The organism is Saccharothrix carnea (genome assembly GCF_003014735.1).
GTDB classification, from domain to species: Bacteria; Actinomycetota; Actinomycetes; order Mycobacteriales; family Pseudonocardiaceae; genus Actinosynnema; species Actinosynnema carneum.
Map to the genome: position 1 here is coordinate 172,676 of NZ_PYAX01000008.1, position 115,343 is coordinate 288,018.

98 protein-coding genes and 1 riboswitch (2 of these 99 running past the window's edge) are annotated in these 115,343 nt (G+C 71.6%); of the genes, 60 read left to right on the forward strand and 38 right to left on the reverse strand.

What is annotated here, in order from left to right; all coding sequences use genetic code 11:
• From B0I31_RS24435 to B0I31_RS24445, 3 genes are all read right to left on the reverse strand, one after another.
• Window positions 1–343: the start of an ArnT family glycosyltransferase gene (locus tag B0I31_RS24435; protein WP_106617707.1), read on the reverse strand. The gene continues 1,448 nt to the left of window position 1, outside the view; 343 of the gene's 1,791 nt are visible here — the first part of the coding sequence; it begins with the start codon at window positions 341–343; its stop codon lies beyond the left edge, outside the window.
• Window positions 344–421: 78 nt separating this feature from the next.
• Window positions 422–1,870, reverse strand: coding sequence for a sensor histidine kinase (locus B0I31_RS24440; protein WP_106617708.1), 1,449 nt, complete (start codon window positions 1,868–1,870; stop codon window positions 422–424).
• The gene (locus B0I31_RS24445) at window positions 1,848–2,588 is read right to left on the reverse strand and encodes a response regulator transcription factor (RefSeq protein WP_106617709.1); all 741 of its coding nucleotides are present in this window, start codon (window positions 2,586–2,588) and stop codon (window positions 1,848–1,850) included. Before B0I31_RS24445 ends, B0I31_RS24440 begins: the two co-directional genes overlap by 23 nt.
• Before the next feature lie 171 nt (window positions 2,589–2,759).
• Between B0I31_RS24445 and B0I31_RS24450 the strand changes: the two genes are divergently transcribed.
• From B0I31_RS24450 to mug, 4 genes are read left to right on the forward strand one after another with little or no spacing between them, the layout of a single operon-like run.
• The gene (locus B0I31_RS24450) at window positions 2,760–3,332 is read left to right on the forward strand and encodes a DUF5666 domain-containing protein (RefSeq protein ID WP_106617710.1); all 573 of its coding nucleotides are present in this window, start codon (window positions 2,760–2,762) and stop codon (window positions 3,330–3,332) included.
• An 11-nt stretch (window positions 3,333–3,343) separates the two neighbouring features.
• Complete coding sequence (locus B0I31_RS24455) at window positions 3,344–4,006, forward strand: copper resistance CopC family protein (RefSeq protein WP_106617711.1); 663 nt, start codon at window positions 3,344–3,346, stop codon at window positions 4,004–4,006.
• 27 nt (window positions 4,007–4,033) lie between these two features.
• A complete protein-coding gene (locus tag B0I31_RS24460) occupies window positions 4,034–5,833 on the forward strand; it encodes a bifunctional metallophosphatase/5'-nucleotidase (protein ID WP_106617712.1) in 1,800 nt (599 codons plus the stop codon).
• A complete protein-coding gene (mug, locus tag B0I31_RS24465; protein ID WP_245950341.1) occupies window positions 5,830–6,339 on the forward strand; it encodes a G/U mismatch-specific DNA glycosylase in 510 nt (169 codons plus the stop codon). The genes B0I31_RS24460 and mug overlap by 4 nt, the downstream gene beginning before the upstream one ends.
• Here mug and B0I31_RS24470 read toward each other — a convergent pair.
• Window positions 6,316–7,002 carry a DUF742 domain-containing protein gene (locus B0I31_RS24470; RefSeq protein WP_146173922.1) on the reverse strand — a complete coding sequence of 229 codons (687 nt, stop codon included), beginning with the start codon at window positions 7,000–7,002 and terminating at the stop codon, window positions 6,316–6,318. The genes mug and B0I31_RS24470 overlap by 24 nt on opposite strands.
• A 119-nt stretch (window positions 7,003–7,121) precedes the next feature.
• Here B0I31_RS24470 and B0I31_RS24475 point away from each other — a divergent pair, with 119 nt between their 5' ends.
• Window positions 7,122–7,343 (forward strand): RNA-binding S4 domain-containing protein, encoded by a 222-nt coding sequence (locus B0I31_RS24475; protein ID WP_106617925.1) that lies wholly within the window; start codon window positions 7,122–7,124, stop codon window positions 7,341–7,343.
• A gap of 21 nt (window positions 7,344–7,364) precedes the next feature.
• On the opposite strand, the gene B0I31_RS24480 is transcribed toward B0I31_RS24475, so the two are convergent.
• On the reverse strand, window positions 7,365–7,892 hold the full coding sequence (locus B0I31_RS24480; RefSeq protein ID WP_106617714.1) for a glycine zipper family protein: 528 nt from the start codon (window positions 7,890–7,892) through the stop codon (window positions 7,365–7,367).
• Window positions 7,893–8,466: 574 nt separating this feature from the next.
• Here B0I31_RS24480 and B0I31_RS24485 point away from each other — a divergent pair.
• A complete protein-coding gene (locus B0I31_RS24485) occupies window positions 8,467–9,960 on the forward strand; it encodes a sugar transferase (protein ID WP_106617715.1) in 1,494 nt (497 codons plus the stop codon).
• Window positions 9,961–10,220: 260 nt separating this feature from the next.
• Window positions 10,221–15,062, forward strand: a complete 4,842-nt coding sequence (locus tag B0I31_RS24490; RefSeq protein ID WP_106617716.1) for a DUF4082 domain-containing protein — start codon at window positions 10,221–10,223, stop codon at window positions 15,060–15,062.
• A gap of 452 nt (window positions 15,063–15,514) precedes the next feature.
• On the opposite strand, the gene B0I31_RS24495 is transcribed toward B0I31_RS24490, so the two are convergent.
• Together B0I31_RS24495 and B0I31_RS24500 are read right to left on the reverse strand one after the other, a co-directional pair.
• Window positions 15,515–16,846, reverse strand: a complete 1,332-nt coding sequence (locus B0I31_RS24495) for an O-antigen ligase family protein (RefSeq protein ID WP_106617717.1) — start codon at window positions 16,844–16,846, stop codon at window positions 15,515–15,517.
• 2 nt (window positions 16,847–16,848) lie between these two features.
• Window positions 16,849–17,808 (reverse strand): hypothetical protein, encoded by a 960-nt coding sequence (locus tag B0I31_RS24500; RefSeq protein WP_106617718.1) that lies wholly within the window; start codon window positions 17,806–17,808, stop codon window positions 16,849–16,851.
• A gap of 93 nt (window positions 17,809–17,901) precedes the next feature.
• Between B0I31_RS24500 and B0I31_RS24505 the strand changes: the two genes are divergently transcribed.
• Together B0I31_RS24505 and B0I31_RS24510 are read left to right on the forward strand one after the other, a co-directional pair.
• On the forward strand, window positions 17,902–18,861 hold the full coding sequence (locus tag B0I31_RS24505; RefSeq protein ID WP_106617719.1) for a TolB family protein: 960 nt from the start codon (window positions 17,902–17,904) through the stop codon (window positions 18,859–18,861).
• Between the two features lie 171 nt (window positions 18,862–19,032).
• Window positions 19,033–20,130 (forward strand): acyltransferase family protein, encoded by a 1,098-nt coding sequence (locus B0I31_RS24510; protein WP_106617720.1) that lies wholly within the window; start codon window positions 19,033–19,035, stop codon window positions 20,128–20,130.
• Here B0I31_RS24510 and B0I31_RS24515 read toward each other — a convergent pair.
• The 3 genes from B0I31_RS24515 to B0I31_RS24525 are packed head-to-tail and all read right to left on the reverse strand — an operon-like array spanning window position 20,108 to window position 23,843.
• The gene (locus B0I31_RS24515) at window positions 20,108–21,325 is read right to left on the reverse strand and encodes a rhamnosyltransferase WsaF family glycosyltransferase (RefSeq protein WP_181320320.1); all 1,218 of its coding nucleotides are present in this window, start codon (window positions 21,323–21,325) and stop codon (window positions 20,108–20,110) included. The genes B0I31_RS24510 and B0I31_RS24515 overlap by 23 nt on opposite strands.
• Window positions 21,322–22,797 carry a lipopolysaccharide biosynthesis protein gene (locus tag B0I31_RS24520; RefSeq protein WP_245950343.1) on the reverse strand — a complete coding sequence of 492 codons (1,476 nt, stop codon included), beginning with the start codon at window positions 22,795–22,797 and terminating at the stop codon, window positions 21,322–21,324. The genes B0I31_RS24515 and B0I31_RS24520 overlap by 4 nt, the downstream gene beginning before the upstream one ends.
• Window positions 22,794–23,843, reverse strand: coding sequence for a glycosyltransferase (locus B0I31_RS24525; protein WP_106617721.1), 1,050 nt, complete (start codon window positions 23,841–23,843; stop codon window positions 22,794–22,796). Before B0I31_RS24525 ends, B0I31_RS24520 begins: the two co-directional genes overlap by 4 nt.
• A gap of 93 nt (window positions 23,844–23,936) precedes the next feature.
• On the opposite strand from B0I31_RS24525, the gene B0I31_RS24530 reads away from it, so the two are divergent.
• From B0I31_RS24530 to B0I31_RS24540, 3 genes are all read left to right on the forward strand, one after another.
• A complete protein-coding gene (locus B0I31_RS24530) occupies window positions 23,937–24,782 on the forward strand; it encodes a glycosyltransferase (protein ID WP_245950345.1) in 846 nt (281 codons plus the stop codon).
• Window positions 24,779–26,014 (forward strand): hypothetical protein, encoded by a 1,236-nt coding sequence (locus B0I31_RS24535; protein WP_106617723.1) that lies wholly within the window; start codon window positions 24,779–24,781, stop codon window positions 26,012–26,014. The genes B0I31_RS24530 and B0I31_RS24535 overlap by 4 nt, the downstream gene beginning before the upstream one ends.
• A 66-nt stretch (window positions 26,015–26,080) precedes the next feature.
• Window positions 26,081–27,400, forward strand: a complete 1,320-nt coding sequence (locus tag B0I31_RS24540; protein ID WP_245950347.1) for a cytochrome D1 domain-containing protein — start codon at window positions 26,081–26,083, stop codon at window positions 27,398–27,400.
• 541 nt (window positions 27,401–27,941) lie between these two features.
• Here B0I31_RS24540 and B0I31_RS24545 read toward each other — a convergent pair.
• Window positions 27,942–29,180, reverse strand: a complete 1,239-nt coding sequence (locus B0I31_RS24545; protein ID WP_106617724.1) for an MFS transporter — start codon at window positions 29,178–29,180, stop codon at window positions 27,942–27,944.
• Between the two features lie 86 nt (window positions 29,181–29,266).
• On the opposite strand from B0I31_RS24545, the gene B0I31_RS24550 reads away from it, so the two are divergent.
• The 4 genes from B0I31_RS24550 to B0I31_RS24565 all read left to right on the forward strand — a co-directional run bounded on the left by B0I31_RS24550 (window position 29,267) and on the right by B0I31_RS24565 (window position 34,334).
• On the forward strand, window positions 29,267–30,076 hold the full coding sequence (locus tag B0I31_RS24550) for a WecB/TagA/CpsF family glycosyltransferase (RefSeq protein ID WP_106617725.1): 810 nt from the start codon (window positions 29,267–29,269) through the stop codon (window positions 30,074–30,076).
• A 2-nt stretch (window positions 30,077–30,078) separates the two neighbouring features.
• Complete coding sequence (locus tag B0I31_RS24555) at window positions 30,079–32,127, forward strand: glycosyltransferase (RefSeq protein WP_106617726.1); 2,049 nt, start codon at window positions 30,079–30,081, stop codon at window positions 32,125–32,127.
• A 193-nt stretch (window positions 32,128–32,320) separates the two neighbouring features.
• Window positions 32,321–33,847, forward strand: a complete 1,527-nt coding sequence (locus tag B0I31_RS42660) for a serine/threonine-protein kinase (protein ID WP_106617929.1) — start codon at window positions 32,321–32,323, stop codon at window positions 33,845–33,847.
• Between the two features lie 10 nt (window positions 33,848–33,857).
• Window positions 33,858–34,334: an SLATT domain-containing protein gene (locus B0I31_RS24565; RefSeq protein WP_106617930.1), complete on the forward strand. Its 477-nt coding sequence runs from the start codon at window positions 33,858–33,860 to the stop codon at window positions 34,332–34,334.
• A 37-nt stretch (window positions 34,335–34,371) separates the two neighbouring features.
• Here B0I31_RS24565 and B0I31_RS24570 read toward each other — a convergent pair whose 3' ends face one another.
• Window positions 34,372–35,157: an enoyl-CoA hydratase/isomerase family protein gene (locus B0I31_RS24570; protein WP_106617727.1), complete on the reverse strand. Its 786-nt coding sequence runs from the start codon at window positions 35,155–35,157 to the stop codon at window positions 34,372–34,374.
• A gap of 40 nt (window positions 35,158–35,197) precedes the next feature.
• On the opposite strand from B0I31_RS24570, the gene B0I31_RS24575 reads away from it, so the two are divergent.
• Together B0I31_RS24575 and B0I31_RS24580 are read left to right on the forward strand one after the other, a co-directional pair.
• The gene (locus B0I31_RS24575; RefSeq protein WP_342751499.1) at window positions 35,198–35,701 is read left to right on the forward strand and encodes a GNAT family N-acetyltransferase; all 504 of its coding nucleotides are present in this window, start codon (window positions 35,198–35,200) and stop codon (window positions 35,699–35,701) included.
• A 98-nt stretch (window positions 35,702–35,799) separates the two neighbouring features.
• Complete coding sequence (locus B0I31_RS24580; protein WP_053715935.1) at window positions 35,800–36,348, forward strand: LuxR C-terminal-related transcriptional regulator; 549 nt, start codon at window positions 35,800–35,802, stop codon at window positions 36,346–36,348.
• 93 nt (window positions 36,349–36,441) lie between these two features.
• On the opposite strand, the gene B0I31_RS42665 is transcribed toward B0I31_RS24580, so the two are convergent.
• Window positions 36,442–39,252 (reverse strand): ATP-binding protein, encoded by a 2,811-nt coding sequence (locus B0I31_RS42665; RefSeq protein WP_106617729.1) that lies wholly within the window; start codon window positions 39,250–39,252, stop codon window positions 36,442–36,444.
• A 247-nt stretch (window positions 39,253–39,499) separates the two neighbouring features.
• Here B0I31_RS42665 and B0I31_RS24590 point away from each other — a divergent pair, with 247 nt between their 5' ends.
• Both B0I31_RS24590 and B0I31_RS24595 read left to right on the forward strand, forming a co-directional pair.
• Window positions 39,500–40,723: an ABC transporter substrate-binding protein gene (locus B0I31_RS24590; RefSeq protein ID WP_146173923.1), complete on the forward strand. Its 1,224-nt coding sequence runs from the start codon at window positions 39,500–39,502 to the stop codon at window positions 40,721–40,723.
• Between the two features lie 46 nt (window positions 40,724–40,769).
• Window positions 40,770–41,210 (forward strand): SRPBCC family protein, encoded by a 441-nt coding sequence (locus B0I31_RS24595; RefSeq protein ID WP_106617731.1) that lies wholly within the window; start codon window positions 40,770–40,772, stop codon window positions 41,208–41,210.
• A 146-nt stretch (window positions 41,211–41,356) separates the two neighbouring features.
• On the opposite strand, the gene B0I31_RS24600 is transcribed toward B0I31_RS24595, so the two are convergent.
• From B0I31_RS24600 to B0I31_RS24620, 5 genes are all read right to left on the reverse strand, one after another.
• Complete coding sequence (locus tag B0I31_RS24600; RefSeq protein WP_106617732.1) at window positions 41,357–42,934, reverse strand: phytoene desaturase family protein; 1,578 nt, start codon at window positions 42,932–42,934, stop codon at window positions 41,357–41,359.
• Window positions 42,931–43,956 carry an NAD-dependent epimerase/dehydratase family protein gene (locus B0I31_RS24605; protein WP_106617733.1) on the reverse strand — a complete coding sequence of 342 codons (1,026 nt, stop codon included), beginning with the start codon at window positions 43,954–43,956 and terminating at the stop codon, window positions 42,931–42,933. The genes B0I31_RS24600 and B0I31_RS24605 overlap by 4 nt, the downstream gene beginning before the upstream one ends.
• A gap of 15 nt (window positions 43,957–43,971) precedes the next feature.
• Window positions 43,972–46,290: a Tex family protein gene (locus tag B0I31_RS24610; RefSeq protein WP_106617734.1), complete on the reverse strand. Its 2,319-nt coding sequence runs from the start codon at window positions 46,288–46,290 to the stop codon at window positions 43,972–43,974.
• A gap of 103 nt (window positions 46,291–46,393) precedes the next feature.
• Window positions 46,394–47,170 carry a hypothetical protein gene (locus B0I31_RS24615; protein ID WP_106617735.1) on the reverse strand — a complete coding sequence of 259 codons (777 nt, stop codon included), beginning with the start codon at window positions 47,168–47,170 and terminating at the stop codon, window positions 46,394–46,396.
• Window positions 47,171–47,207: 37 nt separating this feature from the next.
• Window positions 47,208–48,305 (reverse strand): PA2928 family protein, encoded by a 1,098-nt coding sequence (locus tag B0I31_RS24620; RefSeq protein ID WP_106617736.1) that lies wholly within the window; start codon window positions 48,303–48,305, stop codon window positions 47,208–47,210.
• Between the two features lie 286 nt (window positions 48,306–48,591).
• Here B0I31_RS24620 and B0I31_RS24625 point away from each other — a divergent pair, with 286 nt between their 5' ends.
• Genes B0I31_RS24625 through B0I31_RS24660 form a run of 8 tightly spaced genes read left to right on the forward strand, consistent with a single transcriptional unit; the run spans window position 48,592 to window position 56,539 of the window.
• Window positions 48,592–49,836: a hypothetical protein gene (locus B0I31_RS24625; protein WP_106617737.1), complete on the forward strand. Its 1,245-nt coding sequence runs from the start codon at window positions 48,592–48,594 to the stop codon at window positions 49,834–49,836.
• Window positions 49,833–50,822, forward strand: a complete 990-nt coding sequence (locus B0I31_RS40775) for a hypothetical protein (RefSeq protein ID WP_181320323.1) — start codon at window positions 49,833–49,835, stop codon at window positions 50,820–50,822. The genes B0I31_RS24625 and B0I31_RS40775 overlap by 4 nt, the downstream gene beginning before the upstream one ends.
• Window positions 50,819–53,224 (forward strand): tetratricopeptide repeat protein, encoded by a 2,406-nt coding sequence (locus B0I31_RS24635; RefSeq protein WP_106617738.1) that lies wholly within the window; start codon window positions 50,819–50,821, stop codon window positions 53,222–53,224. The genes B0I31_RS40775 and B0I31_RS24635 overlap by 4 nt, the downstream gene beginning before the upstream one ends.
• Window positions 53,221–54,399 (forward strand): CHAT domain-containing protein, encoded by a 1,179-nt coding sequence (locus B0I31_RS24640; protein WP_146173924.1) that lies wholly within the window; start codon window positions 53,221–53,223, stop codon window positions 54,397–54,399. Before B0I31_RS24635 ends, B0I31_RS24640 begins: the two co-directional genes overlap by 4 nt.
• Before the next feature lie 45 nt (window positions 54,400–54,444).
• Window positions 54,445–54,909, forward strand: coding sequence for a hypothetical protein (locus tag B0I31_RS24645; protein WP_106617740.1), 465 nt, complete (start codon window positions 54,445–54,447; stop codon window positions 54,907–54,909).
• Between the two features lie 40 nt (window positions 54,910–54,949).
• The gene (locus B0I31_RS24650) at window positions 54,950–55,288 is read left to right on the forward strand and encodes a hypothetical protein (RefSeq protein WP_106617741.1); all 339 of its coding nucleotides are present in this window, start codon (window positions 54,950–54,952) and stop codon (window positions 55,286–55,288) included.
• Window positions 55,285–55,704 carry a MerR family transcriptional regulator gene (locus B0I31_RS24655; protein WP_106617742.1) on the forward strand — a complete coding sequence of 140 codons (420 nt, stop codon included), beginning with the start codon at window positions 55,285–55,287 and terminating at the stop codon, window positions 55,702–55,704. Before B0I31_RS24650 ends, B0I31_RS24655 begins: the two co-directional genes overlap by 4 nt.
• A gap of 34 nt (window positions 55,705–55,738) precedes the next feature.
• Window positions 55,739–56,539 carry an LLM class flavin-dependent oxidoreductase gene (locus tag B0I31_RS24660; RefSeq protein WP_106617743.1) on the forward strand — a complete coding sequence of 267 codons (801 nt, stop codon included), beginning with the start codon at window positions 55,739–55,741 and terminating at the stop codon, window positions 56,537–56,539.
• Here B0I31_RS24660 and B0I31_RS24665 read toward each other — a convergent pair.
• Complete coding sequence (locus tag B0I31_RS24665; RefSeq protein ID WP_106617931.1) at window positions 56,536–57,069, reverse strand: P-loop nucleotide/nucleoside kinase family protein; 534 nt, start codon at window positions 57,067–57,069, stop codon at window positions 56,536–56,538. The two genes, B0I31_RS24660 and B0I31_RS24665, sit on opposite strands and share 4 nt — an antisense overlap.
• Window positions 57,070–57,136: 67 nt before the next feature.
• Between B0I31_RS24665 and B0I31_RS24670 the strand changes: the two genes are divergently transcribed.
• Entirely contained in the window at window positions 57,137–58,033 is an 897-nt protein-coding gene (locus B0I31_RS24670) for an alpha/beta fold hydrolase (protein WP_106617744.1), read from the forward strand.
• Here B0I31_RS24670 and B0I31_RS24675 read toward each other — a convergent pair.
• Both B0I31_RS24675 and B0I31_RS24680 read right to left on the reverse strand, forming a co-directional pair.
• Window positions 58,005–58,196, reverse strand: coding sequence for a DUF397 domain-containing protein (locus B0I31_RS24675; protein ID WP_106617745.1), 192 nt, complete (start codon window positions 58,194–58,196; stop codon window positions 58,005–58,007). The two genes, B0I31_RS24670 and B0I31_RS24675, sit on opposite strands and share 29 nt — an antisense overlap.
• Window positions 58,193–59,056, reverse strand: a complete 864-nt coding sequence (locus B0I31_RS24680; RefSeq protein ID WP_106617746.1) for a helix-turn-helix domain-containing protein — start codon at window positions 59,054–59,056, stop codon at window positions 58,193–58,195. The genes B0I31_RS24675 and B0I31_RS24680 overlap by 4 nt, the downstream gene beginning before the upstream one ends.
• A gap of 90 nt (window positions 59,057–59,146) precedes the next feature.
• Between B0I31_RS24680 and B0I31_RS40080 the strand changes: the two genes are divergently transcribed.
• Window positions 59,147–59,368: a hypothetical protein gene (locus tag B0I31_RS40080; protein ID WP_146173925.1), complete on the forward strand. Its 222-nt coding sequence runs from the start codon at window positions 59,147–59,149 to the stop codon at window positions 59,366–59,368.
• Here the strand turns inward: B0I31_RS40080 and B0I31_RS24685 are convergent.
• A complete protein-coding gene (locus B0I31_RS24685; RefSeq protein ID WP_106617747.1) occupies window positions 59,349–60,737 on the reverse strand; it encodes a WS/DGAT/MGAT family O-acyltransferase in 1,389 nt (462 codons plus the stop codon). The two genes, B0I31_RS40080 and B0I31_RS24685, sit on opposite strands and share 20 nt — an antisense overlap.
• 166 nt (window positions 60,738–60,903) lie before the next feature.
• On the opposite strand from B0I31_RS24685, the gene B0I31_RS24690 reads away from it, so the two are divergent.
• The 5 genes from B0I31_RS24690 to B0I31_RS24710 all read left to right on the forward strand — a co-directional run bounded on the left by B0I31_RS24690 (window position 60,904) and on the right by B0I31_RS24710 (window position 66,320).
• A complete protein-coding gene (locus B0I31_RS24690) occupies window positions 60,904–61,863 on the forward strand; it encodes a lipase family alpha/beta hydrolase (RefSeq protein WP_181320325.1) in 960 nt (319 codons plus the stop codon).
• A 60-nt stretch (window positions 61,864–61,923) separates the two neighbouring features.
• Window positions 61,924–63,177, forward strand: a complete 1,254-nt coding sequence (locus B0I31_RS24695; protein ID WP_181320327.1) for a HEAT repeat domain-containing protein — start codon at window positions 61,924–61,926, stop codon at window positions 63,175–63,177.
• Between the two features lie 518 nt (window positions 63,178–63,695).
• A complete protein-coding gene (locus B0I31_RS24700; protein ID WP_106617749.1) occupies window positions 63,696–64,589 on the forward strand; it encodes an amino acid ABC transporter permease in 894 nt (297 codons plus the stop codon).
• A complete protein-coding gene (locus B0I31_RS24705; RefSeq protein WP_106617750.1) occupies window positions 64,577–65,347 on the forward strand; it encodes an amino acid ABC transporter ATP-binding protein in 771 nt (256 codons plus the stop codon). Before B0I31_RS24700 ends, B0I31_RS24705 begins: the two co-directional genes overlap by 13 nt.
• Window positions 65,348–65,363: 16 nt before the next feature.
• Window positions 65,364–66,320 (forward strand): ABC transporter substrate-binding protein, encoded by a 957-nt coding sequence (locus B0I31_RS24710; RefSeq protein ID WP_106617751.1) that lies wholly within the window; start codon window positions 65,364–65,366, stop codon window positions 66,318–66,320.
• A 183-nt stretch (window positions 66,321–66,503) separates the two neighbouring features.
• On the opposite strand, the gene B0I31_RS24715 is transcribed toward B0I31_RS24710, so the two are convergent.
• Together B0I31_RS24715 and B0I31_RS24720 are read right to left on the reverse strand one after the other, a co-directional pair.
• Window positions 66,504–68,360 (reverse strand): FAD/NAD(P)-binding protein, encoded by a 1,857-nt coding sequence (locus tag B0I31_RS24715; RefSeq protein WP_106617752.1) that lies wholly within the window; start codon window positions 68,358–68,360, stop codon window positions 66,504–66,506.
• Window positions 68,357–69,181, reverse strand: coding sequence for an amino acid ABC transporter permease (locus B0I31_RS24720; RefSeq protein ID WP_106617753.1), 825 nt, complete (start codon window positions 69,179–69,181; stop codon window positions 68,357–68,359). Before B0I31_RS24720 ends, B0I31_RS24715 begins: the two co-directional genes overlap by 4 nt.
• 413 nt (window positions 69,182–69,594) lie before the next feature.
• Between B0I31_RS24720 and B0I31_RS24725 the strand changes: the two genes are divergently transcribed.
• From B0I31_RS24725 to B0I31_RS40780, 6 genes are all read left to right on the forward strand, one after another.
• Window positions 69,595–70,731, forward strand: a complete 1,137-nt coding sequence (locus B0I31_RS24725) for an LLM class flavin-dependent oxidoreductase (protein WP_106617754.1) — start codon at window positions 69,595–69,597, stop codon at window positions 70,729–70,731.
• Between the two features lie 4 nt (window positions 70,732–70,735).
• Entirely contained in the window at window positions 70,736–71,215 is a 480-nt protein-coding gene (locus B0I31_RS24730; protein WP_106617755.1) for a GNAT family N-acetyltransferase, read from the forward strand.
• A 25-nt stretch (window positions 71,216–71,240) separates the two neighbouring features.
• A complete protein-coding gene (locus tag B0I31_RS24735; protein WP_106617756.1) occupies window positions 71,241–72,140 on the forward strand; it encodes an ABC transporter substrate-binding protein in 900 nt (299 codons plus the stop codon).
• Window positions 72,141–72,326: 186 nt separating this feature from the next.
• Entirely contained in the window at window positions 72,327–73,259 is a 933-nt protein-coding gene (locus B0I31_RS24740) for a hypothetical protein (RefSeq protein ID WP_106617757.1), read from the forward strand.
• Between the two features lie 331 nt (window positions 73,260–73,590).
• Window positions 73,591–74,397, forward strand: a complete 807-nt coding sequence (locus B0I31_RS24745; RefSeq protein WP_106617758.1) for an enoyl-CoA hydratase/isomerase family protein — start codon at window positions 73,591–73,593, stop codon at window positions 74,395–74,397.
• Entirely contained in the window at window positions 74,394–74,561 is a 168-nt protein-coding gene (locus B0I31_RS40780; protein WP_181320329.1) for a hypothetical protein, read from the forward strand. The genes B0I31_RS24745 and B0I31_RS40780 overlap by 4 nt, the downstream gene beginning before the upstream one ends.
• Before the next feature lie 62 nt (window positions 74,562–74,623).
• Here the strand turns inward: B0I31_RS40780 and B0I31_RS24750 are convergent, their stop codons facing one another.
• From B0I31_RS24750 to B0I31_RS24760, 3 genes are read right to left on the reverse strand one after another with little or no spacing between them, the layout of a single operon-like run.
• Complete coding sequence (locus B0I31_RS24750) at window positions 74,624–74,914, reverse strand: DUF4235 domain-containing protein (protein ID WP_425444394.1); 291 nt, start codon at window positions 74,912–74,914, stop codon at window positions 74,624–74,626.
• A complete protein-coding gene (locus tag B0I31_RS24755; protein WP_106617759.1) occupies window positions 74,911–75,573 on the reverse strand; it encodes a DUF3618 domain-containing protein in 663 nt (220 codons plus the stop codon). The genes B0I31_RS24750 and B0I31_RS24755 overlap by 4 nt, the downstream gene beginning before the upstream one ends.
• Window positions 75,570–76,058 (reverse strand): phage holin family protein, encoded by a 489-nt coding sequence (locus B0I31_RS24760; protein WP_106617760.1) that lies wholly within the window; start codon window positions 76,056–76,058, stop codon window positions 75,570–75,572. The genes B0I31_RS24755 and B0I31_RS24760 overlap by 4 nt, the downstream gene beginning before the upstream one ends.
• 83 nt (window positions 76,059–76,141) lie before the next feature.
• Between B0I31_RS24760 and B0I31_RS24765 the strand changes: the two genes are divergently transcribed.
• Window positions 76,142–77,068: a YihY/virulence factor BrkB family protein gene (locus tag B0I31_RS24765; protein WP_106617761.1), complete on the forward strand. Its 927-nt coding sequence runs from the start codon at window positions 76,142–76,144 to the stop codon at window positions 77,066–77,068.
• Between the two features lie 22 nt (window positions 77,069–77,090).
• On the opposite strand, the gene trxA is transcribed toward B0I31_RS24765, so the two are convergent.
• Window positions 77,091–77,453 carry a thioredoxin gene (trxA, locus tag B0I31_RS24770; RefSeq protein WP_106617762.1) on the reverse strand — a complete coding sequence of 121 codons (363 nt, stop codon included), beginning with the start codon at window positions 77,451–77,453 and terminating at the stop codon, window positions 77,091–77,093.
• Window positions 77,454–77,611: 158 nt separating this feature from the next.
• On the opposite strand from trxA, the gene B0I31_RS24775 reads away from it, so the two are divergent.
• From B0I31_RS24775 to B0I31_RS24790, 4 genes are read left to right on the forward strand one after another with little or no spacing between them, the layout of a single operon-like run.
• Window positions 77,612–78,514, forward strand: a complete 903-nt coding sequence (locus B0I31_RS24775) for an ABC transporter substrate-binding protein (RefSeq protein WP_425444395.1) — start codon at window positions 77,612–77,614, stop codon at window positions 78,512–78,514.
• Complete coding sequence (locus B0I31_RS24780; protein WP_106617764.1) at window positions 78,504–79,418, forward strand: amino acid ABC transporter permease; 915 nt, start codon at window positions 78,504–78,506, stop codon at window positions 79,416–79,418. The genes B0I31_RS24775 and B0I31_RS24780 overlap by 11 nt, the downstream gene beginning before the upstream one ends.
• Window positions 79,415–80,173 (forward strand): amino acid ABC transporter ATP-binding protein, encoded by a 759-nt coding sequence (locus tag B0I31_RS24785; RefSeq protein WP_106617765.1) that lies wholly within the window; start codon window positions 79,415–79,417, stop codon window positions 80,171–80,173. The genes B0I31_RS24780 and B0I31_RS24785 overlap by 4 nt, the downstream gene beginning before the upstream one ends.
• A gap of 6 nt (window positions 80,174–80,179) precedes the next feature.
• Entirely contained in the window at window positions 80,180–81,943 is a 1,764-nt protein-coding gene (locus B0I31_RS24790; RefSeq protein ID WP_106617933.1) for an aminotransferase class V-fold PLP-dependent enzyme, read from the forward strand.
• Window positions 81,944–82,339: 396 nt separating this feature from the next.
• On the opposite strand, the gene srmL is transcribed toward B0I31_RS24790, so the two are convergent.
• Entirely contained in the window at window positions 82,340–83,383 is a 1,044-nt protein-coding gene (srmL, locus tag B0I31_RS24795; RefSeq protein WP_106617766.1) for a PheS-related mystery ligase SrmL, read from the reverse strand.
• 175 nt (window positions 83,384–83,558) lie between these two features.
• Here srmL and B0I31_RS24800 point away from each other — a divergent pair, with 175 nt between their 5' ends.
• The 3 genes from B0I31_RS24800 to cobM are packed head-to-tail and all read left to right on the forward strand — an operon-like array spanning window position 83,559 to window position 85,824.
• On the forward strand, window positions 83,559–83,945 hold the full coding sequence (locus B0I31_RS24800; RefSeq protein ID WP_106617767.1) for a pyridoxamine 5'-phosphate oxidase family protein: 387 nt from the start codon (window positions 83,559–83,561) through the stop codon (window positions 83,943–83,945).
• Entirely contained in the window at window positions 83,942–85,084 is a 1,143-nt protein-coding gene (gene cbiE / locus B0I31_RS24805; protein ID WP_106617768.1) for a precorrin-6y C5,15-methyltransferase (decarboxylating) subunit CbiE, read from the forward strand. Before B0I31_RS24800 ends, cbiE begins: the two co-directional genes overlap by 4 nt.
• Window positions 85,081–85,824, forward strand: coding sequence for a precorrin-4 C(11)-methyltransferase (gene cobM, locus B0I31_RS24810; protein ID WP_106617769.1), 744 nt, complete (start codon window positions 85,081–85,083; stop codon window positions 85,822–85,824). Before cbiE ends, cobM begins: the two co-directional genes overlap by 4 nt.
• A 182-nt stretch (window positions 85,825–86,006) precedes the next feature.
• Here the strand turns inward: cobM and B0I31_RS24815 are convergent, their stop codons facing one another.
• Window positions 86,007–87,065 carry a cobalt-precorrin-5B (C(1))-methyltransferase gene (locus B0I31_RS24815; protein ID WP_106617770.1) on the reverse strand — a complete coding sequence of 353 codons (1,059 nt, stop codon included), beginning with the start codon at window positions 87,063–87,065 and terminating at the stop codon, window positions 86,007–86,009.
• Window positions 87,066–87,088: 23 nt separating this feature from the next.
• On the opposite strand from B0I31_RS24815, the gene B0I31_RS24820 reads away from it, so the two are divergent.
• Window positions 87,089–87,793: a cobalt-precorrin-6A reductase gene (locus B0I31_RS24820; RefSeq protein ID WP_106617771.1), complete on the forward strand. Its 705-nt coding sequence runs from the start codon at window positions 87,089–87,091 to the stop codon at window positions 87,791–87,793.
• Here the strand turns inward: B0I31_RS24820 and B0I31_RS24825 are convergent.
• From B0I31_RS24825 to B0I31_RS24835, 3 genes are read right to left on the reverse strand one after another with little or no spacing between them, the layout of a single operon-like run.
• Window positions 87,768–89,225 (reverse strand): precorrin-2 C(20)-methyltransferase, encoded by a 1,458-nt coding sequence (locus B0I31_RS24825; protein ID WP_106617772.1) that lies wholly within the window; start codon window positions 89,223–89,225, stop codon window positions 87,768–87,770. The two genes, B0I31_RS24820 and B0I31_RS24825, sit on opposite strands and share 26 nt — an antisense overlap.
• The gene (locus B0I31_RS24830) at window positions 89,222–89,848 is read right to left on the reverse strand and encodes a precorrin-8X methylmutase (RefSeq protein ID WP_106617773.1); all 627 of its coding nucleotides are present in this window, start codon (window positions 89,846–89,848) and stop codon (window positions 89,222–89,224) included. The genes B0I31_RS24825 and B0I31_RS24830 overlap by 4 nt, the downstream gene beginning before the upstream one ends.
• On the reverse strand, window positions 89,845–90,855 hold the full coding sequence (locus tag B0I31_RS24835) for a hypothetical protein (RefSeq protein WP_106617774.1): 1,011 nt from the start codon (window positions 90,853–90,855) through the stop codon (window positions 89,845–89,847). Before B0I31_RS24835 ends, B0I31_RS24830 begins: the two co-directional genes overlap by 4 nt.
• Window positions 90,856–90,906: 51 nt before the next feature.
• Window positions 90,907–90,976: riboswitch (cobalamin riboswitch) on the forward strand.
• A 54-nt stretch (window positions 90,977–91,030) separates the two neighbouring features.
• Between B0I31_RS24835 and cobN the strand changes: the two genes are divergently transcribed.
• The 7 genes from cobN to B0I31_RS24870 all read left to right on the forward strand — a co-directional run bounded on the left by cobN (window position 91,031) and on the right by B0I31_RS24870 (window position 103,882).
• Window positions 91,031–94,597, forward strand: a complete 3,567-nt coding sequence (cobN, locus tag B0I31_RS24840; RefSeq protein WP_106617775.1) for a cobaltochelatase subunit CobN — start codon at window positions 91,031–91,033, stop codon at window positions 94,595–94,597.
• Between the two features lie 568 nt (window positions 94,598–95,165).
• A complete protein-coding gene (locus B0I31_RS24845) occupies window positions 95,166–96,452 on the forward strand; it encodes an ABC transporter substrate-binding protein (RefSeq protein ID WP_106617776.1) in 1,287 nt (428 codons plus the stop codon).
• On the forward strand, window positions 96,452–97,456 hold the full coding sequence (locus B0I31_RS24850; protein ID WP_106617777.1) for a carbohydrate ABC transporter permease: 1,005 nt from the start codon (window positions 96,452–96,454) through the stop codon (window positions 97,454–97,456). The genes B0I31_RS24845 and B0I31_RS24850 overlap by 1 nt, the downstream gene beginning before the upstream one ends.
• The gene (locus B0I31_RS24855; protein ID WP_106617778.1) at window positions 97,456–98,355 is read left to right on the forward strand and encodes a carbohydrate ABC transporter permease; all 900 of its coding nucleotides are present in this window, start codon (window positions 97,456–97,458) and stop codon (window positions 98,353–98,355) included. The genes B0I31_RS24850 and B0I31_RS24855 overlap by 1 nt, the downstream gene beginning before the upstream one ends.
• Before the next feature lie 11 nt (window positions 98,356–98,366).
• Window positions 98,367–99,779 (forward strand): glycoside hydrolase family 1 protein, encoded by a 1,413-nt coding sequence (locus B0I31_RS24860; RefSeq protein ID WP_106617934.1) that lies wholly within the window; start codon window positions 98,367–98,369, stop codon window positions 99,777–99,779.
• Complete coding sequence (locus B0I31_RS24865; RefSeq protein ID WP_106617779.1) at window positions 99,776–100,807, forward strand: LacI family DNA-binding transcriptional regulator; 1,032 nt, start codon at window positions 99,776–99,778, stop codon at window positions 100,805–100,807. The genes B0I31_RS24860 and B0I31_RS24865 overlap by 4 nt, the downstream gene beginning before the upstream one ends.
• A gap of 312 nt (window positions 100,808–101,119) precedes the next feature.
• Window positions 101,120–103,882, forward strand: a complete 2,763-nt coding sequence (locus B0I31_RS24870; protein WP_106617780.1) for a cellulose binding domain-containing protein — start codon at window positions 101,120–101,122, stop codon at window positions 103,880–103,882.
• 7 nt (window positions 103,883–103,889) lie between these two features.
• Here B0I31_RS24870 and B0I31_RS24875 read toward each other — a convergent pair whose 3' ends face one another.
• The 3 genes from B0I31_RS24875 to B0I31_RS24885 all read right to left on the reverse strand — a co-directional run bounded on the left by B0I31_RS24875 (window position 103,890) and on the right by B0I31_RS24885 (window position 110,208).
• A complete protein-coding gene (locus B0I31_RS24875; protein ID WP_245950379.1) occupies window positions 103,890–104,192 on the reverse strand; it encodes a LapA family protein in 303 nt (100 codons plus the stop codon).
• Between the two features lie 129 nt (window positions 104,193–104,321).
• Window positions 104,322–106,976, reverse strand: a complete 2,655-nt coding sequence (locus B0I31_RS24880; RefSeq protein ID WP_245950351.1) for an nSTAND1 domain-containing NTPase — start codon at window positions 106,974–106,976, stop codon at window positions 104,322–104,324.
• A gap of 85 nt (window positions 106,977–107,061) precedes the next feature.
• Window positions 107,062–110,208 carry an AfsR/SARP family transcriptional regulator gene (locus B0I31_RS24885; protein ID WP_181320332.1) on the reverse strand — a complete coding sequence of 1,049 codons (3,147 nt, stop codon included), beginning with the start codon at window positions 110,206–110,208 and terminating at the stop codon, window positions 107,062–107,064.
• 127 nt (window positions 110,209–110,335) lie between these two features.
• Here B0I31_RS24885 and B0I31_RS24890 point away from each other — a divergent pair, with 127 nt between their 5' ends.
• Window positions 110,336–110,866, forward strand: a complete 531-nt coding sequence (locus B0I31_RS24890) for an AAA family ATPase (protein WP_106617937.1) — start codon at window positions 110,336–110,338, stop codon at window positions 110,864–110,866.
• A gap of 72 nt (window positions 110,867–110,938) precedes the next feature.
• Here B0I31_RS24890 and B0I31_RS24895 read toward each other — a convergent pair whose 3' ends face one another.
• Window positions 110,939–112,111, reverse strand: a complete 1,173-nt coding sequence (locus B0I31_RS24895) for an ROK family transcriptional regulator (RefSeq protein WP_106617938.1) — start codon at window positions 112,109–112,111, stop codon at window positions 110,939–110,941.
• Between the two features lie 61 nt (window positions 112,112–112,172).
• Here B0I31_RS24895 and xylA point away from each other — a divergent pair, with 61 nt between their 5' ends.
• Window positions 112,173–113,309, forward strand: a complete 1,137-nt coding sequence (gene xylA, locus B0I31_RS24900; RefSeq protein ID WP_181320334.1) for a xylose isomerase — start codon at window positions 112,173–112,175, stop codon at window positions 113,307–113,309.
• Complete coding sequence (locus tag B0I31_RS24905) at window positions 113,309–114,688, forward strand: xylulokinase (RefSeq protein WP_106617783.1); 1,380 nt, start codon at window positions 113,309–113,311, stop codon at window positions 114,686–114,688. Before xylA ends, B0I31_RS24905 begins: the two co-directional genes overlap by 1 nt.
• 52 nt (window positions 114,689–114,740) lie before the next feature.
• On the opposite strand, the gene B0I31_RS24910 is transcribed toward B0I31_RS24905, so the two are convergent.
• On the reverse strand, window positions 114,741–115,343 hold the 3' portion of the coding sequence (locus tag B0I31_RS24910; RefSeq protein WP_106617784.1) for an aminoglycoside phosphotransferase family protein. Its footprint extends 279 nt past the window's final position; only the last 603 of its 882 coding nucleotides appear in the window; the start codon falls outside the window, past its right edge; its stop codon occupies window positions 114,741–114,743.

Sequence of the window (115,343 nt, forward strand, 5' to 3'; positions counted from 1 at the left end):
CCGCGACCAACCCGGCGGCCGCGCCGGCCGTGCGCTTCACCGTGGCGTACAACAGCGACACGCTCGCCACGCCCATCAACGCCTGCGGCACCAGGACGCTCCACGCGTCGACGCCGAACAGCCGGGCCGACAACCCCATGACCCAGGTCGCCGCGGGAGTCTTGTCGACGGTGATCCCGCCCGCCGGGTCGGTCGCGCCGAAGAACCACGCGTGCCAGCTCTCGGCACCGGCCTGGGCGGCGGCGGAGTAGTAGGCGTTGGCCCAACCGGAGTCGCCCAACCGCCACAGGTACAACACCGCCGTCCCGGCCAACAGCAGCAACAGGGGGAGTCTCGCTCGCATGGACCCGAGCGTGTCGGCGGACCCTGGGCGGTCCTTGTGCCGCGCCTGTGAGCCGGCTGTGCGTGATCTAGCGCGGCACTAGCGCGGTAGGTGCACGGTGAACGTGGTCCGGCCCGGCCTGCTCGCCAATCGCACGGACCCGTGGTGCGAGGCCACGACGGCGGCCACGATCGACAGGCCCAGCCCCGTGCTCCCGGCGGCCCGGGACCGGGACACCTCGCCCCGGCTGAACCGCTCGAACACCTCGGCCTGCCGACCGGCCGGGATGCCGGGGCCGTCGTCGCTCACCGACACCCGCACCCCCCTCTCCACAGTGGACAGCGAGGTGGTGACGGTGGTGCCCGGCGGTGTGTGCGTGCGCGCGTTGGACAGCAGGTTGGCCAGCACCTGGTGCAGCTTGTCCGCGTCACCGGTCACCTGCACCGCGTCGGGCGGCAGCTCCAGCCGCCACTCGTGGTCCGGCCCGGCGATCCGGGCGTCGCTGACCGTGTCGACCACCAGCCGCGACACGTCGACCGGGTCACGGGCCAGCGGGCGCCCGGCGTCCAGCCGGGCCAGCAGCAGCAGGTCCTCGACCAGCGACGTCATCCGCACCGCCTCGGACTCCACCCGCCGCATGGCGTGCCCGATCTGCGCCGGCACCTCGTCGGACGTGCGGCGGGTCAGCTCGGCGTAACCGCGGATGGCGGCCAGGGGAGTGCGCAGCTCGTGGCTGGCGTCCGCGACGAACTGCCGGACCCTGGTCTCGCTGGCGTGCCTGGCCTCCAGCGCGCTGCCGACGTGCCCGAGCATCCGGTTCAGCGCGAGACCGACCTGGCCGACCTCGGTGTCGGGATCGGCGTACTCGTCGGGCACGCGTTCGGCCAGCGCCACCTCGCCCTCGTGCAGTGGCAGCTCGGCCACCCGGCTCGCGGTCGCGGCGACCCGTTCCAGCGGGAGCAGCGTGCGGCGCACGATCAGCGCGCCCGCCAGGCTCACCGCGATCAACCCGGCCAGCGCCACCCCACCGACGATCCACCCCATCCGCCACACCGTGCTGTCCACCTCGTCCAGCGGCAGGCCGGTCACCAGCTTGTCCCCGAACCGCGTGGTGGTCGCGATCATCCGGTGGTCGCCCAGCTCCTCGCCCAGCCAGACGGTGCGCGGCTTGCCGTCCGCGGGCACGTCCTCGGCCCGCGCCATCACGTCGGTCGACAGCGCGGTCGGGTCACCGGTGTCCGACCTGAGCCGCCCGGCGTTGGTGCCGCCGTCGTACCGCTTGATCAGCAGCAGCGTGCCGGGCCGGAACCCCGGGCCGTCCAGCGGGCCGGGCAGGCCGTCTGGCATCGGCGGCGGCGCCTCCCGCCTCGCCTTGGCCGCCGACTCGACGAGCTGGCCGTCCACCTGGCGGATCAGGGAGTCCCGCAGCGCGAACCCCGTCGCCACCCCGATGATCGCGCACACCACCGCCAGCATGACGACCTGCGCGACGACCAGCCGCGTGCGCAGCGGCAGGCGCCGGCGGTCAGGACGAGGGCTTGAGGACATAGCCCGCGCCCCGCATCGTGTGGATCATGGGCGTCCGGCCCGCGTCGATCTTCTTGCGCAGGTAGGAGATGTACAGCTCGACGATGTTGGCCTGCCCGCCGAAGTCGTAGCTCCACACCCGGTCGAGGATCTGCGCCTTCGACAGCACCCGCCGGGGGTTGCGCATCAGGAACCGCAGCAGCTCGAACTCGGTCGCGGTGAGGTCGACGGACGTGCCGCCGCGGCGCACCTCGCGCGTCTCCTCGTCCAGCACCAGGTCGCCGACCACCAGCTCGGTGCCCGCGCCCGCCTCGGTGACGCCGGTGCGGCGCAGCAGGGCGCGCAGCCGCAGCACGACCTCCTCCAGGCTGAACGGCTTGGTCACGTAGTCGTCGCCGCCCGCGGTGAGCCCGGCGATCCGGTCCTCCACCGCGTCCTTCGCGGTGAGGAACAGCACCGGCAGGCCGGGCAGGTCCGCGCGCAGCCGGCGCAGCACCTCCAGCCCGTCGAAGTCGGGCAGCATCACGTCCAGCACCACCACGTCGGGCCGGAACTCGCGCGCGGTGCGCACGGCGGACGTGCCGTCCAGCGCGGTGCGGACCTCCCAGCGCTCCATCCGCAACGCCATGGACATCAGCTCGGCCAACGTGGACTCGTCGTCCACCACGAGGACCCGCACCGGACTGCCGTCCGGGCGGCGGAGCTGCGGGGAGTTCCCCGGAGCGGACACCGGTCGCATGCTCCCATCCTGGCCGCGGCCCATGAGACGGACCTGTGCCGATCCTGTGTACCGGCTGTGAAGCCGCGCGACCTGCCGTGAGCGCGCGCACAGCCGTCGTGACCCGCACGCACAGCCGCCGCCCAAGGGCCGCACAGCCCGCTCACAGGCTCGCCCGCGACGGTGGTCGCCATGACTACCGAAACCGAGCAGCAACCGACGTGGGGTGACGAGCCGCCGCCACGTCCCGCCGCTGCGGGCACCGGCTGGAACGGCCGCAAGACCCTCGCCGCGGTCGCGATCGCCGTCGGCATCGCCGCCGTGGGCGGTGGCGTCATCTACGCCGCGAGCAACTCCGACGCGGCACAGGGCATGCGCGGGCCCGGCGGCTACGGCCGGGGCAACGGCGGGCTCGTGATCATGGGCGGGCCGTTCGGCGACACCCAGCACGGCGAGTTCCAGAACGGCGAGGTCACCGAGGTCGGCGACACGTCCATCACGGTGAAGAGCGCGGACGGGTTCAGCGAGACCTACAAGATCGACGACGACACGCAGGTCAACGGCGGTCAGGGCGACCTGGACGACATCGCGGAGGGCGACGTCGTGACCGTCGTCGCGTCCGAGGCCTCCGATGGCGAAGCCACCGCGGACAGCATCATGGAGGGCAACGTGCAACGCGGCGGGCCGGTGCGGAAGCAGGGCGACGGCCAACCACCGGCCGAACAGGACTCGACCGACCAGCGAGGTACCCCGCCGACCCGGTAGAACTACCCGGTATGACCAGACTGGCGCTCTCGGCACTGTTGGCAGCACTGGCCCTGCTCGGGGCGGCGCCCCAGGCGCTCGCCCACACCGACCTGGTGTCCAGCGACCCGGCGAACGGCGCCTCGGTGCCGCAGCGGCCCACCCGGCTCACGTTGACGTTCACCGAGCCGGTGCCCGCCGAGAGCGCCACGGTCACCGTCACCGGCGCGGACGGCAGCGCGTGGCCGATGGGTGAGATCACCGCGGACGGCGCGACGCTGACCGTGCCGGTGCCGGAGAACGCGGCACCCGCCGGGCCGTACACGGTGTCGTGGATGGTCGAGTCGCTGGACGGCGACTTCGTCGACGGCACGTTCGCCTTCACGCTGACCGCGCCACCGGCACCGCAGCCACCAGCCGCCACCACGCCCGCCGCGCCGCCCGCCGTGACGTCGGAGGACGCGGCACCCACCTCGTCCTCCTCCGCCGCGACCGGCTCGGTGGCCACGATCACCGCCGTGGCCACCGGCACCTCGACCCCCGCGGCCGGCTCCGGCTCGGACGGCGACGGCGGCGTGCCGCTGTGGGTGTGGATCCTGGTCGCGGCCGTGCTGTCGGTGATCGGCATCGCGGTCGGCGTCGGGCTGAACCGGCGGGCCCGAGGCGGGGCAGCCGGCGAAAACCCGGCCGAGTAGTCAACCGTCAATGGCTACGGTCGGCCCATGACCGGATCTCCTCTGCACCGCCGCGCCCTGCTCGCGGGCGGTGGCGCGGCCGTGCTCGCCGCCGCCGGGTTCCGCACGGCGGCGCACGCCGCACCGGACGACCGGGCCGGCGGCCGGCGGTTCACCCTCACCGTCCTCGGCACCACCGACCTGCACGGCAACGTGTTCAACTGGGACTACTTCGCCGACCGGGAGTTCGACGACGCCGCGCACAACGACGTCGGCCTGGCGAAGCTGTCCACCCTGGTCAAGGCCGTCCGGCGGGAACGCGGCGCGCACCGCACGCTGCTGATCGACGCGGGCGACACCATCCAGGGCACGCCGCTGGCCTACTACTACGCCAAGGTGGAGCCCATCGGCCGCCGCCGCGTGCACCCGATGGCCGCCGCGATGAACGAGCTGGGCTACGACGCCGCCGCGCTCGGCAACCACGAGTTCAACTACGGCATCCCCCTGCTGCGGGCGTTCGAGAAGCAGCTGGACTTCCCGCTGCTGGCCGCGAACGCGATCGACTCGGCCACCGGCGAGCCCGCGTTCCGCCCGTACGTGGTCAAGACCGTGTGGCGCACCGGCGCCGCGCCGCTGCGGGTCGGCATCCTCGGCCTGACCAACCCGGGCATCGCGATCTGGGACAAGGCGCACGTCGACGGGAAGATGACGTTCCCCGGAGTGCTGGAGCAGGCCCGCGAGTGGGTGCCGAAGGTGCGCGCGGCGGGCGCGGACCTCGTGGTGGTCGCCGCGCACTCCGGCGCCGACCTGTCGTCGTCGCTGGGCGACCTGCTGCCGTTCCCGGAGAACTGCTCCGCGCTGGTCGCCGAGGAGGTGCCGGGCATCGACGCGATCCTGGTCGGCCACGCGCACACCGAGATCGCGCAGCGGTTCGTCACCAACAAGGCCACCGGCAGGCAGGTGCTGCTGACCGAGCCGCTGTTCTGGGGCAAGCGGCTGAGCCTGATGGAGTTCGACCTGGTGTGGTCGCCGGGGCGGGGCTGGCGGGCCGAGGCGTCCCGGGCCCAGGTGCTCAACACCAACACCGTGCCGGAGGACCCGGTCGTGGTGCGGCGGCTGCGTGACGACCACGACAAGGTGGTCGCCTACGTCAACTCCAAGATCGGCACGTCGAAGTCGGCGATGTCCGCCGCGACCGCCCGGTACGAGGACACCGCCGCGCTCGACTTCGTGAACCTCGTGCAGGGCGAGGCGCTGAAGGCGTCGCTGACCGAGGCGCTGCCGGTGCTGTCGCTGGCGTCGCCGTTCAACAAGGCGGCGGCGATCCCGGCCGGTGACGTGTCGGTGCGCGACGTGGCCGGGCTCTACGTCTTCGACAACACGCTGGTGGGCGTGCGGCTCACCGGGGCGCAGCTCAAGGACTACCTGGAGCGGTCGGCGGGCTACTTCAAGGCGGTGACGTCCGCGGGACCGCACCAGCCGGACGCGCTGACCAACGCGGGCGGCACACCGGACTACCTCTACGACGTGGCCGCGGGCCTGGACGCGCCGCTGACCTACGACATCGACCTGGCCCGGCCGGTCGGTCAGCGGATCACCGGGCTGGCCTACGGCGGCGCGGCGGTGACGGCGGAGCAGGCGTTCGCGGTGGCGGTGAACAACTACCGGCAGTCCGGCGGCGGCAACTTCCCGCACATCGCCACCGCGCCCGTGCTGCACAACCGGCAGCTGGAGATCCGGCAGCTGATCATCGACTGGGTGCGCGAGCAGGGCGAGATCGACCCGGCCGCGTTCCACCGCGCCGACTGGCGGCTGGTCGTCGACGGCACGCCGGTGGTGGTCGGGTGAACGTGCCGGACATCGTCGGGCCGGGGTTGGACGTGCTGTTCTGCGGTATCAACCCCGGTCTGCTGTCGGCCGCCAAGGGGCAGCACTTCGCCCGGCCGGGCAACCGGTTCTGGCCCGCGCTGCACCGGTCCGGCTTCACGCCCCGGCTGATGAGTCCCGCCGAGCAGGACGAGCTGCTCCGGTACGGGCTGGGGATCACCAACCTGGTCGCCCGGCCGACCGCGCGGGCCGACGAGCTGACGGCGGAGGAGCTGCGGGCCGGAGGCGAGCGGCTGACGGCGTTGGCGCGGCGGTACCGGCCGAAGGTGGTGGCGGTCGTGGGCGTGACGGCGTACCGGGCGGCGTTCGGGCGCAAGGCGGCGGCGATCGGCCCGCAGGAGGAGACGATCGCGTCGGCGCGGCTGTGGGTGCTGCCCAACCCCAGCGGACTCAACGCGCACTACCAGCTGCCCGCCCTGGCCGAGGTCTTCGGCCGACTGCGGTCAGAGATTGCGCAGGCCCACTAGCACTCGTTCCAACAACGTGAAGTCGGGGCCGCCGGGTGCGGAGGCGTTGTCGTGCACGGCGACCACGCCCATCGAGATCAGGTCGCCGAGCAGCACCCGCGCCACGCCCAGCGGCACGGACAGCAGCGCCGAGACCTCGGCGACCGACCTCGGGTAGTTGGCGCACAGCTCCACGATCGACCGCTGCTCCGCGGTGCTCTCGCGCAGGGCGATCGCGATGCCGTCCTCCTCCAGCGAGACCAGCGTCTCCAGCCTCAGGTCGTAGCTGGAGGACGTGCGGCCACCCGTCCACGCGTAGGGGCGGACCAGGGGACCGGAGAACTCCTCCACCGCCGGCGGCGGCTCGGGCTCGCGGATGGCCGGCATGGGCGGTGGGTCGAAGTAGAGGTCGCGGTCGAACGGGGCGGTCTCCTCCAGCGGCTCCTCCTCCAGGCTGCGCCGCAGCGCCGCCGAGCCGAACCGGGCGCCCGTCGCGCCGATCTCGCCCCGCAACGACCTCCGCCGGCGGAGCGGCTTGGGCTGTTCCGTAGGCTGTTCTTCCAGACTGCGCCGCAGCGAGGGGGAGCCGAACCGGGCGCCGGTCGTGCCGACGTCCCCGCGCAGGGACCGGCGGCGTCTGCGCTCGCCGCCGGTCGGCTCCGGGTCAGAGCTGCCTGTGCTCACATTCCGGGAACCGTAGACCGAACCGCGTTCGGCGGATGTCCGGCGTGTTTCGAGTGCGTGCAATCCTCGTTAACCACCGCACAAGCGCGGCTCCGGGCGGCCTGGAGGATGATGTGACGATGCGCATCCGCGAGGTCGAGATCTCCGACGACATGATCAGGTTGGGTCAGTTCCTCAAGCTGGCGGGCTTGGCGGACAACGGCGCGCACGCCCGTGACCTGGTCGAATCCGAGGAGGTCACGGTCAACGGCCGGCTGGAGACCCGCCGGGGCGCCCAGCTGCACGACGGCGACGTGATCGCGGTGGGCGAGGAGAAGGCGCGGCTGGTTACCGGACGTTAGCGTCGCTCACGTGCCGAGGCCTCACCGCGGTGGGGAGCCCTGGCGGCGGTAGGCCCACTCCTCGTGCCAGCAGTGGGGGTAGACGCCGCGCCGGAAGTAGGCGCCCACGCCGTCGATCGGTGCCGCCGCGCGGTCGTGGTAGAGCAGCCAGTACGGCAGCACGGTGGCCACGACCCAGTTCAGCACCACCAGCGGCAGGTAGCCGGGGCCGAACAGGCGGGCCTGGAACACGTGCACGGCCTCGTGGTCGTCCACGCCCATCGCGATCCCGGCCTGCACGGGGCCGACCGTGGTGGCGAAGCCCTTGATCACGCCGTCGCGCAGGCCGAGCGTGCCCCGGTGCCGGCTGAACGCCGCGTCGACCTCGTTGCCGCGCGCCAGCGCGTAGGCCAGGAACACCGCGCCCGCCAGGGTGTTCGGCAGGCTCCACGTGGCGTCCACCACAGCCAGCGCGACGCCGCGGCGGCCACGCGGGTACAGCCGGGTCCGCCACGCCCACACCCCGTGGAACGCGCCCAGCAGCCCGCCGATCACCGACAGGACGACCACCGGACCATTGTGACCGGAAAAGTGGCGACGGTCACTCCGGATCGGCCAAGGGGTGGGAAATGTCAGCCGCTCCTCACCCGAAGTGTCCGCGCCGTTGCGCCGAATAGCTGCTACCGCACTGTGAATGGGTGACCGCGACCCGCCACGGTGCGGTCTCGCCGATAGGGCCTCGGGTCCTTTCCCGGGTGCATTCCGGCTCAGCTTCGACCGACGTCGAAAACCCGCTGTAACGGAAGCCGTCCCAGATTCGATGGACGTGTCCGCGTGCCTGCGCGACCGGCCACCCGCCACTGTGGACCATGCGTCCCGGTAGCTGGGCAAGCCTTTTCCGGGAACGTTGTCGGTAACCCGAAGTCACCTGGCGAACCGGATCGGTGTGCACCGACCGGCGGACCGGGGGAATGGAGCCCGGTCGAAGTTCACGGTCCGTGTAACGCGCGCCCCCGAGTTGACGAATGACGGTTTGGCGAGGCGAGAAATCGCCGGCCGAACATTTGCCGTACACCACGCGGGTCCGTCGGGGATGCCCTGCGAACGTGCACGTCCGAACCGGCCCAACCCGGGGAGTACCACGATGAGCGAGCAGGTCCAGCCCACGCGACACAGACCGGTCGCGGGGCTCGGCACCACCCACCGCACCATTCACCGCACCACGAGCCCCACAGTCGGCAGCTGGGAACCCGCCTACCGCTACGGCGTGATCGCCGCCGACGTCTTCTGCACGGTCCTGGTCGTCGTCCTCGCGGGCGTAGTGCTGTCCGCCCGCCACGCCTCCTTCGGTCCGCTGCCCCTGTTGGGGCTGGAAGCGGTCACCGTCGCGGTGGTCGTGGGATCGCTGTTCCTCAACCGGGTGTGGAACCCCATGGTGCTGGGCCAGGGCGCGGAGGAGTTCCGCCGCCTGGGCCGCGGCCTGTTCGGCTCGGTCGTCGCGCTGGGCCTGGCCGCGCTCGCGGCCGGGTTGCCCGGTGCCCGGCTGTGGGTGTTCGTGGTCGGACCGGCCATCGCGCTGGTCGCCTTCCCGGTCCGCTACCTGCTGCGCCGCCCGCTGCACCGCGCCCGCGGCGAGGGCCGCTGCCTGCTGCCGGTGCTCGCGGCGGGCAACCTCGACACCGTCGCCGACCTGATCGGCCGCACCCGCCGCGCGCCCCACCTGGGCTGGCGCGTGGACGCCGTGTGCACGGTCGACGGCCGCGCCGAGATCGGCCTGGAACTGGACGGCGTGCCGGTCGTGGGCCGGTTCGGCGACCTCGGCGAGCAGGTCCGCCGCGGCGGCTACCGGATCGTCGCGGTCACCGCCGACGCCTACTGGACGCCGCGCCGGCTGCAACAGCTCGCCTGGGACCTGGAGGGCACCGGCACCGAGATGGTCGTCGCGCCCGCCCTCATGGACTTCGCCGGACCGCGGCTGCACGTCACCGGCGTGCTCGGGATGCCGCTGCTGCGGGTGAGCGAGCCGTCGTTCACCGGCTTCCGCCGCCTGGTCAAGACGGCCGTGGACAAGGTCGGCGCGGCGCTGCTGGTCGCGTTGCTCAGCCCGGTGCTGCTGGCCGTCGCGGTGGCGATCATGGTCGACACCCGGGGACCGGTGCTCTACCGGCAGCGCCGCGTCGGCAAGGACGGCGTGCCGTTCACCATCCTGAAGTTCCGCACCATGGTCACCAACGCGGACGCGCTGCGCGCCAAGCTGCAAGCGGTGAACGAAGGCGCGGGCGTGCTGTTCAAGATGCGCCGCGACCCCCGCGTCACCGCCGTGGGCCGGTTCCTGCGGCGCTACTCGCTGGACGAGCTGCCGCAGCTGTTCAACGTGCTCACCGGTCCCATGTCGCTGGTCGGCCCACGGCCGCCGCTGCCGGAGGAGAGCGCGAAGTACGGCCCGGCCATGCGCCGCCGGCTGCTGGTGAAGCCGGGACTGACCGGGTTGTGGCAGGTCTCCGGGCGCAGCGACCTGTCGTGGGAGGAGTCCGTGCGGCTCGACCTGCGGTACGTGGAGGAGTGGTCGCTCGCCCTGGACGCGCTGATCCTGTGGAAGACCTTCCGCGCCGTCTTCGGCGGCCAGGGGGCCTACTGATGACCGGCTCACCGATCACCGGCCGACAGGTGACCCGTCTCCGGACCGCCATCGGCTTGGCGTGCCAGTCCACACCGGACAGGATCACGCGCTAGCGCAGTACGGGCACAGCCTGCGTTCGGCGGTACGGATCCTTCCGTTGTGGTGTAACGCGAAGCTCGTTCCCAGCGACGATCGGAGCAACAAGGCTCCGCTGGTCGATGCAGTGCTCGCGCGATCACCACCCGTCACGACAGCTTGTGCTCGAAAGGTGAAATCCCATGACCGCCGACCAGACGCGGGCCAGACCTGCGCTCGCGACAACGCTGCTGCGCCTCGTGATCGTCGCCGCCCTGGTGGCGTCCACGATCGCGGTCGTCGGTCTGCTGCGCGCCCCGGAGGCGGTCGCCGCGCCGTGTGACGCGCCCGTGGTCAACAAGGTGGCGTGCGAGAACACCAAGCCGGGCACGCCCGACTGGCAGGTGTCCTACCGCGACGACGGCATCCTCGGCTTCACCACGGACATCAGCTCCACCCCGGGCGGCCGGGTCGACTTCAAGATGCTCACCAGCGCGTCGTCGTACTACATCGACATCTACCGGCTCGGCTGGTACGGCGGCGTCGGCGCCCGGTTCCAGGAGCGGATCACCCGCGCCACGCCGCAGAACCAGCCGCCGTGCCTGCGCGGCACGGACGGCAGCGCGTTGATCGACTGCGGCAACTGGGCCACGTCGCTGAGCTGGAACGTGCCGACCACCGCGGTCTCGGGCCTGTACTACGCGCGCACGCACCGCAACGACAACGGCGCCGAGAACGAGATCGTGTTCGTCGTCCGCGACGACACCAGCACCTCGAAGATCCTGTTCCAGACCTCCGACTCGACCTGGGTGGCCTACAACCGCTACGGCGGCAACAGCCTGTACTTCGGCGACGGACCCGGCCAGGGCGGGCAGGCCTACAAAGTCAGCTACAACCGCCCGTACACCGGCGGCGACGGCGACGACAACTTCATCTTCAACGCCGAGTACCCGATGCTGCGCTTCCTGGAGGCCAACGGGTACGACGTGAGCTACACCACGGACGCCGACTCGGCCCGGCGCGGTCACCTGATCCGCAACCACCAGGTGTTCATGGCGGTGGGCCACGACGAGTACTGGTCCGAGGAGCAGCGCGCCAACGTGGAAGCCGCCCGGGACGCGGGCGTGCACCTGGCGTTCCTGACCGGTAACGAGATCTTCTGGAAGCACCGGTGGGAGAAGAGCATCGACTCCTCCCGAACCGACTGGCGCACCATCGCCTGTTACAAGGAGACCAAGGGCACCCAGAACGACGGCCTGGCCGACTGGACCGGCACCTGGCGCGACCCGCGCTACCCCGACCAGGACGGCGGCAAGCCGGAGAACGCGCTGCTGGGCAACATCTTCACGGTCAACGGCCGCCGCGAGGACTCCCTGCAGGTACCGGCCGCCCACGGCAAGATGCGGCTGTGGCGGCACACGTCGTTGCAGAGCCTGGCCGCCGGCTCCACCTACACGTTCCAGCCGGGCACGCTCGGCTACGAGTGGAACTCGGTGGAGGACAACGGCTTCCAGCCGCCGGGCGTGGCCCAGCTGTCCCGCACCACCGTGACCATGCCGGACGGCCCGTACGTGCTGCAGAACCACGGCGACCTCTACACCCCGGACACCAAGACCCACGCGATCACCTACTACAAGCACCCGAGCGGGTCGCTGGTGTTCGGCGCGGGCACGGTCCAGTGGGCGTGGGGCGTGGACGACGAGCACGCGTTCCTCACCAACACGCCGACCTCCGACGTGCGGATGAAGCAGGCCACGGTCAACTTCCTGGCCGACATGGGCGTGCAGGCGTCGACGTTGCAGGCCGGTCTGGTGCAGGCGACCAAGAGCACCGACACCCTGGCACCGGCGGTGGCGTTCAGCAACGTGCCGCCGATCTCGACCGTGGGCGCGGCTTACACGTTCGGCGGCACGGTGACCGACGTGGGCGGCCAGGTCGGCGGCGTCGAGGTGTCCACGGACGGCGGCACCCGCTGGCACCCGGCGGTGTGGCAGGCCGGGCAGACCGGGTGGAGCTACACCTACACCCCGAGCACGTCCGGCCCGGCGAGCCTGCGCGTGCGCGCGGTGGACGACTCGGCGAACCTGTCCACCCCCGTGGTGGCCACGCCCGGCGTGAGCCCGCGCACCTGCCCGTGCGGCCTGTGGACCAGCGCCGACAGCCCCGACGTGCCCGACAGCGGTGACGCCTCGCCGCTGGAGCTGGGCGTGAAGTGGCGCGCGAGCGGCGACGGCTACGTGCGCGGCGTGAAGTTCTACAAAGGACCGGGCAACACCGGCACGCACACCGGCACGTTGTGGGACCGCAACGGCACCCCGCTGGCCACCGGCACGTTCACCGGTGAGACCGCGGGCGGCTGGCAGACGTTGACCTTCGCCCAGCCCGTGGCGGTGGCCGCGGGCACCACGTACGTCGTGTCGTACTTCGCGCCCAACGGGCACTACTCGTACGACCTGGAGTACTTCTTCCAGCAGCCGCGCCACCTCGAACCGCTCACCGGTCTGAAGAACGGCGAGGACGGCCCGAACGGCCTGTTCCGGTTCGGCGGCCCCGGCTTCCCGACCCAGTCCCACTGGGGCAGCAACTACTGGGTGGACGTGGTGTGGGCGCCGGACCCCGGCCCCGACCAGCGCGCACCGCTGCTCGTGTCCACCACGCCGGTCGACGGCGAGGGCACGGTCGCGCTCGACCCCGTCGCCTCCGCCACCTACGACGAGGCGATCGCGCCCGGCTCCGCCCAGTTCACGCTGACCGGGCCGAACGGCGCGGTGTCCGGCTCGACGTCGCTGTCGAACGAGAACAAGACCGTGAGGTTCACGCCGAGCCAGGCGTTGACCCCGAACACGGGCTACGCGGTGGCGCTGCGCGGGTCGGACGCGGCGGGCAACCAGACGCCGCAGTCGACGTGGTCGTTCACCACCGGCGCGACCCGGCCCGCGACGTGCCCGTGCACGGTCTGGGACGACTTCGCCCGGCCCGCCGTGTACGCGGCGGACGACACCACGCCGATCGAGGTCGGCACCAAGGTCCGCTTCAACGGCAAGGGCGAGGTGCTCGGCGTCCGGTTCTTCAAGGGCACCGGCAACACCGGCACGCACACCGGCTCGCTGTGGTCGTCCACCGGCCTGCTGCTGGCCACCGGCACGTTCACCAACGAGACCGCGAGCGGCTGGCAGAAGCTGACCTTCGCCTCACCGGTGGTCGTGCAGGCGAACACCACCTACATCGTGTCCTACCACGCGCCCAAGGGGCGTTACTCGGTCAGCAGCGGCTACTTCGCGGGCCAGGGTGCGAGCTACGCCGGGCTGCGCGCGCTCGCCGACGGCATCGACGGGCCCAACGGCGTGTACCGGTACGGCAGCGGTGGCTTCGCCCCGACCTCGTCGTACAACGCGACGAACTACTGGGTCGACGTCGTCTTCCGCAACGGCCTCAACGGCGACACCACCCCGCCGACGCTGACCAACCGCGCCCCGGCGGTCGACGCCACCGACGTCGTCGCCACCACGCCGGTGTCCGCGACGTTCAGCGAGCCGGTCGACCCGGCCAGCGCGCAGTTCTGGCTGACCGACCCGCGCGGCGCGCAGCTGACCGGCTCGGTGTCGCTGTCCGGTGACCAGCGGACCGTCACCTGGACGCCCTCGGGCAAGCTGGCGCCGAACACCCGCTACACCGCGAGCGCGCTGATCGCCGACGTCAACGGCAACCCGATGCCGGACCCGGTGACGTGGTCGTTCACCACCGCCGCGGAGGTCATCTGCCCGTGCTCGCTGTTCAGCGCGGCGACCGTGCCGACGATCACCTCGGCGGACGACACCGGCTCGTACGAGCTGGGCGTGCGGTTCACCCCGACGTCCGGCGGCCGGATCACCGGCGTGAAGTTCTACAAGGGCGCGGGCAACACCGGCACGCACACCGGCTCGCTGTGGTCGTCGAGCGGACAGCGGCTGGCCACCGGCACGTTCAGCGGCGAGACCGCGGGCGGCTGGCAGACGTTGACGTTCACCACGCCGGTCTTCGTGTCGGCGGGCCAGACCTACACCGCCTCGTACACCACGACCACCGGCCACTACTCCGTGGACGCCGGGTACTTCAACGGCTACGCGGTGACCAGCGGGCCGTTGAGCGCGCCGTCCGGCCTGGACGGCGGCAACGGCGTCTACCGGGCCGGTGCGGGCCACCCGACGAACTCCTACGCGGGCGGCAACTACTGGGTCGACGTCGTCTTCCTGCCCAACGACGACAACGTGCCGCCGGTCGTCAACGGGCGCACACCGCTCGACGGCGCCAGTGAGGTGTCCCGCACGTCGCCGCTGACCGCGAGCTTCGACGAGCCGGTCGACCTCAGCACCGCCCAGTTCACGCTCGCCGACTCCGGCGGCGCGAAGGTCGCGGGCACGCTGTCGCTGTCGGCGAACCAGCAGCAGGTGACCTGGACACCGGCCGCCCCGCTGGGCGGCGGCATGACCTACACCGCGAGCCTGCGCGTCGCCGACGTCTACGGCAACCTGATGACCGCTCCCACCACCTGGTCGTTCACCACGACCACCGAGGGCGAATGCCCGTGCTCGCTGTTCAGCGCGGCGACCGTGCCGACGGTGGCATCGGCCGACGACACCGGCTCGTACGAGCTGGGCGTCCGGTTCGTGCCTTCGGTGGCCGGGTCCGTCGCCGGGGTGAGGTTCTACAAGGGCGCGGGCAACACCGGCACGCACACCGGCACCCTGTGGGACGCCGCGGGCAACCCGCTGGCCACCGGCACGTTCACCGACGAGACGGCCACCGGCTGGCAGACGCTCACCTTCACCACCCCCGTGACCGTCCTCGCGGGCACGACCTACGTAGCCTCCTACACCGCGCCGAACGGCCGGTACTCCGTGGACACCGGGTACTTCATGGGCAACGCCGTGACCAGCCCGCCACTGAGCGCCCCGGCCACCGCCGAGGGCGCCCGCAACGGCGTCTACCGGTCCGGTCCCGGCTTCCCCGAGTCGTCCTACGCGGGCAGCAACTACTGGGTCGACGTCCTCTTCACCACCGACTGACCACGCGTCTCGAAAGCTCAAGAGCTCGAAAAGATCAAAAGCGTCCTCGCCGGACGGGCAGATCAGCAGGATGACCCCAACTACCCCTGGATGTCCCGACCCGGCGTGGTCCCGGGCTTCGTGTCATCCCACCGACCCCCGCGCCGTGCCACTGGCACGTCCTTCTTCCCTGGAAGGAGGGCTTCGTGTCATCCCGCCGACCTGGCGCAGCCTTACCGCACGTGTCAAGGGCGGCGCGTCCACCTCTGCCCGCGGCGTCAACTGTGGGCTCGCGCCGCCCTTGACACGTGCGGTAACCCGGAGGGAGGTCGGTGGGATGACACGGAGTCCGGACCACCAACCCAACAGGACATGACGGAGGCAGTTGAGGTCATCCTGCTGATCTGCCCGTCCGGCGAGGACGCTTTTGATCTTTCAAAGCTCTTCAAAGCCTTCCAAAGCTTCAAGGCCTCTCAAGCCCTTGGCACCGCCGCCGTCGCACGTCGGCGCTCCTCGCTGGCCACCCGCAGCAACGCACCGGTCACGCCGATCATGGTGAACACCAGACCAGTAGCCACGCCGAAGCCCAGCAGGTCGAACGTCACCGACGCGATCCCGCCCGCCACCACACCCGCCACCAGCGCGCTGGCCAGGCTCCGCAACTGCTCGTCCTGGCTGATCATCCGCACCCGGATCGCCGCGAACGCCGCTGCCAGGAACATCCCGATCAACGCGAACAGCCCCAGGTAGCCGTTCTCGATCAACGTCAGCAGGAACTGGTTGTCCAGGATCGTGTACTTCGTCGGCAGGTACGTGCCGAACCCGCGCCCCAGCAACGGGTTCAGGTCGATCTGCTCCCACGCCGCCTCGTAGTCGGCCGTGCGCGCCTTCACGCTCGGGTCGTCCTCGATGTTGGAGAACATCCCCCGCAACGTCCCGAACAGCCCCGGCACCACCAGGCTCGCCCCGAGGAACGACCCCCCGCCCACCACCGCCGTGGCGATCTTCCGCCGCCGCGGCAACGTGATGATCATGATCACCGCGCCCACCGCCATACCCAGCAGCGCCGTCCGCGACAACGACGTCAGCGCGCCCAACCCCACCAGCGCCAGGCACACCACCCACCGCTTGTACGGCGTCCCGTCGTCCCGGGCCTTGAACACGTAGTGCACACCCAGCGGCACGGCCATCGCGCACACCAGCCCGTATTCGATCGGGTGGTTCGTGGTGCCGGTCGGCCGCCGGAAGATCGACCGCGACTCCATCGCCGAGTACCCGTTGTCCTGCACCCGCAGCCCGGGCAGCGACACGTACGACGCCAGGTCGACCCCCAGCCCGAACTGCACCAGCCCCACGAACGCGATCACCGCCGCGCAGCTCAGCAGCAGCCTGAGCACCCGGTCCAGCCGCTCCTTGGTGCGCACGGCGTCGCACACGAACACCGCCACCGCGATCATCGACGTGATCCGGATGATGCTGCTGTCGGCCACGGTCAGCTCGTCGGTGGGCAGCCACCGCCGGGTCGCCACGCCGTAGGTCGCCAGCTGCGACGCCAGGTACAGCGCCACGGCGGTGCGCACGACGTTGCGCCCCTTGCCCATGCCGACGTTGTCGACCATCTGCCCGGACACCCACAGCACGCCCAGCAGCAACGCCACCACCAGCGCGGGCGGCAGCGTCATCGGCACGAACGACAGCACCAGCCGCGCCGGGATGATCAGCAGCGCCAACAGGAACAGGCTCACCAGCGTGGCGCCGTCCGCCCGCCGCCGCACGGGCTGGTCCCGCAGGAACCGCTCGGTCACGGTCAGGGTCTGTCGTCGTTGGTCGGCCACGCCGGGCCGGGCCTGCCGTCCGCGTCACGCGGGCCGGGTGCGGCGATCTTCACCGTCTGCTCGCTGGCCGTGGGCTGCGGTCGGCGGACCGGCGGGCCGGGCGGACGGCGCGGTACCCCGTTGGGCGGCGTGTGCGTCGGCGTCGGCGGCGCGGCTCGCGGGGGCGTGGCCTGCGGGGGAGCGGCCTGCGGGGAAGCGCTCTGCGGTGCACCGGCGCCCGGTTTCGGTGCGGGAGCGGCCTGTGGCGCGCTCTCCCGCTCCGCGGTCCCGTCCGTGCCCTCCCGCGCCTCACGACGGCGCCGCAGGTGGTTCAGCACGCTGTCACCGCCGAACGTGGCCGCCGTCGTCAACAGCATCAGCAGCACGAACGCCGCGCCCGCGTACCGGACCTTGCCGCCGATCTGCGCCTCCGCCGTGGTCGGGTTCACGATCACCTGCGAGGTGATGAACGTCGACGCCGGCGCCTTCAGCTCGGTCTGCTGCTTGTCCAGCTCCTTGGTGGCGAACTCCATCACCGTGGTGACCAGCCGCTCGGCCGACTCGGGCGTGCTGCCGTCCGCGGTCACGAACAGGAACGGGCCGCTCATGCCGCCACCGGCCGCGGTGAAGTTCTCCGTCGAGTCCTTGTCCAGGCCCAGCGACTCCTTGCGGGTCTTCGGGTCGGCCAGGATCTGCGCCAGGATCTGCGCGGTGGTGGTGAGGCTGCCGTCGAACGCGAGCAGCGGGTTGACCTGGACCGCGTCCTCGGGCGAGAGCTTCTCCGAGAACGTGCCGCCCGCCGCCGGTGACGTGAGCACCATGACACCCGAGGACTGGTAGCGCGTCGGGATGGACAGGAACACTCCGGCGGCCACGGCGACAGCCGTGATCGCCGCCGGCAGGGCGATGTACCACCGCCTGCGCAGCGTTCGCACGGCGCCCCAGAAGTCCATCCGCTCCCCGATCCACGTTTACCCCGCGTGTGTGCCCGCGGGGTGTTGCTACTCTGAAATCGGCTGACTCGCGCCTAGTCGTTACAGGTGGTGATGGACTTGGGCCACCGGCGCGTGGTGTTCGCCGTCGCGGCCATCGTACTGGTCGTGGGTGCCTCGGCGGCGTATGTGACGTCCGTCGTGCGCGACACCTCACCCGTGGCGGTGACCTCGGTCGGCGGTGACCTGATGTTCGTGGCGCTGGCGGACGGGCGTGCCCGGGTCGAGCAGGTCCGCCTGGCCGATCCCGGCGCCCGCGGCGCCACGCCGATGACGTGCCAGCGGGTGTACCGGGCCGGCGGCACGACGGTGTGCCTGAAGCTGGCCGGTCCGGGTCCGACGTACGCGGCCGAGGTGTCGCGGGACGGCGCGGTCGCCCACCGCGTGCCGCTGCCGGGCGTGCCGAGCCGGGCGAAGGTGTCGGCGTCGGGGCAGGTGGTCACGTGGACGTCGTTCGTGACCGGTGACTCCTACGCCGTGCCCGGCGGGTTCTCCACCCGGACCGGGTACCTCGACCTGCGGACCGGCGAGGCGGTGGAGTCGCTGGAGGGGTTCGCCGCCGTGGTCGAGGGGCGGCCCCACACCGCGCAGGACGTGAACTACTGGGGCTTGACCGTGGGCGCCGACGACCGCACGTTCTACGCGACCCTGGCCTCGGGCGGGTACACGTGGCTGGTGAAGGGCGACCTGGTGGAGCGTCGCCTGGAGTCGCTGCGCCGTGACGCCGAGTGCCCGTCCCTGTCGCCGGACGGCACGAAGGTGGCGTACAAGAAGCGCATCGGCCGGCTGGGGCCGTGGGAGCTGGCCGTGCTGGACCTGGAGACCGGCGAGGAGCGCAGGCTGCCGGGCACGGCCGGGGTGGACGACCAGGCCACCTGGCTGGACGACGGGCGGCTCGCGTTCGCCGCCGTGCCGAAGGACGCCAAGCTCGCGTCGATCCACGTCGTGCCCGCCGACGGCTCCGCGCCGGCGGCGCTGCTGATCACGGACGCCGCCTCGCCGTCCCCGATCTGACCTTTCGGCTAACGCCCTTCGCAGCACCACGATTTCCCGGTGGTCAAAGGAAATCTTGCTGCTTCGGAGGCAAAAGTTGTTATTCCTGACGGAGAACGAATACCTGACCGCAAGAATAGTATTGCGGCGCAACGGTTGTAGCCCTCGTTCCGCCGGTCGGGCCACGCGACGATGACGAACGCGCCGGCTCCGGCACCGGTCCCGTCATCCGCGCAGGCGATCCCGCCGCTGCCACCGGTCCTGTTGCCGTCACTGACCGGGTTGCGCTTCCTCGCCGCGTTCCTCGTCTTCGGGTTCCACCTGCACGCGGGCGGCCTGTTCACCGGTACGGGCGCGGAAGGCGTCCTGGAGGTGGTGTTCGGGCAGGGCGCGACCGGGGTCGGGTTCTTCTTCCTGCTGTCCGGTTTCGTGCTCACGTGGTCCGCGCGCGAAGGGGTGCCGGCGCGCGTCAGCCTGCGGCGGAGGGCGGCGAAGGTCCTGCCCAACCACCTGGTGGTCTGGGTCGCGGTGTTCGCCGGGCTGGCCTGGCTGGGCGGCGTGTCCGTGCTCGCCGGCGTGGCGGGCCTGTTCCTGCTCCAGGCGTGGATCCCGGTCCAGTCGATCTACTTCGGCGTCAACACACCGGCGTGGTCGCTGTCCTGCGAGGCGGCGTTCTACGCGGCGTTCTCGCCCCTGCTGGCCCTGGTGGACCGCGTGCCACGACGACGGCTCCGGGTGCTCGCCGTCGTCCTCATGGGCTCGGTGGTCCTGGTCCCGGTGCTCGCCCTGCCGCTGCCCGCCGGGCTGGAGTACTGGTTCGTCTACGTCTTCCCGGTGACGCGGGCGCTGGAGTTCGTGCTGGGCATCGTGCTGGCCCGGCTCGTGCGTGCCGGGCTCTGGCCCCGGCTCCGGCTGTGGCAGGCGGGCGCGCTGGCCGCCGCCGGGTACGTCGCCTCCGGTCACCTGCCCGGCACGTTCGGCTACGTCGCCGGCACCGTCGTCCCGCTCGCGCTGCTCATCCCGGCCGCCGCCATGGCGGACATCACCGGCGCGCGGTCGCCGTGGCGCAACCGCGTGGCGGTGTTCCTCGGCGAGCTGTCGTTCGCCTTCTACCTGGTCCACCAAGCGGTGATGCGGGTCGCGGAAGGTCGGCACGGCGTCGGCCTGCCCACCGCGATCGGGATCTCGGTCGCACTCCTGGTCGGTTCGCTGGTGCCGGCGTGGCTGCTGCACCGGCTCGTCGAACGGCCGGCGCAGCGGCTGCTGCTCAGGCCGAGAGCTCCCGCCTGAGCACCTTCTCCAGCTCGTGCCCGGCCGCGTCCCACGACCGGCCGGACACGCCGGCGGACGCGGCCTGCGCCACCGCGCCGAAATCGGGCAAGGTGACCACCTCGGACAGCGCGCGGGCCAGGTCGTGCGGTGTCGCGGGCGCGTAGCGGACGTGGTCGTTGTCCAGCACGACCCGGTTGTGCTCGGCGTCGTTGACGACCGGCAGGCAGCCCGCGGCCAGCATCTCGTGCGGCACCAGCGAGACGTTCGTCATGGACAGCGTGAGGCCCGCGTAGCACCGGTTGTAGATCTCGTTGAGCCGGTCGGGTGTCACCAGGCCGTGGTCGACGTGCCGCGGCCCCAGCGACCCGATCTTCTCGCCGTACGTGTGGATGGCGATCTCCGGGTGCCGTTCGGCGAAGATCTCCAGCGCCAGCAACCCGATCTCGATCGCCCGCCGGGGTGCCAGCCGCCGCGCGTAGAACACCACGCCGTCGCGCGGCACGCCCTCGCGCAGGTGGTAGCGGTCGGCATCGCAGCCGAAGTCGAACGAGTCCGCCGCCATCCGCGTCTCGGCCCGCAGCTTCTCGGCCAGGAACCGGCCGGCGGTGAAGCCGTGGAACCCCATCCGGTAGGTGTTCTCCGCCAACGCCGACAACCCGCCCACCGGGAAGAACCACGGCTCGTAGTCCTGCACGAGGTAGAACCGCCTGCCCGCGCACGGGTCGTTGAACACCGGGTAGGCGGTCATCCACGCGGTGGCGAACACGGCGTGCGCGTCGGCCATCCCGTCCGCCACGTCGTGCACCGGACCGCGGAACCGGGGGAACGCCGCCCTGATCACCGGCTCGTGGTCCGCCGCACGGCTGCCGTACACGTCGTACAAGTACAGCCGGCACGTGTGCCCCAACGACTCCAGGTGCTCGATCAGCCGGAACATCGTGGTGTGCCCGCCCGATCCGGGGGACGGCGGCGTGCTGACCCAGTTCACGGTCATCCGCCCGTCCGCCGGCAGGGGCGGCACGACCACCGGCCGCGGCGCGCCGATGTCCGCCGCGCGCACGTCCTCCAAGCGCACCGGGAACACCTCGGCCTCGGCACCGAACCGCCGTGCCGCACGGCCGAGCGCACGCGCGCCCACCTGACGCACACCCTGGTCGCGCACGATGCGCGTGACCTGATGCGCCCGACGCCGCAACTGCTGGACGACCCTCACGCGCCACTCCTCCGCAACAGACCCAGCACCTCGTGGCGCAGGGGGAACACCACGGCCGCGTACGCCAGCGACGCCGCCGCGCCACCGACCAGCAGCCGCCACAGGGCGCCGTCGACCAGCCACTGCGCGCCCGTCGCCACCAAGACCATGACCACACCGCCGACCACCGGCCGCGCGACCGCCGCACCGAGCGCGCGTGCCCGCAGCCCGTAAGGCCGGAACGCGATCAGATAAGCGGGCACGATCACCACCAGCACCACCACGCTCTGCGCCAGCGCCACGCCCCGGATGCCGTCCAGGTGCGCGCCCAGCGCGAGCAGCGGCACGAGCGCCACCAGCCACACCAGGTGGATGACCAGGATCGCGCGCGACCGCCCGGCGCTGGCCAGGTAGTCGTACCCGAGCTCCAACGCCACCCGCAGCGCGCCCAGCAGCACCAGCAGCGCCAGCGCCTGCGCGGCCGGTGCCCACCGGTCGCCGTAGACCGTGCGCACGAGCGGATCCGCCAACGCCGCCAGCAGCACGCACGCCGGCACCGTCACCAGCGCGAGCAGCCGCAACGCACGGGCGAACGTCCGCGTGAACAACTCCGGATCATCCCTGACCTGCGAGAACGCCGCCAGTGAGACACTGCGGACCGGTTGCGAGAACGCGCCGACCGGCCAGTTCGCCAGGTTGAACGCGAGCAGGTAGAAGCCGAGCGGCACGGTCCCGAGCACGCTGCCCACGAGGATGTAGTCGACGTTGAGCACCCCGAACACCAGCAGGCTCGCGCCCGCCAGCGGCAGCCCGAACGCCAGCAGCCCGCGCGCCTCGCCCGCGTCGAACCCCGGCCGGTAGCGCCGCGGCGTGTAGGCGAACATCACCACGGCCGCGACCAGGTTCGTGGCGATCCGCGACCACGCCAGGCTCCACGCGCCGAAGCCCATCAGCGCCAGCACCACCACCACAGCCGTGCCGACGACGAACGCCGACGTGTCCGCGACGAACTTGTGGTCCTGCCGGAACTCCCGTTGCAGCAACGCACCCGGCACCGCCGACGCGCCCGCGATCACCAGCGACAGCGACATCAGCTGGATCACGCCCGTCGCCTGCGGTGTGTCCATCGCCTGGGCGAACCACGGCGCGCCGAGCACGCACAGCAGCGCCAGCAGGGCACCGGACGCGATCGACAGCGTCGTCACCGTGGGCGCGAGATCCTCGACCGGCCGCTCGGTGCGCACCAGGGCGACGCTCACGCCCATCTCGCTGACGCTCATCACGATGTTGAGCACCACCAGCGCGACCGCGAACACGCCGAACTGCTCGGGCGCGATCAGGCGGGCCAGCAGGACACCGACACCCACCTGGCTGAACCGCTGCACCAGGCTGTTGACCGCGCTCCACCGGATCGCCGAACCGACCTTGCGCCGCAGCTCCGGCCGCTCGGTCCCGGTCGGCTCCACCCCGGTGGGCTCTACCCCGGCGGTCACTGGCCGCGCCACTTCCAGACCTGCCTGCCCACCAGACCCGCGCCGCGCTTGGCCAGGTGGCTGCCCACGAACAGCTGCGTGCGGCTGCACACCTTCGGCCCGAACGCCCGCCGTCGCCGCAACGCCCGGTACTCGGGCAGTCGCCCGGCGTCCGGGAACACCCGCCGCGCGAACGCCTCCAGCTCGTCCACCGGGATCTCGGCCAGCTTGTCCCGGTCGTACGCGCGCACCGCCCGCCACAACGCGTCCTTGGCGATCGACCGGTCGGCCAGCGACCGCAGCCGCGGCGGCAGGTCGGGGTGCTCGGCGAAGAACCGCTCGAACACCGCCTGCCGCTGCTCCAGGTCGGCGAACAGCGACGAGAACCGCGTGCGCATCATGCTCTGCTGGTGCACGCGGTAGTACGCGGCGGGCTTGCCGCGCACGTACCCGATGTCCGACACGGCGGCGATGCGCAGCCACATCTCCAGGTCGCCCGCGTGCGGCAGGTCCGGCCGGTAGCCGCCGACCCGCTGCTGCACCGACGTGCGCACCACGGCCTCCGGCGACGACAGCACGTTCTGCCCCGTGCGGCAGCGCGCCTCGATCCAGTCCACACCGGACCAGACCGTGCGACCGGCCGGCGGCGTCACCACGGACGGCAAGTTGTCGTGATCGGTGTAATAAACAACACGTCCGTACACCATGCCGACGTTCGGGTGAGCCTCGAACACCTCGGCGGCACGGGCGAGAGCACCCGGCGCCAGCAGGTCGTCGGCGGACAGCAGGACGGTGTAGTCGGCCTTGGCCCACTCCAGCAGGCCCTCGTTGTACGTCGCGATGTGCCCCTGGTTGACCTCGTGCCTGCGGCCCTCGACCCGGGGGTCCCGCGTCAGCTCGGCCACCACCTCGGGCGTCTCGTCGCTCGACGTGTCGTCGATGATCAGCACCCGCACGTCGACACCGGGTTGGTCGAGCACGCTGTTCACACAGGCCCGCAGGAACCGCGCGTAGTTGTAACAGGGGATGACGACGTCGACGGTCGGACGTGTCGGGGGATCGGTCACGCCTTACTCATCGTGTTCGACCGCGGATCGTTAACGGCGGCGGCCCGATCCCGATGTACGGGTCATACGGGAAGGGGTTCCATGGACCACGTCGTGCTGACGCGTTTCAACCTGCCGTCCGTGGGCGCGGAAAGCGTCGTGCGGGCGCGGGAGGGGTGGTTGACCGAACGCGTCGGGCTGTTCGAGCGGTACTGCCTGCCCTCGGTGGCGGCGCAGACCTCGTCGGACTTCCGGTGGCTCATCTACTTCGACCCGGAGAGCCCCCAGTGGCTCAAGGACCGCATCGAGGCGCACGGCGACGCCTACACGCCGGTGTTCCGCACCCAGGTCAGCCGCGACGAGCTGGTCGAGGACATCTCGAAGCTCTTCCCGGTCAAGGGCGACGCGCTGATCACCACCAACCTGGACAACGACGACGGCCTCGCCGCCGATTTCGTGGCCCGGCTCCAGGCCGAGCGCCCCACCGGTCGCCGCACCGCCCTCTACCTGGCGAACGGCCTGGTCAAGAGCCCGACCGGGCTGTTCGCCCACCACGACCGCGACAACGCGTTCGCGTCGATGCGGGAGAGCTGGGACGCGCCGGTGACGTGCTGGGCCGGGCACAACCGGCTGCACCGGCACGCCGAGGTGGTGTCGCTCGGCGGCCCGCCCGGCTGGCTGCAGGTCGTGCACGGCGGGAACGTGAGCAATCGCACGCGCGGCAGGCTGGTCTCGCCCGCGGCGTACCGGCCGCTGTTCGGCGCCGCGCTGGACGACGTGCCGGAGCCGGCCGGCGGCGTGCTGGCCCGTGACCGGTTCGTCGGCCACCCGCTGCGCACGGCCCGTGACGGCGCCAGGTACCTGGCCAAGACCACGGCCCAGCGCCTGCTCGGACCGGGCGGCTTCGAGAAGGCGAAGCGGGTGCTGGCCGCCCGCGGGCGGGTCCGGACGTCGAAGTGACCAGGACGGCGGCGCTCGCCGCCCTCGTCCTCGCGCTGACCGCGTGCACGGCCGAGGCGAAGCGAACGGACCCCGCACCCACCCCTCCCGGCCCGTCCGTCGACTACTACAAGAAGTGGGCCAACGGGCCGAACCCCACCGGCGACCCGACCGTGTTCCCGATCACCGTGTGGATGCAGGACCCCTCGGGCATCGAGCACGGCGAGAAGCTCGGCCGGGCCTTCCCGAAGATCGGCATCGACACCGGCATCGGGCTGTGGGAGGACGAGTGGTGGTACCTCCGCCAGGAAGGCCTGCACGAGACCGACTGGCGCGTGTACGTCGACGGCACGCGCGTCGACGCGGTCCTGGCCGACACCGCGCACGCCCGCAACTACGTCGGCTACCTGATCGCCGACGAGCCGGACATGACCAAGGTCTACGGCGACGTCTTCCACCCGGACATGCAGCCGTCCGCGATCCTCAAGGCCGCCGACACCGTGCGCGCCAAGGACCCCACACGGCCGACCTACCTCAACTTCAGCCCGTGGATGGGCACCCCCACCGGCGAGGTCGGCTACGGCTACATCGAGAAGTCCTACGAAGAGGACATGCGGACCTACTGCTCGGCCGCGGACATCGCCTCGGCCGACTACTACGGCTGGACCCACCCCGACCGCAACCACACGGTCGGCGCGTACAGCTACGGGCAGGTCATCGACACCATGCGCAAGTGGTGCGGGCCGGACAAGCCGCTGTACGGGTTCGTGGAGACCGGCCACCCGCACGACCGAGGTGAGACGATCACGCCCGACCAGCTGGAAGCAGCGGTCTGGAACACCATCCTGCACGGCGCCACCGGCATCAACTACTTCGCGCACAGCTTCCACACCGACGGCACCGGCGAGTACTCCAGCATCCTGACCCGCCCCGACATCAAGGCCCGCGTCACCGCCGTCAACGCGCGCCTGAAGTCCCTCGCCCCGGTCCTCAACTCGCCCAACCTCCCCGGCGCGACCGCCACGAGCGACAACGGCATCCCGGTGTCGGTCCTGCACAAGCAAGGCTGGCTGCTGGCCCAAACGGACGGCACCAAGGACCACCCCCGCAGCCTCTCCGCCCGCGTCACGCTCACCGTCCCCGTCTCCTCGGGCACGGCCACCGTCGTCGACGAGAACAGGACCGTGCCGATCGTGGACGGCCGGATCGTGGACGACTTCGGCCCGTACCAAGTGCACGTGTACCGATTTTAACCTGCTAACGGCGCAGTGCTCCAGGTCGATTGGAGCACTGCGGGACTCAACCCCTGGAGGCCGACAGTGCTGCTCAGACAGATCCGCAAGGCGCCGGCAGCGGGTGGCGCGCTCGCGTTGGGAGCGGCGTTGCTGCTCGCGCCGTCCGGAACGGCCGCCGCCCAAGACCCGGTGCGCGTGCTCGGCTACGTCGCCAACAACGGCGGCGGGGTGTCGGTGCTCGACACCGCCACGAACTCCGTCACCACCACCCTCATCGACTCCACCGGTGATTCGCCCTACGGCGTCGGCGTCGCCTTCGACGGCACCCGCGCATACGTGACCAACGTCCGTGACGACACGCTGACCGTCATCGACACACCGACCAACACCGTGGACGCGGCCGTACCGGTCGGCGACGGCCCCGCGGGCGTCGTCGTCTCACCGTCCGGCGGCCACGTGTACGTGTCCAACTACCTCGCGGGCACGGTGTCGGTGGTGGACGCGGCAACCCTGGCCACCACCGAAACCATCCCGGTCGGCCCGAACGCCGATGGAATCGCGATCACCCCGGACGGCAAACGGCTCTACGTGGCACACGACGTCGTCGGCGCCGGCACCGTCTCCGTCGTGGACACGACCACCAACACGGAGATCGCCGACCTCCCGACCGGCAACACCCCGACCGCCGTGGCCGTGACGCCGGACGGCACGAAACTGGTCGTGGTCAACAAGTTCTCGAACAACGTGGCCATCGTCGACACCACTTCCAACGCCATCACCGGCACGATCCCGGTGAGCTTCATCCCGCACGGCGTCGCCATCTCCCCGGACGGCCAACGCGCCTACGTGACCAACAGCGAAGGCCACAGCCTCTCCGTCGTGGACCTCGACGCCCTGACGTCGATCGCCCAGATCGCCGTGGGCAGCAGGCCGATCAGCGTCGCCCTCACCCCTGACGGCCACCAGGCCTACGTGACCAACTTCAACAGCGGCACCCTGTCCATCGTGGACACCACCACCCTCACCGTCACCAGCACCGTCCCGGTCGGCGTGAACCCGGTGGGCATCGCAATCCACGCCGTCCCCCCGGCCCCGACCGAACTCACCGCGGGTCATGCCCAACTACAACTCCGCCTCCTCGGCTTCACCGCCCGAGGCCTGGACGCCACACTCACCGAGTCCCACACCGGCAAACCGGTAGCAGGCAAACGAATCACCTTCCGCACCATCAAGGGACACCCCCTCTGCACCGCCACCACCAACGCCTACGGCAAAGCCCAATGTGACGCCAACATTCCCCTCCTCGTAGGCCTCTCCACCCTGCTCCAGGGCTACACCGCCAGCCACCCCGGCGACCTGACCCACGGTCGTTCAGTCGCCCACGGCCCGATCGGCCTCCTCTGACCAACCACCGACCACGCCTCCCATCCCCTCTGGCACGCCCTTCACGCCAACTGGCTCGTCCTTCTTCCCTAGAAGGAGGGCTTCGTGTCATCCCGCCGACCTGGCGCAGCCTTACCGCACGTGTCAAGGGCGGCGCGTCCAGCTTTGCCTACAACTTCACTGGGACCGCGCGCCGCCCTTGACACGTGTGGTAACCCGGAGGGAGGTCGGTGGGATGACACGGAGTCCGGACCCACAACCCAACAGGACATCCAGGCGCAGTTGGGGTCATCCTGCTGATCTGCCCGTCCGGCGAGGACGCTTTTGATCTTTTGCTCTTGGGTTTTTGATCTTTGCGGGTTCTTGCACTCAGAGCCATCACTGCACCACTCGAGTCCCGGCCCGATTTGACATGGGGCCCCTTACGGGTACTCCAGGCAGGCCAAAGCCGGGCAGGCCTGGCGGATAAAGCGCCCGCCAAGCCTGCCCGGCTTCGACCAGCCTAAAGCACCCGAACCCCATGTAAAATCGGGCCTCCGAGGTTGGGCGGCGGGTCCGTTTTTCAGCTGTTAGTGGTGTTGGTGTTGGTGTTGGTGTTGGTGATGTTGAGTCGCCAGGCGATGGCGACCGCTATGACGAGTGAGCCGATGGCGGTGTAGACGGCGGTTCCGAAGGCGGCGAACTGGAGTAGCAGGCCGAACGCGACCGACGACACCAGTCGGGCGAGGGCCTGTCCCGTCTGCACCACCGAGAGACCCGACGCCCGCAACGACTCCGGCACCAGTGCGCTGACCCGTGCCGAAAGCACGCCATCCGTTGCGGCGTAGAACAAGCCGTGCATGATCAGCGCTGCGGCGACCCCGACGTACCCCGTCCCTCCAACTAGGAGGAGCACGTACACCGCCAACAGCAGCACATGCCCACCGAGGAACACCGGCCACCGGCCGACCCGGTCCGCCAACCGTCCCACCGGCGCCGCCGCGACCAGGAACACCAGAGCCGTCCCCAACGGCAGCAACGGCAACAGGTGGATCGGCGCGTTCGTCGCCTTCTGCACCAAGATGAACACGAACGCGTCGGACAACGTCGCCAACCCCAGCACCGCCGCCCCGACCGTCAACCTCCGGTACCCGGCCTCCCGCAGCAACGCCACCCCGGCCCGCGCAGACGGACGCGGCCCTGCCACCACCGACCGGCGGTCCTCCCGCACGAACGCCACCAGCACGATCAGTCCCACCACGGCGAAGCACGCGCTCACCACGAACACGGGCCCGGCCACCGTCCCCACCCAGTACATCAGCAGGAACGTCATCAACGGCCCGAGCAGGGCACCCACCGTGTCCATGCTCCGGTGCAGCCCGAAAGCCGCGCCCAACCGCTCCGGCGGCGTCGCCAACGAGATCAACGCGTCACGCGGCGCGGTCCGCAACCCCTTGCCCGCACGGTCCGCCGCCATCGCCGCCCCGATCCCGAACGCCGACGCGCCCACGACCGGGAAGATGAGCTTCGTCACCGCCGACAGCCCGTAACCGACTGCGGCGACGGCCTTGTGCCGGTGCGTGCGGTCCGAGACGTGGCCGCCGACGAGTCGAAGCACAGCAGTCGCACCCGTGTACAGCCCGTCCAGCAGCCCGAACTGCGCGTAGCCCATGTTGAGCGTGAACAGCAGGTAGACCGGCATGAACGCGGTGACCATCTCGGCCGACACGTCGGTCAGCAGGCTCACCGCACCCAGTGCGACCACCGTGCCCGGCACCTTGCCCTTGATCCGCTCGCCTGGCCGGACGGACGCTACGTACATGCACCCGATATCGGTTACCGCACGTGACCGTTACCGCCATCCGGACCCGTCGTAACGGGGACCACCCCGAACCCGATGACGCGGGTATGCCGGACATACCGCAGCCCCGCGTCCGCGTGGGCGCCGTCGACGTGTGGTCCGTCCACGAGTCCGGTGTCGCCGACCACGTCGCCGAAGCCTGGCGACGGGCCGAGGGCGGCGCGATCGTCACGGCCAACGTGGACATCGTGCGCGCCGCCACCCGCCGCCCCGAGCTGGCCGCGTTGATCGCCGAGTCCGAACTCGTCGTCGCGGACGGCATGCCGGTCGTGTGGGCGGGCAGGCTCGCGGGCGTTCCGCTGCCCGAACGCGTCACGGGCTCGTCGCTGGTGTTCACCCTCGCCGAGGCCGCCGCGCGCGCCGACCGCTCGATCTACCTGCTCGGCGGCGACCCCGGCGTGCCGGAGAAGGCCGCCGACGTGCTGCGCGCCCGCTACCCCGGCCTGCGCGTCGCGGGCACGGACTCGCCGCCGTTCGGGTTCGACGCCTCCGCCGACGCCACCGCCGAGACCGTGGCCAAGGTGGTGCAGGCCAAACCGGACCTGGTCCTGGTCGGTCTCGGCTTCCCCAAGCAGGAACGCCTGATCCGGCTCCTGCGCACGCAGCTGCCGCAAGCCTGGTTCCTCGGTTGCGGCGCGGGCATCCCGATGGCCGCGGGCGAGTTCCGCCGCGCCTCGGGCGTGGTGCAGAAGCTGGGCGCCGAGTGGCTGCACCGCCTCGCGCTCGAACCGCGCCGCCTGGCCAAGCGCTACCTGCGCGACGACCTGCCGTTCGCGTTCCTCTTGCTCGGGGGCGCGCTGCGCACCCGGTTCCGCCGCTCGACCGCCGACGGCGTCGGCACCCAGACCGGGGAGTAGAAGTGCCGCTTGCCGTCGTCGTCGTGACCTACCACAGCGCCGAGGTCGTCGAAGACTGCCTGACGTCCGTCACCACGGCCCTGGAGTCCATTCCGGACAGTCGGATCATCGTGGTGGACAACGCCTCCGCAGACAACACGCTGGAGATAGTCGCCCGCGTCGCACCCCACGCCCAGATCGTCGCCCGTGCCTCCAACGACGGCTTCGCCGCGGGCGTGAACGCCGGTTTCGCCGCCGCGCCGGACTGCGACGTGCTGGTGCTCAACCCGGACGTCCGGCTCCACCGCGACGCCGTCACGCTGCTGCGCGCCGCCCTGGCGATGCCCGGCACCGGTATCGCCGTGCCACGCCTGGCCGGTCTCGACGGCGCACCCCAGCTCTCCCTGCGCCGCGCCCCGAACCCGTTGCGCGCCTTGGGCGAAGCCGTCCTCGGCGGCACCCGCGCCGGACGTTCCGAGGCGCTCGGCGAACTGGTCGTCGACCCCCTCCGCTACGAGACGGCCGGCACCGCCGACTGGGCGACCGGCGCGGCGTGGTTGATCTCGCGCGAGGCGCGTGCGGCGACCGGCGTGCTGGAGGAGCGGTACTTCCTGTACTCGGAGGAGACCGAGTACATGCTGCGCGCGGGCAAGCGAGGTTACGTCGTCCGCTACGAACCGCGGGCACGCGCCGTGCACATCGGCGGCGAGCAGTCGACGTCTCCGGTGCTGTGGTCGATGGCCACCACGAACCGGGTCCGGATGGTCCGCGAGCGGCACGGCCGGGCGGCCGCGTTCGCGATGTGGTGTGCCGTGCTGCTGAACGAGCTCCTGCGCGCTCCTCGCGGCGCCAAGCACCGCAAGGCCGCCGGCGACCTGCTCCGCTGGCGGCGCTGGCCGGTACGCCCCGGCGCGAGCACCGGCGGGGCCGCCGAGCCCGGCTGGGTGTGCTTCTCCGCGCAGGACTGGTGGTACCACAACCGCGCGCACTCGGACTTCCAGCTGATGCGGTCGATGTCCGCGCACCGCCGGGTGCTGGTGGTCAACAGCATCGGCATGCGGATGCCGACCCGCGGCAACAGCACGCACGTGTCCCGGCGCATCCTGCGCAAGCTGCGCAGCGTGGCCAAGTTCGTGCGCCGCCCGATGCCCGACTTCTACGTGATGTCACCGCTGCCGCTGCCGTTCTACGGCTCGCCGTTCCTGCGCAAGGTCAACGCCGTCCTGGTGCGCCTCCAGGTCCGGGCGGTCGCCCTCGCGCTCGGCCTGCGCACCCCGGTGATCATGGTCACGATCCCGACCGCGTGGGACGTGGTGGCCCCGATGCGCCGGCACCGCCTGGTGTTCAACCGCTCGGACCGGCACTCCGACTTCCCCGAGGCCGACCGGGCGTCCATCGAGGCCTTGGAGAACCAGCTCCTGGCCAACGCCGACCACGTCGTCTACGTCAGCCACGCGCTGATGGACGAGGAACGGCCGCGCACCGGCCACCGCGCCCACTTCCTCGACCACGGCGTCGACATCCTCCACTTCACCGCGCGCCCGGTGCACGAGTGGCCGGACGACGTGCGCGCCATCCCCGGCCCGCGCATCGGCTTCTTCGGCGCCCTGGACGACTTCGTGGTCGACTTCGACCTGCTGGAACGCGTCGCCGTCGAGCTGCCGCACGCCTCCCTGGTGCTGATCGGTGACGCCACGCACCCGATGGGGCGCTTCGACAAGTACCCCAACGTGCACTGGCTGGGTTTCCGCCCCTACAGCACGATCCCGGCCTACGGCTCGGCGTTCGACGTGGCGATCATGCCGTGGCAGGACAACGACTGGATCAAGCGGTCCAACCCCATCAAGCTGAAGGAGTACCTGGCGCTGGGCCTCCCGGTCGTCAGCACCGACTTCGCCGAGCTGGCCGGCTACACCGACCGCGTCCGCGCCGCCCGCACCCACGCCGATTTCGTCGACGCCCTCCGCACCACCCTGGCCACCGGCCCCCTCCTGCCTCCGCGCACCCTCCGCGCCTCCGTGGAACCCCACTCCTGGCAGGCCCGCGCCCAAACCCTCCTCTCCCTCACCTGACCCCGCGTGTCCTACGTCCAGAACGGCCGTGTCCTACGTCCAGGACCCCCGAGTTGAACACTCGGAACACGCCCGGCCGGTCCTGAGGCACCCTCGACTCCGCGACCTCACCCGAGGTTGCGCGGCTGTGGGCTGCGCCGCGAACCTCGCCGTCTTGCCCGAACGGGTGGCCGGCGCATCTAGGGTGGGTGTCGTGCAGCCACTGCCCCCGAACGCCCCGTCGCGGATCGGCGACTACACGCTGCTCGCCGCCCTCGGCCGCGGCGCGATGGGGTCGGTCTACCTGGCGCGGTCACGCGGCGGGCGGCCGATCGCGGTCAAGGTCGCGCGCGCCGAGCTGGCCGACAACCCGGAGTTCCGCGAGCGCTTCCGCCGCGAGGTCGAGATGGCACGCGCGGTCGGCGGCTTCTGGACCGCCACCGTCGTGGACGCCGACCCCGACGCCGACCGGCCCTGGATGGCCACCGAGTACATCCCCGGCCCGAGCCTCCAGCAGGTCGTCCAGGACCACGGCCCCCTGCCCGAACGCGCCGTGCGCCGCCTCGCCGGCGGCCTGGCCGAAGCGCTGGTCGCGATCCACGGCGCGGGCCTGGTGCACCGCGACCTCAAGCCGTCGAACGTGCTGCTGGCCGACGACGGCCCCCGCGTGATCGACTTCGGCATCGCCCGCGCCCTGGAGCACTCCGCGCTCACCGAAGCGGGCATCGTGTTCGGCACCCCCGGCTACCTGTCACCGGAGCAAGTGATCGGTGGCAAGATCACCACCCAGAGCGACGTGTTCGCGCTCGGCTCGGTGCTCGTCTACGCCGCCACCGGCGGCGGCCCGTTCGGCGAGGGTGCCACGTCCGCGCTGGTCTACCGCGTGGTCCACCAGGAACCGGACCTGTCCCGCGTGCCGCCGGGCCTGGTGCCGCTGATCGTGCCGTGCCTGGTCCGCGAACCGGTGAACCGGCCCACGCCCGCACGCCTGCTGGAGGCGATCGGCCCGCCGTCCGCCGAACCGTCGTGGCTGCCCGCCCAGGTCCGCACCATGGTCGAGCAGCGGCACACCGAGCTGAGCAAGCTGCCCGCCAAGCCGCCGACGCGCGTCCTGGTGGAGGACCCGCCGCCCAAATCGCCGACCCTCGTCGCACCGTCCCCGACCAACACCCCCGCACCCGCACCGACCCGCACCCCCGCCCGGACGGACCCCGAACGCAAGGAGGTCCGCCCCACCGGCGTCCGGTTCAAGACCTCCCGCGCCGTGGGCCTGAGCTGGGCCGGGGCGCACCTGGTGGCGTCCCTCGTGACGGCCTCCATCCTCGACCCCGTCGTCGGTGCGCCCGGTGCCGTGCGGCTGGCCGCGGGCATCGCGTTCCTGGCGTTCGCGGTCGCCGCGATCCGGCTGCTGATCGGCGCCGCACGCGCACCGCTCACCCTGGACGTCGGCCCTGACGGCATCACGCTCTCCAACGGCACGCACACCCGCCGCCTGCCCTGGTACGCCATCTCCCGCGTCAAGGTCGAGGCACACCACGCCCGCCCGTGGCTCATGGTCTGGCTGGTCAGCGCCGCCAAGACACCGGACACCCTGGGCCGCGGCAGCTTCACCCGGCACAAGGGCGGCGTGCGCGTGTACCCGATCTCGCACGAGCGCTACCGCAAGCGCCGCGACCGGGACGTGGTCGAGCTGCGTTCCGCCCTGGCCTGGTACGGCTCCGCCGCCTACGACCCCCGATAGGGTGCCCGCCGTGGAAGAGCCCGAAGAGCAGCCGGTGAAGACGGGCCTGAGCCCGCACGAACTGGCGCTGGACCTGTTGGCCCGCATCGACCGCGCCCGCGAGTACGGCCGGGTGCGGTCGGTCCGGTTCGCCCGCCGGGCGACCGCGCTCAAGGTCGGCCTGCTCGCGATGTCCGCCACCGCGACGATCATCCTGGGCTGGCAGGACCTCGACTTCTGGACCGGCCTGGCGTTCTCGCTGGTGGCGTTGAGCACGGTGTTCGCCGTGCTGGAGCCGTACTTCGCGTGGCGGCCCCTGTGGGTGCTGATGGAGGAGTCGCTGTCCCGGTTCCACCGGCTGCGCGACGACGTCAGCCACTACCTCGCGGCCACGCCCACCGACCGGGTCGACCCGGCCAAGGTCGCCGAGATGTTCGCCGAGTACCAGGAGATCTGGGACCGGCAGAGCACCCGGTGGACGGAGTTCCGGCGGATCAGCGACCGCTGAACGGATCAGCGACCGGCCTCAGCGACGCCGAGCGGCCTCAGCGACCGCTGAACGTCGCCTTGCCCGGACCGTCTGCCAGGAACGACCGCACCGCGCCACGCAGGTCCTCGCTGTCGAACAGCTCCGCCGCGATCGCCGTGACGTGCTCGTCCGCCTCGGCCACGCCGCCGCTCTCGAAGTGCGCCAGCACCCGCTTGGTCGCCGCGTGCGCCAACGTCGGCCCGGTCGCCAACGCCAGCGTGAACCCCAGCGCCGCGTCGTCGAACCCCTCGTCCGGCAGCACCCGGTTGACCACGCCCCACCGCTCCAGCGTGGCCGCGTCGTAGCGCTCGCCGGTCATCACGAGCTCCTTGGCCCGCCCCACGCCCGCCCGCGCGGCCAGCCGCTGCGTGCCGCCCATGGTCGGGGTCAGCCCGACGACCTTCTCCACCAGCCCGAACGTCGCCCGCTCGGCGGCCAGCAGGAGGTCGCACGCCACCGCGACCTCGAACGCCCACGTCAGGCACAGCCCGTGCGCGGCGAACACGGTCGGGAACGGCAGCGCGGCCACCCGCTCCGGCAGCTCCAGCATCCGGTCGAGCAGGGACTTGGCCCGCGCCGACGTCTCCTGCTCGGCGAACAGCGCCACGTCGACACCGCCGCTGACGACCTTGCCCTCGAAGCGGACGAGCAGTGCCCGCGCGGGCCGCTCCTCCAGGTCCTCGACCGCTGCCTCCAGCAGGTCCTGCAACTCGGCGGTGTAGAGGTTCAGCGGGGGAGCGTCCACGGTGAGCACGGCGAGCCCCGCGGGTTCCCGCTCCAGCCGGACCTGTTGCGCTGCCACGGGCGTGGACTTTACACGCGTCCGGAGTGCCGAAAACCACGTGTCCGAATGGCCCAGCGCGGGTGAAAATCTGCCAATGAGTTCCTGGACCGTTCAGCCCGAACCGGTTGACAGCCCGACCGCTGTCGCCGTGATCCGCACCTACTTGGCCGACATCATCGCCCGCTACTACGGGCGCCCGGCCACGTCGGGTGAGGTCGACCAGGCGATCGCCGACGACCCGACCGACGACTTGGCGCGGTTCTTCGTCGGCCGCCGTGACGGTGTGGTGCGAGGGTGTGTCGGGTTCCGCATGGTCGACCGCGAAACTGCGGAGATGAAGCGGATGTTCGTCGATCCGGCGGCTCGCGGCACCGGCGGGGGAGCGGCGCTGCTCGCCGCGGTCGAGGAGGGCGCCGTCTCATTTGGTGCCGCGGCCATTCGCCTCGACACCCGTACTGACCTGGTCGAAGCGCGGGCGTTGTACGCGCGGCACGGCTACCGTGAGGTGCCCGCGTTCAACGACGACCGCTATGCGGAGCACTGGTTCGAAAAGCGGCTATAGGGGCCATTGGGTTCCCATATCACTGTTGTGATGTGTCTCACTTGACACTGAATAAACGCCCCAGTTGAGTATGTGGCGAAAGTCGGCCGCGGAATGAAATGGGGATCAGTCCAGTGGCTTTCGCCGTTGAGTTGACATTTCGTGATGCGCGCCAGGTGCGGAGATCCATTCATCTCGCACACCGGGAATATTGGCGTCCGTTAGCCGAGCAGGGAGTGCTCGTCGGAACCGGCCCCTGGGCCGATGGTTCCGGCGTGCTGCTCATCGTGCAGGTGCCCGACGACGCCGCGGCCCGGGACCTGGTGCGTGGTGACCCGTACGTGCGATCGCAGTCGATCGCGGAGGTGCGCATACGCCAGTGGCACGTGCTGCTGGGTGTGCCGGAAGGTGAGCGCGTGCCGGGCATCGTCCGGCCGCGCGACGGGCAGAGCGCCGAGGCGCGCTCGCGCGAGCCGTTGACGCCGCACGAGCACCGGATCGCGCTGATGATGTTGGAGGGGATGACGAACCGGCAGATCGCCGAGCACTTCTCGGTGTCGACCCGGGCCGTCGAACTCCACATCACCCGCATCTACCGCAAGCTCGACATCGGCAGGCGGGCCCAGCTCGCCGCGGCGATGCCGTGGGGCCAGCGCTCGTACCTCTAGGCGCACGTACCGGTCATGAGCAGTGCCGCGAGGACCGACGGGCAACCCCGCCGGTCCTCGCGACTTCTGCACGGCTCACGGCTTCCGCACGCCTCACGCCAGCAGGTCGACCCGCGACGCCGCACCGAGCTTGCGTAGCACCCGCGCCACGTGCTGCTCCACCGTGCGCGGCGACAGGAACAGCACCTCCGCGATCTCCCGGTTCGTCCGCCCCCGCGCCAACAGCCGGGCCACGTCCCGCTCCCGCGGCGACAACGCGTTGCCGTACCCGCGCCGACCGCGCCGTGACGGCGTCGCCACGCCCGCCCCGCGCACCAGGTGCCGGCACCGTGCAGCGTCACGGCTCGCGCCCAGCGCGTCGAACCTCGCGGCCACCTCGCCCAGCGCGGCCACCGCCTCGTCGTCCCCGCGCTCCAACGCCACCCGCGCGATCCGCTCCGACAACGTCGCCGAGTAGTACCGCAACCCCAGCTCGTCGGCCGCACGTCGGGCTTCCTCCAGCAGGAACGCGGCCTCGTCCCGCTCCGCCAGCAACGCCCGGCACACCTTCAGCGCCACCTGCGCCAACGGCGCGTCCCGACCCACCAGCCCCGCGTCGAACTCCGCCACCAGCCGGGCCGCGTCCTCGACCCGCCCGGCCGCGCGGAACGCGTCCACCGCGGCGGGCGCCAGCTCGCCCAGCCACGCCCACACGCCCTTGCGCCGCGCCAGGTCCAGCCCCCGGTCCGCCTCGGCGCACGCCCGTGCCGGGTCACCGCGTTCCGACCACAGCCTGGTCAACGCCGCGAACCCGCCCAGCGCCACCGGCGTGATCGAGTTCTCCACCGACCGCACGCCGCAGTCGGCCAGGTGCCGCTCGGCCGCGTCCCAGTCGCCCCGCGCCACCGCCAGGCACCCCAGCACCAGGTTGATCTCCCCGGCGACCGGCAGCATCTCCCGGTACTCCTCCAGCAGCCGCGCGGCCCGGTCGGCGAGCGTGCCCCAGTCGCCGCGGTACCAGTCGAGGTGCAGGCGGGTGGACTGGCCGGTGCCCTCGGTGAACGGCACGCCCGCGCCGACGGTGAGCCGCAGCCCCCGGTCGAGGAAGTCGCGGGCCAGGTCGAAGTGGCCGACCAGGGCGAACGCGTCGGCCAGGTTGCAGTGCGCCCGCGCGAGGTGCCGGCGGACCGCCACGTCGGCCGCCGTGCCGGGCAACCGGTCCAGCTCCTCCATCACGGTGTGGTCGCCGATGCTCATCCGCGAGCCGAGCTGGTTGGCCAGCAGTGCGAACCGCACCTCGTCGTCCGCGCGGGACGCGATGAACGCCTCCACCTCGCGCAGCCACCGCAGGTGCTCGGCCAACGGCGTGGCGCCGACGAACGGCTGGGCGAGCACGGCCCGTGCCCGCATGGCCAGGTCCGGGCGCGCGGACAGCTCCTCGATGGCGTGCTCCAGGACGACCCGGCTGTGCCGCGGGCCGTCGAACTGGCGGATCAGCAGGAAACCGAGGTTCAGCCGCACCTGGCCGCGGGCGGCGGTGGACAGCCGGTGGTCGTCCAGCAGCCGTTCCAGCGTGGCGCGGGGGTCGTGCTGGTCGAGCCCGCCGCGGGCGACCTGGCCGAGCTTGACGGCGAGCCGGTCCACGTCGGCGGGCGTGAGCGAGGCCTCGTCCAGCAACCGCTGGTAGAGGTGGGTGGCGGTGGACGGGTCGCCGACCTCCAGCGCCCGGTCGGCGGCGGCCTCACCGTGCCGCAGCCAGTCGTCCCGCAGCCCGGCGCGACGGCTGTGCTCGGCCAGCTGCATGAACGGGCGCGGCGTGGCGTGGTCGAGGGCCCGCAGCGCGCGCAGGTGCAGGCGTTGCCGTTCGGGACCGGTGAGCGTGTCGTAGACGGCCTGCTGGGCGAGGGCGTGGCGGAAGCCGTAGCGGACGTCGGCCGTCTCGTGCAGCACACCGCTGTGCAGCGCGTGCGTGAGCGCGACGCGGGCCCGGTCGGGTGCGACGGCGCCGACCTCGGCGAGCAGATCTTCGGTGGCGGGCACGCCGAGCACGGCGGCGGCCTCCGCGATGCGCCTGCCCGTGGCGGGCAGCCCGGCCAGGCGTTCGGCCATCGCGTCCCGCAGCAGCGCGGGCACCTCGACCGCGTCCAGCAGCCGCCAGTCCGGGTCGCGCAGGGCCCGCAGCACCTCCTCGACCACGAACGGGAGGCCTGCCGTGCGCTCGTGCAGCCGGGCGGCGAACTCGGCGGGCACGGCGTCCACGCCGAGGATCGCGGCGGCGAGGTCGTGCACCTGGTCGACGTCCAGCGGACCCAGTTCCACCAGCACGGACGCCACCCCGGCGGGCGGGCGGTAGGCACTGCCCAGCGGCATTCCGCCCGGTGCGTCCTCACGGCGGTAGGTGACCAGCGTGGTCAGGTTCGGCGGCGGGTCGGCCATCAGGAAGCGCAGCAGGTGGCGGCACCCGTCGTCGGCCCAGTGCAGGTCCTCGACCACCAGCAGGACCGGCCCGAGCGCGGACAGCAGCTCGCGCACCGCGCGGAACAGGTGGTGGCGCTCGTGCCGGGGGTCGTCGGGGCGTTCGGGCGGGTCGGGCAGGTGCCCGGCCAGCTCCGGCACCAGCGGTCTCAGCACGCCCGTCACCGGGCTCAGTGACACCCGACCCAGGTAGCCGCCCACGGTGCGCAACGCGTCGAGCACCGCGCCGTACGGGAACGGCTCGCGCAGCGGCTGGCAGAACCCGGTGAGCACGCGCAGCGGTCCCAGCTCGGGCCGGCCGAGCAGCTCGCGCACCAGCCGGCTCTTGCCGACCCCGGCCTCGCCGGCCACCAGCACCACGGACGGCTGGGACGCCACGGCGCCGGTCAGCGCGGCCAGCTCGTCGCCCCGGCCCACCAGGACCGGGGAGCTGGTTCGCGGTGGCGTCATGGGCGCTCCGGGCACTGGCGGAGGAGGTCGACCGGACCCCTGTATTAGAACCCGAATCGTTCGGCCGGAGCACCCCCTCACCGTGCGGTGACGATATAGGGCTGATCGGGTGGCAATCGGGTCGCGAACGGGTACGGAACCGAGGCGGAAAAGTCACCGACCGTGCGGTATGTCACATGATTAGGCGATTCGGGTGACTTCTGTCAATACTCCTTACCCGTCGGTAACGTGAGTGGTGGGAGTCCCGTTGGTTCGCAACCTCGTCATCGGATCCACCGTGCTCGCCGTGCTGCTCGCGGGGTGCGGCGCGGAGGAGGAGGCGCCGATCAAGACCGGCCCTGGCGTCACCGACGACACCATCTCGCTGGGCGTGCTCACCGACATGACGGGACCGTTCTCGGCCACGTCGCTCATCCGGATCAAGGGCTACGAGCTGTTCCTGAGCCAGCTGAACGAACGCGGCGGCATCTGCGGGCGCAAGGTCGAGCTCGAGCAGGCCGACCACGGCTACGACGTCGACCGCGCGTTGAACGCGTACTTCGACCTGGAGCCGCAGGTGCTCGGGTTCATGGACATCACCGGCGCGCCGATGACCGAGGCCATCGAGCCGGACCTGATGCAGACCAGGGCGATCGCCGCGCCCGCGTCGTGGTCGGCGAGCCTGCTCGGCAACCCGCACATGATGGTCGTCGGCACGACCTACGACCTCGACGTGATCAACGGGCTGGACCACGTGAAGCGGTCCGGCGCGATCGGCGCGGGCGACACCATCGGGCACGTCTACGTCGACAGCGACTACGGGCGCAACGCCGTGGAAGGCAGCACGTTCGCCGCCGAGCAGTGGGGCATGGAGCTGGTCGCGAAGGCCGTGCCGGAGACCGCGGACGTGGCCGCGCAGGTCGGGGAGCTGCGTGCGGCGGGGGCGAAGGTGGTGTTCCTGAGCACGTCGCCGCAGCAGACCGCGACCGCCGTGGCCACCGCCGAGCGGCTCGGCTGGGACGTGCCGTTCCTGGTCAACGCCGCCGGGTACGACCCGCTGATCCTGGAGTCGCCAGCGGCGGCGGCCGTGGTGAAGCGGGTGCTGGTGGTGTCGCCGATCGCGCCGTTCGCCACCGACCTGCCGGGGCCGCGCGCGGTGGCGGAGGCGTTCACCCGCAAGTACCCGGACCTGGAGCCGACCGGGTCGGTGGACCACGGGTACGTGATCGGGGTGGCGTTCGCGGCGATCCTGCAGAAGGCGTGCGACGAGCGTGACCTGACCCGTGACGGCGTGCTGCGCGCGTTCCAGGACACCAACAACGTGGACACCCAGAGCCTGACCGGGCAGCTCCGGTTCTCCCTGGTGGGCCGGCCGTCCGCGACGCAGTCCTACGTCGCGCGGCCCGATCCGGCGACACCCGGTGGGCTGGCCGTGATCGCCAACCTGTTCGAGTCCGACCTCGTCAAGCTCAAGGGCACCCGCGCGAAGTAGCCCCGGCGGGTAGTTTCCGCCGGTTTACGCGGGGAATCCGAGGCGCATGATCGAGGTGCGCTTGGTGGTGCCGGCGTCGGTGGAGCAGGTGTTCGCGGTGCTGGCCGATGGTTGGTCCTACGCGGGCTGGGTCGTGGGCGCCGCGCACATCCGGGAGGTCGACGCCGGCTGGCCGGGTACCGGTACGCGGATCCACCACAGCGTCGGCGCGTGGCCGGTGGCGGTGCAGGACGTGACCACGGTGCTGGACGTCGACCCGCCCCGGATGCTCGAACTGGAGGCCCGCCTGTGGCCGCTGGGCGCCGCGCGCATCCGCTTCACCCTCGCCCCGGCCTCCGAAGGCTGCGAGATCACCATGGCCGAAGAGGCGATCAAGGGCCCGCTCTCCCTCCTCCCCACCCCGGCCCAATCGCTCTTCCTGATCCCCCGCAACCGCGAATCCCTGACCCGCCTCGCCGCCCAATCCACCCGCAAACACACCCCCTGACCCCGCGTGTCGAACCTCCAGGTCCCGCGTGTCGAGCGCTCGGGACCCCCGAACTCCACATTCAGGTCCCCGCCGGCGTGACGCGACTGTAGAACTCGCGGGTCCTGGAGGTTCGACACGCGGGACCTGAGCGTTCGACACGCGGGCTAGTAGAGGGTTTGGTGGAGGGTGCGGAGGAGGAGGTGGTAGGCGTCGCCGGCCAGGGCGTTGCGGGTCAGGGCGGCGCGGGCGGCGTTGGCGCCGGGAGCGCCGTGGACGCCGCCGCCCGGGTGGGCCGACGCGGAGGTCAGGTAGAGGCGGTCGATCGGGGTGTCGGCACGGCCCAGGCCCGGCACCGGGCGGAAGACCAGCTGCTGGTGGATGGCGGCGGTCCCGGAGTTGATCGAACCTCTCACCAGGCTGCGGTTGCGGGTCTCCAAGTCCTCCGGGCCGTGCACGACCCGGGCACGGATCAGGTCGCGGAACCCCGGCGCGTGCTGCTCGATCAGCTGCTCCACCCGGTCGGCACGGCGACGCAGGCGATCCGACGCCCAACGCTCACCCCGCGGCACGTGCGTGTACGCCCACGCCGTCTCCGTACCCGCCGGTGACCGCGTCGGGTCGGTCGTCGTCATCTGCCCCATGATCACGAACGGCAGGCGCGGCACGCGCCCGCACGCGATCTCCGCGCTCGACATGGCCAACCCGTTGAAGTCCCCTCCCAAGTGGACGGTTCCCGCCCCGCGCACCTCCGGCGCCGTCCACGGCACCGGCCCGTTCAACGCCCAGTCCACCTTGATCGTCGCGTCGTCCCACTCGAACGACGCCAGGTCCGACACCAACCGCCCCGGCAGGTGCTCCGGCCCCACCAACCCGAGGTACAGCACCGGCGCCGGCACGTCCGCCAGCACCGCCTTCCGCGCCCGCACGTACCCACCCCCGGCGTCACGCACCCCCAGCGCACGCCCGCCGGCCACCACCACCCGCTCCACCGCCCGCCCGCACTGCACCACACCGCCGAGCCGCCGCACCATCGCCCGCGTCAACGCACCGGCACCACCCTCCGGCACCGGGTACCCCACGTCCTGCCCGAGCATCGACAGCAACCACCCGAACGCCGCTCCACCGGCCTGATCCGGTCCCAGGTCGGTGTGCATCGCGTTGCCCGCCAACAACAACGACGCGCCCTCACCCGAGAACCGCTCGTCCCCGAACGCCCGCACCGACTGCAGGAACGACCGCGCGAACCGCAACGCACCACCCGGCCCCAACGAGCCCGCCAACCCGACCCCGGCCCGCACCGGCGGGAACGGCCGCATCAACGCCTCGACCAGCTCCGACCGGACCCGCTGCCACAAGGCGAACTCCGCCCGCCACGCGTCACCGTCACCCGCGCCGAACGCCTCGACCGACGCCGCCGTCCGGTCCAAGTCCTGCGACAGCACCACCGCCCGGTCGTCCGGCAGCACGTGCGCCAGCACCTCCGGCGCCCGCCGCCACCGCAACCCGTGCCGCTCCAGACCCAACCCGGAGATCACCGGCGACGCGGCGCCCAACGGGTAGAACCCGCTGAACAGGTCGTGCCGGAACCCTGGCTCGGTCAACTCGGCCGTGCGCACCGCCCCACCGGGCTCCTCGGCGGCTTCCAGCACCAGTACGTCCCACCCGGCGTCGGCCAGCAGGTTCGCCGCCACCAGCCCGTTCGGGCCGGATCCGATGACCACCGCGTCCACGACTTCGCTCAACGCACGTCTCCCTGGCTCTGATGCACCGGCCGGCCGAACCCGAACCGGTGCCACCGTCCCACTTCACGCGGCGCGAGCGGACCCCACGTGCCGCGCCCCTCCGCGACCGCCGCCACGAACTCGGCCAACGCCTCCCGCGGCGCGTGCCGTGGTTCCCACCCCAACGCCCTGATCCGCGAGCAGTCCACAAGGGACGCCTGATCCGCCAGCCGCAGCCACCCGGGGTGTACGGGCTGCACGCCCAGCCGCCACGTCGGCCACGCCACCGCCTGCAGCACCGGCAACGGCACCGGCACCAGGAACCCGCCGAACACCGACGCCAGCTCACCCGCGCCCATCGGCGGGTCGCCGGCCACGTTGAACGCACCACCGGCCCGATGCGCCAGGACCACCCGGATCGCCCGCGCCACGTCCTCCGCGTGCACGACCTGCGCCCGCAACCTCCGCCACAACGGCACCGGCAGCCACCGCCGCCCCAGCACCCGGGCCGGCAGCACAGGGCTCAGCACCCACCGGGCCACCTCGCCCCCCGCGTCCGGCTGCACGATCGCGCAGGGCCGCACCACCGCCACCCCGGCCCGGCCGGTGACCATCCGCTCCAGCTCGGCCTTCTGCGCGCTGTACGCACTACCCGGCACCCCGCCGCACGGCCACTCCTCGTCCACCGGACCGGCCGAGGGCGTGTACGCCGCCACCGACGACGTCACCACGACGTGCGGCACACCGGCGCGTTCCGCCGCACGCAGCACGTGCGCGCTACCGGTGATGTTGGTCCGCCGCATGTCGGGCTCACCCGGCGTGGGCTGCACCGCCCACGCCAGGTGCACCACCGCGTCCGCACCGGCGAACGCCCTGCTCAACACCACCTCGGCGGCCGGCGCACCCACATCGCACGTCACCCAACCAGGTGAACGCACGGGGATCCGTCGGGCGATTCCGACCACCGAGTCGCCCGCATCCGCGAGCACCCGGCGCAGGGCCGTCCCCACGTTGCCGCTGGCACCCGTGACGACGACCCTCATGGCCGCCGGGTACCCCTACCGGGCCCCGCCAAGCCCCGCGCGCCGCAGCGCCTCGGCCATCGCGCCGTTCGCCGGCGGACGCTCCTGCTGGCGCGGCTTGCCACCGCCGCCACCGCGCTGCCCGCCACCACGCTGCCCACGCTGACCGTCACGCTGCTGCTCCCGCGGCGGCTTGCGGCCCGGCTCGTCCTCCAGCCGCAACGTCAACCCGATCCGCTTGCGCGGGATGTCGACCTCCAGCACCTTCACCCGCACCACGTCACCGGACTTCACCACGTCCCGCGGGTCCTTGACGTAGGTGTTGGACAGCGCCGAGATGTGCACCAGACCGTCCTGGTGCACGCCGACGTCCACGAACGCGCCGAACGCGGCCACGTTCGTCACCACGCCCTCCAGCACCATGCCGGGCTTGAGGTCGGCGATCTTCTCGACGCCCTCGGCGAACGCCGCGGTCTTGAACGCGGGCCGCGGGTCGCGCCCCGGCTTCTCCAGCTCGCGCAGGATGTCGGTGACGGTCGGCAGGCCGAACGTGTCGTCCACGAAGTCGTCCGGCCGCAACGACTTCAGCACCGCGGTGTTGCCGATCAGCTGCTCCGAGCCCGCGCGCTCCTGCATCCGGCGCACCACCGGGTACGCCTCGGGGTGCACGGCGGAGGCGTCCAGCGGGTCGTCGCCGTTGGGGATGCGCAGGAAGCCCGCGCACTGCTCGAACGCCTTCGGGCCCAGCCGCGCCACGTCCTTCAACGCCCGCCGCGAGCGGAACGGGCCGTTGCTGTCGCGGTGCTGCACGATGTTCTCGGCCAACCCGGCGGTGATGCCGGAGACCCTGGTCAGCAGCGGCACGGACGCCGTGTTCAGGTCGACGCCGACAGCGTTCACGCAGTCCTCGACCACCGCGTCCAGCGATTTCGACAGCTTCGACTCGGCCAGGTCGTGCTGGTACTGGCCGACGCCGATCGACTTCGGGTCGATCTTCACCAGCTCGGCCAGCGGGTCCTGCAACCGGCGCGCGATGGACACCGCGCCGCGCAGCGACACGTCCATCCCGGGCAGCTCGGCCGACGCGAACGCCGACGCCGAGTACACCGACGCGCCCGCCTCCGACACCACGGCCTTGGTCAGCTTCAGCTCGGGGTGCCGCTTGAGCAGGTCGCCCGCCAGCTTGTCGGTCTCCCGCGACGCGGTGCCGTTGCCGATGGCGATCAGGTCCACGGCGTGCTTCTTCGCCAGCACGGCCAGCTTGGCGATCGACTCGTCCCACCGGTTCGCGGGCACGTGCGGGTAGATCACGTCGGTGTCGACGACCTTGCCGGTCGCGTCGACCACGGCCACCTTCACGCCGGTGCGGAAACCGGGGTCCAGGCCCATCGTGGCCCGGGTGCCCGCGGGCGCGGCCAGCAGCAGGTCGCGCAGGTTCGACGCGAACACCTTCACGGCCTCGTCCTCGGCGAACGCCCGCAGCCGGGACCGCAGGTCGATGCCCAGGTGCACCAGGATCCGGGTCCGCCACGCCCAGCGGACCGTGTCACCCAGCCAGCGGTCGGCCGGGCGGCCCTGGTTGTCGACCCCGAACCGGGACGCGATGCGCGCCTCGTAGCCGGTCGGCTCGTCCTCGTCGGCCGGGTCGAACTGGAGCTCCAGCACCTCTTCCTTCTCGCCGCGCAGCAGCGCGAGGATGCGGTGCGAGGGCAGCTTGGTGAACGGCTCGGAGAAGTCGAAGTAGTCGGCGAACTTCGCGCCGTCCTCCTCCTTGCCCTCCCGGACCTTGGAGGCGAGCCGGCCGCGGGTCCACATGCGTTCGCGCAGCTCACCGATGAGGTCGCCGTCCTCGCCGAACCGCTCGACCAGGATGGCCCGCGCGCCCAGCAACGCGGCGGCGACGTCGGCGACCTCTTCGGTCACGTACGCCTTCGCCACCTCCTGCGGGTCCTGCGTCGGGTCGGCCAGCAGGCCGTCGGCGAGCGGTTCCAGGCCCTGCTCGCGGGCGATCTGCGCCTTGGTCCGCCGCTTCGGCTTGAACGGCAGGTAGAGGTCCTCCAGCCGGGCCTTGGAGTCGGCGGCCAGGATCGAGGCCTCCAGCGCGTCGTCCAGCTTGCCCTGCGACCGGATGGACTCCAGCACAGCCGCCCGGCGTTCCTCCAGCTCACGCAGGTAGCCCAGGCGCTCCTCCAGAGTGCGCAGCTGGGTGTCGTCGAGCGCGCCGGTCGCTTCCTTGCGGTAGCGGGCGATGAAGGGAACGGTGGAACCACCGTCGAGCAGGTCGACGGCGGCGCTGACCTGCCCGGCCCGCACCCCGAGCTCGTCGGCGATCCTCTGGTGAATGGCTGTGGTCACAGCGAGCCATTGTGCCCTGCCCGCCGGGCCACGTTCGGGCACCCCGACCCGGTCGGCCCGCCGCGGCGCTGCTCCGACCGGATCAACCCCCGTCACCGCGCCGTCACATCAGGGTGGTGAGGACGGCGACGTCCGACTCGTCGCCCGGCAGGTACTTCACCCGGACCACCATGCCGCGCTGCACCTGCCGCACCGACATCGGCGGCAGCTTCTTGTCCTGCGTCACGTCGAACGCGGTGCCGTCCGGGCGGGTCACGCGCAGGCTCAGCCGCAGGGCCGACCGCCCGTCCGGGGTCTGGCCGGTGGGGGTCATGTCCAGCACGACGGCGGTGGCGTCCACGCCCTCCTCGGTGATGCGCAGCTGGTGCGGCGTCAGGAAACCCTTGGCCACGTAAACGCGGTCGAGGGCGGCCTGCAGCTCGTGCGGCGGCGCGTCGGTGGCGAGCACCGCCCGGCCGTCCGACAGGTAGCGGACCGGCAGGATCGCCCCCGGCTGCACCAGGGACAGCTCGGTGATGTCCACGACCTGCCGCGCGGTGGTCGGGAACGTGCGGCCGTCCGCCGTGTCGACCTCCAGCCGGATGTCCAGCTGCGGCTGGTCGTTGACCGACAGGCCGGTCCGCGCGACGCCGACCACCGTGCCCATGCCGATCGGCGCGCCGCGGAACTCCTTCGGCACCCCGCCGGTCAGGGCCGCGAGGCCGCCACCGAGGACGTTGCCCAGCGAGAACAGCGTCGGCACCACGGACAGCAGGATGATCGGGCCCACCAGCCAGCCGTTCAGCCAGGCGGACACGTCGTCACCCGCCAGCCCGCCCGCGACCCAGGTCGCGGTGAGGGCGAGTCCGGCGGTGAGGCCGAGCCAGGGGAGCACCTTCACGGTCTTGTCCTTTCGGAAGAGGTCAGCTGGGAAGAGGTCAGCGGTGGGAGCCGAAGAAGTCGGCCAGGCCGACGCCGAGAGGCACGACCCGGCCGTCACCGCGGGCCGCGGCGAGCACCTCGCCCGCCGCGAGGGCGGTGACGCCGTCCGGGCCGACGAGGGCGCGGTCCACCCGGGCGTCCACCGCCAACGTGGCCGTGACCTGCCCGGTGGCCAGCGAGACCAGGCTGAGCGCGACACCGGGGTCGTTCACCGAGCGCTGGTGCTCGACCAGCACGTGCCCGGTGGCGGCGGCGACCGCGGTCACGCCGTCGACCACCAGCCGGGCGCCGTGGAACGCGGTGTGGCCCACCGGGATCTCGCGGCCGTCCGCCGTGACGCGGACCAGCACGCTGCCCGGCGTGCCGTTCGGCGCCTGCCGCAGCGCGATCCGCTCGGTCCCGGCGTTCAGCGCCGCTTCCACACCGGTCGCGGAGGTCGGCGCGCCGGGGCCGCGCTGCACGGAGAGCCGACCCGACCAGGCCGCGGCGGTGGCCGGGTCGACCGGGACGGCCATCACCTCGTCCAGCGCGATCGCCAACACCTCTCCGCCTGCGTTCATGGCCATCACGTGGCGGCTCTCGGGGTCGTACGCATAGGCGGTCCGGACTGCGGCGAACGCGTCACCGAGCCCCGGCACCTCCGAGCCCTCGGCGACCACCGCACCGTCCGCCAACGCGACGATCACGAGCCCCGAGTCGGTGGCGAGGTAGGCGTGCCGCTGCCCGGCGGCCAGCACCGACGCCTCCCAGATCAGCTGGTCGGACAGCTGCGTGTCCCACAGCACGTCGCCGGTGGCCGGATCGGTCGCCGCCAGCCGCACCTGGAACAGGTCCTGCGTCAGCAGCTGGAACATGCCCCGCGCGCCGTGCCGCGAGTAGGGCGCCAGCACCACGTCCCGCCCGTCGACCTCGGCGAACGCGAACCCGGCCTGCACCTCGACATCCGGCTCGGGCGAGGCCGCGTAGGAGCCGCCGAAGAACAGCAGCCCGAACAGCACCAGCGGCAGCAGCGCCAGCGGCAGGACGCGGCGGCGAGCGGGCGACGGCGTCGCGTAGGGCAGCACCGGCGGGTACTGCGGCGGTGTCTCGTACATCGGTTCCCCCGTGGGTGTCGTAGGTGGGGGAAGCTTCGGCCGCGCACGTCGCCTACCGGTCCCAGGAACCGGGTTCACGAGTCCGCCACCAGCGGTGATCCGGTTCGGCTGGTGCAGTGACCGGGAACCTTTGCCCCGTGTTCCGGCGTTCGGACGGGTGCGTCGGGGTGCCGGCCCCGCGTCCTCATCCTGGTTGGCTGTGGGCGCGGGGCCGGTGCCGCGAGGCGCCCTGCCGGGCGTCGGAAGACACGGTGAGGTTCCCGATCACTGCACTAGGCTCGGGCCGGTGACCATCGCCCGAGCCGCGACGCTGCCGCGCGGCGCGCTGGTCGCCCGGGCGTGGGCCGGGCTGGGTGACGCGGTCGCGCCGCTGAGCAACGCCGCGGGCCGCCCGCTGACCCGCACGGTGAAGCTGATCCTCGACCCCCTGGTGCTGCGGCCCGTGCTCAACCCGGAGTTCGCGGCGGGCGCGATCGCCGCCGCGCACGCCGACGCCCTGACGTCCCGCATCGCTGACGCCGGTCCGGTGCTGGCCGCCACCGCGAGCTGGTTCGTGGTGCTGAAGAAGGAACGCCGCCGCCGGTGGATCACCGAGGGCAACCCGCAGGACCTCTACTTCCAGCGCTGCTTCGAACTCGCCACCGGGCACGGCGAACCGGGCCCGGACGCCGCCGCCGTCGCCGCGACCGTGCTGGAGGAGGTGCACGGTCGGGAAGGGCCGACCGTCGCCGCGCTGCGCGATTTCGTGACCGACCCGGCCAACGTCGACGGGCTGACCCGACTGCTGGACACGGCGTGGGCGGACCGCGTCGCACCCGCTCCGGGGCCGGTGGCGACGTCCTCGTTCCTGGCCACCTGTGCCGTCACCCCCGACCGCGAGGCGTTCCGCGCCCTGGTCACGGGCTTGGCGGGCAGTGCGGGCGCCGTCGACCTCGACCTGCCCGGCGTGGCGCGGGCCCACGGGCTGACCGACCGCGACCGGCCCGTGCGACCCGGGCTGGGGCGTGGCGCGTCGAAGGCGAACCTGCCCAAGCCGTTCGACCGGTCGATCCTGGAACGGCTCTTCGCGCCGCTGACCAACGCGTTCCAGCGGGCCGGGCTGGCGGACGTCCCGACGTTGGTGCGGCGGGAGATCGCCCGGTCGGCCGGGCCGTGGCAGCTCGCCGACGAGGAGAGCCGGCTCGTGGTCGTGCTGGGCCGGGACGCGTCCGCCTCCCTCGCCGGTGACGCGCCGGTGGGCGGACCGGGCTCCGCCGCGGCCAGGTTGCGGTCGAGGTGGGAACGCGAGGCGTACGTGCACCGGGTGCTGCGGATGCCGTCGGCCGTGCCGCCGGAGGTCCGCGCGGACGTGCGCGGCGTGCGGGAGGCGTACCTGCGGCGGCTGTGGGTCCGCGTGCACGGCCGGGAGCTGCGCCACGACACCGTGACCGCCGACCAGGTGTGGGACGTGCTGGACGGCGTGCTGCGGTCGGTGATCCTGGACCAGCGCGACCGGTTGCGCTCGGTGCTGGAGCGGGAGGCCGTGGCGTGAGGGTGACGCGCGGTGCGGACATCGTGGTCGGCGACTGGCCCTCGTCGCCCGAGGTGGTGGCGTTGTTGGAAGGGGCGGGCGCGTCGCTCGCGTGGGACGTTCTCACCGACGCCGCCGTGCCCGCCGCGCGCGTGCACGATCCGGTGCGTGCGTCCGAGTGGCTGTGGGAGGTCTACGGCGACGCGGCCGACGCGATCCTCGGCGGTGCGGAGGAGGTGGACGTGCCGGTGGTCGACTCGCCGATCCGTGACGCGTGCCGCCGGGTGGCGCAGTTGACCTGGGCGCGCGCGTGGTGGCCGGCGTCGGTGACGGCCGGTGTGCCCGCGTTGGATCCCGTTGTGTTGAACGCGGAACTCGCCGTCGCGGTGTCTACTGTGGAGCATTTGCTGGACGATCCGGAGGCGGTGGAGCGCGCGCTGGCGGTCGTGTCGCCACCGCTGTCCCAGCCTGGGCTGGCCGAGCAGGTCGCCGCACTCGCCGAGGACTACGGGGTGGAACTCGCCCCGGCCGAGGCGCCGACCCGGTCCGGCTTCGCCTTGGCCGCCGGAGGTGGTGACGGCGTCTCGGGCGTCGCAGCCCTGTCCGGTTCGTCCAGTGTGGACTGGTCGTTGGTGCCGCACGGCGTGGTCGACGCCGCCGCTCCCGCGCGGTGGGCCGTCGTGCGTCGACAGGGGCGTACGGCCTTGGAGGTGTCCGTCGTGCCCGGACCGACTCCTCTCGCACGTCTGGCGGCACGGTTCGGTGAGGTCGAGGTGGCGCTGGACGGCCGTGACGCGGCGGGCCGCATCACCGGCTCCGCACCGGTGTCGGCGGCGGTGCTGTTGCTGCCACCGGACCGGCGCGTGCTGACCGTGTACGCGCCGGACTTCGCCGAACCCACCCCGCCGGACCCGGCCGCCGAGGCACGTCGCGCGGCGATCGTCTCCTACGCCCGGTCGCGGCTCGACTCCCCGACCGCGACCGTGACCGAGCGGACGGCGCGATGAACGACTGGGCCGAGGCACTCGCCACGTCACCGCCGAGTGATCGCGCGCGGGTCCTGCTGAACCTGGCCCACCTGTCCGATGATCGGCAGCACGCCGTGGACCTGTTGACCGAGGCGATAGCGGTGGGTGAGGGCCGAACCAGGGTGATCGCCATCGCGTCCCGCGCCGACCTGCTGCCGTGGCTCGACCGGTGGGAGGAGGCGTGGCAGGACGTCGACCTGGCCTTGGCGGACGCCGACCCGCCCGGTCAGGTGGTGCTGCGCAACACCCGCGTGGGCCTGCTGATGATGGCCGGTCGCCTGGCGGAGGCGGAGGCGGACGCCCTCGACCTGGTCGACTTGGCGGCCTCGCACGCGCCCGAGTACCTGGAGAACATCTACACCAACCTGGCGCTCCTCGCCGACGAGGCCGGTGACCAGCAGCAGGCGTCGACCTACCGGATGCTGTCCGACAATCCCGGCAGACACCCCCTCGGCCCCCGGTGGCTGCGGTTCGTGGAGCTGAACACCCAGGGCGCGGCACTGCTGGCCTCCGGCAACCGCACCGCCGCCAAAGCCACCTTCACCGCCGCCTACCACGAAGTCATCACAACGTCAGACCCTTCGGGCACAATAAAAACAGGGGTCCCCTTGGCGGGGACCTCTGCGCAGCAACCGCCAGCCCCGACTGCCGTGCGGCAGGTCGAACTCGCTGCGCAGCAACCGCCAGCCCCGACTGCCGTGCTGCAGGCTGAGGTCGCTTCGCACCAGCCGCCGGTCGAGACCGCCGTGCAACCGACCGAAACCTCCGGACAGCGCACCCCGGCGGAGACTGCCGCGCCGCCGGCGGGAACCGCAGCGCAGTGGTCGCCGGCAGAGAACCCAGCGCCACAGCCTGCCGAACCCCCTGCGAGTCGATCACCGGCCGGAAACCCAACGCCGCAGCCAAGCGGGACCTCGGCCCAGCAGCACCCGCCCGGCGACTCCACGGAACCGACCACTGACATCGAAGCCCTGGTCTGCCGCGCCGGAGTCGCGGGCAACCTCGCCGGAGTCGCCGATCACCCCGAAGAAGCCGTGCGGTGGAGTACCGAGGCGGTGGAGGCGGCGCGTGGTGCGTTGGCGCTGGTCGGTGACGCCTACGGGTCGGCCACGGTGCTCGTGAACGCGTTGATCTCCCGCGCCGCCGCACGCCACGCCCAGACCCGGCACCCCGAAGCCCTGACCGACCTGGACGGAGCACTCGAAGTGGTGGCTGCCTCGGCCGAAGGCGGTGAGTCGTTAGAAGCCACCATCCGCGCCACCCGCGCCCGCGTGCTCGCGACCGGCGGGTGGTTCGCCGAAGCGGCGGAAGAGGGGAGGGTCGCGCTGGACCTCGCCTACACCGCCGCACCCGAGCTGGCCGCGTCCGTCCACCTGACCCTGGCGGAGGTCACCAGCGCCACCGGTGACCTGCCCGGTGCCGCAGAACACCTCGGCCTGGCCCGCGACCTGAGCGCCGCCACCGGTGACGTCGACGGCGAGACCACCGCCCTGCTCAGCTCCGCCCGCCTGGCCTACCTCGCCTCGGACGTCGACCGCGCGGACGCCCTGTACGACGAAGCCGAAGCGCTGATCACCGATGACCCGAACCGGCTCCTGGCCTGCCTGAACGGTCGGGCGGCCGTCGAAGTCCTGCGCGGTCGGCCGCACGAGGCGTTGCGGTGCTCGGACCGGGCACTCGCGCTCCTCACCACCACCACATCCCCCTTGGCGACGCTGGCAGTGCACCAAGTGCGCGGCTCGGCGTTCGAGTCGGCCGGACGGTTCGCCGAGGCCGAGGCCTGTTACGCCGAGGCGTCGGCGAGGTGCGAGGAGGCCGGGCTGTGGCACGTCGCCCTGGGCATGGCGTGGTGGCGCGCGGACGCCTTGGTGCGCCGGGCCGCCGCCACGACCGGAAACGAACGACGACAGCTCGGCCGCAAGGCGCTGGACCTGGCACTGCCCGCCGCGTTGGCGTCGGAAGCCGTGCGGCAACGCTTCCCGCACGGACCCCTCCGCGAACGCTGGGTCGCCCTGGCCTCCGCACCCGCCACCAGGTCGGCGTTCCTGGCCATCCGCGCGGTGGAGGACACGGCGTTGGCGGCGCAGTACATCGACCACATCGCGGGCGCGGTGTCCCTGCGCGCCGAAAGCACCGCCCCCGTCGAACGCGGTGAGCTGATCGGCCTGCCCGCGCCACCACCCACCACGACCCACCTGCCCTACGCCGCCGCCGGGTTCGCCACCGGCACCGACCTGTCCTTCCCCGCCGCCGGGTTCGAGCTGCCGCCGAGGGTCAGGCCCGACCCGGCCGTGCGGACCGCGCTGGACGACTGGATCGACGTGGCCGAACAGCGCTACGGGCTCCCGGTCCGGTCGGAACGGGCGGTGCCGTCGTGGTGACCGTCCAGCTCAAGTTCGTGGACGCGGGCGACCTGTACGTGTCGTGGCGGTGGGAGCACGAACCGGCCGAACCGCGCGTCGTCGTCGTGCCGCGCGAAGTCGTGCACGACACGCTGGGCGAGTGGGCACGGGCGGTGCCGTTACCGCTGCTGGGGGAGAGCGCCGACGACGCCCTGCGGCGCTCGCTCACACACGGCCCACTCGTGGACCACGCCCGTGAACTCGACCTGGCCACCCGGATGGCACGGGCGGTGGTCCCGCACCGGCTGGCGGTCGAGCTGAACTCCTGGCTGGCCCAGGGCATCCGGCCGCACCTGCGCGTCCAGCCGTCACCGTCGACCGCCCTGGTGCCGTGGGAAGCGCTCCGGATCGACGACGGCCTGCGCGCGGTGCACGACACCACCATCTCCGTGCTGCCGCCCGCCACCGTCGCCAACGCCGCGTCACGTCGGCCGACCCCGTTCGATCCGCAAGGGACGGTCGTCGGCGTGCTGGACCCCGTGGTGCCCGGGTTCGCCGACCACTCCGGCCTGGGCTCGGTGCTCGGCGACCCGCCACCGGAACTGGCCGCGCTGGGCGGCACCCGCCGCGCCGACATCGACCGCGACCACCTCGAACGCGCCCTCGCCACCGCCTCGCGCCTGCTCTACGTCGGTCACGTCACCACCGGCGGGCACGGCCTGGACGCCCGGCTGCACCTGTCCTGCACGGCGGACACCACCGGCCGGGCCGCACCGCTGGGCGCACACCGCCCCCTGACCGCCGCCGACATCGTGCTGGGCCACCGCCCCGGCCCCGTGCGACCGTGGCGGATACCGTCCCGCGTCGCCCTGGTGGCCTGCGAGAGCGGCGGCGACGTCCGGTTCGCCGAACCGTCCGGCCTGGTGACGGCCATGGTGCACGGCGGAGCGGAGCACGTGACGGCGACCAGGTGGACCCTGCCGACCGACGAAGGGCTGCGCCGCCTCGTCCCCGGCTTCCCGCCGACCCCCGTCCTCGCGCCGACCGTGCTGGCCGTCGACACCGCGCACCGCGCTCCCGACCCGGTGACCGCGCTCAACGACTGGCAACGCGCCACCGCCACCCGGTGGGAGGAAACGGGCGACCCCACCTGCTCGCCGCTCGTGTGGGCCGCGTTCACCACCACCTGGGCGCCGCGGAGTTGGGACCGGTAGGGGCCGCGCGACTCGTAGCGTCCCGCCCGGAAACGGGGTGAGGACATGTTCGGGACGAGGGATGAAGCGCTGTACGCGAGGGTCCTGGAGCTGGAAGGCCGCGTCGAGCGGCTGACCGGCCTGCTGGGCAAGCTGTCCGACGACGAGGAGCGGTACGCGCGGCTGCACGAGCTGGCCGAGCGCGCGGACGGCGCCCTGCTGTCGTTGGAGGGACGGGCCGCCGCGGCGGGCATCGGCGAGCCGCGTTTCCAGGCGACACTGGACACGATCTACCGGGCCAGGACGTTCGGTTACGTGGCCGTGTACTTCGTCGGCGGGCGGACGGCACGCGTGCGGTTGCTGGTCGGGCCCGAGAGCCCACCTACCGTGAGCGTCGGCTGCGCCGACTCCAGCAGCGACCTCAACTCCTACATCGGCGGCGTCGTGCGCCCCGGCGAGTTCTGGACGGCCTCCACCCCGCGACCAGGTCAGAAGACCGGCTTCGAGTGCGTCTTCACACCCCTGTTCTGAGGTTGAAACCGGTACCGCGGTACGGGCTTACCGTGGGCACATGAGCACAGACGACCCTCTGATGACGTGGGCGCCGGCGGCGTGCACCCTGCCGACCGCAGAACGCCCGCTGCGGGAAGCGGAGTTCGACGAGCTGTTCGGCACGTCGTCGGCCGGCGTGGAGCGCCCGGACCCGACCCACCTGCGCATCGCCCTCGACCCGACGCCCGAGGTGGCGGCACGGGCGGCGGCGCTGGCCGTGCGGGAGACCCGGTGCTGCTCGTTCTTCACGTTCGCCGTCGTGGCGTCGGCGGGACAGGTGCGGCTCGACGTCACCGTCACGGACGCGCAGGTGGACGTGCTCGACGCACTGCAGCGGCGCGCGGGGGAGGCGGCGTGACCGGGCTGCGCAGCGGCAGGCTCGCCGAGGCCGCCGGGGTGAACCACCAGACGTTGCGCTACTACGAACGGCGTGGCCTGCTGGCCGAACCGGCGCGGACGCCCGGCGGCCACCGCCTCTACCCGCCGGAAGCGCTCACCGTGCTGCGGATGATCAAGGCCGCGAAACGGCTCGGGTTCACGCTGGAGGAGATCGCCGACCTGCTCGACGCCCGCCGCCGGCGCCGCGAACCGGGTTTGGCCGCCCGGGTCGCGGTCAAGCTCACCGAGGTGGAGGCCAGGATCGCGGACCTGGAGACCGTTCGCGACACCCTGCTCAGCGCGCTCGACCTCGGCTGCGACGACCTGGCCGCCTGCGCGCACGCGCCGTCCTGCCCCATCGCGTTCAACGACGACGCGAGCTGCGGGACGTGCTGAGCCCGCGCGGCCGAGGTGTGGGACCCTGCCCGGCATGCGTTGCGGGATCGTGCTGCCGTTCTTCGACGCGCCGGACGTGGCGTCGTGCGCGGCGTTGGCGGAGGAGTGCGGCTGGGACGGCGTGTTCCTGGCCGAGGCGGTGTGGGGTGTCGACGCGTGGGTGGCGTTGACGGCGGCGGCGATGCGCACGTCGTCGGTGCGGCTGGGCACGATGCTGACGCCGCTGCCCCGGTTCAAGCCGTGGGACGTGGCGTCCAAGGCGGCGACGCTGGACCGGTTGTCCGGCGGGCGCGTGCAGCTGTCGGTGGGGTTGGGCGCGCTGCACCCCGGCTGGACCGCGTTCGAGCGCGGGACCAGCCGGGCCGAGCGGGCGTTGCTGCTGGACGAGGGGCTGGCGGTGTACGACGGCCTGATGCGCGGCCGGCCCTTCTCGTTCCGCGGACAGCGCTACGACGTGCGGGAAACCGACTTCTTCCCACCTCCGCCGCCCGTTCAGCGGCCTCGCGTGCCGGTGTGGGTGGTGGGCGCGTTCGGCCGTGCCCGGTCGATGCGGCGTGCCGTGGCGTGGGACGGCCTCCTGCCGAACGTGATCGACGGCGGCGAGGCGCGCGGTGCGGCGGACCCGGCCGAACTGGCGGCCGTCGTGGCGCAGGCACGGGAGTTCCGCACCTCGCTCGGGCTGCCGTGGGACGGCTTCGACGTGATCGCCGAGGGCAAGGCGACCAGCGTCGACGAGTGGGCCGACGCGGGCGCGACCTGGTGGATCGAGTCCGACTGGGAGACCACGGTCGACGCCGTGCGCGCCCGGATCACGGCCGGACCGCCGTCGTCCTAGAGCGCGGCCAGGACCTGGTCCGCCAGTTGCTCCGGGGTGTGCAGGTCGCCCCGGAGGACCAGCGTGTCGGCGGGCAGGGTGTTCCGTGCGGCGACGCAGCGGTCGACGTTGCGGAGGCGGAAGGCGCGGGCGTCGGCGTCGGCCTGGAGGTTGTGCGGGTCCAGGACCTGGGCGTTGATGCGGCGGCGCAGCTCGTCCGGCGGCACGTCGAGGAAGACGTGCAGCAGGGGGACGTCCGCGGCGGCGAGGAGCTTGAAGATCTCCTCCCGGTAGGCCGTCTCGACCAGGGTCATGGGTGTGATCAGGTGCTGCCCGTACTCCCGGTGCAGGGTCGCGGCGAACTCGGCGGTGAGCGTGCGCCACGGAGGCATGTCCTGGAAGTCGCCGCTCTCCGGCAGGGGAGCCCACTTCCGCAGCAGGTAGCCGACGTACTCGGGGTCGAACGACAGGGCGTCCGGCAGCCGCCGACCCAGTTCCTCGGCCAACGTCGTCTTGCCCGCGCCGAACGCGCCGTTGATCCACACGATCATGTTCACCACAGTAGGTGACTCCGGGCCCCCGTCCGGGCGGGGACGCGGCCGGCACATACTGACCGGTATGACCACACTCGACCACTGGGGCGGGACGAGCCGGCACGTCGACCTCGACGGCGCTCCGGTGCACTACGTCGACTTCGGCGGCGACGGCCCGCCGATGGTGCTCGTGCACGGCCTGGGCGGCTCGCACCTGAACTGGTGCCTGCTCGCGCCGCACCTGGTCGACCGGTACCGCGTGCTGGCCGTCGACCTGGCCGGGTTCGGGCTCACCCACCCCGAGGGACGTGCCACGACGGTGCCCGCCAACGCGCGGCTGCTGGAACGGTTCCTCGCCGAGGTGGTCGGCGAGCCGGTGGTGCTCGTCGGCAACTCGATGGGCGGGATGATCGCGATCCTGCACGCCGCCCGCCGTCCCTCGACGGTGACCGCGCTGGCCCTGCTGGACCCGGCCGTGCCGCTGCCGTTCGGCGTCCGGCTGGACCCGCAGGTGACGGCCGCGTTCGCGATGTACGCCGTGCCGGGGCTGGGGCAGTGGTTCCTGGCGAAGTCGCGGGCCGGGGTGTCGACGCGACGGCAGGTGAAGCGGGTGCTCAACCTGGTGTGCGCGAACGCGAAGCTCGTGCCGGAGGAGATGGTCCTGGCCTCGATGACGTTGCTGGAGCAGCGCGCCGAGATCCCGGGCCTGGACGAGGCGTTCCTGGCGGCGGCGCGGTCGGTCGTGTGGACGGGTGCGACCAAGCGCCGCTACTACACGGCGATGAACCGGGTGCGCGTGCCGGTCTACCTGATGTCCGGCGACCAGGACCGCCTGGTCCCCGTGGCCTCTGCTCGCGAAGCCGCCCGCCGCAACCCGTCGTGGCGCTTCGAGGTCCTGGACGGCGTCGGCCACGTGCCGCAGCTGGAGGTGCCGGAACTGGTGGCCGAGCGGATCAAGGGCTGGCTGGCGACCCAGGGCTGACGAACTTCGCCCAAGCAGAGCGCGGAAAGGACAGCACAGGTCCCGCGGGGTGCTTCGAGTCGCGGACGTCGATCGCTTCGGGCACGAACCTGACCTCGACGCAGGCCGGGTTCTCGGCGCTGCGACTGGACTTGAACCAGTCGGTGCGGTGGATCGGGCTCACTCCAACTCCTTGCCGATCTGCTCGATCAGGCGGAGCGACTCACTCCGGTCGAGCGCGTGATCCATGGCCTGGCTGTGAGCCAGACTGTACTCGCGGATCCGCATGGGTTGATCGATCAGATCGGTGGTCGACACCGTTTCCTGCCACACCAGGTCGGGTAGCCGGCCGCCCGCGAAACCGAGGATGTAGAAGGTCGATCCGCCGATGGCGTTGTGGTAGTCGGCGCTGAACGGCACGATCCGCACGTCGAGCGTGTCCGGGTGTTGGTCGATCTTGGCAGCCAGGTGCCTGAGCTGTGCCGCCATCACCTCCCGGCCCCCGACCATCTGCCGCAGGCCCGACTCGGCGATCACCGTGGTGAGCCGGATCGGGTCCCCGCCCTCGAGCCGCTGTTGCCGCTTCATCCTCACCTCGACCCGGCGGTTCGCCTCGGCCAGCCGGATGCTCGGCGCGCCACCGTTCATGATGGCCATGGCGTAGTCCTCGGTCTGGAGCAGGCTGGTGATCAGGCCTGCGCTGTAGGCGCGAATGCTCTCGGCGCCCGCCTCGAAGCCGAAGTACCTCAACACCTCGGCGCTGAACATCGCGGAGTACGGGCTCCACCAGGCGCGTTTGCCCGCCGCCTCGCGGAGTTGCTGCAGTTCCCCGACTTCGTCCTCGTCGAAGTCCAGCACGGCGGCGAGTTCGGCCAGCTTGCGGGCGTTGATCTTGACGCGGCCGGTCTCGACACCCGACACGAACGACTGGCCGGTGTGGATGGCTTTCGCCGCCGAAGCCGCCGTGATGTCCATGAGCTCGCGGCGCTCGCGCAGGCGCAATCCCAGTTCCCAGGCCGCGACGGTGGGTGAAGTGAAGGCCATGCCGCCCCAATCGGGTGAAGTAGGTTGCTGATATCACCAACTCTGGCCACCATGGTAGCAGGGGATGTTGACCGGGTGTGGGAGGCAGAGATGGGTCGGGCGCAGATTCACCTGTGGGCGCAGGTGCCAGGGGATGTGTGGATCAACTACGAGGTGGAACCGGGAGGGGGTGCGGTGGTGTTCAAGATCGGTCAGGACGTGGAGCTGTACGTGGATCCCAAGGCCCTGACCAAGATCAGCGAGGCGGCGGCGGAGGCGGTCGAGCTGGCGGGCGCGGTTGCGGCCGATTCGCTCAGCCCGCGGTCGAGGTGATCAGTTCGTCGAAACCCGCGCGGATGCCGTCTGCGAGCACTTGGACGTCCGGCACGCCGTCGAAGTCCGCGTTGATGCCGAAGGTGACCTGATCGAGATAGGAGAAGATGCCGACACTGACGCGCATGGTGCTGGCGATCGGCACGTACGGGTAGATCTCGGACAGCCGCCTGCCCAGCATGAACAACGGGATGCGGGGGCCGGGAACGTTCGTCGTGACCGTCTGCAACAGCTGCTGGGGGAACCGCATGGCGGTGCGTGAACCCAGCGCCAGCAGGGTGGGGGCGGCGAAGTTGGAGAGGTTCGTGAGCACGTCCGCGCCCGCTGCCTGACGACTGCTCTTGAGGTCGTCCATCTGTTCCCGGATCGACGCCAGTCGCTCCAACGGGTCCGACTCACTGACAGGGAGGTTCACCAACACGGCACTGACCCGGTTGTTCAGCACACCGCGCTCGGCGGAGGAGCGCATCGACACCGGCACCATGCTGCGCACCACCTGACCCTCGGCCAGGTCGTCGCGCTTGGCGAGCAGGTCGCGGAACCCACGCGTCACCGCCGCGAGGATGACGTCGTTGACCGTGCCACCGGTGACCCGGCGAACGGTCTTGATCTCGGCGAGGTTCGCCCGGGCCCACACCCACCGCCGGTGCGGTCCGATCGGCCCGTTCAAGGTCTTCGGGGTGCCGGCGGCGAGCCGGCGGGCGGTCGTCGGCAGGCTGCGCAGCACCGCGCGGCCGAAGTCGAGCACCTCCGTGCCGCTGCGCAATCGCTTGGCCAACGCCGGGAACTTGGCCAGGTGCGTGACGGGCGTCAACACCGCGTCACGGACGCCGTCCGCGACGAGGTCCAAGGTCGACGGGCTGGTGGCGGGCTGCCACCGCACCGGCTCGGGCAGTGGCGAGTCCTCGCGCCAGTCCAGCAGCACCTGCATGAGGTCACTGCCCGCGATGCCGTCGATCAGGCAGTGGTGGACCTTGGAGATGATCGCCCAGCGGCCGTCTTCGAGGCCCTCGACCAACCAGACCTCCCACAACGGCTTGGCCAGGTCGAGGCGTTGCGCGAAGAGCCGTCCGGCGAGGTTTCGGAGCTGGTCGTCCGCGCCCGGTGACGGGACGGCGGTGTGCCGGACGTGGTAGAGGATCTGGAAGTGCTCGTCGTCCACCCACACCGGGCGGCCGACGTGCAGCGGAAGCGCTCGCACCCGCTGCCGGTAACGCGGGACGGTGCCCAGCTTGGCCGCGAACAACCGCACCACGTCGCCGTACGACGGCGCCGGACCTTCGAACACCAGCACGGACCCGACGTGCATGGGCACGTTCTCGTCCTCGATGAAGAAGAAGCTCGCGTCCATGGCGCTCATCCGATCCATCGACCGACCGTAGGCCCGTGCCGTCCCAACGGTCCAGCGCGGCTCGGAAGCAGCCCTGATACGGCACCACGCAAGAATCGAGACTCACGGGTACTGGCGGAATCAACCGGCACGAAACATCATGGTTACCTGGGGCTCGCGCTCGACGCGGAGCGGGGGAGGGGCCATGTCAGCACTGCCGCACATCCCATCCGACCATCCTGACCTGCGCGGGCTGCCGGACCAGCGTGACCGGCGCGAGCCACCGACCGCCGAGCCTGGCGTCGGGCCGGTGGCCGAAACGGTGGTCGAGCCCGAGCCCGAGCCCGAGGCCGAGGCGCTAGCCGCCACCGTGGCGCGGCCTGGGGTCGAGGCAGCAGTCGCGACCGTGGCTGCGGAGCCGGGCCCGGCGCCCGGCCTGCTCTGGTACCTGACCGAACCGACGCGCACCGCAGTCGCCATCGGCCAGTTCGCGGCCACGCGTTCCCTGCTGCGCGCCGCTCCGAGCGGCGACGGGCACACCGTCCTGGTGTTGCCGGGTCTCGGCGCGACGGACGCGTCGACCGCGACGCTGCGCAAGTTCCTCACCGGCCTCGGATACGACGTGCACGGCTGGGGCCTTGGCCTGAACATCGGTCCTTCGGTCGGGGTCGTGCGCGGTATGCGGGAGTTGCTGCGAGAGCTGGCAGTCGGCGGCAAGGTGAGCATCGTCGGCTGGTCGCTGGGCGGCATCTTCGCCCGTGAACTGGCGCGCGAACACCCCGGCATGGTGCGCCAGGTGATCACCCTGGGCAGCCCGTACGCCATGACCGACCTGCGTCAGACCAGGGTCAACCCGGTGTACCGGCTGCTCGCGATGTTCTACGTCTCCGGCGCGGACCTGCCACCGCCGGAGCACACCCGCCCGCCGTTCCCGGTGCCGTCGACGTCGGTCTACTCGAAGTCGGACGGCATCGTGGCCTGGCAGACCTGCATCTCCACGCCCAACGCGCGCCAGCAGAACGTCGCGGTCAACTCCAGCCACCTGGGCTACGGCTACAACGCCACCGTCCTCTGGCTGATCGCCGACCGCCTGTCCCAGCGCCACCACCGCTGGCGTCCGTTCACCCCGCCACCGGGCATGACGCGGATGTTCCCCGACGCTTGACCTCCGGCGCCGCCGGATTGCAGGTGCCGGGGCGTGGTGTCCCGGTCTAGGGTGCGGCGGGTGTGGGAGCAGCTTGAGCACGCCTACGGGCCGGCGACCGACGTGCCCGACCTGTTGGCGCAGGTCCACGACCCGGTGACGGCACCGGCCGCGATCGGCGAGCTGAACGCGAACGTCTACCACAACGGCGAGGTCGTGCACTCCGCCGCGCCCGCCCTCCTGCCCGCGCTGCTCGACCTGGCCGAGGACCCCACCGTCACGGTGCGCCGCGCGATCGTGGAAACCATCGGCGACCTCGCGCACGCCGCCCGCACCGCCGAACCGACCGCCGTGGACGAAGCCTGGCCACAGGCCTGGGCGGCGGCCGTGCCGCGCCTGCTCCACCTGCTCGCCGACCCGGACGTCGAGGTCCGGCGAGTGGTCACCTTCCCACTGGCGCACGCGGTCGGCCATGAGGTGTGGCCTCATCTGCGCGACCGCTTCAAGGCCGAACCCGACCACGCGGCCCGACTCGGCCTGGTCGTCGCGATCGGCCACCACGCGGAACCGGACGCACACGACTGGTTCACCGGCCTGCTCCCGGACCCGACCGTGCGGCTCGCTGCGTCCGTGGGGTTGCGGCGACTGGGGATCACGCCCGACGCACGGCTACTGCTGAACGGTTTCGCGGACGTGTCGGCCTGGGCGGACACGTGGTGCGTGGGCAGCCCACGCCCATCGGCCGTCGTCTGGTGGCTCAACCGCGAGCTGGCCGACGACCACGCCGTCCGCCGCACCCTGGTGGCACACCTGCTGGATCACCCGGACCCCGACATCCGCACCGGAGCACTGTGGTCGTCCGCCCCACTGCTCGCCGACGACACCAGCACCACCGACACGAACCTCTTGCCACTGATCGCCGACCGCCTACCCGACGACGAACCGGAAAACCGCCGCCTCGCCGCCACCCTCCTCGCCTCCACCGGCGCACGATCCGCCGACACTCTCACCCCGTTCGCCGACGACCTCGCCCTCGCCGCCCGGGACCTCTACCTCCCCGCCGCCGACGCCGCCCTGGCCGCACTCGCCCTCCTCGGTGACCAACGCGCCGTGCAACCGTTGCAGCAGAGGCTGACCGGCCCTCGCCTCGGCCTGCCGACCCGACCCCGCCACCGCCCGTGGACCCCACCCCCGCTGGACGAAGTCCTCCTCGCCATGAGCGCCCACGCCGACGCCCTCCTCCCGGCCGTCCGAGCGCGTCTGTCCTCAACCTCCGACGACGCGGAACGCGCAGCGTGCCACCGAGCCCTCGATTCCTGGCACACCAACGCCTGATCCGTCGGACCACGACATTCCTCAGTGGACCGACCATCACTCACTTCAGGTGACCAAGACGTTTTGTCAACCACCTGACCACAGCGTTCAGCACGTGGGCACCCTTGTTCGTGCGCCGGCGAAGTAGCTACGTTTCCGCCGCCCAAAAGGCACAGACCCACTGCCACTGAACCAACAGGGCAACCAACCCCCACCACAGCCGACCCGGCGCCGCCAACCCAACGCAGCCGCAGCCACCGGCCCGCCCTCCGCGACCCCGCCCCTCCGCACCAACCGCACCACCACACCCACACCAGCTGACCTGCACTTTCCCGCGCGGGCCCGCAACACCACGGGCCCGCTCCGCCCACCGACCGGCCCCACACACCGGTCCAGCGGCCCACCACACCACCGGCTCACCGACCCGGTGACCGGCCTGCCTTCGCGCCCTCTGACCGCACCCCGAGTCCAGCCGACCGCACCCGAACCCAGCCGAACCCGGCCGACCTCAGTGACATTCACCCGGAAGGACTTCGCCAATGAGCGTGTCCGCGCGACCACGCCCGCGTGCCCTCGACTCACCGGCGCCCAAGGTCGTCCCCGCCCGCCACCCGTGGCGGTGGGTGGGGATTGCCGTTGTGCTCGTGCTCCTGGCCCAGTTCGTCCACGGCCTGGTGACCAACCCTGGCTGGGACTGGGCCACGTTCGCCCGCTTCGTGACCGCGAAGTCCATCCTGAACGCCGTCGTGATCACCCTGGAGCTGACGCTCTACGGCACCGTCCTCGGCTTCGCCCTCGGCATCGTGCTGGCCCTGATGCGCCTGTCCCGCAGCCGCTTCCTGGAAACGGTGAGCTGGACCTACGTCTGGGCCTTCCGCTCGATCCCGCTGATCGTGCAACTGCTGTTCTGGTTCAACATCTCCTACCTCTACGAAGAGCTGAACTTCGGCATCCCGTTCGGTCCGACGTTCTTCGGCTTCCAGACCAAGGACCTGATCAGCCCGATGGGCGCCGCCGTGCTCGGCCTCGCGCTGCACCAAGCGGCCTACGCGGCGGAGATCGTGAGGTCCGGGGTGATCTCGGTCGACCACGGCCAGCTCGAAGCCGCCGCCGCGCTCGGCATCCCCCGGTCGCGCCAGCTGCGCCGGATCGTGCTGCCGCAGGCCATGCGCTCGATCCTGCCCAACGCGACCAACGAGGTGATCAGCCTGTTCAAAGGCACGTCCGTGGTCTCCGTCGTGGCCATCGGCGAGCTGTTCTACCAGGTCCAGGTGATCTACGGCCGCAACGCGCGGGTGGTCGCGCTGCTCATGGTCGCCACCGCCTGGTACATCGCGCTGACCACCTTGCTGTCCATCGTGCAGCACTACGTCGAGAAGCACTACGCCAAGGGCGCGACCAGGAACGAGGACGGGTGGAAATGGGCGAGGTGAAGGTGATGGTGGACGTCCGCGGCGTCCACAAGAGCTTCGGCGACAACGAGGTGTTGCGCGGCGTCGACCTGCGGGTCGGCACGGGCGAGGTGGTGGTCGTGCTCGGGCCGTCCGGCTCGGGCAAGTCGACCCTGCTGCGCACGATCAACCACCTGGAGAAGACCGACCGGGGCCTGGTGAGCATCGACGGCGACCTGATCGGCTACCGCCGCCGCGGCGACAAGCTCTACGAGCTGCGCGAGCGCGAGATCCTCCGGCAACGCGCCCACGTCGGCTTCGTGTTCCAGAACTTCAACCTGTTCCCGCACCTCACCGTGGTGGAGAACATCGTGGAAGCCCCGATCTCGACCGGCCGGAAACCAAGGGCCGAGGCACACGCGCAGGCCCGTCGCCTGCTCGCCCGGGTCGGCCTGTCCGACAAGGAGAACGCCTACCCGCGTCACCTCTCCGGCGGTCAACAACAACGCGTGGCGATCGCCCGCGCCCTGGCCCTGGAACCGAAGGTCTTGCTGTTCGACGAGCCGACCTCCGCACTGGACCCGGAACTCGTCGGCGAGGTGCTGGACGTGATCCGGGACCTGGCCCGCAGCGGCACCACGATGATCGTCGTCACCCACGAGATCGGGTTCGCCCGGGACGTGGCCGACTCCGTGGTCTTCATGGACGCCGGTGTCGTGGTCGAACAAGGCCCACCCGCACAAGTGCTGGACGACCCGCAACACCCCCGAACCCGCGCCTTCCTGTCCAAAGTGCTCTGAACCAGAGGGAGAACCGTTGTCCGTCAGAAAGATCGCCGCCGCACTCACCGCCACCCTCTCTCTGGTGGCCTGCGGAGCCGGCGCAGACGACGGCACGACCGAGAACCAGGTCGTCGCCGCCGGCAAGACCGTGAACCTCGGCCCGGACCAGCAACGAATCACCGCCGCCAAGGTTGACGCCATAGCCGCGAAGGTCCCCGAACAGTTCCGCGCCGACGGAAAGCTCGTCGTCGGCGGCGCGACCAACACCACGCCACCGCTGCGCTTCTACGCCACCGACGACAAGACTCCGATCGGTGTCGAGACCGACCTGGCGGTGCTGATCGCCGGCGTGCTGGGCCTGGAGGCGCAGCTGGAGACCACGTCGTGGGAGAACCTGTTCATCGGCTTGGACAGCGGCGCGTACCCGGTGGGCCTGTCCAACATCACGGTGACCGAGGAGCGCAAGGAGAAGTACGACTTCGCCACGTACCGGCTGGACACGCTGGCGTTCGAGGCGAAGAAGGGCGGCACGTGGCGGGTGACCAAGCCCGAGGACGTGGCCGGAAAGGTCATCGGCGTCGGCTCGGGCACCAACCAGGAGAAGATCCTCCTCGAATGGAGCAGGTCCAACGAGGCCAGCGGCCTGCCCGCCACCGACATCAAGTACTTCCAGAACGCCGGCGACTACTACCTGGCGCTGGAGTCGGGCCGCCTCGACGCCTTCCTCGGCCCCAACCCCACCTCCGCCTACCACGTCGCCACCTCGGGCAAGACCGAAGTGATCGGCACGTTCTCCGGCGGCGGCACGACCGTCGGCAAGATCGCCGCAACCACCAAGAAGGGCAGCGGCCTGGCCGAACCGATCGCCGAAGCCATCAACCACCTGATCGCCACCGGCAAGTACACCGAAGTCCTCGACCGCTGGGGCCTGGCCGACGAAGCCGTCGAGCAAAGCGAGATCAACCCCCCAGGGCTGCCCAAGTCCGGCTGATCCTGCGGACCTCCGCCACATCCCCACGTGCCCACATCGGACCCGGAGCCAGCCCACAAAGGCCCGATTTCACATGGGGTTCGGGCACTTCAGGCTGCTCGAAGCCGGCAGGTCCGGCGGGACGCTCTTCCCCGCCGGGCCTGCCGGCTTCGGCCTGCCTGGAGTACCCGTAAGGGGCCCATGTCAAATCGAGCCGGACCGAACCACCGACTTATCCGCCACCCCCACCCCTGCCCCCGCCAAAAAGCGCAACACCGCCCGCGCCACCTCATCACTCTGCCGAAAGTTCGGCGCATTCGTATTGGGCCGCGCAAAAGCCGCATACGCCTTGCGCGTCGTATAAGGCCCCACCGCAAACCGCCGCGCGTGCGGCACCCCAGTAACATCCACGATCCGACTATCGGACGGATCAACCAGCACCAAGCCGTCGACATCCGTCACATCCCCACCCGCCACCATCGACTTCAACAACTCATCGGCCGTGTGCTCCAACGTGTGGACAGGCAAACGCGCCTCAACCAACCCCGTCGCACGCACGACGTGCGTCGGCACACTCCGACTCCCAGCCAGGAAAACCCCATCCCGCGCCCGAACCCACGTATCAGCCCCGAGGAACCGCACCACCCCCGCCCGCGACAACGCCAGCAACTCCTCCAACCGATCCGGCGGCGGCCCGCTCGCGATCGAGCTGAAGAACCCGTGCCACCACCCGTCATCACCTCGCAGACGTCCCGACGCCGACAGCACCGCGAACTGCCCGTACACCCCCAACAACCCCAGGAACGCACCCAGGTCCGCGCTGTACGCCGAATCCGAACGCCGAGCCACATCGTCCGTAACATGATCACGCAGAAATCCTTGGAACTCCTCACTCGACGCAAACGACACTCCGTCGATGGGTCGGTCCAGCCGCTCGAAGTCGATGCGATCGCCCACCAGAGGAACAGCCGCCCGCTCCAACGCCCGCATCTCTTCGCTGTACCAGTCCAACTGGGCGAACCGCGCCGAGAACTCCGCCCACGACTGCCGCACCCGCCCAGGGTGCCCGGTGAACAGCTCGCGGTAGTGCCCGTACGCGATCTCCTTGGCCATCAACGGCCACGCGTGCCGCCTGAAGTCGACGTCACCCGGACGCGCCAACACCTTCGACGCGACGAAGAACCGCGGCGGCTCCGGCGGCTCACCGCGCAACCGGTACCCGGTCTTCGAGTGGTACGGCGTGCCACGGCGGGAACCGACGTGCAGCCGCGGTTCCCGACCCGAAGGGACGTAGTGCAAGCAACCGTCGACCCGCACGAACCGCCCACCCCGGCCTTCACCGAGCAGCACCGCGAGGTCGATGAACGCCAACCCCATGCCCCGCACGACGATGTCCTCACCACCCGGAACCACCGACAGGTCCGTGTCGGCCGTGTAGTCCGGCGGCAGGTACGTCAAGCCGTGCGCGGCCGCGTACTCGGCGAGTTCCCGATGTTCAGGCCCGACCACCGTGTCCAGGTGCCCCAACACGAGCACGACCACGTCCGCCACCAACGGCTCGGCCCGGTCGGCGAGCCAGACCCGCTGCCGGACCCGCGCCGACCCGGAGATCCGCACGACCTTCGTCCGGTGCACCGACACCGAACTCCCGCCCGGCAACGACGACACCGCCCGCTCGTGGAACCACTTCAGGTACGCGCCCTGCACCCGCCTGCTCGGGAACGTCGTCGGCTCCACCGCCTCGACCTCCGCCCGCACGGACGGCTCAGCCTCCACATCGGACAGACCAGACGCGGCCCACTCCGCCAACGACGGCCCGGGCCGGATCGGACCCTCGCACGTCACCGACGAGTCGGTGAACATCGTCACGTCCTCGGCCATCGAGTTCATCCGCAGCAACGGCGACTGCTCGTGCCGCCACACCCGCCCAGACCCGGCCGCGAACGGGTCGACCAGGTGCACCTCCAACGGCCCGTCGAACAGCTCGGGCGCGTTCGCACCGAGGCGTTCCAGGATCCCCGACGCACGGGGACCCGCCCCCACCAGCACGACGACGCTCATCGCGCGCCGCGCCCGTAGTGGCGCTCGACGTAGTGCTGACCGACGCTGAGCAGGCTGGTGACGATGACGTACCACAGGGTCGCGACCAGCAACAACGGGATGATCAGGTAGTTGCGGTTGTAGATGAGCTGCACCGAGTACAGCAGGTCCTGCACGGCCAGCACGCTCACGATCGACGTGCCCTTCAACGTGCCGATGAGCAGGTTGCCGCCGGCCGGGACGATCGACCGCATCGCCTGCGGCAGCACGATCCGGCGCAGCACCCGCCAACGGCGCAGACCCAGCGCCGCCGCCGCTTCACGCTGCCCGGAGTCCACCGACAGGATCCCGCCGCGCACGATCTCGGCGGCGTAAGCGGCCTCGTGCAGCACCAACCCGATGATCACCGACGTCATCGGGCCGATCACCGGGGTGGCGCCGGACAACGCCGGGTACAGCGCGCCGAAGTTGAACCAGAACAGCAGCTGCACCAAGAGCGGCACCGACCGGAACAGCCAGACGTAACCCCAGCTCACGCCCACCAGCACCGGGTTGCCGGACAGCCGCATGACGGCCAGCACCCCGCCGATCACGAAGCCGAGCACCACCGTCAGCGCGGTCAGCCACAACGTCAGCCCCAGACCGCGCAGCACGGCGTCCGTGGCGAAGTACCGGACGACCACGTGCCACTGGAACTGCTCGTTGGTCGCCGCCGACCACAGCACCACACCCAGCGCGGCGAGCACGAGCGCGGCGGAGACCAGGCGCCAGGGGCGGCGGAGCGGGACGATCTCGACGGGGTCGTCGGACCGCGGCGGCGAGGAGAGGGTGGACGCGCTCATCGGCTGCTCCAGAGCAGGAGGGATCACGACAATCGGCCGCGTCCCTCAACGCCGCGCGCGGTGATCGTAAGCGCGCGTCGACGAGGCACGTCAAGGCATTCCGGTATCTGGACGCGCTTCGGACCGCCGTTGACGACGACCGGCGCCGCTGTTCCACTGTGATCGTGGAAACCACGCGGCTGGTCATCCGCGGCCACATCGACTTCGGTCGGGTGTGGTCCGCCTCCTGTCAACGCTGACGCTTCCCGTCAACGCTGACACTTCCCGTCATCGCTGGCGCCTCCGCCAACGCCGACACCTCTCGTCAACGCCGACGCCGCGTTCCGCTTTCCTCTCTTCACGTCGACCCCGCGCGTCTCCCTCAACGTCGTGTGCGCGTCGGCGTCTTCTCCCTCCTGACGGAAGGTACTGACGTGCCTGTTGAGTTCCTGGGGATCGGCGGCACCAACGACGGTTCCGAGACGCACCCGCGCAGCGGCCTGTCGTTCGACAAGGACTACACCCTGCGGCTGGCCCGTGCGCACGAAGAGCACGGCTGGGACCGAGTCCTGTTCGCCTACGGCTCGGCCTCGCCGGAGCCGGCGCAGGCCGCCGCGTACGTCGCCACCAAGCTGGACAAGCTCCAGATCCTGTTGGCGCACCGGCCGAACGTGTCGTACCCGACGTTCGCCGCCAAGACGTTCGCCACGCTGGACCAGATCAGCGACGGCAGGCTGACGGTGCACTTCATCACCGGCGGCACCGACCACGAGCAGCAGCGCGAAGGCGACTACCTGACCAAGGACGAGCGGTACTCGCGCACCGAGGAGTACATCCGGATCGTCAAGAAGGCCTGGACGTCACGGGAACCGTTCGACCACGAGGGCGCGCACTACAGGTTCGCCGACTTCGTGAGCGACGTGTTCCCCGTGCAGCGACCCCGGCCGCGCGTGTCGTTCGGCGGCTCGTCGCCCGCCGCGTACCGGGCGGGTGGCGCGGTAGCGGACATCTTCTGCCTGTGGGGCGAGCCGCTGGCGGACACGGCCGCGCAGATCGAGTCGGTCAAGCAGGCCGCCCGGGAGGCGGGCCGCACGGACGTGCCGCGCATCCAGGTGGCGTTCCGCCCGATCCTCGGCGCGACGGAGGAACTGGCCTGGGAGAAGGCCTACCGGACGGTGGACGCGATCAAGTCCCGCACCGGGGGAGTGAACCCGTTGACGCTCAGGCACTCCCTGACCAACCCGGAGAACACGGGCTCGCAGCGCCTGCTGGAGATCGCCGACCGCGGCGAGCGCTTCGACCGCGCCCTGTGGACGCCGACCGCCGCCGCGACCGGTGGAGCGGGCAACTCCAACGCGCTGGTCGGCACGCCGGAGACCGTCGCGCAGGCGTTGCTGGACTACTACGACCTCGGCGTGGAGATCCTGTCCGCGCGCGGCTACGACATGGTCAACGACACCATCGACTTCGGCCGCCACGTGATCCCGATCGTGCGCGAGGAAGTCGCCAAGCGCGACCGGGAACGTGCCGCCGCGGTGCCTGAGGCCCGTGAGATCACGGTGGACGGCTGACCGCGTGACGACCTCGGAAACCCTCGTCGCCCGCCGGGTCCGCTGGGAGGACCCCGCCACGGCGCCGTTGAAGGACGAGCTGACGCACGAGTACGTGTCCCGCTACGGTGAGGTGGCGCGCGGCGAGCTGACGCGGTACGACCCGGCTGTCTTCGCGCCGCCGCACGGCACGTTGGTGCTGCTGTTCGAGAGTGGTGCGGCGGTGGCGGGCGGTGCGTTCATGCGGTACGACGAGCGCACCGCGGAGCTGAAGCGGATCTGGACGCACTCGCGGCACCGGCGGCGCGGGCTGGCCCGGCGGGTGCTCGCCGAGCTCGAACGTGACGCCGTCGAGCTCGGCTACTCGCGCCTCTACCTGACCACCGGCCCGCGGCAGCCGGAGGCGCGGGCGCTGTACCTGGCCACGGGCTACACGCCGCTGTTCGACGTGACCGCCGACCCGCTCACCTACGCCCACCTGCCGTTCGAGAAGGACCTGGAGTAACCCCGTGCGCGCACGATGCCTGTTGATGCTGACCGCCGTACTCGCGCTCGTGGTCTCGGGGTGCGCGGTGCCCGCGGACGCGGTCGACCCACCGGTGTCGGGGGTGCGGCCGGCGGTGGACGTGCTGTCGGGGTTGGCGAAGGACGATTCGATCGCCGCGCTGCTGCCACCCGAGGTGCGTGCGGCGGGGGTGGTGAAGTTCGGTTCGTCGGTGGGCGGGCAGCCGCCGTCGGCGTACTACGCGGACGACAACAGGACGGTGCTCGGCCTGGACGTCGACGTGTCCGAGGCGGTGGCGAAGCTCTTGGGGTTGCGCATCGAGCGGGAGGTCGCGAGCTTCGAGACGATCCTGCCGTCGTTGGCCGGCGGCAAGTACGACGTCGGCACCGGCAACTTCGGCGTGACCGAGGCGCGGAAGCAGACGATCGACTTCGTCACCTACATCAACGACGGTCAGGGTTTCGCGGTGCGCGCGGACGACACGCGCGTGCCGCGGGTGGACAGCCTGGTGGCGTTGTGCGGGTTGAAGGTCGGCACGGGCGCGGGCACGACGTTCGAGGCGACGTTGGAGCGGGAGAAGCACGTCTGCGGTGAGGCGGGGAAACCGGCGTACGAGGTGCTCAGCTTCTCCGAGAACGCGGCGATCTACCTCGGGTTGCAGCAACGTCACATCGACGTGGTGATGAGCACGATCAACGGGTTGCGGTACGCGGCGGCGAACCAGCCGAACCTGAGGTTCCTGGGCGAGTTCAAGCGCTTGGACGTCGGTTTCGCGTTGCCGAAGGGCTCGCCCCTGGCGCCCGCGTTCCAGGCGGCGGTGAACTCGCTCATCGGGTCCGGGACCTACGCGCGGATCCTGGACAAGTGGGGCACGAAGGACTCGGCCATCCCGGAGTCGCTGATCAGCCCTCCGGAACGCGCCTGAGGCCGGGGCGGACCGGGGCACTTCCACCACCCCGGTCCGCCCTGCGGTGTTCCGAAGCTTTCCCGAGACCAAGCCACACCTCGCCGGTAATGATCACCTGATCCACCCCTTGTGTTGACCACCTCTTCACCCCAGGGTTCAGCGCGGCCCGTTGGCTCCGACGGGCAACCCTGACGGAGGTGGAGCATGTCCCCTGCCCGCAAGATCGCTGCTTCTTTGTTCGCCGCGGTGTCGCTCTCTGTTCTCTTGACCACGCCCGCGCACGCGGTGACCGACGCCGAGCTCGCGTTCCACTGGGCGCCGGTGCACTACCAGGACACCGACTCGTCCGACTACGACGCCGACTACCTGTCCACTGTGGACTTCGACGGCGAGTGGAACACCCTGGACAACTGGGAGGCGCAGGACGACTCGTCGGCCCGGCTCACCGGTGCCGCGTACTACTCGGTGGTGGAGACCTCGACGCACTGGTTCCTGGTCTACAGCTTCTACCACCCGCGTGACTGGGAGGACTTCGCCGACCCGTTCGAGCAGTTCACGCACGAGAACGACATGGAGGGCCTGCTGGCGACCGTGCGCAAGGACGGCTCGACGTTCGGCAAGCTCGAGGCCGTGATCACGGTGGCGCACAGCGACTTCTACTCGTACGTGCCCGCCGGGAGCACGTTCACGTCCGGGCGGGAGAGCATCGACGGGACGCTGCGGCTCCAGGGCACCCGGCCGACCACGCGCCAGGAGGCCAAGGGCCACGGGCTGTACGCGTGGAACGGCGCGGAGTTCCCCGGTGGCGACGGCGTGGTGTACGTGCCGAGCGCGACCGGTGAGGTGCCGTCCGGCGGGAACGACCGTTCGGTGGGCTACCGGCTGGTGGACACGTTCGCGGCGGGTGGGTTGTGGGCGCAGCGCAACAGCGCGGCGACGTTCGCGGGCTGGGGCACGTTCCTCGGCGACAACGGCAAGAACAACGCCGCAAACAGTGCCTGGGGCTGGGACGACGGCAACGACGGCGCCGACCTCCAGCGCGGCCTCCTCGCCACCGACCCGGCCTACCTCGTCTCCGCCTACTTCGCCAACCGCGGCACCTTCAGCCTGACCTACCTCCGCAACTCCTACCGCTAACCCCCCGCGAGTCGAACCTCCAGGTCCCGCGTGTCGAACCTCCAGGACCACCTTGTCGAACACTCAGGACACCCGAATTCAACACTCAGAACACGGCTCGCTGTCCTGAGCGTTGGATTCGGGGTACCTGAGCGTTCGACACGCGGGACCTGAGCGTTCGACACGCGCGGTCTGGAGGTAGGACACGCGGAGGTTGGGGCGGGGTGTGGATCTTGGGGTGGCGCGGGTGGTGACCGAGGTGTTGGCGTCGGCGGCACGGCGTTCTGGCTGCTCGGGTGAGTGTGAGGGCGGTTACGCCCGGCCACCGGCGGCGAGGATTTACCCTCCGGTAATGACGCTGAGGCTCGACACCGCAGGCCCGGTGGCCACGCTCACCATCGACCGCCCGGCCAAGCGCAACGCCATGAGCTACGACATGTGGTCGGCACTGCCCGGCCTCCTCGCCGCGGTGCGGGACGACGACGCGGTGCGCGTGCTGGTCGTCCGGGGTGGCGAGCACTTCTCCGCCGGCGCGGACATCAGCGAGTTCTCCACCCTCCGCAAGGGCGCGGACGGCGCGGCGAGGTACGGCGAGGCCGTGCACAACGGCGAACGCGCCATCGCCACCCTCGGCAAGCCCACCATCGCCGCCATCACCGGCTTCTGCATCGGCGGCGGCTGCGAGATCGCGCTGGCCTGCGACCTGCGGGTGGCGGCGGCCGACGCCCGGTTCGGCATCACGCCCGCCAAGCTCGGCATCGTCTACAACTTCACGTCCACCAAGCAGCTGGTCGACGTGGTCGGCCCCGCCTGGGCCAAGCAGATCCTGTTCAGCGGCGAGATCATCGACGCGGCCACCGCGCTGCGCATCGGCCTGGTCAACGAGGTGCACCCGGCCGACGCCCTGGAGGCCAGGGTCAAGCAGCTCTCGGAGACCATCGCGGCACGGGCGCAGGTCAGCGTCCGCGGCGCGAAGCAGATCGTCAACCGGATCACCGACGGGCAGCACGACGAGGACGACGCGGTGCGCGCGCTGTACGACGAGGCCGTGCACAGCCCGGAGTACGCGGAGGGCGTGGCGGCGTTCCTGGAGAAGCGCACGCCGAGGTTCTCCAGCGCGGTTCAGCCGGACGCGTCGGCGGGTACCTCGACCACATGACCGAACACCCGCTCGAAGGCGACCCGAACGACCCGGACCAGCACATCAACCCGGACCCGCCGCACTCGCCCGGCACGCCCGAGCCGCCCGACCTCGACGTGGACGTGGAGCAGTTCCTCGACGAGGACGAGCGGCGCGGGCGGGAGGACGAACCGCCGTCCTGAGGCGGCCGAGGCACCCGAGGCGCCCTTGAAGCAGGGCGCCGGCGGGCCTGACCGGCAGGACGTCAGTCGCCGTCGTACTTGTTCGTGTCACCGGGCCATTCGCCGGTGAGCTTGTCGTAGCCGGTGGCGCCACCACGGTCGATCGCGGCCTTCACCAGGCCGAAGATCGCGCCCTGGACGGACGCCGCCAGCAGCACCTCACCCCAGCTGCGGTCCTTCTGGGTCGGGGTCGGCGCCTCCTTGGTGCCGGTGATCAGCTTCCACACCTGCCCGAACAACGCGCTGGCGGCCAGACCGCCGAGCACGCCGAACAGCATGCCGAGCGGCCGGTAGAGGAGCTTGTTCACGTTCACCGCCCCCTCCGCAGGAGCTTCCACAGCACCAGCACGACCGCCGCGACACCGGCCGCGACCGCCGCCGGGTGCTTGCGGGCCTGCTGCACGCCCTGCTCGACGCGCTCCTGCACGGGCGGCGGCAGCGACTCGACCGCCTGCGCGGCCTTCGTGCCGACCTGCTCGGCGACCACGCCCGCCTTCTGGCTGACCTGCCCCGCGACCTCACCGGCCTTGTTGCTCACCTGCCCGGCGACCTCGCTCGCCTTGTGACCGACCTGTCCGGCCACCTCACCGGCCTTGTGCCCGACCTGGGTCGCCACGGCGCCCGCCTTCTCGCCGATCGCGCCCGCCTTCTCGCCGATCGCGGCGGCCTTCTCGCCGACCGCCGCACCGGCCGCGTTGGCCGCCGCGCCCGCCTTGCCGACCTGCTCGCCCGCCTTGTCGGTCACCTCGCTGATCTTGGCGGTGGTCTTGCCCGCAGCCGCCGACACCGCCGCGTTGGCCCGCGTAGCGGTCTCCTTCACCTGATCCACTCCTTCGTGTGCCTTGTCCTTCACCCGTCCGGGCACATCGGTCTTGTGCACCAGCGCTTCCACGGTGTCACCGAGCTCACGCCTGGTCTGCTCCACATCGGCGCGCAGCTCGTCCGGGTCGGTGGGGCCGTCCTTGCCGCTCATCGGTGCGCCCTCTCACTCACGGTGGCGATGTCCTGCTTGACGCTCGCCATGGCCTCTTCCGGCACCGGCGGGGTGCCGCGTCGAATCTGCTTGCGGCCGACCAGCGCGAGCACGCCCGCGACGCCGAACACGGCCACCGCGACGACGAACGCCGCGATCCACGCCGGCATGACGGTGGCCAGCAGCAGCACCAGCCCCGCGAGCACCGTCATCAGGCCGAACCAGGCCAGCACGCCCGCGCCGCCGAGCAGCCCGGCGCCGGTGCCGACGCGCTTGCCCTTCGTGCGCATCTCGGCCACGGCCAGCCGGATCTCGTCCCTGGCCAGCCTGCTCACCTGGTCGGACAGCCTGTTCACCAGTTCCGCGGTGGACGGCTCCCGCTCGGTGACGCGGTCGGCACTGCGGTCGGTGACCCGGTCCGCGATGGGGCCGGTAACCCGATCGGTGCCCCGGTCAGCCGCGCGGGTGGCGGCGACGTGACTCATGGCCGTCTCCTCTCTCCACTCGCCCTCCGACTACCCGAAAACGCGGTGGTGTACGCACGGTGTTCGGGGGAAACCCGTCGCCCATGGCGCACGCACCGCAGGCACCCACTCAACTGCCGAAGCGCTCCTGGTGGGCCGTGCTCAAGAGGACGGTCAAGGAATTCAACGACGACAACCTCACCGACTGGGCGGCCGCCCTCACCTACTACGCGGTGCTGTCGCTGTTCCCCGGCCTGCTGCTGTTGACGGCGCTGCTGGGGCTGCTCGGCCCGGACGCGACGAAGTCCATTGTGGACAGCCTGGACGCCCTCGGGCCGGGCGAGGCGAAGGACACGATCGCGGGCGCGCTGGAGAACCTGCAGAAGTCGCAGGCCAGCGGCTTGCTGGCGATCGTCGGCCTGGTGACGGCGCTCTGGTCGGCCTCGGGGTACGTGGGCGCGTTCATGCGCGCGTCCAACTCGATCTACGACGTCGAGGAGGGCAGGCCGTTCTGGAAGGTCATCCCGCTGCGGTTGGGCCTGACCATCGGCGTGGTGGTGCTGCTGGCGCTCACCGCGCTCGGCGTGACGCTCACCGGGGGAGTGGCCGAGTGGCTGGGCGAGGTGCTCGGGCTGGGCTCGACCTTCGTGACGGTCTGGGACATCGCCAAGTGGCCGGTGCTGTTCGTGCTCGCGAGCCTGGCGATCGGCCTGTTGTTCTGGGCCTCGCCGAACGTGCGGCAGCCCAGCTTCCTGTGGATCACGCCGGGAGGCCTGCTGACCGTGGTGGTCTGGGTCGCCGCGTCGCTGGGCTTCGCGTTCTACGTGGCGAACTTCGGGTCCTACAACAAGACCTACGGCTCACTGGCCGGTGTGATCGTCTTCCTGGTGTGGCTGTGGATCTCGAACCTGGCCCTGCTGCTCGGCGCCGAGCTGGACGCGGAGCTGGAGCGGGGCAGGCGGATGGAACAGGGGCAGCCCGAGGGGCGGGACCCGGTGGCCCCGCCCCGCGACACGGCGGCGATGGACTGACCCGCGCGGGCCGGCCGCGGTGTCAGGCGTTCTGCTCGGCGACCTGCTTGCGCACCTCGTCCATGTCGACCTTGCGGGCCTGGTCGATCAGGTCTTCCAGCGCCGACTCGGGCAGTGCGCCCGGCTGCGCGTAGAGCACGACGCCGTCGCGCACGATCATCAGGGTCGGGATCGACCGGATCTGGAACGCCGCGGCGAGCTGCTGCTGCGCCTCGGTGTCGACCTTGCCGAACACGATGTCCGTGTGCTTCTGGGCGGACTTCTCGTAGGTCGGGGCGAACTGGACGCACGGGCCGCACCAACCCGCCCAGAAGTCGACCAGGACCATCTCGGAGCCGCCGACAACCTCGTCGAAGTTCTCCGCGGTCAGCTCCACGGTGGCCATAGGTCCTCCTTGCTGTGGACATGGGGGTTGCCCCCTTGTACCCAGACCAACGGTGCCGACACCGCGACAATTCCCTCCGGATGGCTTCAACGACGTGTGGACGCCTTCAACAGAACGTTGTAGTTTGCGATTCACCCGAACGCAGGAGGTGTGTCCCGGTGCGCAGGACCGCAGCCCTCGCCCTGACCCTGTTCGCGCTGGTGGCGTGCGGTTCACCCGCCGACCAACCACCGGGCGCGCCCGCCGACGACCTGCCGTCGACCTCCGCGATCGTCGAGGCGGTCACCAAGGACGACGCCCTCGCCGCGTCCCTGCCGGCCGCCATCACGCAGGCGGGTGAGCTGCGCGTCGGCTCGAACATCCAGAACCCGCCGAACAACTTCTACGCCGCCGACGGCAAGACCCCGGTCGGCTCCGAGGTCGACCTGGTCAAGGCGGTCGCGAAGAAGCTCGGGCTGGCCGTCGAGCACCAGGACATGGCGTTCGGCTCGCTCATCACGAGCCTCCAGGCGGGCCGGATCGACGTGACCATGGCCGCGATGAACGACACCCCGGAACGGCAGCAGGCGATCGACTTCGTCGACTACTTCACCTCCGGCATCACGATCATGGTGCAGAAGGGGAACCCGGCGGGCATCAAGAGCCCGGACGACCTGTGCGGCAAGTCCGTCGCGGTCAACCTGGGCTCCAGCCAGGAGACCTACGCGAAGGAGTTCACGTGCCTGTCCGGCGACTCCATCGGGGTGACCGCCACCGACAGCGACACGCAGAACCAGAACCAGCTGCGCACCGGCCGCGTCGCCGCCATCCTCAACGACCTGCCCACCGCCGTCTACGTCGCCAAGACCGCGGGTGACGGCGAGTTCTTCGAGGTCGTGGACCTGGCGCCGATCAACGGCGGCCCGTACGGCATCGGGGTCGACAAGGACAACCCGGAACTGACCGCAGCGTTGCAGAAGGCATTGCAAGCGCTCATCGACGATGGCACGTACGGCAAGATCCTCGAAGCCTGGGACGTCGAGCAGGGTGCAGTGACGAAGGCGACCGTCAATGGCCGGTGAGCACAGGCCCGGCGAGCCCGCGGTCGGTGAGCGCCCGGTCGGTGACGGCCCGGTCGGCGGGCCTGCGGTCAGTGAGGGTGCGGTCGGTGCGGGTGGGGACGAGTTGGTGGTGGTCCCGCTGCGGCACTGGGGGCGTTGGGTCGGTGGCGCGGTCATCCTGGCGGTCCTCGGCGCGCTGGGTTGGGCGCTGGCCGACGCGAAGATCGACTACGCCGCGGTGCCGGGGTTCTTCACCCACGACATCATGCTGCGCGGCCTGGTCAACACGGTCCTGCTGGCGTTGGCCGCGCAGGCGGGCGCGATCGTGCTCGGCGTGCTGATCGCGCTGCTGCGCCGGTCGGCCAACCCGGTCGCCCGCTGGTTCGCCGCCGGGTACGTGTGGCTGTTCCGCGGCCTGCCGGTGCTGCTGCAGATCCTGCTGTGGTTCAACCTCGCGCTGGTGTTCGAGAACATCTCCGTGTTCGGGCTGTTCGAGGAGAAGACCAACGTCCTGGTGACGGCGTTCGTGGCGGCGTTGCTCGGGTTGGGGCTCAACGAGAGCGCGTACATGGCCGAGATCGTGCGCGCGGGGCTGAACAGCGTGGACCACGGCCAGGTCGAAGCGGCCAAGGCGATCGGCATGACGCCGGCGACCACGTTGCGGCGGGTCGTGCTGCCGCAGGCCATGCGGGTGATCATCCCGCCGACCGGCAACAACTTCATCAACATGCTCAAGGGCACGTCCATGGCGTCGGTCATCGGGTTCCTGGAGCTGATCCACGCGGCCAACAACATCGCCTCGCGCAACCTGCAGATCATGGAGACGCTGCTGGCCGCCGCCGCGTGGTACATGGTCGTGGTCAGCGTGGCGAGCGTCGGGCAGCACTTCCTGGAGCGTCACTACGGCAAGGGGGTGGCCCGGTGAGCCTGGTGCGGTCGGTGGGCGTGCGGAAGTCGTTCGGGTCCGTTGAGGTGCTCAGGGGGATCGACCTCTCGGTGGAGGCCGGACAGGTCGTGTGCCTGCTCGGGCCGTCCGGTGCGGGCAAGTCGACGTTCCTGCGCTGCGTGAACCACCTGGAGACCATCGACGCGGGCCGGATCTGGGTCGACGGGCAGGCGGTCGGGTTCACCTCGCGCGGCGGGAAGCTGTTCGAGCTGCGCGAACGGGAGGTGGCGCGGCAGCGGCGGGGCATCGGCATGGTGTTCCAGCGGTTCAACCTGTTCCCGCACCGCACGGCGGTGGAGAACGTCGCCGAAGGGCCGGTGCACGTGCTGCGGACGCCTCGCCGGACGGCGTTGGACGAGGCGCGGGCGTTGCTCGACCGGGTGGGGCTGGCGGACAAGGCCGACTCCTACCCGCACCAGCTGTCCGGAGGCCAGCAGCAACGGGTGGCGATCGCGCGGGCGCTGGCGATGAAGCCGAAGCTGATGCTGTTCGACGAGCCGACCTCCGCGCTGGACCCGGAGCTGGTCGGCGAGGTGCTGGACGTGATGGCGGACCTCGCCCGCGACGGCATGACCATGATCGTGGTCACGCACGAGATCGGGTTCGCCCGGCAGGTGGCCGACTCGGTGGTGTTCCTGGTCGACGGCGCGGTGGTCGAGACCGGGCCGCCGGACCAGGTGCTGGACAATCCGCGACAGCAACGCACGCAGCAGTTCCTCGCGAAGGTGCTCTAGGTGGTCATGCGCATCCCGTCGTCCTACCTCGTCCAGTTCCACGAGCCGGAGGGGTACCTGGACTTCGCCCGGTTCGGGCCGCCGTCGTTCGCCGTGGTGGACGCGTCCACGCGGTTGACGGAGGCGGCGATGTCGGCCGGGCCCGCCACGGTGGACGACCTGATGCGGCAGGAGCTGCGGGCGAAGGCGGCGGTGGCGCGGCTGTGCCGGGGCGACACCGACCACGTGACGTTGCTGCCGAACACGAGCACCGGCCTGTTCCAGGCGGCACTGGGTGTTCGCGGTGAGGTTCTGGTGTCGTCGGGGGAGTTCCCGGCGAACACCTACCCGTGGGCGCGGTCGCCGTTCGTCGACGTGTCGTGGCTGCCGCCCGGACCGGTGACGGCGGAGGTGGTGAGGGAGGCGTTGACGCCGGAGACCGTGGCGCTCGCGGTGAGCGCGGTGGACTTCCGCACCGGGTACCGGGCGGATCTGGCGGCGTTGCGCGAGGTGGTCGGCGACCGGTTGCTGGTGGTGGACGGCATCCAGGGCTTCGGGGTCGTGGACGAGCCGTGGGAAGTGGCCGACGTGCTGGTGGTCGGTGGGCAGAAGTGGTTGCGCTCGGGGTGGTCGACCGGGTTCATGACGTTGTCCGACCGGGCGTTGAGCCGGTTGGAGCCGGTGCTGTCGGGGTGGACCGGGGCGGAGGACCCCGGGTTGTTCGACAACGGGATCCACCGGGTGGGGGAGGGTGCGGCGGGGTGGTCGATCACCAACCTGAGCCCGATCGCGTCCGGTGCGCTGGCGGCGGGGTTGGAGCTGGTGGAGTTGGCGGGGGTGGAGGCGATCGGGGCGAGGATCGTTGAACGATCCGACGAGCTGGTGGAGGCGATCCGGGCGGTCGGGGGTGAGGTCGTGTCGGCGGTGGACCGGAGGGCGGGGATCGTCGCGTTCACGGTGCCGGACCACCCGCCTTCGGTGGTGGGGGCGGCTCTGGTGGACGCGGGGGTGACGGCGACCGTGCGGCCGGAGCACGTCCGGTTGTCGCCGCACGCGTCCACGACGGCGGAGACCGTGGCCCGGTTCGGTGCGGCGTTGAAGGAGCTGCGGCGGCCGGTCGCGGTCGGAGCGCCGACGCCTCGGTCGGTGCCTGCGGTGACGTCCGAGGTGCTGACGGCGTTGATCCCGACGGTGAACAGCCTGGCGGAGGCGTTGGGGCCGGGGACGGAGGTGGTGCTGCACGACCTCGGCGCGTTGCCGAACTCGATCATCGCTATCGCGGGTGATCTCACCGGGCGGAAGGTCGGGGGGCCGATGACCGACTTGTTGTTGGGGTTGGTTCGGCGTGGCACTACGCAGGACTTGGCCGGGTATGAGACGTATGCGCCGGATGGGCGGGTGATGCACTCGTCGACGGTGTTCTTGCGTGATGCGCGGGGGGTGGCGGTCGGGTGCTTGTGCGTGAACAGCGATCCCGGGTCGAGTCGTCTGGGTGTGCCGGTGGCGTCGGCGGTGTCGGCGGGTTCGGTGGTGTCAGCGGGTTCGGTGGGTTCGGCGGTCGAGGCGTTTCCGGGTGATGTCGACACGCTTCAGCGGCTGCTGGTCGAGCGTGCGGTGCACGCCGTGGGTGTGCCGGTGGAGTTGATGAAGAAGTCGCACAAGTCCGAGGTGGTGCGGGTGCTGGACGAGGCGGGCCTGTTCCTGATCCGCGACTCCGTCGACTACCTGGCGGGCGTGCTCGGCGTGACCAGGTACACGATCTACAACTACCTGAACGAGGTCCGAGCCTGACGGCTCGCGCGTGTCGAACCTTCAGCGCCCGCGTGTCCCACGTTCGCGTCGCGCGTGTCCTACGTTCAGAACGGGCGTGTCCTACGTTCAGGACCCCCGAGTTCAACGCTCAGGCCGCGAGAGTCCAACGTTCGGGGCGCGAGAGTCCAACGTTCGGGGCGCGAGAGTCCAACGTTCAGGGCACCTGAGTTCAACGCTCAGGCTGCTTGAGTCCGGCTCGATTTGACATGGGGCCCCTTACGGGTACTCCAGGCAGGCCAAAGCCGGGCAGGCCTGGCGGATGAAGCGCCCGCCAAGCCTGCCCGGCTTCGACCAGCCTAAAGCACCCGAACCCCAGGTAAAATCGGGCCTCTGCGGTGCGTTGCGGGTCCGATGTGTGTGGGAGTCGGTCGGCGGTTAGCTCGTTGGTAGTAGGGGTTGGTCGCCTTGGTGTACGGCGTTGTAGGCGGTGTCGCGGGCGGTGTTGGCTTCTTGGTCGGTCAGGGTTTTGGTGGGGTGGCGCAGGGTCAGGCGCAGGAGGGCGTTCTTGTGGTCGGGGTGGGCGCCGAGGCGATCCACGGCTGCTCGGGGGAGGGCGGAGAACGGGGTTTCGTCGAGGACGGTGACCTGTTCCACGAGGTCGCCGAGGGCGGTTCGGATGAGGTCGCCGATGGTTTCGGAGTCGGCGTCAGTGTTGATCGCTACGGAGATGTCGCGGGTGATCGGTGGGTGCTTGGAGACCGGTCGGTAGGGCGTGAGGTCGAGCATCTGGGTGGTGACGCGGGGGTCGTCGGAGGACAGCAGGCGGATGTCGGGGATGCCCTTGCGCAGCATCAGCAGTCGGTCCAGGCCGATGCCCAGGGCCAGGCCGTGGACGTGGTCGGGGAGCCAGGCGCGGCGCAGGACGTGGCGGGCCGCTCGGCCGCACTCGGCGACCTCCAGCCACTCGCCGTCGACCAGGACGTCCACCTGTCGTCCCGACGTGGTGTACGGGTGGGTCGCGGGGGTCGTGCGGTAGCGGTGGCCCGGGAGGGCGGTGGTGATCACGGTGTCGATCAGGTCGTCCAGGTCGGCCTGGTGGTGGGAGATCCGCCACAGGTCCAGTTGGTGCGGAGTGCCCGAGTGGACGCGGTCGACGGCGTCACGGCGGTACACCATGCCGACGCACGCCAGCATCACGTCGTCCCAGCCGTCCTGGGCGCCGAGGAGGCGCAGGGCCGGTGGGACCATGGCGGTCGTGTGGCTGCGCAGCATGCGGTTCTGGCTGGTGTAGCGGGTGTAACGGGCGTCGCGGGTGATGGCGTCGGATGGGTAGCCCAACGCGGTGTAGTTGTCGTCGACCGACACCTCCGGGTGATCACGCAGCACGCGCGGTTCACCCGGGAGGGCGGCGAGGATCTCGTCCACCAGCAGTTGCACGGCGTGCGGCCCGTACGTGGGGTCGCTGAGGTCGCGAGGCATCGGGGTGGTCCCTTCGAACGGTGGCTTGGCCGGAGAGGTGTCCCCCTGACCGGTCCCGCCACCGGGACCACGTGAACTAGCGCACGCCCCCGGCGGCCGGGTCTCCCGGCCGGGGGTGGCTAAATCGGCGCGTCACGTTTTCCACGATAGCCGGTGCGTGCCGCATGATGCACGCATGTTGTCGAGCAAGGGCGAGGACTTCCGCGCGTTCTGGACCGAGCGCCACCTGTGCACGCTGACCACGATCCGCCCGGACGGCACGCCGCACGTCGTGCCGGTCGGCGTCACGCTGGACGTGGACACGGCCACCGCCAGGGTGATCACGTCGGGCGCGTCGCACAAGGTCCGGCAGATCCTCGCGGCGGGCTCCGCTCCCGTGGCGGTGTGCCAAGTGGACGGACGTCGCTGGTCGACGTTGGAAGGACGTGCCGTCGTCCGCCGGGAGCCCGAGGTGGTGCGTGACGCCGAACGGCGTTACGCCGAGCGCTACCGCACGCCACGGCCCAACCCGGAACGCGTGGTGATCGAGATCGCCGTCACCCGCGCCTTGGGGACGGTGTGAGCGTCACGGTCATCGGCATCGGGGCCGACGGCTGGGACGGCCTGCCGCCCGCGTCACGGCACGAGATCACGTCGTGCGAGGTGCTGATGGGCAGCAGACGGCAGCTCGACCTGGTCCCAGGCGACTTCGAACGGGTGCCGTGGCCGTCGCCGCTGGTGCCCGCCCTGCCCGGGTTGCTGGCCCGCCACGAGGGCAGGCGGATCGGGGTGCTGGCCAGCGGCGACCCGATGTTCCACGGCATCGGCACCACGTTGGTGCGGCTGCTGGGTTCGGTGCGGGTGGTGCCGCACCCGTCGTCGGTGTCGTTGGCGTGCGCGCGGCTGGGGTGGGCGTTGGACGACGTGGACGTGGTCAGCCTGGTCGGCAAGCCCGCCGCGCTCGTCGTGCCGCACCTGCACCCGGGACGGCGCGTGCTGGTGCTCGGTGGTGACCCGCGTGAGGTGGCCGAGTTGGCGCCGGGCGCGCGGCTGACCGTGCTGGAGCAGCTGGGCGGGCCGGGGGAGCGGGTGCACCACTCGCTCGACGACGCCGATCCGCTGCACGTGCTGGCGGTGGAGTGCGGTGCGGGTGGCGAGTCGTTGACCCCGGGGCGGCCGGACGAGGTCTACGAGCACGACGGGCAGTTGACCAAGCGCGAGGTGCGGGCGGTGACGTTGGCGCTGCTCGCGCCACGTCCCGGTGAGCTGCTGTGGGACGTCGGGGCCGGTGCGGGCAGCATCGCGGTCGAGTGGTGCCGGACCCACCCGCGTTGCCGGGCGATCGCGGTGGAGCGGGACCCGGAGCGCGCCGCGCGGATCACGCGGAACGCGGTCAAGCTGGGCGTGCCGGGGGTCGAGGTGGTGGTGGGGGAGTCGCCGGGGGCGTTGGACCTGGAGCCGCCCGACGCGGTGTTCATCGGTGGCGGCCTCACCGCGGAGGGGGTGGTCGAGCGTTGTTGGCACGCGCTCACGCCGGGTGGGCGGTTGGTGGCCAACGCCGTGACACTGGAGTCGGAGGCCGTGCTGACCCGGTGGCGCGGCCGGTTGGGCGGCGACCTGACCAGGATCGAGGTGAGCCGGGCGACCGCGATCGGCGGGTTCACCGGCTGGCGCCCGCAGATGCCCGTGACCGCGTGGGTCGTGACCAAGGAGAACGCGTGACCGTCCACTTCATCGGCGCCGGGCCCGGCGCCGCCGACCTGCTGACGCTGCGGGCGGCACGGCTCATCGCCGAGTCACCGGTCTGCCTGTACGCGGGCGCGCTCCTGCCGGTCGAGGTGCTCGAACACTGCCCGCCCGGCGCGCGGTTGGTGGACACGGCGAACTTGGACCTGGACGAAATCCTGGCCGAACTGGCCGCCGCGCACGCCGCCGGGCACGACGTGGCGCGCCTGCACTCCGGCGACCCCTCGGTGTTCAGCGCGATGGCCGAGCAGATGCGCCGGCTGGACGCCCTGGGCATCGCCTACGACGTGACGCCGGGCGTGCCCGCCTTCGCCGCCGCCGCCGCGTCGCTGAACCGGGAGCTGACCGTGCCGGGCGTCGGCCAGACCGTGATCCTGACCCGCACGTCGGCCCGCGCCACCCCGATGCCGGAGGGGGAGGACCTGGCGACGCTCGGCCGGTCCGGGGCGACGCTCGTGCTGCACCTGGCCGTGCAGCGGATCGAGGAGGTGGTGGCCGACCTGCGGCCGAACTACGGCGCGGACTGCCCGGTGGCGGTGGTCGCACGGGCCAGCCGCGAGGACGAACTGATCCTGCGCGGCACCCTCGCCGACATCACCGACCAGGTCCGGGACGCGGGCGTGAAGCGCACCGCCGTCATCGTCGTGGGCCGCGTCCTGACCGCCGAGGGCTTCCCGGACAGCCACCTCTACTCCACCACCCGCTGCCGGTCCTGAGCGCTTCGGCGGTGGCCGGTGGCGTTCGCTCGGCCGGCGATCACGACGTGCCGCGGGCGGACTTCCACCGCCGCTGCCGGTCGTGACCTGCTCGAAGATCATCCCGGGCGCGGGGGATCCCCCCGATTTCCATTCTACCGGCGGGCACCGACAAGATCGGGCCGTCGACGCGTGCCTGTGGATCAGGCGCGGCCGACGATGGTGCCCGCGCGGTCGATGACGAGGACGTCCACGGTGACCGGGGCGCCGCGCAGCACGTCGTCGGCCGTCGCCTTGGCCCGGTCCGCGACCAGGTCGCCCAGCGGCACCCCCGCGGCCTGGCACAGGTGCAGGGCGCCGAGTGCGGTGTTGGCCCCGGCGATCGCCGAGGCCAGGGCGGGATCGTCCACGAGGGACGCCAGGAAGCCCAAGTTGACCTGGGACCGACCCGAGTGGAGATCCAAGTGCCCATCGGCCAGCTTGGACAGCTTGCCGATCCCACCCGCGACGGTCAGCCGCGGCACGGGGTGGCGGCGCAGGTACTTCAGCACGGCGCCGGCGAAGTCGCCCATGTCCAGCAACGCGTCCTCCGGCAGGCCGTGCACCTCCGCCGCGACCTTCTCCGACGTGCTGCCGGTGCAGCCGGCCACGTGCTGGTAGCCCTGCGCCCGCGCCACGTCGATGCCGCGCCGGATGCTGTCGATCCACGCCGAGCACGAGTACGGCACCACGATCCCCGTCGTGCCCAGGATCGACAGCCCGCCCAGGATTCCCAACCGGGGGTTCCACGTCTTGCGCGCCAGCTCCTCGCCGTGCTCCACCGAGACCGTCACGACCACGTCACCGCTGCCGCCGTGCTCAAGAGCCACCCGTGCCACGTGCTCACGCATCATCTGCCGCGGCACGGGGTTGATCGCCGGTTCGCCGACCGCCAGCGGCAGGCCGGGCTTGGTCACCGTGCCCACCCCGGGCCCCGCCTCGAACACCACGCCGCTGCCCGGAGCACCGTGCCGGACCGTCGCGCCGACCACCGCGCCGTGCGTGACGTCCGGGTCGTCGCCCGCGTCCTTGACGATCGCCGCGAACGCCTCGCCGGAGCCCAGCGATTCATGGGCCAGCGCGAACGTCGGCGTCTGCCCCTTCGGCAGTACGATCCCCACCGGGTCGGGGAACTCACCGGTGAGCAGCGCCGTGTACGCCGCCGTGGTGGCGGCCGTGGCGCAGGCGCCGGTGGTCCAGCCGAAGCGCAGGTTCGTGCTCACGAGGACAGGATGCAACAGCCGTGATGACCGTGCTGGTACTGGGTGGCACGGGCGAGGCACGCGCACTCGCCGCCGCGCTCACCGGCGTGCGGGTGGTCTCGTCGCTGGCCGGCCGGGTGGCGGACCCGAAGCTGCCCGCCGGCGAGGTCCGCGTCGGCGGCTTCGGCGGTGTCGACGGGCTGATCGCCTACCTGCGGGCCGAGCACGTCGACGCCGTGGTGGACGCGACGCACCCGTTCGCCGACCGCATCACGGCCAACGCCCTCGCCGCCACCACCGCGACCGGCACGCCGTTCCTCGTGCTGCGCCGCCCCGGCTGGCCGCCCGAGGACGGCTGGCGGTACGTGGACAGCGTCGCCGAGGCCGCCGCGCTCGTCGCCGGCCGCCGGGCGTTCATCACCACCGGGCGGCAGGAGCTGGCCGCGTTCACCAGCGGTGTCGCGCGCACCGTCGACCCGCCCGACCCGCCGAACCCCCGCCTCGACCTCGTGCTGGACCGCGGTCCGTACACAGTGGACGGTGAACTGCGGCTGATGCGCGAGCACCGGGTCGAGGTCCTGGTCACCAAGGACAGCGGCGGGGAGATGACCGCGGCCAAGCTCACCGCCGCACGTCACCTCGGCCTCCCGGTCGTCGTCGTGCGCCGACCGCCGCCACCGGACGCCCCGCTGGTGGAGACGGTGGCCGAAGCGCTCGACTGGCTCACCCGGGGTAGCGGCGCGGGGTGAACACCGTGCCGCGCGCGCTGATCGTCGTCTGCGACGAGCCGACCAGCAGCAGGCACCGCATGTCCACAGTGGACGCGTCGAGGTCGGCCAACCGCACCACCCGCACGGTCTCCTCCGGCCCGCCGACGTCCCGCCCGACGACCACCGGCGTGTCGGGGGAGCGGTGCCGCAGCAGCAGGTCCCGCGCCTTCTCCACCTGCCACGTGCGGCTGCGCGAGGCCGGGTTGTAGATCGCCAGCACGAGGTCCGCCCTCGCCGCCGCCTCCAGCCGCTCCTCGATCACCTCCCACGGCTTGAGCCGGTCCGACAGCGACACCACGCAGTAGTCGTGCCCCAGTGGCGCACCGACCCGGCTGGCCACCGCGTGCGCCGCGGTCAACCCCGGCAGCACGGTCACCGGCACGTCCGCGAACTGCTCCTCGGTCGCCACCTCCAGCACCGCGCTGGCCATCGCGAACACGCCCGGGTCGCCGGACGACACCACCGCGACCCGCCGCCCTCGCTTGGCCAGGTCGAGCGCGAACGCCGCCCGCTCGGCCTCCACCTTGTTGTCCGACGCGTGCCGCCGCTGCCGCGGGTTCACCGGCACCCGGTTCAGGTAGGTCACGTACCCGACCAGGTCGTCGGCCTCCGCCAGCGCCCGCCGCGCCTCCGGGGTCAACCACTCCGGCCCGGCCGGACCGAGACCGACCACCACCACGCGGCCCGCACCGGTCGGACGGACCGCGGGCTTGCTCGGCAGCAACGCCAACGAGAAGTACGGCACCCCGTCCGCGTCCACTTCGGACAGCGGCGCGGTGCGCTGCGCCCCGGTCGTCGCCCGTTCCACGTACCAGGCCTCGTCCAGCCGCCCGGCCCGCGCCAACGCCTCGCGCACCCGCGGGAACGTCCGCCCCAGCTTCATGATCGCCACCGGGTCGCCACCGGCCAGGTGCTCCACCAGCGCGTCCGCCGACAACGTGCCCGGCAGCACGGTCAGCACCTCGTCCCGCTCCACCAACGGCCGCCCGATCACCGCCGCACCGGCGCTCACCGACGTCACACCGGGCACGACCTCGGCCTCGTACCGGTGCGCCAACCGCTTGTGCAGGTGCATGTACGAGCCGTAGAAGAACGGGTCGCCGGCCGCCAGCACCACCACCGTGCGCCCGGCGTCCAGGTGCGCCGCCAACCGGGCCGCGCACTCCTCGTAGAACGCGTCGATCTCGCCCTGGTAGTCGTCGGAGTCCTCGGTCGTGACCGGGTAGACCAGCTGCTCCTCGATCTGCCCGTCCCGCAGGTACGGCGCGGCGATCCGGCGGGCCACGCTGCGCCCGTGCCGCGCGCTGTGGAAGACGACGACGTCCGCCTCGCCGATCAGCCGCGCCGCCTTGACGGTCACCAGCTCCGGGTCGCCCGGACCGACACCGACCCCGTACAGCCTGCCCGTCATTCTTCCTCGCTCGCGATCGCGTTGAGCGCCGCCGCGGTCATGGCGCTGCCACCCCGCCGACCGCGCACGACCAGGTACTCCAGCCCGAGGTCGTTGGCCGCCAGCGCGTCCTTCGACTCCGCCGCCCCGATGAACCCCACCGGCACCCCCAGCACGGCGGCCGGCCGAGGGGCACCCGACGCGATGAGGTCCAGCAGGTGGAACAACGCGGTCGGCGCGTTGCCGATGGCCACCACCGCCCCGCCCAGCTTGTCCGCCCACAGCTCCAGCGCCGCCGCGCTGCGCGTGTTGCCCAGTTCCGCCGCCAACCCCGGCACGCGCGGATCGCCCAACGTGCACACGACCTCGTTGTCCGCGGGCAGCCTGCGCCGCGTCACGCCCGCCGCGACCATCTGCGCGTCGCACAGGATCGGCGCACCGGCCAGCAGCGCGGCCCGCGCGTCGCGCACCACGTTCGGCGAGAAGTCGACGTCACCGACCAGGTCGACCATCCCGCAGGCGTGGATCATCCGCACCACCACCCGGGCGACGTCGTCCGGGAACCGCGCCAGGTCGGCCTCGGCGCGGATGGTGGCGAAGGAACGGCGGTAGATCTCCGCGCCGTCCTTGACGTAGCTGGTCACCTGATCTCCTCGTACCCGTCGCCGGTCGCGACGAACTCCACCACGTCGCCGGCGGGGCGTCCGCACCGGCGTGCGCAGCCCGACCAGTGCGCCCGGCCCGGCGTGGTCCTGGCCTCGATCCAGCGGGTCGCGTCGGCGCGCACGTCGGCCAGCGACTTCGCGCACCCCGGGCGGCCGGTGCAGGCGCTGACGCCGTGCCACGGCGAGTCCGGCGACGTGAACAGGCCGCTGGTATCGCTCCCGGACGGCAGCACCACGCTGCGCCACGGCGTGAGCCGCACCGGCACCCCGGCGAGCAGCCGCGCGTCCCACCGCCCGAACGGCACGCCCGCCACGACCACCGGACCGTGCGCGCCCGGTGCGACGGGCGTCACACCGGGCTCGATCCGCTCGTCACCCGGAACGCCCAACGCCGCCGTGATCTTCCGCACACCGCCGTCCACTTCGGACAGCCGCCACGCGTCGCCGCGGATCTCCCCGAACAGCCGTGCGGCGGTCACCACGGCGTCGACCGGATCGGTCAAGCGCAGCCCGGAATCCCGCCCGGCCAGCAACAACGCGTCACCGACGAGCCCGATGTCACCCGACAGGCCGCTCACCGCGCCACCCACCGTGACCAGGAACCTCCCCGGCAGCGACGCCAGCTCCGGCACCGCGCACAACGCCGCGTCGATCGCGTCCACCAGCGCCTGGTTGTCCTCCAGCGGCGCGGCGACGATGTTCCGCATCCGCTCGTGGGTCCGCGACGGCAGCAGGCCGACCTCGGTCAACCGCGCGCCCAGCTCGTGCTCCGCCCCCGGTGCCAGGCCCCTGATCTGCACGTTCGCCCGAGAGGTCAACTCCAGGACGCCGTCGCCCAGCTCGATCGCGGCCTCGCGGAGCACGTCCACCTGCGCCGCGCTCAACGTCCCGCCGGGCACCCGGACGCGCGCCAGCCCGCCATCGGCGGCGTGGTGCACGTCGACGGCGCCGGGGCAGGCGTCCGGGTGAGTTCGATCCGCGGGCATGGACTGGATGCTAACTGCCGTTAGGGTGACGTCCGAACGGCGAAGCAGCAGGAGGAAGCCGGTGTGATTCCGGCGCGGTCCCGCCACTGTGACCGGGGGAGGCCCCGGGAGTCAGGAACTCCGCTCGCCGTCCCCCACGACCGGGGCGAGGACCCCCGAGGGATGGAGCCCGCACGTGATCCTGCTGTTGTCGACCTCCGACACGGACCTGCTGTCCGCCCGCGCGAGTGGCGCCGACTACCGCCTGGCCAACCCCGCCCGCACCACCGTGGACGACCTGCCTGCGCTGGTGGACGGCGTCGACCTGGTGGTCGTGCGCATCCTCGGCGGTCGCCGGATGTGGGAGGAGGGGCTCGACCGGCTGCTCGCCTCCGGCCTGCCGGTCGTCGTGCTGGGCGGTGAGCAGAACCCCGACGCGCCGCTGATGGAGCTGTCGACCGTGCCCGGCGGTGTGTGCGCGGAGGCGCACGCGTACCTGGCGCACGGCGGCGCGGCGAACCTCGCCCAGCTGCACCACTTCCTGTCCGACACGGTGCTGCTCACCGGGCACGGTTTCGCGCCGCCCGAGCCGACGCCCACGTGGGGCCTGCTGGAACGGCGGGACGAGGCGGAGGGCCCGACCGTCGCGGTGCTGTACTACCGCGCCCACCACGTGGCCGGGAACACGGCGTTCGTGCACGCCCTGTGCGACGCCATCGTGGCCAAGGGCGGCCGTCCGCTGCCGGTCTACTGCGCCTCGCTGCGCACGGCCGAGCCGGAGCTGCTGGCCGAACTGGGCAAGGCTGACGCGCTGGTGGTGACCGTGCTCGCGGCCGGCGGCACCCAGCCCGCCGCGGCCTCCGCCGGTGGTGACGACGACGCGTGGGACGTGGGCGCGCTGGCCGCCCTCGACGTGCCGATCCTGCAGGCCCTGTGCCTGACGAGCAGCCGTGCCTCCTGGGACGACAACGACGACGGTCTGTCCCCTTTGGACACCGCCACCCAGGTCGCGATCCCGGAGTTCGACGGCCGGATCATCACGGTGCCGTTCTCGTTCAAGGAAATCGACGAGGACGGCCTGACCGTCTACGTGGCCGACGCCGAACGCGCGGCGCGGGTCGCGGGCATCGCCGTGCGCCACGGCAGGCTGCGCCACATCCCGCCGGCCGAACGGCGGATCGCGGTGATGCTGTCGGCGTACCCGACCAAGCACTCCCGCATCGGCAACGCGGTCGGCCTGGACACCCCGGCCAGCGTGGTCCGGCTGCTCGCCGCGATGAAGGAGCACGGCTACGACATCGGTGACGAGCTGCCCGGCGTGGCCGACCTCGACGGCGACGCGCTGATCCACGCCCTCATCGCCGCCGGCGGCCAGGACGCCGACTGGCTCACCGAGGAGCAGCTCCAGGGCAACCCCGTGCGGCTGCCCGCGGCCCGGTACCGGCAGTGGTACGCCACCCTGCCCGAGGACACCCGCGAGGAGATGGAACGGCACTGGGGCCAGGCGCCCGGCGAGCTGTTCGTGGACCGGTCGCGCGACCGGGACGGCGAGATCGTGCTGGCCGCCCTGCGGTCGGGCAACGTCGTGGTCATGGTCCAGCCGCCGCGCGGCTTCGGCGAGAACCCGATCGCCATCTACCACGACCCCGACCTGCCGCCGAGCCACCACTACCTGGCCGCCTACCGCTGGCTGGAGGACGAGTTCGGCGCCGACGCCGTCGTGCACGTCGGCAAGCACGGCAACCTGGAGTGGCTCCCGGGCAAGACGGTCGGCCTGTCGGCCGGCTGCGGCCCGGACGCGGCGCTGGGCGACCTGCCGCTGATCTACCCGTTCCTGGTCAACGACCCGGGCGAGGGCACCCAGGCGAAGCGGCGGGCGCACGCCACCCTGGTCGACCACCTCGTGCCGCCGATGGCCAGGGCCGACAGCTACGGCGACATCGCCCGGCTGGAGCAGCTGCTGGACGAGCACGGCAACATCGCCGCGATGGACCCGGCCAAGCTGCCCGCGATCCGGGCCCAGATCTGGACCCTGATCCAGGCCGCCAAGCTCGACCACGACCTGGGCCTGGCCGACCGGCCGCACGACGCGGAGTTCGACGAGCTGATCCTGCACGTCGACGGCTGGCTGTGCGAGGTCAAGGACGTCCAGATCCGCGACGGCCTGCACGTGCTGGGCGCCGCGCCCACCGGCGGGACCAGGGTCAACCTGGTGCTGTCGATCCTGCAGGCCAAGCAGATGTGGGCCGGCCAGGTCGCCGCGCTGCCCGGCCTGCGCGAGGCGCTGGGCCTGGCCGAGGGCGGCAACGACCGGGCGGGCACCGACCGCGTCGAGGAACGGGCCCGCGCGCTCGTGCAGGCCATGGAAGACGCCAATTGGGACGTGAACGCGGCCCGCGCCGTCGCCGACAGCGAGGACGTGGCGCGCGTGCTGGAGTTCGCCGCGCTGGAGGTCGTGCCCCGGCTGGCCCGCACCACCGACGAGCTGACCAACGTGCTGCACGCGCTGGACGGCGGCTACGTCCCGGCCGGTCCCAGCGGCTCGCCGCTGCGCGGCCTGGTGAACGTGCTGCCGACCGGCCGGAACTTCTACTCGGTCGACCCCAAGGCGGTGCCGTCCCGGCTGGCCTGGGAGACCGGCCAGGCGATGGCCGACTCGCTGCTGGAGCGCTACCGCGCGGACACGGGGGAGTGGCCGCCGTCGGTCGGCCTGTCGGTCTGGGGCACCAGCGCCATGCGCACGGCCGGTGACGACGTCGCCGAGGTGCTGGCCCTGCTCGGCGTCCGACCCGAATGGGATGACCAGTCCCGCCGGGTGACGGGTCTGCGAGTGATACCGCTCGCCGAGTTGAACCGGCCGCGAATCGACGTCACGGTCCGCATCAGCGGCTTCTTCCGCGACGCATTCCCGCACGTGGTGGCACTGATCGACGACGCGGTGCGACTGGTGGCGAACCTCGACGAGTCGGCCGCGGACAACTACGTCCGGGCGCACGCCCAAGCCGATCTCGCGCAGCACAACGACCCGCGCCGCGCCACAATGCGCATCTTCGGCAGCAAACCGGGCGCGTACGGCGCCGGGCTGCTCCCGTTGATCGACAGCCGGAACTGGCGCGACGACGCCGATCTGGCCGAGGTGTACGCGGTCTGGGGCGGCTACGCGTACGGCCGTGAACTCGACGGGGTCGAAGCGCGCCCCGCCATGGAGAGCGCCTACAAGCGCATCGCGGTCGCGGCGAAGAACATCGACACCCGTGAACACGACATCGCCGATTCGGACGATTACTTCCAATACCACGGCGGAATGGTCGCCACCGTGCGCGCGCTGACCGGAAAAGCGCCCGCCGCTTATGTCGGCGACAGCACGCGGCCCGATGCGGTGCGGACCAGGACGCTGCACGAGGAAACGAACCGGGTGTTCCGCGCCCGCGTGGTCAACCCGCGGTGGTTGGCCGCGATGCGCAAGCACGGTTACAAGGGCGCGTTCGAACTCGCCGCGACGGTGGACTACCTGTTCGGCTACGACGCCACCACCGGCGTGGTCGCCGACTGGATGTACGAGCAGCTCGCGGCGAGCTACGTGCTGGACCCGGTCAACCGGGAGTTCCTGGAGCGGTCCAACCCGTGGGCGCTGCACGGCATCTCCGAACGCCTCCTGGAGGCGGCCGAACGGGGTATGTGGGAGCACCCCGAGGCCGAGACGCTGGCCGCGCTGCAAAAGGCGTACCTGGAAACCGAGGGTGATCTGGAGGACGGCCGCTGATCCGCCGCGGCACGCCTTCGTGATTGATTGACGTCTTCGGAACGCGTCGATAACACGGTGATAATGAGGGGTGCCCCTATATTCGCGCGCCTCGTGCGCGTGCCGCGGCGCACCAGTGGACCATTGGTCCTGAATGGACGTCCCGCCGTGCTCCGGCGGGCCGTCCGGAGGTGACTCGGCCGGCCGGTGTCGACCCCCGGCCGGCCGACTCGCGCTACCCGACCGGACCACTCCGCGGGTCACCGACCGCGACTCGCGGTGGGGTGGTGCCCGACGCGTGCACACTTCCGGTGCACACTGGTGGCGGGTGAGTGGGTTCGCGACTCGTGAATCTTTTCCGGGCCGTTCGGCGCGGAGATGAACCGAGCGTGTCCGACCGGTCTACGAACAGTGCCTGAACGGACCACTGGACGCACGGCTACCAGAATCGGTCCAGCAGGGCAAACGTCGCAACGTCGGTAACAGCGCGGACACGGGAGCTTGACACAACTCCGTGGCGCGAACCACACTCCCCCAAAACCTGGGAGCGCTCCCAGAACGTTCACCGCCGATCAACTGAGGAGTTCTCGTGCGCTACCGTCGAGCAGGCTTGGCCAAAGTCCTGGCCTGCACCGCAGTGCTTGCCGCAGTCGCCACGGCCTGTGGCTCGGGAGGGTCCGGCACGTCGCCTGATGGCAAGGTCGAGCTGACCATCGCGACCTTCAACGAGTTCGGCTACGAAGAGCTCCTCAAGGAGTACGAGGCCGCGAACCCGAACGTCAAGGTCACGCAGCGCAAGACCGGCCAGGCCGCGCCGCACCACCAGAACCTGTTCACCAAGCTGGGCGCCGGCTCCGGCCTCGCCGACGTCGAGGCCGTCGAAGAGGGCTTCCTGAGCCAGGTCATGGCCAAGTCGGGCCAGTTCGAGAACCTCAAGGAGATCGGCCCGAAGGACGTCCGCGAGGACCGCTGGCTGCAGTGGAAGGTCGACGCGGTCACCACCAAGGACGACAAGCTCATCGGCTACGGCACCGACATCGGCCCGCTGGCCATGTGCTACCGCAAGGACATGCTGGAGGCCGCCGGCCTGCCGTCCGACGCCGAGGGCGTCAAGGCCCTGTTCGCCACCTGGGACTCGTACTTCCAGGCCGGTGACACCTACGTGCAGAAGACCGGCAAGCCGTGGTTCGACTCGGCCGCCCAGATCTTCAACCCGATGCACAACCAGGAAGACACCGGCTACTTCGACCGCGACGACAAGCTCGTGATCGAGACCAACGGTGACAAGAAGATCTTCGACCAGGTCACCGGCGCGGTCGCGCGCGGCCAGTCGGCCAAGCTCTCCGCGTGGAGCCCGGAGTGGCAGAAGGGCTTCAAGGAGTCCGCGTTCGCCACGAAGACCTGCCCGTCCTGGATGCTGGGTGTCATCGAGGGCAACGCCGGTCCCGAGCACAAGGGCAAGTGGGCCGTCACCGCGGCGTTCCCCGGCGGCGGCGGCAACTGGGGCGGCTCGTTCCTGACCGTCCCGAAGCAGGGCAAGAACAAGGCCGAGGCCGCCAAGCTGGCCGCGTGGCTGACCGCGCCCGAGCAGCAGATCAAGGCGTTCAAGGCCAAGGGCACCTTCCCGAGTCAGACCGAGGCCCTGATCTCGCCCGAGCTGCTGAACCAGACCAGCGAGTACTTCGGCGGCGAGAAGGTCGGCATGCTGTTCTCCGAGCAGGCCAACAAGGTCGCGGCGGCCCAGTACAAGGGCCCGAAGGACGGCGAGATCCAGGACAACGTCGTGTCCCCGGCGCTGACCTCGGTCGAGCAGGGCACCTCCCCTGAGGAGGCCTGGAAGCAGGTCATCGAGGGAGCCAAGAAGGCTGCCAAGTAATGACGACCGAGCTTTCGGTCGCGCGCGGGCGGGGCGCCGAGCCCCGCCCGCCGCGGCGCGACGACAACGATGACATCGGTCCGGGGAAGCTGAGCCTGCGCTACCGGCTCAACCGCCTGGACGTGAAGGTCTCGCCCTACCTGTACATCGCCCCGTTCTTCGTGCTGTTCGCGGTGGTGGGCCTGTTCCCGCTGCTCTACACCGCCTACATCTCCCTGTTCGAGTGGGAGCTGGGCGCGGACGAACAGCCGTTCATCGGCATCGAGAACTACACCGCGCTGTTGGCCGACTCGCAGTTCTGGAACGCGATGGTCAACACGTTCAGCATCTTCGCGATCTCGACGTTCCCGCAGGTCGTCATCGCGGTGCTGCTGGCCGCGCTGCTCAACACCGCCCTGCGCGGACGGACCGGCTGGCGGATGGGCGTGCTGCTGCCCTACGTGGCCAGCCTCGTCGCCCTGACCATCATCTTCGGCGACCTGTTCGGCGTGCAGTACGGCACCATCAACAACGTCATCGAGTTCTTCGGCTTCGACCGGATCGACTGGCAGGCCGAGCGCTGGTGGAGCCACGTCGCCATCGCCACCATGGTCAACTGGCGCTGGACGGGCTACAACGCCCTGATCGTGCTGGCCGCCATGCAGGCCATCCCGCGCGACGTGTACGAGGCCGCCTGGGTCGACGGCGCGAGCAAGGTGCGCCAGTTCCTCAGCATCACGCTGCCGATGCTGCGGCCCACGCTGATCTTCGTGATCGTCACGTCGACCATCGGCGGCCTGCAGATCTTCACCGAGCCGTTGCTGTTCTCGCCCTCGGCGGGTGCCAACGGCGGCGCGACCAACCAGTACCAGACGGTCGTGCTCTACATGTACCAAGCAGGCTTCCAGAGCCAGGACCTCGGCTACGCCTCGGCGATGGCCTGGGTCCTGTTCATCGTCATCATCGCGATCGCGGGGATCAACTTCCTGCTCACCCGCAGGCTCGCGTCCAGTGGGGAGGCGTGATGGCCACCATCACCGATCGCCCGGCGCCGACCGCCACCGGGAACGGGCCCGCCAAGCGGAAGCGTTCGAAGGCGGTGTCGCTGTCCGAGCGGCGCCCGGGCTTCACCGTCTACGGGATCCTGATCGCGTTCATCCTCGGGTCGGCGTTCCCGTTCTACTGGTCGTTCCTCGTGGCCAGCCACGACGACGCCACGTTCACCGCCGACGCGCCCCTGCTGCCCGGCGGCCGGTTCTTCGTCAACGCGGGACGCGTGCTCGACACGATCCCGTTCTGGAAGGCGCTGGGCAACAGCGTCATCGTCTCCGGCACCGTCACGATCTCCGTGGTGGTGCTCTCGACGTTGGCCGGGTTCGCGTTCGCCAAGCTGAGGTTCAAGGGCCGCGGCCCGCTGATGGTGTTCGTGGTCGCCACGCTCGCCGTGCCCACCCAGCTCGGCATCATCCCGCTGTACATGGTGATGGCCGAGTACGGCTGGTCCGGCACCCTCGGCGCGGTCATCGTCCCCAACCTGGTGACCGCGTTCGGCGTGTTCTGGATGCGCCAGTACATCGCCGACGCCGTGCCCGACGAGCTGATCGAGGCGGCCCGCATGGACGGGTGCAGCATGATCCGCACGTTCTGGCACGTGTGCCTGCCCGCGGTGCGCCCGGCCGCCGCCATGCTGGGCATCTTCACGTTCATGATGTCGTGGAACGACTTCCTCTGGCCGCTGATCGTGCTCAACGCGGACAACCCGACGATGCAGGTCGCCCTGGAGAAGTTGCAGAGCGGCTACTACGTCGACAAAACGCTCGTGCTCGCCGGGACCACGATGGCCACGGTCCCGATTCTGATCGTCTTCCTCGTACTCGGTCGGCAGATCGTCGCCGGGATCATGCAGGGTGCTGTGAAGGGGTAGCTGTGGAGTCGATTTCCTTTCCCGAGGGATTCGTGTGGGGCGCCGCGACAGCGGCGTTCCAGATCGAAGGCGCGACCACCGCGGACGGTCGCACCGCGTCCATCTGGGACACGTTCTGCCAGATCCCCGGCGCGGTGGTGGGCGGTGACACGGGTGATCCCGCGGCCGACCACTACTACCGCGTCGACGAAGACGTCCAGCTGATGGTCGACCTCGGGTTGCACGCCTACCGGTTCTCCACCGCGTGGCCCCGCATCCGCCCGGACGCCGGTCCGGTGAACCAGCCCGGCCTGGACTTCTACTCCCGGCTGGTCGACAAGCTGCTCGAGAACAACATCACCCCGTGGCTGACGCTGTACCACTGGGACCTCCCGCAGACCCTCGAGGACGAGGGCGGCTGGGCCAACCGGGACACCGCGTACCGCTTCGCGGAGTACGCCGAGTCGGTCGTCGGCGCGCTGGGCGACCGGGTGGACAACTGGACCACGCTCAACGAGCCGTGGTGCTCGTCGCTGCTCAGCTACGCGGCGGGCGTGCACGCGCCCGGCCGCCAGGAGCCGGAGGCCGCCGTCGCGGCCGTGCACCACCTGCTGCTGGCACACGGCCTGGCCACCTCGGCGATCCGCGAGCAGGCGCCGAACGCCAAGGTCGGCATCACGCTGAACATGTACCCGATCATCCCGGCGGACCCGGACGACCCGGCCGACCTCGACGCCGCGCGCCGGCTCGACGGCCTGCAGAACCGGATCTTCCTGGACCCGCTGTTCAAGGGCGAGTACCCGGCGGACATCGTGGAGGACCTGGAGCCGTACGGCTTCTCCAAGCACATCCGCGAGAACGACCTGGAGATCATCTCCGCGCCGTTGGACCAGTTGGGCGTCAACTACTACGCCGAGCACTTCGTCAGCGGCACCCCAGAACCCGAATCGGAGCCGGAGGAGGCGGTCCAGACCAACGGCCGTCGCCCGACCGGGTCACCGTGGGTCGGCGCGGAGCACGTCTCGTTCCCCAGCCGCGGCCTGCCCCGCACCGCCATGGACTGGGAGGTGCAGCCGGACGGCCTGTTCAAGGTGCTCCTGCGGGTGCACCAGGACTACCCGAGCATCCCGCTGTACGTCACGGAGAACGGCGCGGCCTACGTCGACTCCATCAGCGATGATGGATCGATCAACGACCCCGAGCGCCTCGGTTACATCGAGTCGCACCTCAGGGCGGCGCATGCGGCCATCGAGGCGGGTGTCGACCTGCGCGGTTACTTCGCGTGGTCGCTCATGGACAACTTCGAATGGGCCGAGGGCTACGCCAAGCGGTTCGGGATCGTGCATGTCGACTACGAGACCCAGGTGCGGACGCCTAAGATGAGTGCCATGTGGTACTCGCAGGTTGCCCGTGGCAACGCTCTCGCGGCGACGGTCGCTCCGTGACAGATGCCGTTGACCCACCCAAGGCGCGACGACCCAACACCCGGCTGGAGGAGGTCGCTCGCGCAGCCGGGGTGTCCAAGTCGACCGTCTCCCGGGTGATCAACGGCGAGCCGTACGTCAGTTCCCGGGCGCGGGAGGCCGTGCACCTGGCCATCGGCAAGCTCGGGTACAGCCCCAACCAGGCGGCCCGGACGCTCGCGGGCAGCCGGGCCAACTGCATCGCCCTGGTCGTCTCCGAGCAGGGCAGCCGGGTGCTGGCCGACCCGTTCTTCGCCGGCGTGCTCCGCGGTGTGCACGCCGAACTCGCGGGCAAGCGGGTCCAGCTCGTCCTCATGATGAGCAAGGAGGGCGACGAGCAGGACCTGGTCAACTACCTCTGCGGCGGCCACGTGGACGGCGTGCTGGTGATCAGCCTGCACGGTCAGGACCCGCTGCCCCGCACGCTCGCCGACGCGGGCCTGCCGACCGTCGTGGGCGGCAGGCCGCTCGGCGCCGGCGGCGTGCCCTATGTGGACTCGGACAACTTCAACGGCGCCATGGAGGCGGCCCGCTACCTGGTCTCGCGGGGCCGCAAGCGGATCGCCACCATCGCCGGCCCCCGGGACATGGCGGTCGGCATGGACCGGTTGTCCGGGTGGAAGCGCGGGCTGAGCCAGGCCCGGCTCGACACCGATCTCGTCGCGTACGGCGACTTCACCCCGGAGAGCGGCGCGGCCGCCATGGCCGACCTGCTCAAGCGGGCGCCGGACCTGGACGCGGTGTTCGTCGGCGCGGACATCATGGCGCTGGGCGCGTTGCAGACCCTGCACGTGCACGGCAAGCGGGTGCCCGACGACGTGGCCGTGGTCGGGTTCGACGACCTGATGATCGCCTCCACCGCGGTGCCGCCGCTGACCACGATCCGGCAGGACGTGGAGCAGTTGGGGCGCACCATGACGTGGCGGCTCATGGCGGAGCTGGCGGGCGAGGAGAACCTGCCGCCGTTCCTGCTCCTGCCGACGGCGATGGTCACCCGTTCGAGCGCGTGAGTCGCTCTCGAAAGACAAAGCAAGAAGCCGCGACCCGGGCTACACGGCCCGGGTCGCGGCCGTTTTTCGAATCGATTCGACGGTCTGATCGACGTGTTTCGACATCGCCGGGTGATCACGCACCGCACTTCACTCGGATGGCGTAACCCGGACTCCTTGCCGCTGACCGAGGGGCCTGGCTACGGTCCAATCCTGCACGTTCTGGGAGCGCTCCCAGAGCGGTGCGGCCCGCCTGACTCCACCAGAGCCAGGGGGGAGGCGGATCCCACTCGCCCACCGCCTCCTCCCACCCGCGCAAAGGAGCGCACCACGATGGCCCGACGCACCGCGCGCACGTCACCCGCCGTCCAGCGGCTCCTCGCGTTGACCGCCGCCGCCGCGGCCGTGCTCGGCCTCGTGCTGGTCGCCGCCGTCACCAGGCCCGCGTCGTCGGCACCGGTGGACGCCGCGGGCATCGTGCAGCCCCACAACTGGCGCAATGTGGAGATCGCGGGCGGCGGCTTCGTGCCCGGCATCGTGTTCAGCCCGGCCGAGAAGGACCTGATCTACGCCCGCACCGACATCGGCGGCGCGTACCGGTGGAACCAGGCCACCGGCCGCTGGATCCCGCTGCTGGACTGGGTCGACTGGGACAACTGGGGTTACAACGGAGTGGCGAGCATCGCGCCCGACCCCAAGGACGCCGACAAGGTCTACGCCGCGGTCGGCATGTACACCAACAGCTGGGACCCGAACAACGGCGCGATCCTGCGTTCCGCGGACCGCGGCAAGACTTGGCAGCACACCCGGCTGCCGTTCAAGGTCGGCGGCAACATGCCCGGCCGCGGCATGGGCGAGCGGCTGTCCGTCGACCCCAACGACGGCCGGGTGCTGTACTTCGGCGCGCCCAGCGGCAAGGGCCTGTGGCGCAGCACGGACAGCGGAGTCACGTGGTCGCAGGTCACGAGCTTCCCCAACCCCGGCAACTACGTCGCCGACCCGGACGACCCCAACGGCTACGGCAACGACATCCAGGGCGTGGTCTGGGTGACCTACGACCCGCGCTCCGCCACGGCGGGCAGCCCCACCAGGACGATCTACGTCGGCGTCGCCGACATGGAGAACACGGTCTACCGCAGCACGGACGCGGGCGCGACCTGGTCCCGCCTCGCCGGCCAGCCCACCGGCTACATCGCCCACCAGGGCGAGCTGGACACCGCGGGCGGCTTCCTCTACCTGGCCACCAGCGACACCGGCGGCCCGTACGACGGCGGCAAGGGCGACGTCTGGAAGTACGACACCGCCACCGGCGCGTGGACGCGGATCAGCCCCGTCCCGTCCAGCAGCCCGGACAGCTACTTCGGCTACAGCGGCCTGACCCTCGACCGGCAGGACCCGGGCACGCTGATGGTGGCCACCCAGATCTCCTGGTGGCCGGACGTCATCATCTTCCGCAGCACGGACGGCGGCGCCACCTGGACCCGGGCGTGGGACTTCACGAGCTACCCCAACCGCAGCTTCCGCTACACCATGGACATCAGCGCCGCGCCGTGGCTGAGCTTCGGCGAGAACCCGCAGCCGCCCGAGGTGACGCCGAAGCTCGGCTGGATGGTCGAGTCGCTGGAGATCGACCCGTTCGACTCCAACCGGATGCTGTACGGCACCGGCGCCACCATCTACGGCACCACCGACCTGCTCAAGTGGGACGACGGCGGCCGGATCACCATCGAGCCGACCGTCGCGGGGCTGGAGGAGACCGCGGTGCTCGACCTGATCAGCCCGCCCGAGGGCGCGCCGCTGATCAGCGGTCTGGGTGACATCGGCGGGTTCCGGCACACGGACCTGACCAAGGTGCCCGAGATGATGTTCCAGCGGCCCTACTTCACCACCACCCGCAGCCTGGACTACGCCGAGAAGAAGCCGGCCGTGATGGTGCGGTCGGGCGACTTCGACAAGTCCGCGCGACCCGACGACATGCGGGTGGCGTTCTCCACCGATGGCGGCGAGAACTGGTTCCAGGGCACCGAGCCCGCCGGCGTCACCGGCGGCGGTACGGTCGCCGCGGCGGCGGACGGCTCCCGGTTCGTGTGGAGCCCGGCGGGCGCGGCGGTGCACTACTCGGTGGGCTTCGGCACCACGTGGACGCCGTCCACCGGCCTCCCGGCGGGCGCCGTGGTCGAGTCCGACCGGGTGAACCCGCTCAAGTTCTACGCCCTGGCCGAGGGCAGGCTCTACACCAGCACGGACGGCGGCGCGACGTTCACCGCGGGTCCCGAGGTGCCGGCGGGCAAGCTCAAGGCCGTACCCGGCCACGAGGGTGACCTCTGGCTGACCGGTGACACCGGCTTGTTCCGGTCCGAGGACTCCGGCGCCACGGTCCGCAAGAACCGGTTCGTCACCAAGGCCGTCGGCATCGGGTTCGGCAAGCCCGCCGAGGGCAAGACCTACCCGACGATGTACGCGGTGATGACCACCGAGGCGATGGGTACCGGCGTCTTCCGCATCGAGGGCTTCGGCTTCGACGGCATGGCCGCGGGCTTCGTGCACATCAACACCGGGGTGAACCAGCAGTACGGCAACATGGGCGAGGCGATCACCGGTGACCCGCGCGTCTACGGGCGCGTCTACCTGGGCACCAACGGCCGCGGCATCCTCGTCGCCGACCCGGCCGGTGGCATCTCGACCACCCACGCGACGACCACGACGATCCCCACGTCCACGTCGACCACGTCGTCGAGCAGCACCACGAGCACCACGGTCACGGACCAGGTGCCGCCCGCTTGCGCGGTGCGCTACCAGGTCACGAGCCAGTGGGGAGGTGGCTTCACCGGCTCGGTGAAGATCACCAACCGGGCCAACGCCCCCGTCACGGGGTGGCGCCTGGGCTGGTCGTTCCCGAACGGCCAGAAGATCACCAACAGTTGGAACGGCAAGGCGTCGCAGGTCGGCGCCGCCGTCACGGTGACCAACGAGGGCTGGAACGGGACCATCGCGGCGGGGAGCACGGTGGAATTCGGATTCCAGGCGAGCTGGCAGGGCAGCAACGCCGCACCCACCGGCTTCACGCTGAACGGTAGGTCCTGTTCCTCGGTCTGAGGACGATTTATCGCAGCCCTCGTTTGGCCTGGCGGCGCAGCTGCATGATCCGGGCTGCGCCGACCAGGGCCACCAGGATCGCGCCCGCGATCGCCGCGAACAGCAGTGCCACCCCCAGCGGTAGCGTGCCCGCGGCGCCGAAGAAGTGGATCGTGGCGTCGGTGAGGTTCTGCAGGATGAACACCAGCAGCACGATCAGCACCACGATCGAGGCCAGCACGGCGACCCACGTGCCGCTGATCCTGGTGGGCTTCAGCCTCGCGGGCGGCCCGACCGTCCGCTCCGGCTCACCGGTGACCGAGGGCTCCACGGCACCACCGGGCGGACCCACGGTGGTCGGACCGTTCGGGATCGGACGCGTCGGTGCTGCTTCGGTGCGGTCGTCGTCCCGCGGCGTGGTCACCCGGTGATTATCCGCCCGCCTCCGCCGGCCCGCCAATCAACCGCACGGGCGGTGGTACTCCAGCGCGCCGACCGCGCCCACGTACTGCTGCCACTCCTCACGGGTGATGTGGGTGGTGACGCCGTCGCACATCTCGCGCACCGCCTTGTCGAAGTCGAACTCCCAGGACCGCCTGGTGCCGTTCGACTTGGACGTCTCCACGTTGGTCGCGGTGTCGCCGAACCCCACCGCGTAGACACCCTCGGTGAGCCCGTTGATCCGGCCGCGCTGGGCGGGCCGCCGCGGGTCGGACACGTCCCACAGCGCCACCGTGTCCTGCGTGCCGACGGTGGCGAGCGCGTCACCGGACGGGTGGAACGCCAATGCCTGGACCGCGCCCCGGTGCGCCTTGCCGGACCACAGCTCGGCCGGCTTCGACCTGTCGGTCACGTCGTACAGCCTGACCTCGCCCTTCGCGGTGCCGAGCGCGAGCGTGCGGCGGTCGTGCGACAGGGCCGCGGCGGTGATGTCGCGGGCCAGGTCCAGCTCCACGAGCAGGGCGGGCCGCGCCGGCTCGGACACGTCCCACAGCCTGACCTCGCCCATGACGTCGTAGGTCACCACGACCTCGCCGTCCGGGCCGTAGACGACGCCGACGACCGGGCGCGGCTGGTCCGCCAGGCGTGCCGCCTCGACCGGCCGCGCCGGGTCCGACCAGTCCCACACCGAGACCGCGCCCCGGTCCGACACGGCGACCAGCGTGCGGCCGCGGGCCGGGTCGAACGCGACCAGCTCCACCAGGCCGGCGAAGGTGTGCGTGACCTCGGTGGCCGCGTCGGTGACGTCCCAGACCTTCCCCACCCCGTCCACCACGGTCGTGGCGAACGCCTGACCCGCGCCGTTGACCGCGATCGAGGTCACCGTCTCGTCGGCGGGCCCGAGCACCCGGGGCACCGTCTCCCGCTCGCGGTCCGGGTCGGCGAGGGCCTGGGCGGACGCGAACGCGGCGCGGTCGGCCATGTCCCGCTCGTCGGTCGCCCGCGCGCTGAGCACGCCGTTGCGCGTCTCGTCGTTCGGGTTGAGGTAGTGCGCCTCGATGGCGAGCTGGTCGGCGAGCTGCGGGTCGCTGCTGCGCAGTGCCTGCGACTGGTTGGCCACGTACCAGGCGGCCGACGACTTCCAGCCCGCCGCCGCCTCCTTCTGCGCGGTGATCGCGAGCACCACGGCCGTCCCGGCGAGCATCAGCAGCACGGCCAGCAGCGCCACGAGCTGGCGCAACCGGCGGGTGCGGCGGTGCGCGAGCAGCCGTTCCCGGTCGCGGGCCTGGAGGCTCTCGGCCAGGAAGTCCCGCTCCTGGGCGCTGGTCCGCACGCCGTCGCGCTGCGTCCACTCCACCGCCGCGTCCAGCCGCGTGCCCCGGTACAGCGCGTCCGGGTCGCGGCCGAGCGACTCCCAGGTGGCCGCGGCCTCGGTGAGCCGCCGCATGGTGCGCAGCCCGTCCCGGTCCTCGGCGAGCCAGCCGCGCAGCCGCGGCCACGAGCGGATCAGCGCCTCGTGCGCGATCTCCACGCTGTCGCGGTCCAGGGTGAGCAGCCGGGCGTGCGCCAGCCGGTCCAGCACCACGTCCACGTCCACGTCGTGGTCCAGCTCGGCGCGCGGCAGCCGTCGCTTGGTGTCCTCGGTGCCGTCGCCGAGCGCGGTGAGCCGCAGGAACACCTGCCGCGCCAACGCGCGCTGGTGGCGTTCCAGCGAGGTGTAGGTGCGTTCGGCGGTCTGCGCGATGGCGTGCTGGATACCGCCCGCGGCCTCGTAGCCGGCCAGCGTCAACGTGGTGCCGCGCCGTCGCCGCCACGTCTCCAGCAACGCGTGCGACACCAGCGGCAGCACGCCCGCCTGGCCGGTGGCGTCCGCGACGAGCCGCGACACCAGCGCCGTCTCCACCGTGCACGACGCCTTCACGGCGGGCTGCATGATCACCTGGCGCAGCTCCTCCGGACCCATCGGCCCGAGCAGCAACTGGCCGTCGGTCAGCGCCTCCACCAGCGCCGGGTGCTGCGCGCAGTGCCCGTAGAAGTCGGCCCGCACGCCGATCACGACCTTGCACCGGGCCGCCAGCAGGGCGTCGACGTAGGCGGTGCGCCGGTCGGCGTCCGGCCACAGCGTGAAGACCTCTTCGAACTGGTCCACGATCATCAGGTCGGCGTCCAGGTCGGGCTCGGCGGTCTCGCTGGGCGAGGTCACCACGACCCGGCCGGTCACCCGCGGCACCAGGCCCGCGCGCAGCAGCGACGACTTGCCCGCGCCCGACGCGCCGAACACCGCGACGAACCGGCGCCGCGCGATGCGCTTCTCCAGGTCGTCCAGCAGGTGGTCGCGGCCGAAGAACCACTCGGCGTCCTCAGTGCCGTAGGCCGCCAGGCCCGCGTACGGCGGGTGGCCCTCGTCCGGGTCCGGGTCCGGGTTGGGCAGCACCTCGGCGGCCACCTGCCGCCACCGGTCCTCCCACTCGGCCACGTCGCCCTCGCAGGCGCGCACGTAGGCCAGCGTCACCGCGAGCGTGGGCAGCTTGCGCCCGCCCGCCGCGTCCGACAGCGTGGTCGCCGAGTAGTGGGCGCGCGCGCCCAGCTGCCGGTAGCTGTACCCGCCCGCCCTGTCCCGCAACGACCTCAGGTCGGCGGCGAACTTGAGCAACGGGCCGTCACCGACGTCCAACGGGCGTTCTCCACGCGGCAACCGGCTCACCCCCTGGCAGTCTCGGTGACGATTGTCCGCAGTGACAAACGTGCCGTCCAGGCTGTCAGACGAGCGGCCGCAGTGCGTCCGCTTCGGGGGACTGCATTCGGGTGAAGAGGTCTAGAGCACTTCGCCAGTGTGTTCGCGCGTGCTCCGGTTCGAGGTGCCCGAGCAGGTGCAGCGTGTGCGCCTCACCGGCCAGGTGACCGGTGCCGCGGTGCAGGTCAAGGGCCTTCCGCGCGTGCACCACGGCCTCCTCGGCGGGTGCCGTGCGGGCCAGCGCGGTGAGCGCCTTGGCCTCGACCACCCGGTAACCCGCCTTGCGCGCGATGGCCAGCGCCTCGTCCGCCCGGCCCAGCCCGATCAGCGCCTCGGCCTCCAGGAAGTCGTCCTCGGCCTCCCGGGCCAGCTCCACCGCCTGCCGGTAGCAGTCCAGCGCGTCGCCCTCCTGGCCGGCGCGGCGGTGGATGTCGCCCAGCACGTGCAGCGCGCCCGCCTCGATCCGCCGGTCACCGGTGTCGCGGGCCAGCATCAACGACGTGCGGCCGTGCTCGTACGCGGCGGCCCGGTCGCCCCGGTCGTTGTGCACGGCGGCGAGCGTGGTCAGGTTGCCCGCCTCGGCCACCCGCGCGCCGATCTCGCGGTGCACGCGCAACGCCTCGGTCAGGTACTCCGACGCCCGGTCGAGGTCGCCGCGCGTGTGCCACAGCTCGCCGAGGTTGCCCTTGGCCAGCGCGATCGCCTGCGGCGCGCGGGCCTCGTCGCCCAGCCGCAGCGCCTCGGTGAAGTAGTCGGTCGACTCGGCCAGCCTGCCCAGCTGCCAGGCCACGATGGCCAGGTTGTTCAGCGCCGCGAGCAGGCCCGCGACCAGGCCGCTGCGGCGGTTGATGTCGACGGACCGCGCGAAGTGCTCGGCGGCCTCGGTGAGGTGCCCGGACTGGCGGTGGATGCCACCGAGGTTGTTGTGCGCCGACGCCTGCCCGCCCGGCCAACCGCCCTGCTCGGCCAGCCGCAGCGCTCTCGTCGAGTGCTCGATGGCGGCGGCGTGCTCGGCGCGCAGGAACCGCAGGTTCGCCAGGCTCAGCTCGGCCGCGGCCCGCGCCACCGGCTCGCCCTCGGCGGCGCGCAGCGCGGTGCTCGCCACCGTCATCCAGTCGACCGTCGCCATCCGCAGCCAGAAGTAGCCGCGCAGCGCGTCCGACAGCAGCCACGCCTCGCGGCGCGGTCCGTGCTCGGCGGCGTGCAGCACGGCGGCGACCAGGTTGGCGTGTTCGGCGTCCAGCCAGGCCGACGCCTGGTTCCCGTGCTCGAACAGCTTCGGCGGCGGCGGGCCCGGCAGCCGGGACATGTCCGGGTACAGCACGGCCGCCGCGGACTGGGCCCGTTCCCGGTACCAGTCGTAGAGCCGGCGGACCGCCTCGTCACGCCGGTCGTCGGTCTCCTCGGCCACCGCGCGTTCCCGTGCGTAAAGGCGCAGCAGGTCGTGCCCGGTGAACCGGCCCGCGTCCTCGTGCAGCAGGTGCGCGTCGGTCAGCGCGGTCAGCAGCTCGCGGGCGCGCGGCACGGGCAGGTCGGCGGCGGCCGCCGCCGCCTCGACACCGAAGTCCTGGCCGGGGACGAGCCCGACCAGCCGGAACAGCCTTCGTGCGGCGGCCGGGAGCGCGCTGTAGGACAGGTCGAACGCGGCCCGCACAGCGGTGTCCTCGTCGGCGTGCAGCGCGGTGAGCCGGTTGCCGCGGCGCAGCTCGGCGACGTGGTCGGCGATCGGGCCACCGGCGTAGTGGGCGGCGGTGATGCGCAGCGCCAGCGGCAGGTGCGCGCACAGGGCGGCCAGCTCGGCGGTCGCCTCCGGTTCGGCGGCCGTGCGGTCCTCGCCGAGCAGGCGGCCGAGCAGCTCGACCGACTCGGCCGGGGTGAGCACGTCCAGCGCGACCCGGGCGGCGCCCTCGCGGGCCACCAGACCCGCCATCCGGTCCCGGCTGGTGACCACGACCAGGCAGCCCGAGCCGCCCGGCAGCAGCGGGCGGACCTGGTCCGCGCCGGCCGCGTTGTCCAGCACCACCAGCACCGCGCGGTCGGCCAGCGTGCTGCGGAACAGCGCGGTGGCCTCGTCCACGTCCGGTGGCACCCGTTCGGGTGGCACACCGAGGGCGTGCAGGAAGCGGGACAGCACTTCGAGCGGGCGCCGCGGCGGCAGGGCGTCGTAACCACGCAGGTCGGCGTAGAGCTGGCCGTCCGGGAACAGCTCGCGCGCCCGGTCCGCCCAGTACACGGCCAGCGCCGTCTTCCCCACGCCGGCCGTGCCCGCGATGGCGGAGATCACGACCGTGGCACCGGCCCGGTCCTCGCGGGCCCTGGCCGCCTGGCGGTCGAGTTCTTCGAGTGCCGTGCGGCGGCCCGTGAAGTCGGGGACGGCGGCCGGGAGCTGGCGTGGCACGACCGCGGCGGGCAGCAGCGGCGTTCGGTCCAACGCGCGGTCGGCGCGCAGGATCTCCAGGTGCAGCCTCTTCACGGCGGGGGAGGGCTCGATGCCCAGTTCGGTGCCCAGGGCTTCGCGCAGGCTCTGGTAGGCGGCCAGGGCCTCGGCCTGGCGTCCGGTGCGGTAGCGGGCGAGCATGAGCTGGGCCCACAGCCGCTCCCGCAGCGGGTGCTGCTCGGTGAGTGCGGACAGCTCGCCGCACAGCTCCGCCTCCTGGCCCAGCGCCAGGCGGGCGTCGACGTTGTCCTCCTGGACGGTGAGCCGCAGCTCCTCCAGCACGGTGACGCGGGGCCGGACGACCTCCGGCACCGGCAAGCCGTCCAGCGCCGGGCCGCGCCACAGGCCGAGCGCGCGCGTGAGCCGTTCGGTGGCCACGTCGAACCTCTTGTCCCGCAACGCTTCCCGGCCCTCGACCACCAGGTCCTCGAACCGGGTGGCGTCCAGCGCGTCCCGGTCGACGTGCAGCGCGTAGCCGTCCGGACGGGTGTCGATCACCGCGTCGCCGGCCCGCAGCAGGCGGCGCAGGTCCGACAGGTAGGTCTTGAGGTTCGCGCCGGCCGAGCGGGGCAGCGCCTCGGGCCACAACGCGTCGCTGAGCGCGTCGGCGGAGGTGGGCGTGCCGTCGCGGAGCAGGAGGACGGCGAGCAGCACGCGCTCCTTGCGGCGGGTGGGCACGACGAGCCGGTTCGCGCGGTCGCGAACCTCCAGCGGACCCAACACCCCGAAACGCACAGGACACAGCGTAGTGATGCCGGTACACGGAGGTGTGTACCCCGGCGTGTACCGGTGATCAGCAGGATGTGTGGTGCGGGGGCGGTGACCAGGGGGCACCGTCCCCCGCCCGGCTACCCTCGGCGGGGTGCCCCGCCTGATCGCCCTGAACGGCCCGCCCGGCTGCGGCAAGTCGACCATCGCGCGCCGTTACGCCGACGACCACCCGCCCGCGCTGGCGCTGGACGTCGACCGGGTCCGCGACCTGATCGCGGGCGACCTCGCCGAGGCCGGCCGACTGGCCCGCGACATCGCCATCGCCGCCGCCCGCACCCACCTGACCTCGGGCCACGACGTGATCGTGCCCCAGTTCCTGGGCCGCCCGGAGTTCCTGGACCGCCTCTCCGCCCTGGCCGCCGACGTGGGCGCCGGCTACCACGAGATCGTCCTGCACGACACGCGGGAGAACGCGATCCGCCGCTTCACCGAGCGCGGCACCATCCAGGCGACCCCGACCGAGCTGTCCGCCATGTACGACAACCTGCAAGCCGTCATCGCCACCCGCCACCCCACCGTCATCCCCTCCGTGGAAGGTGACCCGACCCACACCTACCACACCCTCCTGGCCGCCCTGAACGTTCAATTCACCCCTCCTGAACGCAGGACTCTCGACCTCTGAACGTACGACTCTCGCGAGAGTCCAACGCTCAGGCCGCGAGAGTCGTACGTTCGGAAGGGGTGAGTTCAACGTTCAGGCGAGGACCGAGGTGACGTAGGGGTCGGGGTCGGCCAGGATCGCGCGGACGGCGGTGGTGGCGGCGCCGCGCACGGCGGCCTCGGCGCCCAGTGACGACGCGACCACCCGGACGGGCGACCACTCGGCGCTGACCACGCGACGGTCCAGCTCGGCGTGCAACGGCTCGTGCAGCCACGGCTCCAGGCGGGCGTAGGTGCCGCCCAGCACCACCGTCGGCAGGTCCAGCAGGTTCACCGCCCCGGACAGCGCCACGCCCAGCCACCGCGCCGCCGAGCGCACCGCCGTCGTGGCCGTCCGATCACCCGCCGCCAGCCGGGCCAGCAGCTCGTCCACCCCCGTCACGCCCGCCGCGCGCACGATCTCGTCCTGACCCGCCAGCCGCTCCAGGCACCCCCGCGACCCGCACGCGCACGCGGGCCCACGCGGGTCCACCGACAGGTGCCCGATCTCGCCGCCGAACCCGGACACGCCCTCGAACAGCGCCCCGCCCACCACGATGCCCGCGCCGATGCCGATCTCACCGGAGATGTGCAGGAAGTCCGCCGCCACGTCCCCGTGCCACAGCTCGGCCAACGCGGCCAGGTTCGCCTCGTTGCCGACCAGCACCGGCACGTCCAGCTCCAGCCGCCGGGTCAGCTCACCGCGCACGTCCACCTCGCGCCAGCCCAGGTTCGGTGCCAGCCGCAGCGAACCGCCGGCCACCTCCACCAGACCGGGCACGGCCACGCCGACACCGCCGATCGGCACGTCCTGCTTCGCCGCCGTGCGCACCGCCGACGCCACCTTGGCCAGCACGCGGGCGGGGGAGGAGGCACGATTGTCGCTGGGCCGCACCCACCGCGCCCGCACCCGCCCGGTGAGGTCGACCAGGCACGTGGCCAGGTAGTCGACCCCGATCTCCACCCCGAGCCCGTGCGGCCCGGTCGGCGACAGGTGCAACGCCGTGCCGCGCCGACCGGGACCCGACCTGGCCTGCGCCTCGCCCTCGGCCACGAGACCGGCGCCGATCATCCGGTCGACCAGGCTCGACACGGTCGCCTTGGTCAGGCCGGTGCGGGCGGCCACGGCGGCGCGGGACGACCCGGGCGCGTCGGCGATGGCGTCGAGCACGAGGGCGGAGTTGTGCCGTCGCACGGTGTGCTGGCTCGCGGGCTGCGGTCTGGACACCACTGGATCCTAGCGGCTTTGTGCGATAAGTTCAGGCATCAAACTTATTGGAGGTGCCCTCGTGGACAAGTTCAGCTTCGGCCTGTGGACGGTCGGCTGGCCGGGACGCGACCCGTTCGGCGACGCGACCCGCCCGCCGCTGGACGCGCCGTTGGCGGTGCGCAAGCTCTCCGAGCTCGGTGCGTGGGGCATCACGTTCCACGACGACGACCTGTTCCCCTTCGGCGCGGACGCGGCCGAGGTCGGCAAGCGGGTCTCCGCCTTCCGGGCGGCGTTGGACGAGACCGGCATGGTCGTGCCCATGGTGACCACCAACCTGTTCACCCACCCGGTGTTCAAGGACGGCGGCTTCACCAGCAACGACCGCTCGGTGCGCCGGTTCGCGCTGCGCAAGGTGCTGCGCAACCTGGAACTGGCCGCCGAGCTCGGCGCGCAGACCATCGTCATGTGGGGCGGACGTGAAGGCTCCGAGGTCGACGCGGGCAAGCCCGTGTCCGCCGCCCTCGACCGCTACCGCGAAGCCGTCGACACGGTCGCGCAGTACTCGGTCGACCAGGGCTACGGCTTCCGCTTCGCGCTGGAGCCCAAGCCCAACGAGCCCCGCGGCGACATCCTGCTGCCCACGATCGGCCACGCCCTGGCGTTCATCTCGACGCTGGAGCACCACGAGCTGGTCGGCGTGAACCCCGAGGTCGGCCACGAGCAGATGGCGGGCCTCAACTTCGTGCACGGCATCGGCCAGGCGCTGTGGCAGGGCAAGCTCTTCCACATCGACCTCAACGGCCAGAAGGGCCCGCGCTACGACCAGGACTTCGTGTTCGGCCAGGGCGACCTGCTGTCCGCGTTCTTCCTGGTCGACCTGCTGGAGAACGGCGGCTACGACGGCCCCCGGCACTTCGACTACAAGCCGTTGCGCACCGAGGACCTCGACGGCGTGTGGGAGAGCGCGGCGGCCAACATGCGCACCTACAAGCTGCTGCGCGAGCGGGCAGCGGCGTTCCGCGCCGACCCCGAGGTGCAGGAGGCGCTGAAGTACAGCGGCGTCTACGAGCTGGCCGAGCCCACCCTGAACGAGGGCGAGTCGATCGCCGACTTCCTCAAGGGCGAGGACTTCGACCCGTCCACCGCGAGCGAGCGCGGCTTCGGGTTCGTGCGCCTGGCGCAGCTGGCGACCGAGCACCTGCTGGGCGCCCGCTGATGGCGCTCGTCGCGGGCGTCGACTCGTCCACCCAGTCCTGCAAGGTAGTGGTGCGCGATGCGGACACCGGCGCCCTTGTTCGGCAAGGGCGTGCGGCGCACCCGACGGGCACCGAGGTGCATCCCTCCGCGTGGTGGGACGCGCTCCAGACCGCCGTCGCGGACGCGGGCGGCCTGGACGACGTGGCCGCCGTGTCGGTGGCCGCGCAGCAGCACGGCATGGTCACGCTCGACTCGGCCGGCGAGGTGGTCCGGCCGGCGCTGCTGTGGAACGACACCCGTTCCGCGGCGGCGGCGGCCGACCTCACCACCGAGCTGGGCGGGCCGGACAAGTGGGCCGAGGCGATCGGCAGCGTCCCGGTCGCCTCGCTCACCGTGACCAAGCTGCGGTGGCTCGCGGCCAACGAGCCGGAGTCCGTCGCCCGCACGGCGGCGGTCTGCCTCCCGCACGACTGGCTGACGTGGAAGCTGTCCGGCGGCACGTCGCTGGACGCGCTCACCACCGACCGCAGCGACGCCAGCGGCACGGGCTACTGGTCACCGTCCACAGAGGACTACCGGCCGGACCTGCTCGAACTGGCCCTGGGCAAGGTCGTCGGGCTGCCGCGCGTGGTCGGCCCGGCGGAACTGGTCGACGGCCGGTACGGCGCGGGCGCGGGCGACAACGCGGCGGCGGCGCTGGGCGTGCAGGCGCAACCGGGTGACGTGGTGGTGTCCATCGGCACGTCGGGCACGGCGTTCGCGCGCTGGCCGAACCCGGTCGTCGACGGCACCGGCATCGTCAACGGGTTCGCCGACGCCGAGGGCGGCCACCTGCCGCTCGTGGCGACCCTGAACGCGTCGCGCATCCTCACGGCGGCGGCGTCCGTGCTCGGGGTCGACCTGGCCGACCTGTCGGACCTGGCCCTGAGCGCACCGGCGGGTGCGGACGGGCTGGTGCTCGTGCCGTACCTGGAGGGGGAGCGGACGCCGAACAAGCCCGACTCCACCGGTGCGCTGCACGGCCTGCGGTTGGAGACCATGACCCCGGCGCACCTGGCGCGTGCCTCGGTCGAGGGTCTGCTGTGCAGCCTGGCCGACGCGATCGACGCGCTGCGGGCGCTCGGCATGCCGGTGACGCGGGTGCTGCTGATCGGCGGCGGGGCCCGCATGCCCGCCGTGCAGCGGCTCGCGCCCGCCGTGTTCGGCTGCCCGGTCCTCGTGCCGTCGCCGAGCGAGTACGTGGCGGACGGCGCGGCCAGGCAGGCGGCGTGGGCGGTCAGCGGCGCGGACGCACCGCCGCACTGGTCGGAACTGGCGTCGACCACGGTCGAGGCCGAGCCGACCCCGTGGGTGCGGGACCGCTACGCCACGGCGCGAGACCTCACCGTCAACCGCTGACGCAAGCCGAATGGGGCGCCTCCGGCCGCGGAGGCGCCCCATTCGCTGTTCCTCACGGCGCGTCCGCGAGGACTTCGTCGATCACGTGTCGCGACTGCTCGTTCCCCTCGGCCAGCGTGATGAGCGCCTTCCACAACGCCCAGCCGCGCGCCCGCGCCCACGTCGCGTCGTCCAACCCGACCGCCTCGCGGAAGACCCGCCTGCTCTCACCCGAGAACATGGTCCACGCGATCACCAGGTCGCACGCCGGATCCCCGACACCGCACGTGCCGAAGTCGATCACCGCGACCAGCTTCCCGCCGTCGACCAGCAGGTTCCCGCTCGTGTCGCCGTGGAACCAGACCGGCGGCTCGGACCACTCCGGCGCGCGCAGGGCGTCGTCCCACACGGCCGCGGCCCGCTCGACGTCGATCCGACCCTCCAACGCCGCCAGCGCCCGCCGCGTCCCGTCGTCGTAGTGAGCCGGCGACGTGCCCCGGTGGAAGCTGTGCGCACCGGCAGTCGGCCCGCCCGTCGCGTCGACGCGCCGCAGCGCCCGGAGGAAGTCGGCGATCGAGACCGCGAACCCCGCCATGTCCTCGATGCGGTCCGGCGACGCGGTCCGGCCGTCGAGCCAACGCCGGACCGACCAGTGGAACGGGTAGCCCTCGCCCGG

Coding starts and splice junctions, on each gene's coding strand:
- B0I31_RS24440 (WP_106617708.1), bottom strand. CDS start 1,870: ATGTCCTCAAGCCCTCGTCCTGACCGCCGGCGCCTGCCGCTGCGCACG.
- B0I31_RS24445 (WP_106617709.1), bottom strand. CDS start 2,588: ATGCGACCGGTGTCCGCTCCGGGGAACTCCCCGCAGCTCCGCCGCCCG.
- B0I31_RS24450 (WP_106617710.1), top strand. CDS start 2,760: ATGACTACCGAAACCGAGCAGCAACCGACGTGGGGTGACGAGCCGCCG.
- B0I31_RS24455 (WP_106617711.1), top strand. CDS start 3,344: ATGACCAGACTGGCGCTCTCGGCACTGTTGGCAGCACTGGCCCTGCTC.
- B0I31_RS24460 (WP_106617712.1), top strand. CDS start 4,034: ATGACCGGATCTCCTCTGCACCGCCGCGCCCTGCTCGCGGGCGGTGGC.
- B0I31_RS24475 (WP_106617925.1), top strand. CDS start 7,122: ATGCGCATCCGCGAGGTCGAGATCTCCGACGACATGATCAGGTTGGGT.
- B0I31_RS24485 (WP_106617715.1), top strand. CDS start 8,467: ATGAGCGAGCAGGTCCAGCCCACGCGACACAGACCGGTCGCGGGGCTC.
- B0I31_RS24490 (WP_106617716.1), top strand. CDS start 10,221: ATGACCGCCGACCAGACGCGGGCCAGACCTGCGCTCGCGACAACGCTG.
- B0I31_RS24500 (WP_106617718.1), bottom strand. CDS start 17,808: ATGGACTTCTGGGGCGCCGTGCGAACGCTGCGCAGGCGGTGGTACATC.
- B0I31_RS24505 (WP_106617719.1), top strand. CDS start 17,902: ATGGACTTGGGCCACCGGCGCGTGGTGTTCGCCGTCGCGGCCATCGTA.
- B0I31_RS24510 (WP_106617720.1), top strand. CDS start 19,033: ATGACGAACGCGCCGGCTCCGGCACCGGTCCCGTCATCCGCGCAGGCG.
- B0I31_RS24545 (WP_106617724.1), bottom strand. CDS start 29,180: ATGTACGTAGCGTCCGTCCGGCCAGGCGAGCGGATCAAGGGCAAGGTG.
- B0I31_RS24550 (WP_106617725.1), top strand. CDS start 29,267: ATGCCGGACATACCGCAGCCCCGCGTCCGCGTGGGCGCCGTCGACGTG.
- B0I31_RS24580 (WP_053715935.1), top strand. CDS start 35,800: ATGGGGATCAGTCCAGTGGCTTTCGCCGTTGAGTTGACATTTCGTGAT.
- B0I31_RS42665 (WP_106617729.1), bottom strand. CDS start 39,252: ATGACGCCACCGCGAACCAGCTCCCCGGTCCTGGTGGGCCGGGGCGAC.
- B0I31_RS24595 (WP_106617731.1), top strand. CDS start 40,770: ATGATCGAGGTGCGCTTGGTGGTGCCGGCGTCGGTGGAGCAGGTGTTC.
- B0I31_RS24605 (WP_106617733.1), bottom strand. CDS start 43,956: ATGAGGGTCGTCGTCACGGGTGCCAGCGGCAACGTGGGGACGGCCCTG.
- B0I31_RS24620 (WP_106617736.1), bottom strand. CDS start 48,305: ATGTACGAGACACCGCCGCAGTACCCGCCGGTGCTGCCCTACGCGACG.
- B0I31_RS24635 (WP_106617738.1), top strand. CDS start 50,819: ATGAACGACTGGGCCGAGGCACTCGCCACGTCACCGCCGAGTGATCGC.
- B0I31_RS24645 (WP_106617740.1), top strand. CDS start 54,445: ATGTTCGGGACGAGGGATGAAGCGCTGTACGCGAGGGTCCTGGAGCTG.
- B0I31_RS24650 (WP_106617741.1), top strand. CDS start 54,950: ATGAGCACAGACGACCCTCTGATGACGTGGGCGCCGGCGGCGTGCACC.
- B0I31_RS24660 (WP_106617743.1), top strand. CDS start 55,739: ATGCGTTGCGGGATCGTGCTGCCGTTCTTCGACGCGCCGGACGTGGCG.
- B0I31_RS24665 (WP_106617931.1), bottom strand. CDS start 57,069: ATGATCGTGTGGATCAACGGCGCGTTCGGCGCGGGCAAGACGACGTTG.
- B0I31_RS24670 (WP_106617744.1), top strand. CDS start 57,137: ATGACCACACTCGACCACTGGGGCGGGACGAGCCGGCACGTCGACCTC.
- B0I31_RS24680 (WP_106617746.1), bottom strand. CDS start 59,056: ATGGCCTTCACTTCACCCACCGTCGCGGCCTGGGAACTGGGATTGCGC.
- B0I31_RS40080 (WP_146173925.1), top strand. CDS start 59,147: ATGGGTCGGGCGCAGATTCACCTGTGGGCGCAGGTGCCAGGGGATGTG.
- B0I31_RS24685 (WP_106617747.1), bottom strand. CDS start 60,737: ATGGATCGGATGAGCGCCATGGACGCGAGCTTCTTCTTCATCGAGGAC.
- B0I31_RS24690 (WP_181320325.1), top strand. CDS start 60,904: ATGTCAGCACTGCCGCACATCCCATCCGACCATCCTGACCTGCGCGGG.
- B0I31_RS24700 (WP_106617749.1), top strand. CDS start 63,696: ATGAGCGTGTCCGCGCGACCACGCCCGCGTGCCCTCGACTCACCGGCG.
- B0I31_RS24705 (WP_106617750.1), top strand. CDS start 64,577: ATGGGCGAGGTGAAGGTGATGGTGGACGTCCGCGGCGTCCACAAGAGC.
- B0I31_RS24715 (WP_106617752.1), bottom strand. CDS start 68,360: ATGAGCGTCGTCGTGCTGGTGGGGGCGGGTCCCCGTGCGTCGGGGATC.
- B0I31_RS24720 (WP_106617753.1), bottom strand. CDS start 69,181: ATGAGCGCGTCCACCCTCTCCTCGCCGCCGCGGTCCGACGACCCCGTC.
- B0I31_RS24735 (WP_106617756.1), top strand. CDS start 71,241: ATGCTGACCGCCGTACTCGCGCTCGTGGTCTCGGGGTGCGCGGTGCCC.
- B0I31_RS24740 (WP_106617757.1), top strand. CDS start 72,327: ATGTCCCCTGCCCGCAAGATCGCTGCTTCTTTGTTCGCCGCGGTGTCG.
- B0I31_RS24745 (WP_106617758.1), top strand. CDS start 73,591: ATGACGCTGAGGCTCGACACCGCAGGCCCGGTGGCCACGCTCACCATC.
- B0I31_RS40780 (WP_181320329.1), top strand. CDS start 74,394: ATGACCGAACACCCGCTCGAAGGCGACCCGAACGACCCGGACCAGCAC.
- B0I31_RS24755 (WP_106617759.1), bottom strand. CDS start 75,573: ATGAGCGGCAAGGACGGCCCCACCGACCCGGACGAGCTGCGCGCCGAT.
- B0I31_RS24760 (WP_106617760.1), bottom strand. CDS start 76,058: ATGAGTCACGTCGCCGCCACCCGCGCGGCTGACCGGGGCACCGATCGG.
- B0I31_RS24765 (WP_106617761.1), top strand. CDS start 76,142: ATGGCGCACGCACCGCAGGCACCCACTCAACTGCCGAAGCGCTCCTGG.
- trxA (WP_106617762.1), bottom strand. CDS start 77,453: ATGGCCACCGTGGAGCTGACCGCGGAGAACTTCGACGAGGTTGTCGGC.
- B0I31_RS24780 (WP_106617764.1), top strand. CDS start 78,504: ATGGCCGGTGAGCACAGGCCCGGCGAGCCCGCGGTCGGTGAGCGCCCG.
- B0I31_RS24790 (WP_106617933.1), top strand. CDS start 80,180: ATGCGCATCCCGTCGTCCTACCTCGTCCAGTTCCACGAGCCGGAGGGG.
- srmL (WP_106617766.1), bottom strand. CDS start 83,383: ATGCCTCGCGACCTCAGCGACCCCACGTACGGGCCGCACGCCGTGCAA.
- B0I31_RS24800 (WP_106617767.1), top strand. CDS start 83,559: ATGTTGTCGAGCAAGGGCGAGGACTTCCGCGCGTTCTGGACCGAGCGC.
- B0I31_RS24820 (WP_106617771.1), top strand. CDS start 87,089: ATGACCGTGCTGGTACTGGGTGGCACGGGCGAGGCACGCGCACTCGCC.
- B0I31_RS24825 (WP_106617772.1), bottom strand. CDS start 89,225: ATGACGGGCAGGCTGTACGGGGTCGGTGTCGGTCCGGGCGACCCGGAG.
- B0I31_RS24835 (WP_106617774.1), bottom strand. CDS start 90,855: ATGCCCGCGGATCGAACTCACCCGGACGCCTGCCCCGGCGCCGTCGAC.
- B0I31_RS24850 (WP_106617777.1), top strand. CDS start 96,452: ATGACGACCGAGCTTTCGGTCGCGCGCGGGCGGGGCGCCGAGCCCCGC.
- B0I31_RS24855 (WP_106617778.1), top strand. CDS start 97,456: ATGGCCACCATCACCGATCGCCCGGCGCCGACCGCCACCGGGAACGGG.
- B0I31_RS24870 (WP_106617780.1), top strand. CDS start 101,120: ATGGCCCGACGCACCGCGCGCACGTCACCCGCCGTCCAGCGGCTCCTC.
- B0I31_RS24905 (WP_106617783.1), top strand. CDS start 113,309: ATGGCGCTCGTCGCGGGCGTCGACTCGTCCACCCAGTCCTGCAAGGTA.